This is a genomic window from Streptomyces sp. 142MFCol3.1 (assembly GCF_000424945.1).
In the GTDB taxonomy this organism is placed as follows: Bacteria; Actinomycetota; Actinomycetes; order Streptomycetales; family Streptomycetaceae; genus Streptomyces; species Streptomyces siamensis.
The window spans coordinates 1-115,343 of the sequence record NZ_AUKV01000023.1 but is presented as its reverse complement, the minus strand read 5'-3'; the positions used below and the strand labels follow the sequence as shown (position 1 = coordinate 115,343).

The following is a 115,343-nucleotide window of genomic DNA, read 5'->3' as shown; positions in this document are numbered from 1 at the left end:
CAGCAGTTCATCCAGAACGCTCAGACCAAGTCCGACACCTACAGCGTGCTCAATCTCGACCCGATCTGGGTGGCCGAGTTCGCGGCCAACCAGTGGATCGACGAGCTCCCCGCCAAGGAGTTCCCGCTCGACAGGATGATCCCCGCCGTCGTGAAGACCGGCGAGTACTTCGGCAAGCAGTACGCGGTCCCGTTCAACACCAATGCGGGTCTGCTCTTCTACCGCAAGGACCTTCTCGACCGGATCGGTGCCCAACCACCCACCACCTGGGCTGAGTTGAAGCAGGACTGCGTGAAGGTGCGGAAGCTCCCGCAGGGCAAGGACGTCGACTGCTACGCCGGGCAGTTCGACAAGTACGAGGGGCTGACCGTCAACTTCTCCGAGGCCGTGGCCTCCGCCGGCGGCAGCGTCGTCGACGACAAGGGCAAGGCCACCGTCGACACCGAGGCCGCGAAGAAGGGCCTGCAGTTCCTCGCCGACGGGTTCAAGGACGGCACCATTCCCCAGCAGGCCTCCACCTACAAGGAGGAGGACGGCCGCCGAGCCTTCCAGGCGGGCAAGCTCCTGTTCCACCGGCAGTGGCCCTACCAGTGGTCTCTCGCCAACGCCAAGGACGGGTCGAGCAAGGTGGCGGGGAAGTTCGGCGTTGCCGCGCTGCCCGGCCTCGACGGCCCCGGAAAGTCCAGTCTCGGCGGACTCGACCTGGCCATCAGCAAGTTCGCCAAGAACAAGGCGACCGCCCTCGACTTCATCAAGTTCTTCTCCAGTGAGGCCAACGCCAGGACCAACCTCAAGGTGACCTCCGCGGCCCCGCCCTACACCGGCCTCTATGACGACCCGGCGCTGCGCAAGCAGTTCCCGTACCTGGCCACACTCAAAAAGTCGCTCGACACAGCGACGCCCCGGCCCGTGGTCGTGCACTACGGCGATGCCACGGCCGCCATCCAGGAGAGTGCCGCGGCCGCGCTGAGCGGCTCCAAGTCGGTCGACGAGGCCTTGGCCGATATGCAGAAGAACCTCTCCGCCGCCATCGCCGCGAAGTAGACAGGCCGCCCACGTGTCCGTCACGACGCCGACGCCGGTGCGCAAGACCGCGCCGTCCCGGCCCACGCGCTCATCGCGCCGGGCCGGGACGGCCGGTCTGGCCGCGGCCCTGCTCTCACCGACGTTGCTGGTCCTCGTCCTGGTCATCGGATACCCCGTGGTGGCGGCCCTGCGGCTGTCCTTCCAGGTGTCCAGCGAGTCCATCGACCCGCACACCGGTTTCAAGGTGACCACCACCTCCTACGGTGCCGAGAACTACACGTCCGTCTTCTCCGACGACCGGCTGCTGCGGCCCTGGTGGAACACCACGTCGTTCGCTCTGGCCTCGGTCGCCCTCGAGGTCCTGCTCGGTGTCTCCATGGCCCTGGTGATGCACCGGGCCTTCCGGGGCCGGGCCCTCGTCCGCGCCGCCGTCCTCGTGCCATGGGCCATCCCCACCGCGATCTCCGGCATGCTCTGGAAGTGGATCTTCAACAGCCAAGGGGTCGCCAACGAGATTCTCGGCACCCAAGTGCTGTGGAGCAGCGACGGGTTCCAGGCCTGGCTCTCCGTGGTCGTCGCCGACACCTGGAAGACGGCGCCGTTCATCGGGCTGCTCGTCCTCGCCGGACTGCAGATCATCCCCGGCGAGTTGTACGAGGCTGCCCGCGTCGACGGCGCCTCCGCATGGCGCGTGTTCTGGCGGATCACCCTGCCCCTGGTCCGCCCGGCCCTCGTGGTCGCTGTCCTGTTCCGCCTCCTGGACGTCCTGCGCATGTTCGACCTGCCGTACGTCCTGGTGGGGCCGCGAAAGGATTCGGTCGAAACGCTCTCGATGATCGCTTTTGACGAGATGACCAATCTGCGCTTCGGCACCGCCGCCGCGTACGCGAGCGTCCTGTTCCTGTACGTCGCCGTGGTCGCCCTCGCGTTCGTGAAGCTGTTCGGAGCCGATCTGATCGGCCGGGGCACCGGGAGCGAGACATGAGTACGACGACCTTCAGGCTTCGGCAGGTCTCGCCCGGACGGCGTGGCACGAAGCGCGGCGGGCGCGGTACCGCCTGGGCCCGCCGCCTCGGCATCGCGGCCGTCGTGGCCTACTGCCTCGCACCCTTCTATTGGATGGTCGTCTCCAGCCTGCGCAGACCGGCCGACCAGTTCTCCAACGCGCCGCTGCCCGCACCGGTCTCCTTCGACAACTACTCCGCGGCCTTCGACGCGCGCAACGGATTCGGCCGGGCCCTGGTCAACAGCCTTGTCGTGGCCGGTGTCACCACCGCCGTCACGCTGGTCGTCGCCATCTTCGCCGGATACGCGCTGGCCCGGCTGCAGTTCCGCGGCAAGACACTGATCCTTACGCTGATCATCGCGGCCTCGATGTTTCCACCGATCATCCTGGTGGTGCCGCTGCTCGAACTCTTCACGGACCTGGGCTGGATCAACACCTACCAGGCGATGATCGTCCCGAGCATGAGCTTCGCCCTGCCGCTGGCCGTCTGGAACCTCACCGCGTTCTTCCGCCAGATGCCCGCGGAGCTGGAGAAGGCCGCGCAGGTCGACGGGTGCACGCCCGCGCAAGCGTTCCGCAAGGTCGTGCTCCCGCTCGCCGCACCGGGTGTCTTCACCACCGCGATCCTCGTCTTCATCTGCGCATGGAACGAATTCCTCATCGCGGTCAGCGTGGTGAACGACCGTCACATGATGACCGCGAACGTGATCGTGTCGCTCTTCACCGGCCAGTACAGGTACGACCAGCCGTTCGGCACACAGATGGCGGCCGGCGTCGTGGTGACCCTGCCGCTGGTCGTCGCAGTGCTGTTCTTCCAGCGGCGGATCGTGGACGGCCTCACGGCAGGAGGACTGAAATAGTGAACGCCCACATGGCGGGAGATCCGGCCCTGGCAAGTGCTCCGGCCGGCGGTGTGTCCGCCGCCTCGGACGAGTGGGTGCTGAGCACCGACGATCCGCTGACCGACTACCACCCCGCTTTCACCGGCAACGGCCGGCTGGCGGCGCGAGTGCCGGCGGCCGGTAACGGCTTCGCCGAGGCCCCCGTGCGCACCCAGTTCCATGTCGCCGGCTTCTACACCGGGCGCGGCGGCGGATGGTCCCGCAAGGCGGCCCTGCCCGCCTGGACGACGCTCGACGTGAGCGACGGCAGCGGCTCGTTCAACGACGCGTTCAGCTCCATGAGCGCGATGACGGAGGAGCTTGTCGGAGGCGACTGGGCAGCCGTGACACGGCCGGAAGCCGGAGCCGCTCGCGGGATCGAGCGGTATCGGCAGTCCCTCGACCTGCGTACCGGAGTGATCACCACGGAGGCCCGTTGGACCTCGCCGGCGGGCCGGGTCACGGACGTGCGCTATCAAGTGCTCACCGACCGGTCCCGGCCGCACGTGGCCGCCGTCACCCTGACGCTCACCCCCCACTTTGAGGGAACACTCGTCGTCACCGACACCCTCGACGACCGGGCGGCTTCCCGGACGACACCTGCCCGGCAGGGGGCGGGGGCGGGACGGATCTGGACCGTCACGGAGGCCGAGGGAAGCGGCATCGTGGCCGCGGTCGTCTCCGTACTCGACGCCGAGGGCGCCGAGCCGTCGTGCCCATCGGGGGAGGAGACGGCGGCGCAGACGGTCACAGTGCGGGCGCTGCCGGGCCACCCCCACAGTTTCACCAAGTACGTGTCCGTCGTGACCTCCCACGACGCCGAGGACCCGCCCGCCGCCGCCCGCTCCCACGCTGACGAGGCCGCTCGCGCGGGGTACGGCCGGCTCGCCGACGACAATCGTCGGGCCTGGGCGCGGGAGTGGGAGGGCGACATCGTCGTCCGCGGCGACGCCCGCCTGCAACGCCAGGTGCGGGCCTCGAAGTTCTACCTCCTGACCAGCGTGCGCGAGGACTCGCCGTGGTCGCTCTCACCCGCCGGGCTCTCCAGTGACAGTTACAACGGCCATGTCTTCTGGGACACCGAAACCTGGATCCTGCCGAGCCTCCTGGCCCAGCACCCGCAGATCGCCGAGAGCGTCCTCGACTACCGGGTCCGCAGGCTCGACGCGGCCCGCGCCTACGCCGCCGACGGCGGACACCGGGGCGTCCGCTTCCCCTGGGAGAGCGGTCTCACCGGTGACGAGGACACACCGGCATGGGCTCCGTGCGGCCGTCTCGAACAACACGTCAGCTCGGATGTCGCGCTGGCCTTCTGGCAGCACTGGCTGGTCACCGGCGACGAGCGATGGCTGCGTACGTCGGGACTGCGCGTGCTGAGCGCGGTGGCGGACTTCTGGACGAGCCGGGTCACCGCCGACGCCGAGGGCCGCTGTCACATCAACGGGGTGATTCCGCCGGACGAGTACGCGGAAGGGCCGCACGACGACTCCGTCTACACGAACGTCGCCGCCCGGGCCGCACTCCGCTTCGCCGCCCGGGCCGCGGAGACGTCGGGGCAGCCGGCCGATCCGCGCTGGACGGACGTCGCGGACCGGATTGTCGTCCCGTTCGATCAAACCCTCGGCATCCACCCGGAGTTCACCGGATACGAAGGCCAACAGATCAAACAGGCGGACGTGGTGATGCTCGCCTACCCGTGGGAGAACCCCCAGCCCGCGGAGGTCTCCCTGGCCGACCTCGAGTACTACGTGCCCCGTACGCACGAGGACGGCCCGTCGATGACCGACTCGGTGCACTCCATCGTCTACGCCGAACTCGGCGACGCCAAGGCGGCGTTCGAGCACACCCGGCGCAGTGTCGAGCCCTTCCTCCGGCCGCCCTTCGAGCAGTTCGCCGAGACCCGTACCGGGGGAGCCTTCACCTTCCTCACCGGGCATGGCGGCTTTCTGCAGGAGTTCCTTTACGGCTACTCGGGACTGCGCTGGCGCGCGGACCGGGTCGTCCTCGCACCGATCCTGCCCGACCCGCTGGAAGGCATCGCTCTGCGGCGGTTGCGCTGGAGGGGCCGTGTCTTCGACATCGACATCCGGCACGACGGTACGACGGTACGGCTGCACGCGGGCCGAGCGCTCCCGGTGGAGGCCGCGGGACAGGTCCATCACGTCCCAGCCGGTGGAGAGGTCAGGCTCGCCACGCGCACTTCAGCGGCGGGCCGCTAGCCGTTGGGCAGAGGCAGAGGCAGAGGCAGAGGCAGAGGCAGAGGCAGAGGCAGAGGCAGAGGCAGAGGCGGAGGCGTGCGGCCCTCGGGTCAGCCGTCGGGCGTGCCGCGCAGCGGTGCCGAACTCGCGCGCACGACCAACTCCGGAACCAGCAGTCGGTGCATAGGCTCGGCAGCACCGTCGACGTCCTTGTCCGCGTTTTGGCCGATGAGCCGCAGCAGCTCCGCCATGATCAACCGGCCGACCTCCTCTATCGGTTGACGGACACTCGACAGACCCATCGCCGCTGCGGCCGGGGTGTCGTCGAATCCCACCACCGCGACGTCCTCGCCGGGCCGCAGCCCGTGGTGGCGCACGGCGTGCAGCGCGCCGACTCCGAGGGTGTCGGTCGCCGCGACGACGGCGGTCGGGGGCGCCGGCCGGTCCAGGAGCTCCACCATGAGCCGCGTACCACTGGACATGGTGTCGTCGCCCCGTACGTCGAGCCGATGGCTCTGGGCGAGCAGGCCATGCCGGTCCATGGCCGCCAGCCAGCCGTGCGCCCGGGCGTCGCCGACACTGGAGCCCTCGGGCCAGCCCAGGAATCCGATGCGCTGGTGGCCGGCGGCAACCAGGTGATCGACCGCCGAGGCCGTCCCGGCCGTGTTGTCGACGTCGGCCCAGCTATAGCCTTCGGCACCGGTCGCCGTACGCCCGAACGCGGCGAACGGGACCCCGGCTGCCTCCAGTTGCCGTGGACGCGGGTCGTGCGGAGTGACGTCGTAGAGCACCACCGCGCTCACGGCGCCGGCGCGCCACAGCGCCGTGCACCGCTCGGTCTCCTCATCGGCCTCGGGCGCCGTGAACAGCAGCACGTGGTGGTCGCACGCCTGGCCTGCCTCGGCGAGCGCGTGAAGGAAGCGGTCCTGGATGGAGGCCACCGTCTCCGCATGGACTGGCAGGATCCTGCACCCCACCATGCGGGGAGCGCTGGCCCTGAGCGAGCGTGCCGCCCGGTTGGGGTGGTAGCCGAGGTCGGAGACGGCCCGGTTGACCCGCTCCCGCGTCTCGGCGCGGACCCGGTCGGGCGCGTTGAGCACGTTGGAAACTGTCTGTCGTGACACCCCGGCCGCCTCGGCGACGTCCGAGATGGTCACGGACGGGCCCGGAGTCAGCCGTGGGCCATGGGAACCGGCCGTCATGTGCATCCCCCGCTGGTCGACCCGTACGTATGTGCATGAACGGAGATCGGCGCCCCGCATGCTGGACGGATCGATTTTATCGTTCAAGCCCGGGCTGTCGAGGCGATACAGCGGGGGAGGGGTGCCCAGGACCGACGAAGGTCGACGGACGTCGGGGGCGGCCCCCGCTCGTTGCCCCGGGACGGCGCCCGCTCGTGGCCCGGGACGGCCCCCGACACGGCCCAGGGCACATCAGGAGACCGCGGGCTCTCGCACGTCAGAGCCACTGTCCACGGCCATCACGAGAGCCATCACAAGAGCCAGCACAAGTGTGACAAAAGGCACGGGCTGGGATCGCGGCGCTCTCGACTACAGGGCAACAGTCAAGGCCGGACCCCACTCGCACCGCTGTTGTCGTCGCCGGGCCGGCCACAGGGAAGTCCACGAGGGGCAAAATCGACAAATGGTGCAACATCTATTCTTTCTCTCGACCTATTGACTTCTCGCGGTTCCTGGGCTGAAGCTACGGGGCAGCCATTCAAACCGGTTTAAACGCCGGCGCGCCGCTCTCCTTCCATGAGGCTTCGCCTCATCGTGCGGTCCTGAAGCAGACCTCGCCGGTCGAGGTCGACGAGCGTCAGGCCGTTCGGCTCGGGGAGCGCACGTGGTGACAGTCCCGTCTGAAGAAAGCGGTACGCACATGTCCCGTCGTCCGACCATCGCCGATGTGGCGAAGTTGGCCGGAGTGTCCCGCGCGACCGTTTCGTTCGTCCTCAACAATCGTCCCGGCGTGGCTCAGGAGACGCAGGAGCGCGTCCGCTCCGCGGCCGGGGAACTGGGATGGACACCGAGCCGCAGCGCACGCGCACTGTCTACCGGGCGAGCCCGCGCAGTGGGCCTGGTCCTCGCCCGCGAACCCGAACTCATCGGCACCGATCCCTTCTATCCGGCCTTCATGGCGGGCATCGAGGCGGTCATCGCCGAGACCGGCAACGGTCTGATGTTGCAGATGAGCCGTCCCGGAAGCGAAGTGGACACCTATCGCAGGCTCTCGTCCGACCGGCGCGTGGACGGTGTGTTCCTCACAGACCTGCGGGTCGACGACTCCCGTCCGGCGCTGGTGGCCGAGCTGGGCATGCCGGCCGTGGCGGTCGGGTCGGCCGAGGCGGGCGCGGGACTGCCGGCGATCAACCTCGACGACCGCCCTGCCGTGCGCGATGCCGTCCGGCATCTGGTCGACCTGGGTCACCGGGACATCGCCTATGTCGCCGGCCCCGACGAGTTCGTGCACGCCCGGCGCCGCCGCCAGGCATGGGCGGACGCGCTCGCCGAAGCGGGCCTGCGAGAGGGCACGCTCCTGCCGGGGGGCTTCACCGCCGAGGGCGGAGCACGAGCCACCCGCATGCTGCTCGAGCAGCCCACTCCGCCGACGGCCATTGTGTACGGCAACGACTTGTCCGCCACCGCCGGCATGGCGGTCGCCCAGGACAGCGGACTGCGGCTGCCCGAAGACCTCTCGGTGGTCGGCTTCGACGATGTACCGCTGGCCTCCTACACCAATCCTCCACTGACCACCTGCCGTGCGAACCCGTTCTCCTGGGGCCGGGCGTCCGCACAGGCGCTGGTGGAGCTGATCGAGACCGGCACCACCGCCGACATGGAACTGGAGCCGGCCGCCTTGGTGGTGCGCGGCTCTACCGGACCCGTGCCGGACCGCAAAGCCGTATGACCCAGCGGCCCGGCCGGACCCTCTCTGCCCCCGGGACGGGGCAGTCGGGAACCGGCTGTGTCGCACCGCAAGATTCATTCAGCCAGAAACGGAACCTCCAATGAAGAAGGCCCTCCTCACCATGCTGCCCGTGGCCGCCTTGGCGCTCTCCGCGTGCGGTGGCGGCGGATCGGACTCCAGCACCTCCAACGACGCGCACGGTCCGATCACGATCTGGTACTCCAACAACGCGCAGGAAGTCGCGTGGGGCAAGAAGATGGTCGCGGACTGGAACGCCGCCCATCCCAAGGAGAAGGTCACCGCACAGGAGATCCCCGCGGGCAAGAGCTCCGAGGAGGTCATCGGAGCGGCGATCACCGCCGGCAACGCGCCGTGTCTGGTCCTCAACACCGCTCCGGCCGCCGTGCCCGGATTCCAGAAGCAGGGCGGTCTCGTGTCGCTCGACGACTTCCCCGACGGCAAGAAGTACCTGCAGGAGCGCGTCGGCGACAAGCTCTCCCAGTACGCGTCGCCGGACGGCAAGTACTACCAGATGCCGTGGAAGAGCAACCCGGTGATGATCTTCTACAACAAGGACCTGTTCAAGAAGGCCGGTCTCGACCCGAAGAACCCCGAGCTGTCCAGCTACAAGGACTTCCTCGCCACGTCGCGCAAGCTGGTCGACAGCAAGGCCGCCAAGGCCGCGATCTGGCCGGCTCCGACGTCGGAGTTCTACCAGTCCTGGTTCGACTACTACCCGATGTTCGCGGCGCAGACCGGCAAGCAGCTGGTGGAGGACGGCAAGGCGCAGTTCACCTCGCCCGACGGCATCAAGGCCGCCCAGATGTGGAAGACGATGTACGCCGACGGCCTGGCGCCCAAGGAGAGCTACAACGGCGACGCTTTCGCCGACGGCAAGTCCGCCATGGCCACCGTGGGGCCGTGGGCGGTCTCCGTGTACGGCGACAAGGTCAACTGGGGTGCCGTGCCGGTGCCCACCGCCGAGGGCGCCCCCGGCAAGGGCACCTTCAGCGACGAGAAGTCCATCGGCATGTACACCTCCTGCAAGAACCGGGGGACGGCCTGGGACGTCATGAAGTTCGCCACCGGCAAGGAGCAGGACGGCAAGCTGCTCGAAATGACCGGCCAGATGCCGATGCGTGCCAACCTGGCGGCTGCCTACCCGTCCTACTTTGCTTCGCACAAGGAGTACGAGGTCTTCGCGCAGCAGGCCGAGCACACCGTCGAGGCGCCCAACGTGCCCAACTCCGTCGAGGTGTGGCAGACGTTCCGCAACGCGTACACCAAGGCCGTCATCTTCGGCAAGGGTGACCTCGACTCCACGCTGAAGGGCGCCGCGGCCAAGGTGGACAAGCTCGCGGAAGGCCAGTGAGCACCCGCCATGTCCTCCATTGCCTCTGACACTCACGGGTCCCGGCACGCCGCCGGGACCGGGAGCGGGAAGCCGGGGCCCAGGCAGCCGTGGCGGTTGCGGCTCGGCGGCCACCAGCCCATCGGCATGCTCTTCGTCTCCCCGTACGTGCTCTATCTCGCCGCGATCTTCGTGTATCCCCTCGGCTTCGCCGTGTGGATGTCCTTCCACGACTACTTCTTCGCGGCCCCCGGCGTCCAGGTGGACCGGCCCTTCGTGGGACTGGACAACTACACGACGGTGCTGACCGACCCTGCCGTCTGGCGCTCCTTCTACAACATCGCCGTCTTCCTGGTCATCAACGTGCCACTGACCGTGGTCGCGTCCCTTGTCCTGGCGAACGCGCTGAACAAGAAGCTGCCCTTCAGGTCGTTCTTCCGCACGGCGTACTACATCCCCTACGTCACCGCCAGCGTCGCGGTCGTCGGTGTGTGGCTGTTCCTGTTCAACTCCGACGGCCTGGTCAACAACGCGCTCGGACCGGTGGCGCCGCATCCGTCCTGGCTGGTGAACTCCCACCTCGCCATGCCGCTCGTGGCGGTCTTCGTGGCCTGGAAGCAACTGGGCTTCTTCGTGGTGCTGTACCTGTCGGCACTGCAGAACGTGCCCCAGGAGCTCTACGAGTCGGCGGCCATCGACGGCGCCGGACGCCTGCGCATCTTCCGCTCCATCACGGTCCCGGCGGTGCGCCCGGCCACACTCCTGGTCCTGATCCTCGCCACCGTGACGGGCGCCAACCTGTTCACCGAGCCCTACCTGCTGACCAGCGGCGGCGGACCCGACGGCGCGACCACCTCGCCCGTGCTGCTGATGTACCAAAGGGGACTGCAGCAGGGACACCCGGACGAGGCAGCGGCCATCGGCGTGATCCTGGTCATCCTGGTCACCGCCATCTCGCTCGTGTACCGACGGCTCGTGGAGAGGGACTGAGATGACCGCCGACAGCGCGCCTCGTCCCGTCGACGAGCAGCGCCCCACCCAGCACACCCCGCGAACCCGTCCACGCTCGGTCGGATCACGGATCGCCCTGCTCATCGGCGCGTTCGCCTTCCTCTTCCCCTTCTACTACATGATCATCGGCTCCCTGCAGAAGGAGCCCGACTCCAGTCCGTCCGGCGCGTTCCCGAACCCGGCGAATCTGAGCCTGCACAACTACGCGGCGATCAACTCCGCGATCTCGCTGGGACGTTCCCTGGTGAACTCCGGCATCTTCACCGGCGGGGTCATCATCTGCACCACCGTGTTCGGTCTGCTTGCGGGCTACGCCCTGGCCCGATTGCACTTCCGCGGCCGTGGCTCGACCTTCGCCCTGGTGCTGCTGGTCCAGGTCGTGCCCTTCCAACTGCTGCTGATCCCGCTGTACGTGCTGATCGTCCGCGACTACGGTCTCGCCGACTCCTACCTCGGCATGATCCTGCCCTTCGCGATCAACACCAGCGCAGTCTTCATCTTCCGGCAGTTCTTCCTGCAACTGCCGCCCGCCCTGTTCGAGGCGGCCCGCCTCGACGGCGCCGGCGAGCTGCAGATCCTGTTCCGCATCGCGCTGCCGCTGTGCAAGCCGGCCCTGCTGTCGGTGGTGCTGCTCAGCTTCACCGGGCCCTGGAACGAGTTCCTGTGGCCGTTCCTCGTCACCAAGCGGCAGGACATGCAGCCCCTGGCGGTCTCCCTGGCGAACTACATCAGCACAGTCGCCTCCGCCGCCGCCAACCCCTTCGGCGCCATCCTCGCCGGGGCGTGCGTGCTCGCCGCACCGGCCGTGGCCCTCTACGTGATCTTCCAGAGCCGTTTCACCTCCACCGACATCGACTCAGCAACGAAGGGCTGACCCCCCGTGTCCCACAGCACCACCGCCTCTGTCCCCTACACCCTCACCCGTGTCGGCGTCGTGATGTCCCCGCTGCCCGGCGAGGCCAACGAGGCCGAGGGCGTTCTCAACCCGGCCTCCGGCCGCACCCCCGACGGCACGCTGCACCTGCTCCCGCGACTGGTCTCCGAGGGCAACGTCTCCCGCGTCGGTCTCGCTGAAGTCACCCTCGAGGACGGCGTCCCCACCGCGGTCGAGCGCCGCGGCGTGGTACTCGCACCCGACGCCGGCTGGGAGCGCGGCAAGAACAACGCCGGCGTGGAGGACCCCCGCACCACCTGGATCGAGGATCTGGGCCGGTACGTCATGTCGTACGTGGCCTACGGACCGCTCGGACCCAAGCCCGCCCTCGCCGTCTCCGAGGACCTCCTCAACTGGGAACGCCTCGGCCCCATCCAGTTCGCCTACCAGCCCGACCTGGACACCGACCTCAACCTCTTCCCCAACAAGGACGTCGTGCACTTCCCCGAGCCTGTACCGGGCCCGGACGGCGCGCTCTACTACGCCATGCTGCACCGCCCGATGTGGGACCTCGGCTGGTTCCGACCGGGCGAGGGCGTGCACCTGCCCGCCGGCGTGACCGACGAGCGCCCCGGCATCTGGATCTCCTACGTGCCCGTCGACGAGGTGAAGCAGGACCTGAGCGCCCTGACCCGCCCGCGCCACCACCGCCTGGTCGCGCTGTCGGAACACCCCTGGGAAGACCTCAAGATCGGCGCCGGTCCGGCCCCCATCCGGGTCGACGAGGGCTGGCTGCTCATCCACCATGGCGTCTCCGGCACGATCGAGGACCCGTTCGCGCAGGTGCAGACGGTCAACTACGCGGCCGGCGCCATGATCCTCGACCCCGCCGACCCGGCCCGCGTCATCGCCCGCACCGCCGAACCGCTCATGGCCCCGGAGACCGAGGAGGAGCGCTCCGGCACCGTCCCCAACGTGGTCTTCCCCACCGCGATCGAGGAGATCGACGGCGTGCGCTACGTGTTCTACGGGATGGCCGACGCGCACATCGGCGTGGCCCGCCTGGACCGGTCCCAGTGAGCCCCAGCCCCGCAGGGCACGGCGTCGCACTGGTCGGCTGCGGCGCCTTCGGCTCTTTCGTGCTGGACGCGATACGCGACATCCCCTCGCTTCGGGTCATCGCGTGCGCCGACGCCGACCGGGTCCGGGCCGAGGAACTCGCCGCCCGTCACGGCGCCACCGCCCACGCACGCGTGGAGGACGTCGCCGCCCTCCCCGACGTCGACGTGGTCGTCCTGGCCACCCCGCCGGCCGCTCACGCGGACGGCGCGGTGGCCGCCCTGCGGGCAGGCAAGCACGTCTTCTGCGAGAAGCCGATGGCGCTCACCGTCGAGGACGCCGCACGCGTCGAGGCGGTGAGCCGCAGGTCGCCAGGAGTGTTCGCCGTCGACCATGTGCTGCGCTACAACCCCCTCCTGCGGCTGCTCCAACGACTCGGGCAGGAACAACTGCTCGACCCGCTGCGCCGGTTCGCCTTCGAGAACGACGCCTCCGACGAGGACCTCGGCCCGGACCACTGGTTCTGGGATCCGGAGCACAGCGGCGGCATCCACGTCGAGCACGGTGTGCACTTCTTCGACGCCGCGAACGCCCTGATGGGCAGCGGCCCGCTCCAAGTGCAGGGCACCGAGGTCCGGCGCCAGGACGGCCCGGTGGACATCGTGGTGGCCACGGCCGTCCACCCCGGCGGCGCCGTCGCCACCCACACCCACTCCTTCACCCACGCGCACCGCGCCGAGCGGCAGTTGATGCGGCTGGACTACGGATTCGCCGAAGCCCGGGTCACCGGCTGGATCCCGACGTACGCGACGCTCACCGTGTGGACCGACGAGGCGGGCGCGGCCCGCTGGGAGGCCCTGCCCGCACGGGCCGCCGAACTCCTCGCGGTTCCCGGCCTGCGCACGCACGGCGAGGAACGCGTCACGGTGACCGTGGCACGGCATGCCGGCTCCTCCCGGCCGGCCCGCGGCAGAGGGATCACACGCAGCGTCCCGCACCGGGTCGACTGCGTCGTCGACCTGGGCGGCGAGGACCGCAAACCGCACGTGTACGCCGAGAGCGTGCGGGCCGCCATGACGGACCTCCTGCACTGCGCGGCACACGGCGGCACACCACAGGCCGACGCCCGCGCCGGGCTGACGGCCGTGGCCGTGGCACGGGCGGCCACCACGTCCGCGCGGAGCGGCCGGACCGTCACCCTCACTACCGCGGACCCGGCTGGAGGCATCGGATGACGGCACCCGACCTCCTCCTCGACGACGGCCACCCCGTGTGGTGGAGAGAGGCCGTCTGTTACGAGATCCACCCGCGTGCCTTCGCCGACGGCAACGGCGACGGCACCGGCGACCTGCCCGGAGCCACCGCCCGCCTGGACCACCTGGTGGACCTCGGCGTCGACGCGGTGTGGATCACCCCGTTCTATCCCTCTCCGCTGGCGGACGGCGGCTACGACATCTGCGACCACACCGGCGTTGCGCCCGACCTCGGGACAGCCGCCGACTTCGACGCCCTGGTGACCAACGCACACGCGCTGGGCATCAAGGTCCTGGTCGACGTCGTTCCCAATCACACCTCCCACCGGCATCCCTGGTTCCAGGCCGCGCTCGCCGCCGGCCCCGGCACCCCGGCCAGAGCCCGCTACATCTTCCGGGAAGGACGCGGCGAGAAGGGCGAACTGCCGCCCAATGACTGGCAGTCCGCGTTCGGCGGTCCCGCCTGGACCAGAATCGACGAGTCCGACGGCCGCCCCGGACAGTGGTACCTGCACCTGCACGCACCGGAGCAGCCCGATCTCGACTGGCGCCACACCGACGTGGTCGCCGAGTTCGAGCGCATCCTCAGGCACTGGCTGGACCGCGGTGTCGACGGTTTCCGCGTCGATGTCGCCCACACCCTGTTCAAGGCCGAGGGCCTGCCCGACGCCGGCCCCGGCCAGCACCAGGACGTCCACCGCAACCACCTGATGCCCTACTACGACCAGGAGGAACTGCACCCGCTGTTCCGCGCCTGGCGCGCTTTGCTGGACCGGCACCCCGCCCCCGCCGGGGCGGTCGCCCCGCCCGATCGCGTGATGGTGGCCGAGGCAGGCATCTTCGACCGTGAACGCCTGGCCCGCTACGTCGCCCCGGGAGAGATGCAGCAGACGTTCAACTTCGCCTTCCTGGAATGCCCTTGGGAAGGACCCGCCATGCGGGAGGTCATCGAGCAGTCGGCACGCGCCATGCAGGCCGTGGGCGCCCCCGTCACCTGGGTGCTCTCCAGCCACGACGCGATACGTCCGGTCACCCGGTACGGGGGAGGCCGGCTCGGCGGACGACGCGCCCGTGCGGCGGCGCTGCTGATGCTGGCCCTGCCGGGCGCGGCGTACATCTACCAGGGCGAGGAACTGGGCCTGCCCCAGGCCCCCGTCCCCGACGACCGCATCCGCGACCCCCTGTGGGAACGCTCCGAGCACCTCCAGCGTGGACGCGACGGCTGCCGCGTACCGCTGCCCTGGGCGGGGAGCATTCCTCCGTACGCCTTCAGCGACGCCGCCGCGGAGAACTGCTGGTTCCCGCAGCCCGCCGACTGGGCGGAACTCACCGTCGCGGCACAGCGCGAGGACGAGCAATCGATGCTGGCTCTCTACAGGACAGCACTGCGCCTACGGCGCGCCCATCCCGCACCTGACACCGCACTGCGGATCCAAGGACCCGAGAACGGCGAGTGGTTCGCCTTCGAACGGGCGGCCGGGTTGCACTGCCTGGTCAACTTCGGACCGCGGCCCGTCCCGCTGGACGATGACGCCGAGGTACTGCTGTCCAGCGCACCGCTCGACGACCGTGCCGTCCCCCAGGACACCGCGGTCTGGATCACCTACAAGGAGTACCAACAGTGAACAAGGGACCAGGCGTCGACCTGTCCGCACTGGTGAAGGCGTACGACGTCCGTGGCGTCGTCCCCGATCAGCTCGACGAGGAACTCGCCCGGCTGTTCGGCGCCGCGTTCGTCGAGACGACCGGCGCCACCGCCATCGTGACCGGGCACGACATGCGCCCCAGCTCGCCCTCCCTGTCGCGAGCCTTCGCCCAGGGCGCCGCAGGGCAGGGGGCCGACGTCATCGAGATCGGCTTGTGTTCCACGGACGAGCTCTACTTCGCCAGTGGCCACCTCGACCGGGCCGGCGCGATGTTCACCGCCAGCCACAACCCCGCCCGCTACAACGGCATCAAGATGTGCCGGGCCGGTGCGGCACCGATCGGTCAGGACACGGGACTGCGCGAGATCCGCACGCTCGTGGAGTCCTGGGCAGCAGGCGAGCCCCTCCCGTCGCCGGGCCGCACGACCGGATCCGTCACCCGGCGCGACATGCTCCCCGACTACACGGCCCACCTGCTCGGCCTCGTCGACGTCCGCACCGTACGCCCCCTCAAGATCGTGGTGGACGCCGGCAACGGCATGAGCGGCCTGACCGTGCCCGCCGTCTTCCGCGACGTGCCCGTGGAAATCGTCCCCCTGTACTTCGAACTCGACGGGACCTTCCCCAACCACGAGGCCAACCCACTGGACCCGGCCAACATCGTCGACCTGCAACGCGCGGTACGCGAGAACGACGCCGACCTCGGACTGGCCTTCGACGGCGACGCCGACCGCTGCTTCGTGGTCGACGAACGCGGCGAGGCCGTCGCCCCCTCGGCCGTGACCGCGCTGATCGCCGCCCGCCTGCTGGCCGCCCACCCGGGAAGCACCATCCTGCACAACCTGATCACGTCCCGGACCGTGCCCGAAGTGGTCCGTGAACTCGGCGGAGTACCGGTGCGTACGCGGGTGGGCCACTCCTTCATCAAGGCCGAGATGAACCGCACGGGCGCAGTGTTCGGCGGCGAGCACTCGGCGCACTACTACTTCCGCGACTTCTGGAACGCCGACACCGGCATGCTGGCCGCCCTGCACGTGATCGCCACGCTCGGCACACAGCAGGAACCCCTTTCCCACCTGGTGCGCCGCTACCAGCGCTATGCGGCGTCGGGGGAGATCAACAGCACCGTCCACGACCAGAAGTCCACCATCTCGGCCGTACGCGACGCCTTCACCGCCCGCACCGGCGTGACCAGCGACGAGCTTGACGGCCTGACCGTCTCCGCCGCCGACTGGTGGTTCAACCTGCGCCCCTCCAACACCGAACCGATGCTTCGGCTCAACGTGGAGGCGGTGGACACGGACACACTCACCCGGGTACGCGACGAGGTCCTGGCACTGGTTCACCACTGACACGGCGACACCAGAACCTGGTGTCATGGCTACCGTCGGCAGCAGATATCGATCGGGGGCGCAGGCCGATGGAGTACGTCACAGTCGAAGCGCAGGCCGGTGACCTGTCAGGGGTCTTGGACCCGGCCGCCTATCTGGAGTACCTGCCCTCGATCTCGGGTGATCTGCCACCCGGTGCCCGGGCCTTCGCCACCGACAGCGACCACTACGACTTCCTCAGCAGGCGATGCGTGAAAGATCTGACGCTTCAGGCCGTCCGGGGCGTCGGCAAGGAGGAGATGGAGGTCGAGTTCCGGCACAACTGCTGGAAGCACGATCAAGACCTGATCATCCATTACACAGGAGTGTCCCGCTCCGTCATCGATCCCGTCGACGCCGCACGGACGGACCTCGGAACCGTGATTCTCGACGAGATCCTGCCGCACAGAGACGGCTGCAGCCACGAGATCGCGTGCTGGGACGGCACGCTCACCGTCGTCTGCCGTGACCTCCGGGCAACCTGGACCGAGACCGACTGCTCGAGCCGGCCGCAGGCACGACATCCTGGGACGTCGTTGAGCGGCTGGCGCCGGCCGAGCGGTGTGAACGTTCCGGTGGGTCGTACCGAGGCACCCTCGTGATCTCAGGGCGGTGGCCGACGCCGCCGTCGTGACCGGGGGTACTCGCCGGACCACGTACGTGACCACCTCGGGCAGGGCCTGTCGCCGGTCAGTTCGACCGCCGTCATGCGCATGCGCTCGCGAGACACCTGCCGCTCGAGCGACAGGCCCCCACCTTGCGGATACCTCGCACATTCGGCATGCCGCAGCGACAACACCTGTCAGCCCGCAACGACATCGCGACTACCAACTCAGCAGATCCGCTCGACGTACGGAGCCCGCCATGCCGGCGAAGGGTCTGCTCCTAGCTCCGTCCAGTATTCGCGGCCCTCGGTGACCAGCCCGTTCTGCACAGTCCAGAAGGACGCCACCCGGTGTATGCCCATCGTGTCGTGAGGAACCTCGACCTCGGAAACGACTTCACTCCCGGACGCCAGGATACGAAGGACCTTGATCGACCATCCCTCCGGATACTCCGCGTTGATACGTACGTAGTTCTCCCGGCCACGGATGCGTTCACCGCTCACCGGCCATTCCACGACTACGTCGTCCGCCAGCAGCTCGCCGACGCCCGCCCAGTCCCGGGCCTGCATGTGGTCCCAAAGCATCTGAATGGTCTTTGAAGGCTCCATGACCACATCCTGCCCGACGCCACTGACAGCCGCTCTGGTCTCCCGCAACGGCACCGGCATCGGTCCTGGGCGACGGCCTGATTCGGTTCCTGCCAGGTCCCCCTCCCCGCGAGCTGCAACAGATCCCGTTGTCGGCGTTCGCTTGAAAGTGCAGGGCGGTACGCGGCAACGTGGTCACCCCTGCCGTGCGACGCAGGGTCCCAGCGGCCGACCGACAGCTTGAGCCATCCGCCCGCCGACGGCTTGCCGGGCGTCCGTAGACTCGCGCGCCATGGAAGAGATGTTCGAGCTGGGGGCCATCAGTTGCCCGTCCGGCACCCTAGTGATCATCGACGGTGGCTACCTGGGGCTGTGGAGCGGAGACCGGTCGCCGGCAGACATCGATCCGGCCTCCCTGGGCATCGAAGACCCTGCGATGGCCGTCGACGTCACGAGCGCCATTGACTTCGTGGTCACCGGGCCGGACGCCTCCGAAGCAGTGAGGACCTTTGACAGGCAGCCAGGCTCCAGGCTCCATGACATCCCGGCCTCGAAGGCCGCCGAATTCGAGGCGACTTTCGATGCTCACTGCCGATCCGCCGGCCTGGACGCGCGACTGGAGCCCCTGCCGGTACGGGAGGCCCATGCCCACAGGGCCCATCGGACAGCCGAAGAGGGCGGTGGCAGCTTTTCGATGTTCGGGGTGCCCGTCGTTGTGGTGGGTGGCGTACCCAGAAGTCGGCACCTGCCCGTGCTGGCTACACGGGTCGACCACGGCGACGGTGTCGGGGCGCGCTGGTCCGAGATCTCGGTCCGGATGAACGAGGGCCACGTCGCGTCATCGGTTTCCATGGGTGACATAGGGGTGGACTGGGCACGCGTGCTTTTCGGCGATGTCGACGCCCTGAACACCTGGCAGCACGACGAGCCGGTGGACGGCTTGGCCGACGTGGCGTTCTGGGGTGCCGCGGCGGACGAGGCCGCCGCGACGTTTGCCGCACCCGAACTGGGAGAGCCCGGCGAGGACGGTGTTCGCGGGTGGACTGCCCTGCCGGTCGCGGAGGCCGTGGACAGAGCGCGTGCTCTGTCCAGATGGAAGGACGAGACCGGACGACGCATGGCGGTGGACTTCCGACCCCACTCCCATCACTGGCAGATCATGCGCGAGGTACGTGCTTCGCAGGTCGAAGCCGGATCCGTGGAACTTGGTGACGCCCGAGTGCTGTGCGCAATGACGAGCTGGGGCGACGGCTTCTTCCCGGTGATCGCCGATCTGGATTCGTCGGGTGACCTGCTCGCAGTGCGAGTGCGCTTCTCCCACACCCCCTGAACATTCCGCCCAGAGCGCGTGGGACGGGTGTGGCGCTTGCTGAGCGTTCGGGCGCCCATGAAGTTGAGTTCGGGGAGACGGGGCCCGCGGGCGGACTTCGTTGGTCCATGTGCGGCCCCGGTCCTCTGTCGCCGACCCACGGTGGACAGTAGCCGCGCGGGACGCCGTCCACCGTGCTCGTGGGCCTCGCGCAGCCGCTCGCGCTCGCCGAGAGCCTCCGTTTCCAGCGCGCAGCAGCGCCTTCCGAGTCCCCGTCCGCCTCGTGGCGGCCAGGAACAGAGCGTCGAGCGTGACCGGGACCAGTCGGGCCGCTCCGCCGGATTCGTCCTGTGACCGCACGGACCCGTTCGGAGCCGTGATCACGTGGCTGGGAAAGGATTGGACGGGTGGTGCTCGGGCTTGTAGCTTGCACTGGACCGCGACACCACCCGAGGAGGTGAGACCCATGAACGCAGTATCGACGTGGGTGCTCCCCCCTTCCCGTCACGGCCGGCGACTGACGTAGGTGTCGCCGGGAGCGCCTCCACAACAAGGCACTCCCGAAAGGCAACACCCATGGACTCTTCGCAGTTCACCACCGAGCCGTCGTCGAACGACACGGTCGAGTGCGACTTCACCGTCGGCGACCTCCCCGGACTCCGGTCGTCGGCCTCCGGCGCCGATCGCGCGCCCCTCATGTTCGACGTGATCATTGCCGGGTGCGGACCGACTGGCGCCGTGCTGGCCGCCGAACTGCGGCTGCACGACGTGCGGGTACTCGTTCTGGAGAAGGAAACCGAGCCCGCGTCGTTCGTCCGCATCGTCGGTCTGCACATTCGCAGTCTCGAGCTGATGGCAATGCGCGGCCTGCTGGATCGCATGCGCGAACACGGAAGACAGCGTCCGGCCCGCGGATTCTTCGCCGCCATCGACAAACCCGCGCCCCAGGGCCTGGATTCCGCGCACGCCTATCTGCTGGGCATCCCGCAGCCGGTCATCGTTCGCCTGCTCGAAGAACATGCGACCCAACTGGGTGCGCAGGTCCGGCGTGGTTGTGCGGTGGCCGATCTCGAGCAGGACGACGAGGGTGTGACCGTCAGGCTGGCCGACGGCGAACAGTTGCGTTCGCGCTATCTCGTCGGCTGTGACGGCGGGCGCAGCACGGTGCGCAGACTGCTCGGCGTCGGCTTCCCCGGTGAGCCCTCGCGGACCGAGACGCTGATGGGCGAGATGGAAGTGGGCGTGCCGCAGGAGGAGATCGCCGCCAAGGTGACCGAGATCGGCAAGACCAATAGGCGATTCTGGCTCAGGCCCTTCGGCGAAGGGGCATATAGCGTCGTCGTCCCCGCCGCGGGAGTCAGCGATCGCGCCGAACCTCCCACCCTCGACGATTTCAAACAACAGCTGCGCACCATCGCCGGAACGGATTTCGGCGTGCACTCCCCGCGCTGGTTGTCCCGCTTCGGGGACGCCACCCGGCTGGCCGAACGCTATAGGGTCGGGCGGGTGCTGCTGGCCGGCGATGCGGCACACATCCATCCACCCACCGGCGGACAGGGCCTCAACCTGGGAGTCCAGGACGCATTCAACCTCGGCTGGAAACTGGCCGCACAGGTCCGTGGCTGGGCGCCGAGGACACTGCTGGACACCTACCAGTCCGAACGCCACCCGGTCGCCGAGGACGTGCTGGACAACACCCGCGCCCAGATGGAACTGCACTCCACCGAACCGGGCCCGCAGGCCGTGCGCAGGCTGCTCACCGAACTGATGGACTTCGACGAGGTGAACCACCATCTCATCGAGAAGATCACCGCGATCGGCATCCGCTACGACTTCGGTGAAGGTCCCGACCTGCTCGGCCGCCGCCTGCCCGACATCGACGTGAGACGCGGCCACCTCTACGGTCTTCTGCATCGCGGCCGCGGCCTGCTGCTGGACCGCACCGAACGCCTGACCGTCGGCGCCTGGTCGGACCGGGTCGATCACCTCGCGGACCCCACCGCGGCACTGGACGTTCCCTGCGTCCTGCTGCGCCCCGACGGCCACGTCGCCTGGATCGGTGACGATCAGCAGGACCTGGACCACCACCTCGCCCGCTGGTTCGGCGAGCCCGCCAACATCTCGCCCGAGCAACCGAAAAGGCCCGTACGGAGGATCGGAACGGGACGTAGCGACTGACCATCGGAAGGCTGGAGGCAGCGTCAGCCGTGGTGCTCCGGCCAGGGTCGGCCTGCGAGGAGGGCACCATCGCGAGGGCAGTTGCCACGCTGCCGGCCCCGCGGGGTCCTCCGCGTTGGGTCCCGCGCGGTCCTCCGCGTTGCAGATCTCCTGACGCGGTGCTGAACCGGATCCGGCCGCTGCTGGTCGACGGCGATGTCGCCGTCGTCGCGCATGGTCATCTGGCGCGCGTGCTGACCGTGCGCGGGCTCGGCCTCGACGCGTCCGCCAGCGGTGTGCTCGGCCCCACATCCAGGCACGCTCAGCTTCTTGGCCACCGAGGACGAGCAGCCGTTCATCGCCGCCTGGAATGTCCCGTAGCGGCAGCCCGCTGCCTCACGCCTGCCGCGAGAGGCGCGCCCCTCCAGGGCCTGACGGGCCCTGGAGGAGCTTTCCGGGATTCAGGGGCCGCGCACAAGAGGGGCCGGAATCATGGGGCACCTTCACTCAGGACGTGCCGGATCCCTCCCGGGCCGGGCCGGGCCGTGTCGGTCGCTCATCGTGGTGCTGCCGGTTCAGGGGCGCACATCGACGTAGTCGCCGGTGGCCTTGGCCGGACCGGTGGTGCTGGTGCCGGTGAAGTTCCACCGCCAGTAGCCGTCCTTGACAGCCTTGACCGTGGTGCGAAGGGAGCCGGTGCTGCCTCGGCCGCGGGTGGTGTGAGTAGGTAGCACCGTCCGTCACGCAGCAGGGCTCGCAGGACGTCGACCCGCCGACGGGCCAGAGCCAGCGCGGCTTGGACGTGCCACTGAGCCACAATCCCTTGTTCGGGCATCCTGCGGCCGTCACCCATGCGGAGAGCGTCCCGTGAACCGCGGATACGACGACGCAGGGTGTGCGCCTGTGACTGTCTGCTCGCCTGTCTCTGCTCGCCCTTGCCCCCTTTCGCTCACCCCTTCGGCGAAGACGGCGTTTGTGCTATCCAGGAGGTGTGCGGTACGGGCTCTCGGGGCTCCATCGCACGGACTCGGGAATGCCTCTCCGGCGTGTGCCGGAGTCAGCGAGCTGAGTGACCTGCATGGACTCCACATCCTCCGCTTCGTCTGCCTCACCGTTCGACATGGTCAGCGGTGCCCTGGCGGACTACCTGCGCGAGGCCGGATCCACGGCGGCCAAGGGTCCCGCCGCCACGCAGAGCGCCCCCGGTGCCCGTCGGCCCGCAGGTGAGAGCCCGGAAAACGGAGGCCAGGAACAGATCCTCGGGGTGGTCAACCTCGACCGGGATCTGAAAGTCACCAGCTGCAATTTGGACGCTGCTCCTTTCGCAGGAGTGCACGTCGCGCCGAAGGCGGATTTCGTCGAACTGTTGCCTCCCGGGGACGTACCGACGGTCACGCAGCGGTTGCGGAAGGTTCTCGAGACGCAGGAGCCGCACGTCGCCCGGGTCCAGCGCTTGCGGCGGGACGACGGCACAGAGCTGGTGGTCTCGATGAGCATCCTGCCGGCCGCGGCACCGGGGGGAGGTCTGACGGTCTCCCTGATCGCCATGGCCAAGCGGCTGCACCTCTACGCCTCCGCGACCGCGATCGGGACGTCACTGGACATCGGCGAGACCGCGCAGTCCCTGGCCCAGTCGCTGCTGGCCTGGGGAGACGTGGCCGCCGTCGACCTCGATTTCGCCGTGTGGACGGGAGAGGCCGTCACCGGGCACGCGCAGGAGCGCATCCGGCTCCGGCGGGCGGCTCTGGTGCCGGACCGCGCCTGGCCCGAGGGATATCTGACGTGCGGCGACGACCTTCCCCGCGAGGCCAGCCGCCTGCTGGTCGGCGCGGTCACGCGCGACGATGTGCCGCAGGCCATCGTCATTCCCGACCGTGAGGCGATCGAGCGGGTACTCAGCGATCCACGGTTGGCACGTGCCTTGGTGCCTGGTGACCGACCGGCGAGCGTCGCCTGCATACCGCTGGTCGTGGACGGGCCGGAAGGCACGCCGGGGCCCATCGTGCTGGGAGTGGCGGAAGTCTGGCGGAGGCCGGAGCGGCTCTTCCGCGACAGCGAACTGCTCGACCTGCAAGAGCTCGTGGCCAAAACCGCGCGTCACGTGGACCTGGCCCGCCAGCATCAGCGTGAGCACGCCCAGGTCCTGGCATTGCAGCGCCGGCTGCTGCCACGGCCCGGCAGCGACACCATCGAGGTCGCCAGCGTCTACCAGCCCACCACTCCTGACAGTGCGGGCGTCGGCGGTGACTGGGTGAACAGCTTCCCGCTGCCGTGCGACCGGACCGCGCTGGTGGTCGGTGACGTCGTAGGGCATGGCCTGGGGGCCACGGCCGCCATGGGCCAGTTGAGCGTGGAGGCCCGGGCACTGCTGTCGGCGGGGCTTGGCCCCGGGGAGGTACTGGAGCGTCTGGACGAGACGGTCACGCTCCTGGACGACTCGGACGCGGGCCTTGCGGCCGGCTACAGCGCGCTGGGCTCGACCTGCTGCATCGCCGTCTACGACCCGATCGACCACCGGATCGTGATGTCCAACGCGGGCCACCTGCCCCCGGTCCTCGTCCATCCCGATGGGTCCGCCGTGACCATCACCACGCAGCCTCACCCGGGGCTGGGAACCGAGTTCGCCGTGCGGGAGCCGTTCGACGTGCAGGAGTTCGCCGCGCCGCCCGGCTCGCTTCTCGCCCTCTACACCGATGGTCTGGTGGAGCATCAGGAGGCCTCCATCGACGACGGCATCAGTCGTCTGACGGACATGGTGCGTGCGGTGCATCCCTGGGACGATCTGCAGCAGACCGCGCGTCGCATGGTCGCCGACCTGCCCCCGCGGGGGCGCATGCGCGACGACGTGACGCTGCTGCTCGCCCGTATGGCCGGCCGGCGCAGCCGGGACGCGGCGACCTGGCAGCTTCCCGCCGCCGACGACACCGCTGCACGCGCCCGCACCCTGGCCCTTTCTCTCCTACGGCGATGGCGGGTCGGCGACCAGGCCCGGGACAGTGCGCTGCTGGTGATCAGCGAACTGGTCACCAACGCCGTCCTCTTCGGCACCGGGCCCGTCACGGTGCGGCTGGTGAAAGCCGGCGGCCGCCTGACATGCGAGGTCGGCGACACCGGCAACGGCCGACCGCGGCTGCGCCGCAGTGGTGCGCTCGACGACAGCGGGCGCGGCCTGCAGGTCGTCCACAAGCTCACCGCCCGCTGGGGAGTGCGGTGGACCGAAACCGGCAAGGCCGTCTGGGCGGAACTGGACGTCTAGCGCACATGCGGAGACGAGCGTGGCGCGCTTCGGCCACGTGAGGGGGCGGACGTCAGAGCCACTCGCCCTCCACGGCCGTGGCCGTCAGCCCGGGCGCGGCCGCGTACAGCACGGTGCGACTGCCTGATTTCTGGCCGGCGTCGTACGCGCGCCGCAGGATGTCGAGCACGGCCGCACCGCCGCGGTTGCCGGTCGTGTAGCTGTCCCGACTGTAGTCAAGAAGCCCCGTCGGCCACCCGTCGGGCATCGTCTGTTCCATGTACTCCATCACCCGGGTCCCACCGGGGTGCGCGAGCAGCAGTTCAGGGTGCCAGGGGTGCTCGTCGTCCTGGTGGCGCATGCGCAGCCACTCCCACATCGCAGTGACCGTCTCCTGTACGGCGCGCGGTCCACGGCGGTCCATCACGAAGTGTGTGCCGTCGGACCGAGTGTCCAGCCGGTGCAGGTCCGTGGTTCCGGGCAGGGTGTGGTGCCAGGCGGCGTCCAGTCGCAGAATCGATTCCGTCCTGGGGCGGCCGGTGACCACCGTGGCCACGGCGGTGTCCGCGAACAGCAGCCGGACGATGAGGGATTCCAGCGTGTCGTCGGCGGGCTGGTAGGTGGTGCTGAGCGCCTCCGATATCACCACCAACACCACCCGGCCGGGGTCCACGGCGACCAGATCGGTCGCCAGCGCCAACGACCGGGTCCCGGCGATGCAGGCCCATTGGCTGGCCGGCAGCAGCAGCACGTCGCCACGCAGCGGAAGGAGGTTGAGCAGGGACAGGTCCAGCCCCGGCAGGGCCGGGGTGGTGGAGTGACTGGTGATCAGACAGTCGACGTCGGCGGTATCCAGCCCGGCGATCCCAAGAGCCTCACGGGCTGCGCGCTCCGCGTACGTCTGCACGGCCGCCCAGGCCGGCGCGGTGCGCTCCTGGATCGTCTGCGGCGCTGGTATCGCCTCCAGGGCGGCGATCGCCCGCTCCACGTGCCGGTCGCTCAACCCGCCACGGATCAGAGCTTCACGAGCCGGACCAATGCCCGGAGTTCGCAGGCCGCTTCCACTGCTGGGGGCGACAGCCGTATTCAACGGCAGCATCCACCCCCGAGAGGAGATCCCCGTACTCGCGGCGATGCCGTCGATCCGCGGCAGCCACGGCGCCTGCGGATGCCGACTGCGCACCTCCGCAAGGATCTGGTCGGTCTGCACGGAATGTTCGCCGTGTACTACGGCGGGAGGAGACAGGTAGGCGCCCACAACACGCCCCTTTCTTCGCACTTCTTGACGGCGCGAAACGGCCGAAACCTGCCCGAATCGGCAGACCAGGGTCAAGACGCCGCACTAGCACTGTACTTCGCAACGACTGCACAGTGGCCATAGCGAACGAGGAAGCCGTGAAAGCCGGGTGCACGGCCACGCAGGGGCCAGGCCCGCCGGCTGGTCATCCTCGGCGATGTGCGACCGCGTATCCCAGACCGGTGTCGCGCAGGGCGAATTGGTCACTACTGCACTCGGACAGCCTCGACGCCCTGCACAGGCGTCAAATTGCCGTCGTCCCCGGGGCCGTCGTCGTCGCGGTGCCGATGAGGCCGCGGCCGCCCCGTACACGGTGCGTGGACGTTGCAGGTACGGCCGCCATGCGGCAGCGTGCGACACGGAACTCCCGGGCGGCCAGCCCGATCCCGCCCACTTTCAGGGCCGCGGAGACGGCTTGCGGAGTCCGGGCAGCGACAGAGATGTCGGGGGAGTGCTGCACAGGACGGTCGCCGGAAGTGCTTCAAACGCTCGCGAGGAGCGAATTCGACGGAGAAGGGACGCTTGCACCGAAACCCTCAACTCCGTGACAGGGCCCTCACTTGGCATTCGGCGCCTCCGTGTTCATCCCCCCTGCAGCGTCGCGCGGCCCCCCACTCCTGTCCAGGGCCGCACCGGCTCGGCTCCGATGAGCGCGAAAACGGCGCAGGTACGACCGTGCCATGGGTCCCGGCGGCACACCTCGGGCGAACGCCAGCATGTTGCGTTCACCCGCGTTGTAGCCCAGGGCCAGCAGTTCATCGCGGTCAAGACGGCGAACGTGCCGCTCGGGGAGATTCCGGTCGAGGTCCTTCAAATGAAGGGCCGCGGCATGGATGGCGAAAGCAGGGTCGTCACGAAGATCGTGCCACCGCTTGGACAGCCCGTACCTGCGCCGGACCTGCTCGAACGTGGCACGGTGCATGTTGGCCACCCCGAACGACGCCCCGGGTTTCCACCACTGCCACAACCGCTCCAGCAGCGGGTGGTGCGGCTTGTACGCCTCGTTGTGCAGCACCGTCATCACGAGCAGGGGCGACACGCCGGCCACCTCCGCACTGCGCACCACGCATCCGGCGTAGTGGGCCGGGTCATAATCACCGGGCCGCAATGACGGAGTCTGGACCTCACCGTCATCCAGCACATCCAACTCCGGCCGCGGCACCGCCGCCGATGGATCAGCCATCCCCGCCCCTCCACTCTTCCGCCGACCGCCCTCGCTCGGACGGCGAACCGTCCACGATTTCGTACTGCACGTGCCCGCGCGGCCCGCACTCAATCCAGGGCCTGGCCACACGCCATGCATCCCCGCGGGCCCACTGGATCGGTGTGCGGCCGCTTCGAAGTCCGGGAAGAGGGAGTGCGCGTCGTCGACCGGAATCGCGCCGATGGCATGCGCGGTCCTGGCAGTGTCCGTGACCGCATGGCCGGAGCCAGAAGCAGTATCGGCCACAATGGCGGTCACCATGGACAACAGGACCCCACAGCCGGCGTGGCGATTCGCCCTGCCCTGGGCCGAACTCGACGTGTTCACGCGCGGCCCCGTCCCTGCGGCGTTGCAACCCACAGCCGCGGTCCTCGCCCATCTCGAGGACCGCTTCCGTCCGGCTGTGCTCCGGCCTCGCCGAGGGCCAGAGGGCGCCTACGCGGCGGTCTGGCCTGCGAACCGACCGATCCCGGAGTTCGCCGGGAACTTGGACCCAGCCCTACAGGCCCTGCGAGACGTAGTCCTCGCAGAGATCCGCGCCCTGACCTGTCACGTCTGCACAGTACGTTTCCAAGGCCTCTACCCAGACCCCGGCATCCCCTTTTTCGGCCGCCAACTCGCAGCACACCACCTGATCAACGGGTGCCCCACGTGCGGCAGCGACTTCGCAACCTCCCGGATCCAGGCACTCGCCCTGCTGACGCCTCACTGACAGCCCACCGTCACGATCCGGCACTCCTGATAGGGCACAACCGATGACCCCACCGCTTCGAGCCCCTGGCCGTCCAACTGGCCGCATGGCCCCACGATCGTCGCTCGCCGTGGTCCTGAGCCGCAGTGATGCTGGAGCCTCGGCAGGTTCAATCGAAGATCATGAACGGCCCGTCCAACCGGCCTGCCGGGTTACCAGGGGATGATGGCGAGGGCTTCTACCTCCAGCAGGAGCTCAGGCCGGTACAGGGCGGCCACCTGCACCGCGGTACTGGCAGGCGGGCGGGCGGTGTCGATGTGCGCGTCGCGGGCGGCCCGTACCTCCGGGAGTATGGCGACGTCGGTGACGTAGAAGGTGAGCTTGGCGACGTCGGCGAACGTTGCGTCGCCTGCCGCCAGGCACCGCTGCATGTTCTCGAAGACCTGACGGGCCTGGGCGGCGGCGTCACCCTTCCCGACCACATTTCCCTTTTCGTCCAGCGCGACCTGCCCGGAGATGACGACCAGCCGGCCTTCGCCCACAACGACATGGCTGTAGCCGTTCCCTGGAGCGACACCGTCTGGCGGTATGTGGGTGAGCATGGTCTCTTCCGACTCGTCTGACACAGGTGACCTCCACGAACGACAAGTGACGGGGCAAAGGTATACGGCGCCAACTCTGTCCGTTCCGAGACACGTTGGGGCACGGGTCCGAACCACGCCGCGTCTCAGCTGCACCTACCGGTGCGCCGCAAGTTTCGGTAAGTGGTGATCTTCGAGCAAAGCCGCCTCTCACCCAGACATCGCCGCGGCTCGGCGGTGCGGCACGCGACATCGCGCGACGAAGTCTCAGTAACCGCCGACATGACCGAGACCCCCGTGCCGGCACACGGGCCTCGCCGACCTACGGACCGTCTATGAGCTGATGCCGTAGTGGCTGCCGAGGGGCGGTCAACTGCGGTCGTCCATGGCGCGGGCCTGGTCGCACTGCGTCAGCGGCTCTGGCTATCGTCCATGTCATGGCCTCAAACGATCATCTGCTGGATCTGATCCAGAGCATGCCGGACATCCACGGGCTGCTGCGGGGGTCCTTCGAGTTCGACATCCATCGGAGGGAGTGCGGCGACGGTCTGAGGCTCGCCACGGGCGCGCCGCTGGAGCCGATCGCAGGAGATTCCACCGGCGGGGCGTATTTCCTGTGCGCCGAGGAAGGCGGTCGCCGCGCAGTGGTGTTCGCGAGTTCCGAAGGGGCGGGCGGACTGATCGCGGACGATTTGGCGAGCGCATTGGAGATCATCATCGGGCTGGGATGGCAGGACTGTCTTGGCTTCTCCGGCGGTGGCGATCTGGATGTCATGCAGGCGTCCGCCCAGCATCTTGAAAAGCATCCGGCCAGGGCCGATCCGGAGATCGCCGAAGAGCGCGCTCGCGTAGCTGCGGCTCTGTCGCTGCGTGTCCTTCCTGTCCCTGACCTCGTCATCCGCCTGCATGCGGCGGCCTCGAGGACCGAGCCGAACTACGTGGTGACCAGCGACGACGGGGATGTCTACGACCTGCCGTTCGGCGAGTACTTGGAACCGCGGCACGGTGGCTGGCGCTGAGGCGGACGGATTCCCGATCGTTTGGCCTGCCACCTACGAGAGTATCGGCTCCGCCACTCGTTCATGACTGGGCGTCGTCGGTTCACTGCACCCGTGGCCCGGTGACCAAGTGACCGTCTTCGTCGTAGGGCCATGCGTTGGCGATGCATCCGTGCAGGCCCTTGATCTGCTGCATCATCACGGGGGCCAGGTGGCCAGGGCCGGCGCAGGTCCTGTGCGTGTGGCCGAGGAAATGCCCCATCTCGTGGTTGATGATCAACGCCCGGTAATCATGGATCGGCCCGTCGAAGGTGGGCGAGCCCTTGACCCAGCGCTTGAGATTCACCACCACCCCGCCGGGGACCTCGCAGTTGTATTCGCCCTGGGTGCTCTGCTCGATGCCTGCCCAGCACAGCGCGTCCGCTGTCCCCGGAGTCGCGATCGTCACCGTGAGGTCGTGGGGCTGTCCCGCGCTCACCAGTTGGAACGAGTAGGCCGGGTTGCGGGTCCAGCCACGAGGAGCGGCAAGTATGTCGGCGATCTCGTCCGCCGATCGGGTCGGTGAGATGTCGAGGCCGGTCTCGACCTTCACCACGTACCGCAGTGGACGCGAGCCGTGACCGACCTTCGCGCCGCCGGCCTGCGCGGTGACGAACGTGCCGGCGCCCGTCGAGGGGACGTCGATCTCCGTCGGGGTCGGGGTGGGTGTCGGGGTTCGGGTCGGGGTCTTCTGGGTGGGAGGGCTTGGAGTTTGAGTCGGAGTGGCGGGTGCCATGCTCTGCGGGTGCGGCGCTCGGCTCGACGCGTCGCTTCGCCCGTCCAGGAAGAATGCGGCCGAGCCGAGCAGGCCGGTGGCCACCAGTGTGCCGGCCAGATACGTGCGCCCCCGGCGGCGTGGGCCGCCCCGACGGTGCGAGGACCGGTGACCAGCACCGCGGTGGGGGGCCGCAGCGCTGTCAGTGGTCGATGGGTGTTCCCGGTGTCGTGCCGATTGCATGACAACTCAAGCTGGTCGTGTCAGATGATCACCATGAGTTCGGAAAATCACGGAACGATAACGAGCGACGCTCGGTCGGTTCAGCGGGTTGGCCGCCCGGCGAGACGCCGATGTGACCCTTGTGTAACAGCGCCCGGGAGGGACCTTTTCACAGTCGGCAACCGCAGGTGATCTGCATAGACTGGCGAAGTGCCGCGAGTCCTTATTGTCGAAGACGACCCTGATGTCCGTACGGCCGTCCAGCTGGGGCTGCGACACCAGGGACATGAAGTCTTCGCCGCAGAGACGGGTGAAGAGGGTCTGGAGCAGCTTCACCCCTCCCACCCCGACGTCGTCGTACTCGACCTCATGCTGCCCGGAATGTCCGGGCTCGACGTATGCCGGCGGATCAGGGAGCGCGACCAGGTCCCGATCATCATGGTGACCGCCAAGGGCGACGACATCGATGTCGTCGTGGGGCTGGAGGCCGGAGCGGACGACTACGTGGTCAAGCCCGTGCGGGCCCGGGTGCTCGACGCGCGAATACGGGCCGTGCTGCGCCGGCATGACGCGACGGTGTCCGACACCGTCCGCCCCAGGACGGAATCGCACGGTGAGCTGGCCATCGACCGCGCCGGGCTCGTAGTGACACACCGAGGCCAACCCGTCGCGCTCGCCCCCTCCGAGCTTCGACTGCTGCTGACCCTGTCGGCCTCGCCCGGCCAGGTGTTCAGTCGCCAGCAGCTGCTGGAAGCAGTCTGGGAGCACAGCTACTACGGAGACATACGGCTCGTGGACGCCTGCGTGAAGCGACTGCGCAGCAAGCTCGGCGAGCCGGGCGGAGATCCCCGATACATCCAGACCGTGCGCGGCTTCGGTTACCGCTTCAACCCCTCGTGAGCGGCCAGGAATCCGCAGGGGCACGCGAACGCAAGGCCGCCGCAGCCTGGAAGCGCCCCAAGCCGACGAGGATCTGCAAAGCAGTCCTCGCCAAAGTCCCGCTGCCTCTGCGCGGCCTGCGCTCCCGTCTGGTGGTCGCCTTCGTCCTGGTCGCCGCAGCCAGTGCCCTGAGCACCGGAGCCGTCGCCTTCCGGGAAGCGCGCACGGGAGTGCTGCAGCAGAGCCAGGACTCGGTCATCCGGCAGTTCCGGACCAGCGTCGACGCCGTGGTGGCCGGCGTCCCCCCGACACCCAGCCAGAGCGACCTGCAGAACGCCGTGAATCAGGTCCTCCACGCCAACCAGTCACCAGGGCGACAGGTACTGGCCACGCACGGCAGCCTCCGCGCTTCCGCGCCGAGCGCCGACTTCGACAAGATCAGCACGGAACTGCGCCGGTCCGTGGACACCAAACGCGCCGCGGTATTCCAGCGGGTGACCGCCGACGGGCACCCCTACCTCGTCGTCGGAATGCCGATCACCTACACCGACGGCCAAGGCACACAGACCAGGCTCTCAGGGACCGTGATGTACCTGGTCGTGCCACAGAACACCGAACAGGCCTATGTCGAGGCGATGGTCAGCGCCATAGAGCACGCCACCCTGGTGGCACTCGGCCTCGCCGTCGTGCTGGCACTGCTGGCCGCAAGAGGCGTACTACGCCCCGTACGGGCTTTGCGCCGCGCGACACGTCGGATGGCCGAGGGACATCTCGACGTCCGACTGGCCGTCAACGGCTCCGACGAACTGGCCGACCTCTCGCAATCCTTCAACCACATGGCGACAGCCCTGGAGGACTCGGTCGCGGAGTTGCGCCGCCTGGAAGCCCAGGCCCGCCGCTTCGTCTCGGACGTCTCCCACGAACTGCGGACACCGCTGGCGGCGATGTCAGCAGTCACCGATGTGCTGGACGAGAACGCGCCGCACTTGAACCGCGACACCGGTGAGGCACTGCGGCTCATCAGCGAGGGGAGCAATCGGCTGAGCGGCCTGGTCAACGACCTGATGGAGATCTCTCGCTTCGACGCGGGGGCGGCCGAACTCAGCCTCGACGACGTCGACCTGGCCGAATGCGCACAGCGCACCCTCGCCGCTCGGGGGTGGCAGGGCCAAGTGGAGACCCACCTGCCCCGGCCGGGCGTGCTCCGCGCGCGAGTGGACCCGCGTCGTTTCGACGTGGTGATCGCCAATCTGGTCGGCAACGCGCTGCGGCACGGGGCGCCGCCCGTGCGGCTGGCCATGGACGTGAGAGAGGAGCGGCCGGATGCGGCTTGGGCAGTCATCGAGGTGACCGACAACGGACCCGGCATCGGCGAGGAAGCCATGCCACACATCTTCGAGCGCTTCTACAAGGCGAGCACCACACGGACCAGAAGCGAGAGCAGCGGACTGGGCCTGGCCATCACCGCCGAGAACGTGCACCTGCACGGCGGACGCATCAGCGCCGCCAACCTCGCCGGATGTGGAGCGGCGTTCACGGTCGAACTCCCTCTGCACCGCGACATCGCAGCCGTCGACGACTCCACCGGGGGTGCCTGGTGAAGGGTTCGCGTATGACGGCGCTGTTGGTCGGGTTCGCGACCGCGCTCGCGCTGTCGGCGTGCGGCGTCCCCTCGTCCGACGTCATCGAGGCCGGCGAACCGGCGAGCGGCATGTTCCCCGGTTCACAGTACTCGGTGCCGGTCGTCGTCTCCCTCTATTTCCTGGACGACGGGGCCCTCAAGGCTTATCCCCGTAAGATGCGCGGTCCTGTGGACCTCGGGACCGCGGTGCGCCGGCTGTTCGATGGACCGACGAAGAGCGAGTCCGTGACGGCCACCACACAGCTGCCCCGCCTGACGGATACGTCGGATGTAACGGTCGGCGGTGGCAACGGCGTTTCCATCAAGCTCCCCGACGACGTGGCCCCCCTCAGCCGTCCGGCCGTGCTGCAGTTGGCGTGCACGGTGGCTCAGGTGAGGGGCACTTTCGCCAAGCTGCCCGCGGACACGAATCGGGACGGCGCCCTCGCATCCACGAGCGTCCATGTACTCGGGGACGGATGGACGAGGACACAGTCGGCCGACTCGTGTCCCGAACCTTGGCAGCTGTAGAAGATCCCGAGCACGGCCCCGGTACTGGCAGCGTCCACAACGCAGCGGCTCGCCGCAGCGGCCTGGTGTGGCCTACGTCGAGGTTCGTGTCGCGAAGGGCCTCTTTGAGGTCTGTCTCCAGATGTCAGCGAAGCTGTCCCGCCATCGGGCTGGGCCCCGGCAACCCGTCTCGCCCTCGGGCGGTCTGGTGTGCGGTGTGTGGTCTCGAGTCCTTCGGCCCATTGTCGGTGTGGACGGATACGGTGCGACCGGCATCAGATGCAGGGCGTGCCAGGGTAGGGGCATGAGTCTGAAGACACGTCCCGAAATCCTGCGCTACACCGCCTTCACCACCGACCCCGCCGGTGGCAACCCAGCCGGCGTCGTACTCGACGCGGCCGCACTGGACGATGCCGCCATGCTCGCGACCTCCGCCCAAGTCGGCTACTCGGAGACCGCGTTCGTCACGGCCGCGGACCACGCGGCGCGTCGGTTCCGGGTGCGCTACTTCAGCCCGCTTGCCGAGGTCGCCTTCTGCGGCCACGCGACCGTCGCCACCGCGGTGGCCCTGGCAGAGCGGGTCGGCCCCGGCCCGCTCGTCTTCGACACGCCGGTGGGTGAGATCGCGCTGGACACCTCTGCAGAGCCCGGAGACTCCGTCACGGCGACGCTCACCAGCGTCCCCACCCGCTCCCGACCGGCGAGCGACGAGGAGGTGAACGCCTCGCTTGCGGCCCTGCACTGGTCCCCGGAAGACCTTGACCCGGCACTCCCACCGCACGTCGCCTTCGGCGGAAACGAGCACCTGGTTCTGGCCGTTTCCACCCGGGAGCGTCTCGCGGCCCTCGACTACGACTTCGACGCTCTGGCCGAGGTGATGCACCGTCATGGCTGGACCACGCTCCAACTGGTCTGGCGTGAGGCCCAGGAGCTCTTCCACGCCCGTGACCCCTTCCCGATCGGCGGCGTTGTCGAGGACCCGGCCACCGGCGCCGCGGCCGCCGCCCTCGGCGGCTACCTGCGCGCCCTCGGCGCCCTCCCGCCCTCCGGTGCCTTCACCATCCGCCAGGGAGAGGATCTCGGTCGGTCCAGCCTGCTCCGGGTGGAGGCATCCACCACGGACCCGCGCGTGCGGGTGAGCGGGCAGGCGGTGGCGATTGCCTGAGCGGGCCGATGGACATGGCCTCTCGGAGCACCGGCGCATGACGGCAGGCTGCCCAACGACCACGTCGGCACGACGTCACACCTCGGCCAGGGCCGCGACGGTGAGCACTCTGAAGTCCGCGACATCAAGTGCCGTGCTGTCCACAGGCGTTGTCGGCATCCACGGGGCGCCGGACGTCTCTGCGCGCGCTGTTCTCGTCAACGACACCTGAAGCCACCGGACATGCAGGCCTCTGCGCTCCATGCCCATCCGAAACGGCCATCGGCAGGGAGCGGTCGGCGAAGGAGCTGGCCGATTCCGCCTTGACCCTGGTCCCTATGGGCGGCAGTCAAGGCGATCGTCCGGGACGGAGGCTGCCGAATGCCGGTTCTGCAGGAAGGAAGCTGATCGGAAGCCGGCCCGCCCCGTGCTACGGCGAGGTGGGCAGGTGCGGGGAGCGGAGCACGAGCAGGGTGATCTCGCTGGGGGCGAAGACGCGGAAGGGCGGACCCCAGAAGCCGGTGCCACGGCTGGTGTAGAGGAGGGTGCGGGCGCCGTGTCGGCTGAGTCCGGCCACGGCGGGCTGGTCGATTCGGACCAAGTGGTGGAAGGGCCAGATCTGGCCGCCGTGGGTGTGGCCGGAGAGTTGGAGGTCGATGCCATCGGCTGCCGCCCGGTCGACGAACTTGGGCTGGTGTGCCAAGAGCAGGACGGGCAGGTCGGGGTCGGCGCCATTCAATGCTCCGGCGAGATGGGCTCGGTGGCCTGCCAGGCCCGAGGATTCGGCGGTGACGTCATCCACGCCGGCGACCACGAGCGTGTCGCCTCCGCGTTCGAGCAGCAGATGGCGGTTGCGCAGCGGCTCCCAGCCGAGCTCGCCCATCAGGTCGACCCAGCCCTGGGCCTCGCTGTAGTACTCGTGGTTGCCGGTGACGTAGACACGGGCCCGGGTGGCCCGCACGGTACCGAGCGGGACGGCCTGCGCGCGGCGGCGTTCGGCCGTGCCGTCCGCGATGTCGCCGGTGTGGCAGACCAGGTCGGCTTCCAGAGTGTTCACCGTCTCGCACACCCGTGCCGACCAGCGGGCGCGATCGAGCGGGCCGTAGTGGGTGTCGGTGATGAGGACGACGCGGACGCCGTCCAACCCGGGACCCAGGCGCGGGAGTTGCACGTCGAGTCGGCGCACGCGTGGTACGCGGCGGGCCTCGGCGTACCCCCAGCCGAGCAGTACGGCGGTTACGCCGAGGACAGCCCAGGTGACGATTCGGGCCCGGTCCTGACCCTCGCCGACGCCGGCCACGGTCAGGGCGAGCCGCAGCAGGACGCCGAGCAGAACGGACCAGGTGAACAGGATCCAGCTGGTGCCCAGCAGGGTGTCACCGACGATCGCCGCCCGGTCCTGCTGGCGCCTGCCGTGGCCGCGCACCATCGCGAGCGGCATGCCGGTGAGGCCGAGGGCGAACAGGGCGGTGGCGACCAGCGTGACGGGCAGCGGCCAGTGCTGGCCGCTGTACAGGAGCACCCAGCAGGGCACGGCCCACAGCAGGACGGGGGCGATCAGGGGGATGTAGCGCATCAGGCGGTGCAGTCGGCTCTGCCGCGGCACTCGCGCTTCACCGTCGGCGGGTCGGATGTTGCTGGTGGCGGTCACGCTTCCCCTCCCTGACCGGGCTGCCGTCTCACGCACTGTATCCGGTCGCCCTCGGGTCGGCCGGACCGGCGTTCATGGGCGCTGCACCGTGGGGGCGACAGCAGCCGATCACGGTCGGACTGAGCCTCTTCCAAAATCTGATCGCTCTGCCGCACGGTCGCGTGACAGGTGAAGTGGCTGGCCTCGTAGGGCGAGTGAGTAAAGATGTGGCTGCGCCCGACCCTGTGACGCTGTCGAAGTGGATGTGTCGCGCTGACATCTACGACGGTGTGAAACCTGGGACGAGCACGAGGAGAACGCGGAACTGCGTGCCGCGCGTCAGCGGATCAAGCGTGGACTCGCGGTGAGAGCCGCTGCTCCCAACGAGGCCGCACTCCAGCCATGGCCATCGCCGTGGTCGGCCGCACGCGGCCGGCGTCGGCCGTCGATGACAAGGTGAGTCTGCGCCCTGGCTCGCCCCGGTACGCGTGCCCCGTGGATCCGTTCCCGATCACGTACACGGATGAGCCGATTCCTCGGAAGACCGCAGGAAGGGGCCGGGCCTGGCAGACTGTGCGCCACCTTGGGGGGAGATTGTCGTGCAGGATGAGCTGACCGTCCGTCGGATACTCGGGGACCAGCCGTTCGCCGAGATCGGCCGGCCCGTGTGGGCGCTGACCGACGCGCGTCACGGCTGCGTCATCGCGGCCGGTGACCTCGGGCACGTCATGTGGCGCGGTACGGGCCACTGGCTCGGCCACCGGATCGGCGTGTACGAGGCCGCTACCCTCCGCCCGCGCCACGTCGTCGCCTCCCGCTACTCCGTATGTGCCATCGAGCCCCACCCCGAGCTGCCGCTCGTCGCCGTCGGCACCGGCCGCTACGACGGCTCGTGGGACTTCCAGGGACAGCTGCTCCTGCTGCACCTGGAGACCGGGCGCGTGACGAACCTCCTGAGCAAGAGCCGCCAAGTGCGCCACCTGCGCTGGCTGGAGGACGGCAGGCTCGCGATGCTGCTCTCTCCCGAGGACAAGGACGGCGGCTTCCGCAAGGGCTTCGAGCTGGCCGTCGCGGTCGACGACTGGCTGTCGGCTCCGGCCGGTCTGATCGACCCCGACCACACACGCCACCCGATGGTCGAGAGCGGCCTCCTCTACGACCCACGTGTGGAGGACACCCTCGCGCGGCTGACGGAGGGCCGATGGCGGCGGCGAGCGGAGGTGCGGGGCCTGGCGGTGCTGACCGACGGCCGGGTGCTCGCCACCGGGCGGCACACGGACCTCGAATGCTGGGATCCATCGGGCGCGCTGAGGTGGGCTCTTCCCCCGGACGGGGACGGGAGCGTCCGGGTCGAGGCGGCCCCGGACGACGAGTCGGCGTGGGTGACGTACCAGGGCTACCGGCGCGACGAGGCGGCGGGTCGACCGGTTGACCGCGCGACCACCGTTCGGCGGATATCGACCGCGGACGGCGGTGTGGTGGACTGCGTCGACGTGCCGTCGGTCCCCGCACTGTACGCCGCGGACGATGGCTGGCTCGCCCTGCGCCCGCGCGGGCGCGACGCACACGCCGCGCTGCTGCTCGCCCCCACGCACCAGGAGGCGGCACGCCTCGGCATCGCCCCCAGCCGCTCCAACTCCCCGGCGCTGCACGTCAGGCACAGCGCCCGTCTGCTGTATGTGGACGGCCCCGGCCCGGACGACGACGCGCCGTGGATCCACGCGATCGATCCTCCAGGCGCCCACGGCCCCGCCACCCTGCGCGCCCTCTTCCCCTTGCGCTGGGACCCGGCGTCCCCACTCCAGCCCTGGTACGGCCCCGCCGTCGAACTGACGGACACCCTCGTCCACGCGGGTCGGTCGTACGAACAGGGCGCCACCTCCACGGACGCCCGCGAGGGCACGTACGTCGTGAGCCGTCGGCTGCCGGACGGAGAGGCGCGCTGGGTGTACGGCACCGACAAGCCGCTCGCCGATCTCGACGGCGACGAGCGGAGGATGTACGTCGTGTATCTCACCGGTGAGGTGGAGACCCTGGACACGGCGACGGGCGAGGTGCGAGCCAGGCACACCCTGTGCGCGCACGGCCACCCGGTCACGCCGGTGTCCGCCGCGTACCGGGCCGAACAACAGCGGCTGGTCGTGGGGACGATGGACGGGCGGATCCTGGACTGCTCGGTCCCCGATTGACCGGGTCGGCAGAAACCTCCCGCCACCACGACGGGCCAACGGCCGGCGGAGGACTACTCAAGAGGCTTCAACGGAACTCGGTTGTCCATGGCGCCCGCGACATGGCCTCAAGCCTCGACGGCGCCGAGCCCGCGCCCAAGCCGAGGCCTCGGCGATCCTGCCGCCGTGGTGCCGTAAGTCGCCGAAGATCAGCGAGGTACTGCCGCTGCTTTACCTGTATGGCCTGTCTTCCGGCGACTTCGTGCCCGCCCTGGAGCAGTTCCTGGGCAGCTCGGCCGGGCTCTCCACGGCCACGGCCACCCGACTCCCGCACCAGTGGCAGGCCGATCACGCGGCGTTCATGGACCGCGGCCTCGCCCAGGTCGACTATGTGTACGTGCGGGCCGACGGCATCCACCTCAACGTCCGTCTGGAGGAGGCCAAAGCCTGCGTCCTGGTGATCCTCGGGGTGCGCGCCGACGGCTCCAAGGAACCGGTCGCGCTCAAGGACGGCTACCGCGAGTCGCGTGAGTCCTGGGCGGACCTGCTGGGCGACTGCGCCCGCCGGGGCACGCGCGCCCCGTTCCTCGCGGTCGGGGACGGCGCTTTGGCCCGGCTCCCGCACCGCCGCCCTGGCCACGGTCTTCAAGCTCGTCGAGTCCGCCCAGCAGCGGTGGCGGTCGGTGAACGCACCCCACCTTGTCGCCCTCGTCCGTGCCGGAGCCCGCTTCGAACGCGGCCAGCTCGTCGAGCGCCCCGCCATCCTGGAGGCATGACCGGCTTCAGCCAAGCGCCCAGAAAGGCCTCTGCCATGTCCGACCTCGACAGCCAAGTTCCCTACTGGGACGCCGCCGCGGCCACCAAGACATTCACCCACCCCGTCCATCTGCCCTGGCTCGACGGGATCAGCAGGCAAGCCGCGATCCTCGACTACGGATGCGGCTATGGCCGCATCATGAAGGAGCTCGAACAGCACGGCTTCGGCGACCTCATGGGCGTCGACGCCTCACCGGCAATGATCAGTCGGGCACGCCGTCTGCACCCCACCATGCGCTTTGCCGCCCTGGACGCGCCACCGGCCTCGCCCTGTCCAGACGCAGGCTTCGACGCCGTTCTGCTCTTCGCCGTGCTGACCTGCATTCCCGGCGATGCTGCCCAACACCGGTTGATCACCGAGCTGAACCGCATCCTCAAGCCTGGAGGGATCCTCTACATCAGCGATCTTCTGCTGCAGGACGACGAACGCAACCGCAGCCGTTACGGCCGCCACGCTGATCACTACGGCAGCTACGGCGTGTTCGAGACCGGCGACGGTGCGGTCTGCCGCCACCACCCCCGCAAATGGTTCTCCACCCTGCTCGCGGAGTTCCAGAACCTCGACACCCGGACCATCACGGTGCCCACCATGAACGGGCACGAGTCAACGGGGATCCAAATCCTAGCCCGCAAGCCCACATCGGCATGAACGCCGCTCAGATCCACGGGGTTTGAGAATTACGCCTGCTGACCGGGGCGCCTGACGTTCCCGGGCTCGGGAATCAGCAGATCGCCGATCTCACAGCCGAGCACGACACAGATCACGTCCAGGTCCTCCAGCTTGAGGGAGACCGGCTGGCCGGACCACAGTCCGGACATCTTCCCGGCCGAGATCACCAAGCCGTGTTCGGCCAGGCTTCGTTGGAGCTCGGACGCCTTCCAGATGCCTTTGTTCGCGGCGGTGAGCCGCAGGTTCCACTTCATCCCATCAGTCCTTCCAGCCGCTTCGCGGCCCGCTGCTGCCCGGACACCCAGGCGTCCTCGACCCGGGTCTGCTGGACGTGGATGTACCGCATCGTGGTGGCGATCCAGGAGTGTCCGAGGACCTCCTGGATCCCGAGCAGATCAAGACCCCCGAGGTAGAGCTCGGACGCGCAGAAGTGCCGCAGGACGTGCGGCGTGAGCGTGTCGGCCCAGCCGGGCAGATGCGCCTTCGCCGCGGCGGCCAGGCCATTGCGCAAGGCGTCGTCGCCGACGCGGCGCGAGGAGCCGTCGGTGTTCTTGCGCTCGGAGGGGAACAGTGGGGCACCGGGTCGGGTGTGGTCGTCGTCGAACTGGCCCCAGACGTCCTCGATGAACCACCGCAGCGTGCGGTCGGCGCCGTTGATCAGCGGCACCATCCGCTCGCGCGGGCCGGATCCGCGGGCGCCCTTGCCGTGACGCACGTGGAGCTTGCCGAAGCGGCCCAGGTCCCACTTGATGTCGGCCAGGTCGAGTTTGCATGCCTCGCTCACCCTGAGTCCGACCTGCGACATCAGTTTCGATGCGGTGTAGTTCCGCGCGGTGGGGGCGAACTTGCGGCAGGTCGCCAGCTCGCCGCCCCAGCCGGTGAACAGTGTCTTGATCTCCGGCTCGGTCGGCGGGATCCGCAGGGCGGCGTCCTTGGATCCCCGCGGGCGGTTCATCTCGTCGATCGGGCACTCGATCACCCGCCCGGTCATCCGATGGATCTCGACCTTGTGCCGCAGTTCCAGGAACAGGAAGTACGTGGTCAGCGCCTGTGCACGTGCCAGCCGGGTGCCCCTTGGCGAACCCCGCAGCACCTTCCCGAAGTACCCGTCGGCGTCAGCCGGCTCCATATCCCACAACGGTCGGCCGAACCAGGCCCGCATCTGGTCCAGGTGCCCGACGTCCCCGCGGATGGTGCCGTCCGCAAGCCCTGCCGAAGCCCGCGCGAGGACGAACCCGGCGAGCACGTCGGTCTCGAACTGCTCCAGCTCCTCCGCCGAGACCGGATCGCGGAACTCGCGCAGGTCGCGTACGGCTGCCAGCGCCAACCCGAGCCTCCTCACCCTTCACCCCGATCACAGATCTGTCGGACGAAGTGAGAACGCTTCAAGAATCCTGGAGTTACGTCACCGGCTCGAAGAACACCCCAAGGAGACAGAACACCCTGGCCACAGGGACAAGGACTCGGCAAGGCTCAGGGGAACTCACGGGATGTCGCACATTCTGGCTGTCGGCTTGTGAGCCCGTTGCGAGGCCATTGATCAGACTCCGAGCCCGGCGCGCTCAGCGACTTTCGTGTCGAAGATGACGAGCACATCGTCGGTGCACAAGTAGAACGGCCCCGGCCCGTCAGGCTTGTAGGTGGCCGAGCGGCCAGCGGCAATCCACACTTTACCGGTGGCGGTCCGCACGTGGATGGCTTCCGGCACCGGAGCGCCGTGCTCCTCGCCGCGCCACTGGATGTGGCACGACTCGATCGGGGCGGAGACGACCCCGGCCCAGAGGGGGTGCTCCGCGACCGCGACGCGTGCCGCCCCGCCCGGCAGGCCGATGCGAGAGAGGAAGTCGCCCATCGGCGCCGAGTAGAGCTCGACTCCGTAGTAGTCGAACGTGCTGCCCCACACAGCCGAGTAGGTGCCGCCGTCGTCCGTGGTCAGCTCGACGCCCATCGTAGGCTCGTGCCATGCGCCGTAGTCCCACTCGTCCGGATCGGTGCCTTCGTCCCCGACCATCAGCACGAAGTAGTCGACCGCGACGATGGTTCGTCCGCGCAGGCCGGCGACGAGTCGTCCATAGCTGTCGGAGGTCAGGAGCGGCGCGATACGCACCGGACCATCCTGTCAGTGGCACTCCGACCTGGGCGGGCCGAATTTGCGGGTCGGTGACAGGCAGGACGCTCCCGGGGCATCAGCTGCGGCCGTCGCCAGTGACCGGGCACGAGGCAAACGCGCCGCGTCGTGAACAGTCATGCGGCCATCCAAGCGGATACGACCGACGGCGGTGCCCCGCCCACTGCGTGGCAGCGACAGGCCCCGCGACCAACCGACACCCACGAGAGCCGCCTGTCGGCGCAGAGTCAGATCGTGGTCCTTCTCAGCGCCAAATCCTGTACTGGAGCTACTCCGTCAGTAGGGGGCCTGTTGCTTTGCTGGCGCCGCCTCCGGGCCGTCAGGAGGCACGGCCGGGGGAATACTCCCGATCGTTGCTGCATCTTGGCCGCAGCCCCTGCCTCGCGCAGTGCTGTGACCGCGAGTTCGGCGGTCTCCTCAGGAACGTCGACGAGGACCAAGGCGGGTGTCTGATCCACCAGCGCCTTGCTGCGCCAGAGGCTCAGTCCGGTCAACCGACGCACGACTTGGGCAAGTCCAGGAGATGGGTGCCCGGGTCGACGAGTTCCACGTTGTCGGGTGCGTCATCGCACACCAATGTCACGTACTCGGCTTCCATCCTGACGCCCCTCCGTTCTTCCACTTGATTCCCGCGGATCATCGGCGAACCCTCACGCCCCCCTCACCGAAGGTTCACGCCTCACCCGCGAGCGGGGCGGCCGAAGCCGGATCAGACGCGCAGGGTGACGCCGAACCGGTTCTTCATCCGGCGCAGTTCCCACAGCGAGACGGCGGTCACCGACAGCGGCCCGCCCAGCGTGGAGCAGAACTGGACGACGGGCGGGCTCGCTGGCATGCCGTCGCCGATCACGCTGAGGGCCGCGAACACCCACACCAGCGTCATGGTGAGCACGGGCGGCAGCATCGGGTGGACCTGGGCGCTGTTGAAGGCACTGCGGGCCGAGTACAGCGACGCCATGAAGAAGAAGGGAAATCCCCACACGATCACGATCAGCGAGGCGACGACCAGTAGGTACTCCCACCAGCTCTTCCCGTCGTCGGCGTCGACGGTCAGGGCTGTCGAGGTGAGGACTCCACCGATAGCGACCAACGTCAGCACGTACCAGCCGACCGCCTTGAGCGGAGCGCGCAGCCGAGAACGCAGATGAGGCCGCAGGTGCGGGGGCGCGTAGTAGATGAATCCGAGGATGACCAGGGGCGCGGCGATGATCAGTACGAACGGGGCGAAGATGAGTTGGGCGGCACCGCCGTAAGCCGCGTCCTCCCAGCGGTTCGGATTCACGTTGTAGGCGAGGATCAGTCCGATGGTGGCGACGGCACCGAGCACCGTACGGGCCAGCTGGACGCGGTCCACGGTGCGGTCCACGATCCGGCCCTCGCCCTCCTGCGCGAAGAGCCTGGTGGCGACGCGGTGCGCGGAGCGCAGGATCGCGCCGACGAGACCGAAGCGAGAGCCGAATGACAGGCAGCCGCGGCGGCGCGGGGCGGCGGGCCTCGTGGGCTGGGGGCCGTAGGGGTACGGGTTCGGGGGCTGGTTCGGGTACGGGCCCGGATTCGGTGGCGGCGGACCGTACGGGCCGCCCTGCGGGGGGCCGTAGGGAGCGCCCCAACCACCCTGGCCTCCCGGTCCGTTGCCGCCAGGCTGACCTGGACCGTTTCCCGGCCCCCATCCCCCCGTAGCCATGCCGCTCCCCGTTCGCTTTCGGCTATTTGCTGTGTGTCCCGTGGTGCCACGGCGCAGTGTAGTGGCACTCGGGTGACGGCGGCCGTGCTCGTCGCCGCTCGCACCGCCTTGTCCGTGGCGCCACAGACGTGCATACCCGTCAGCGCTCCGGCGAAGCGCCGAGTCCAGTCTCCGGCGAAGCGTCGAGGCCAGTCAGGGCGCCGACCGGATCGAGGTCGGGGGGGGGCGCGGGGCGACCAGTCGTCGTGGCCCTGATTCGAGACGTACGCGGACCACAACCCATCCCGGCCCGGGCGGAGTTGGACGTGGCCGCAGGGGCGGATGGGGTGGTTGCGCCAAGGGCGGAGGGGCGGAGGGGCGGAAGGGCGGCAGGCGGGCGGCGAGCCATGAGCGGGACGTACGACGTGGTCGGCTTGCCCGCTGTGATCCGCAGGCGCCGCCGGTGTCCCGACTGCTCCCGTCGTTTCACGATCGTGGAGACGTGCTCGCTGATGGTGGTCAAGCGCTCCGGCGTGACCGCACCCCTTCAGCCGTGCCGAGGTCATCAACGGCGTGCGCAAGGCCTGCCAGGGCCGGCCCGTCACCGGGGACGCACTCGCACGGCTCGGCCGGCGGGTCGAGGAGGCGGTGCGCGCCACCGGAAGTGCCGAGCTGACCAAGCACGACGTAGGGCTGGCCGTACTCGGCCCGTTGCAGGAACTCGACCTCGTCGCCTATGTGCGGTTCGCGTCCGTCTAGCGGGCGTGCTCATTGACAACCATCGAAGTAAGCACCCGTGCCGCATTCATGGACGGGACACCTCGCACCGACCCCGGGCACGTCCGGCGAGCCGACAGACCGCCGCTCGCGGCTGAACGCATAGTCGAGGACCAGGGAAGAGGCAGAGAAGCAGGACGGGAGATTCTTTGTGGCCACACCGCGGATCGACTACCGGGCGTTGTTCGCTGCGACACCGAGCCCGTATCTGGTGCTGGACACCGACTTGGTGATGGTCGAGGTCAACGAGGCCTATCTGCGGGCCACCGGCCGGACCCGGGATGAGCTGATCGGCCGGTACCTCTTCGATGTCCACCCGGACAATCCGGCCGATCCGGACGCTGACGGGGTGCGCAATCTGCGGGCCTCCCTGCGGCGCGTGATGTGCTCGAAGGAGCCGGACACGATGGCGGTGCAGAAGTACGACCTCCCGGTCTCCGGCCGTCCGGGAGTGTTCCAGGAGAAGTGGTGGTCGCCGATCAACATCCCCGTGATCGGGGATGACGGGGAGGTGCGGTGGATCATCCACCGGGTCGAGGACATGACCGAGTTCGTGCTGACTCGGCCCCTGCGGCTCAAGCCCGGCGACCCGAGCGGAGAGCACAAGGCGATGGAGGCTGAACTGTTCGCCCGCGTGCAGGAACTGCAGCATCTCAACGAGGAGCTCCGCGAAGCTCACGACCGGGAGCGTCGTGTCGCCCTCACCCTTCAAAAGGCGATGCTGCACTCCCCGGACCTGCCTGGTCACCGTGAGATCGCCGTGCGCTACCTGCCTGCCACCCGCTCCCTCAACGTGTGCGGCGACTGGTACGACGTGGTGAATCTGTCCGACGACCGCTTCACCGTCGCGGTCGGCGACGTGGTCGGGCACGGCCTGGAGGCCGCCGCCGTCATGGGGATGCTCCGCAGCACCCTGTCCGCCGCCGTCCGGGCCACGGACGAACCCGGCAAAGCGATGGACGTTCTGAGCCTGTATGCCCGCACCTTCGAAGGCGCAATGGCCACGACCGCGGCGAAGGCCGTCATCGACACCCGACACCAGCACATCACCTACACCAGCGCCGGGCACCTCCCGCCGCTCCTGGCCAGGCCGGACGGCACCGTCATCTGGCTCGATCAGGCCACCGACCCTCCACTGGGTGTCCTCCCAGACCTCCCGCAGCGCCCCCAGGCCACGACGCCCTACAGCCCAGGCGACACCCTTGTGCTCTACACCGACGGACTCGTCGAACGCAGAGGGGAAGACATCGACGCCGGCCTGCAGCGCCTTGCCGACGCCCTCACTCTCCACACGTCTCGCAGCCCGGACCAGCTGGCCGATACCCTGCTCAGCCGCCTGGGCGTGGCCGACGGCGGACAGGACGACATCGCTCTGATCATCGTCCGCCTGTAAACCGGCCTTGCCTGCTCAACTTCAACCCGTGTGGCTTTGACCTGCTCAGGTGCATGCTCTTCGAGTGATCGGACGGGCGGATTCGCACACCGCTGTTGATCCTTGCCGCCCGCTCTCAAGGGTGAGCCGGGAGGTTCCAGCGCTTCCTGCACACCGGGGGATACGGCAGCAGGTCCTCGCCGTCCACGCCCGCGACCACGGCAGCCTCCGAGCGGGCAGGGAGCGGCGAGTCGGGCTGGTCCGGGCTGCGATTCCGGTGGCTCGCCGGTCCTGGTCCGGGGTCAGAACGGGCCGTGGAGACTGCCCAGTCTGTCGGTCAGACGCAGGTTCTCGGAGTAGTCGACGGGGCAGGCGATCACGGAGACCGTGTCGTCGTCGAGGGCGCGGCGCAGCACGGGCAGGAGCTGGTCGGCAGCCTCGATCATGTAGGCGCGTGCCCCGAAGCTCTCGGCATAGGCGACCAGGTCCGGGTTGGTGAACCGGGTGTGGCTGTGGCGGCCCAGTTCGAGTTCCATCTTCCAGGTGATGAGGCCGTATTCCTGGTCCACCAGGACGAGGACGACCAGCGGGATGCGCTCACGGACGGCCGTCTCCAGTTCCTGGGAGTTCATCAGGAACGAGCCGTCGCCCATCATCGCCAGGACGCGCCGGTCCGGTCGGGCGAGCTTCGCGGCGATGGCGCCCGGCAAGGCGAAGCCCATGGTGGACAGACCGTTGGAGACCAGGCAGGTGTCCGGTTCGTAGGTGGGGTAGAGGCGGGACATCCACATCTTTCCGGCGCCGGTATCGGCGAGCACGATGTCGTGGCGGTCCAACGCGGTGCGCACATCGGTCACGACGCGCTGGGGCACCAGCGGGAAGGCGTCGTTGTCGCGCCCGTACTGGAGCTCCTCGTTGAGCAGCGTCCGGATTTTCTCGCTGCTTTCCAAGTCGTAGGTGAGTCCGTCGGGCAGTGCTGCCGCGAGTGCGTCCAGCGCCTGTGCGGGGTCGCCGACGATGCCCACGGTGACCGGGTAGTGGGCGTCCACCTCGGCGGGGAAGTGGTGGATGTGCACGATCCGCTTGTCGCCGTTCGGGTTGATCTTGACCGGGTCGAACTCCTGGATCTCGTAGCCCACGCAGAGCAGCACGTCGGCTGCGTCGAAGCCGAAGTTGCCGTAGTCGTGGCGCATGAAGCCGACCGCGCCGAGGGCGTTCGGGTGGTCGTCGGGGAAGACGCCCTTGCCGTGGAACGTGGTCGCGACCGGAATGCTCAGCCGCTCGGCGAACCGCACCAGGGCGGCAGAGGCCCCGGCTCTGGCGGCACCATGACCCGCCAGCACGACCGGGTGCCGGGCGGCCGCAAGCACCTCGGCGGCCCGTGCGATCTGGGAGGGCGATGGCGCGTCGGCCCGAACCGCGTCGATCTGCAAGGGCGCCAGAGGCTCGGCGGGCCGCTGCGCTTCGATGTCCTCCGGTACTGCAAGGAACACGGCACCGGGTCGTTCGCTCTGCGCTGTCTTGAACGCCTTGCGCGTCATCTCCGGCACGGCATCCGGGCACTCGATACGGGCCGACCACTGGGTGACGGGAGCGAACATCGACACCAGGTCGATGACCTGGTGCGACTCCTTGTGGATGCGGCGCAGGGAGCCCTGTGCGGCCAGGGCCACCATCGGCGCACTGTTGGTCATGGCGTCCGCGGTACCGAGCAGCAGATTGATCGCGCCGGGCCCCAGCGTCGCCGAACACACCCCCGCCCGTCCGGTCAGCCGGCCGTAGATCTCCGCCATGAACGAGGCGGCCTGCTCGTGCCGCACCAGGATGTACCGGATACCGGAGCCGTTCAGCGCGTCGACGAAGCGGATGTTCTCCTCACCAGGGATCCCGAAGACGTACTCCACGCCCTCGGCCCGCAGACAACGCACCAGCAGGTGCGCTACGTCGTCAACTGCTGTCGTTTTCTGCGACTCGGTCGCTTCCTCGGTACCCATGAGACGAACGTAGGCATGGCCACCGGTCCCGGCCACTCGTCGGCAGCCGACCGGGGGCGTGGCACGCTGGGGCCATTCGGAGGAGTTGTGGTGGCGGCTGCCGCGGTCGACTCTCAGGCTGGGCGCAGTGTACGAGTCGCGGCGCACCGCGCGGCGGCAGGGCTCTGGGAGGACCGTGTGACTACTTCGTCGCCTGCTACCGACGCGCCGCCGGCCCGGTACGACGACCTGCGTGCTCTGGTGTTCAACTGCACCTTGAAGCGCTCGCCGGAGACGAGCAACACCCGGGGACTGATCGACTGCAGCACCGCCATCCTGGACGCACAAGGAGTGCACGTCGACATCGTACGGGCGGTGGACCACGACATCGCCACCGGCGTGTGGCCCGACATGACGGAGCACGGCTGGGCGGCCGACGCCTGGCCCGACCTTTATCAGCGGGTTCTGGCGGCCGACATCCTCGTGCTGGCCGGCCCCATCTGGCTGGGCGACAACAGCTCCGTGATGAAGCAGGTGATCGAACGCCTCTACGCATGCTCCAGTCTGCTCAACGAAGCCGGTCAGTACGCGTACTACGGCCGTGTCGGCGGCTGCCTGATCACCGGCAACGAGGACGGCGCCAAACACTGCGCCATGAACGTCCTCTACAGCCTCCAGCACCTGGGCTACACCATCCCGCCCCAGGCGGACGCCGGATGGATCGGAGAGGCCGGTCCCGGCCCCTCCTACCTCGATCCCGGCTCGGGCGGCCCGCAGAACGACTTCACCAACCGCAACACCACCTTCATGACCTGGAACCTGCTGCACCTGGCCCGGGCGCTGAAGGATCTCGGTGGCATCCCCGCCTACGGCAACCAGCGCACCGCCTGGGACGCGGGCTGCCGCCGCGACTACGAGAACCCCGAGCACCGGTAGCGAGATGCCGACGGCAAGTGGCGGAGGGCCGTCGGGTTCGGCCCCACGCTCACTCCGTGCGGTTCCACCTGGTGCATCTGGTGGACATGGGCCGGGTGCGGAACCGGAAGACGTACCAGATCGAAGACCGTGAGGTCACCCGGGCGGAGATCGGCAGGGGCTACGAGCTGACGAAGGACCGCATCATCCCCGTCGCCGACGAGGAACTCCGGGAGATAGGGGCCTTCCGGCATCGGCGGTCGGTCGCTGGCGCGCATCCCGCCGCGCAACAGCTCCGGTTACTGGTTGACGGCGGCGGTCACTCTGCTTTCCTCGCCGGTGGGGCGAGCAGGTCGAGCAGCGCACCGCGCGATATGTCCAGCGTCAGGGTGCGGTGCACGGCTCCTTCTTCAGGTTCTGCCTGCGGTGCCGTGATCCTCAACCGGCCATGTGCAGGTGACCCATACGCGCCTCCGCTAGAAGCCGTCGATGACGAGGTAGCCGTCGAGGCGGCGGACCTGGTCGGCTTCGGGATCGGGCGGGAGCGGGTGTCCGAGGTTGTCCGCGCGGACTTCACCGATCCACTGGTCGTGCTGGTACTCGTGGTTGATGAGCACGGTGAGCAAGTGGGCGCCGACGATAGTGAGTTGCTCCGGTGCCGCTACGCTGCCGGAGGCGATGGCACGCATACGGGCGTGGACCCGCTCGGCGACCGTGTCGCGGAACGCGGTGAGCCGTTGAACGGAGGGCAGGGCGCCGCGAAACTTCTCCGGGTTCGCCGAGTCCATCAACCCGTCCAGCTCCGGGTCGGGACTGGGCTCGGCCGCGGTGAGGTTGCGGACCATGAAGTGGGCGACATGGGCCTGATGTCCGAGGTGCCAGCCGATGGCGCTGGAGTTCTCGTTGGGGCGCCAGGTCACCTCGTCCGGGGTGAGGTCTTTCCACAGGTCGTCGGTGTACGCGCGGGCGCGGTCGTACTCGCGCAGCAGGGCGTCGATGCGGTGCATGCGGTCGCCTTTCTCCGGGACAGAACTGGGCGGGGGCGTGGCGAAGTGTGTCGGCCGGCAGGGGATCGGCGAGCAGGCCGGTGGGGTCGCCGACAGCCGCGCCGCGGGTGGTGACGGCGCCCGGCGTCGGCGATCAGCGGGGACGCGCCGTCCTGCCGAGGTGGTCAGCGAGGAGTGACTTTACTCGCGCAGGTCCCAGCAGATGCCGACCCGGCGTGGGCGGTGTGTTGGTCGAGCAGCTCGCGGGTCCATGATCTACCCCTACCGCGGCCGGCGGGAGACACTTTCCACTGGCCTGCAGGCCGTCAACCGATCCCACGCGAACATCCGACTCCCCGTCGAGCGGGCAATTGCCACCCCTCAAGCCCCTGGCGACTCCTTCGCGGGCTCCGATACTCGACCCCACGCATCACAGACCTTGTCCAGGCCATCCTCGCCCCGCATCTGACCATCGCTTCAACGTGGTTCGGCTCCTGACTCGGGCGCGTACGCAGCACGACGGACCGACAAGCAGCATTGCGTCACCGCCGTGGCAGCGCGGCCACTCAAGCGAAGATCACGTGCATCCCGCCCTCGGTCAAGATGTCGAGCACCAGGGCGACCAGGTCGTACTGCTCGCCCTCTGGCGCCAGGACGCAGGACAGGTACTCGCGAGCAGTCGCGGCGTCTCGCCAGAGCAAGGTGGCGGGGGCGGTGTAGCCGAAGTATCCGCGCAGACAGTCCACAAGGCCGTCCGGGGAGCTGCCGAAGTAGCCGCCCGGTCCGTTGACGGCCTCGCCGAGTGCCAGGTAGAGACTCGGTTCGTCGGTGATGTGCAGGCCGTCCAGCTCGTATGCGTGTGCGGCCCGCCGGTCCTGGTGCTTGAGCCGACAGCCCCGCTCCCGGACGAGATCGAGCCAGGCCCCACGCTGACGGGTCTCGAGCCTGGCCCAGGCGCCCGCGGCCTCGGGCGGGCCGGCAAGCCAGCGCTCCCAGACGGAGCGGGTGTATCCCGGTACGGGTGCGACGTGTGCGTCGAGTTCCAGGTCGATCAGATCCGTCCCACGGGAGGACGGCTCCCACGCGCGGACTTTGGGGTGCAGCAGTCGGTCGGTGAGTGGCTCGCCCCGGTCGTCCCGGATCTCCAGCCGGGCCTCCTCCAGGTCCAGTGTGCGCCGGGTGCCCGTCGTCAGTGCCCGCCGTAGCCGATCACTCGGGGCGAGACCCAGCAGGACGAGGGGAGGCTCCGCTTGCGAGGACGGCAGGACGCGGGCGAACTCGCGGCAGGAGCCCAGCCAGCGATACCCGTCGTGCAGTCGGACAGGACCCCGGTGTCCCTCCGGCGGACCCTCATAGTCGTCCAGCCCGGTGAGTACGAGACCGTCCGTTCCCGGGTGCTGTCCAAGGCTCTCCGCGTCCTCCAGCAGCCAGGCATCGAGTGTCTCGTCCTCTGGCACCAGCCACACCCGGCTGCCGACCCACCCGCGCACCTCGGCTCCATCCGGAACCCAGCCCAACAGTTCGTACGTTCCGCGCCGGGGCTCCCTGAACAGTCCTTCCGTTTCGGCGCAGACACCCCAGACATGGCCGCTTCCTGTGTCCGTCAGCGTGTACCGTCCCTGCCCCCGATGGTCCCTGTCCACATGCATGGTGGGAATCATGCCCAGGCCAGGTGTAGTCCGGGAAGCTCTTTTCGTGGACGTCAGGATGACTTGGGGCCGGCCGCTTGATGTGGCGGACGGCGCCAGCCGAAACGCTCGGTGAAGCGTGTTGTCGGGGGCTGTGATCAGGCTGTCGGCATGCGTGATCGCGGGCTGCGCGAGGGCTGTTCTGCCCGGCATTGTCGACGGCGGGTAGGTCCTGTCAGGCTCAGGAGTTCGCCCCTGTTTGAGGACGCCGAGTCCGCTTGCATGGTCGGTGGGCCAGAGGGGACGTAGAAGTCTGCGTCGATGACTACTTGGTGGTTGGTGGAGCGCCTGTGGTTCTTGGACTGCTCGGCGGCGCTGTGGTCGCGGGTGGGCATGAGCGTGCCGTCGACGGCTGATACTTGAACGTGTTCAAATTTCGTGCCAGGGTACGGCGCGGGTTCTTGAGCCCACTGGTCGCGCACGCGGCCTGCGGAACCCAATAGGGGTGGACTGTGTCGCGTTGCTGTCGTACTCTGCCGATCTTGCTCGCCATGGCCTTTGCTCTCACGGCCTGCGGCAGGTTTACGGTCATGCCGCCGCCCGAGGGCGAACCGGTCGTGCTGAAACCAGCCGCACTTGCGACCACGTGGACCGATGCCGACGGCGGAACGATCACGCTGAAGAAGAACGGGACGTTCATCGCCGATAAAGTCTGCGTCTCCGTCGGCTGGTACGACAGCCTGACCTGGTCCGGAACAGGCACTTGGGACCAAGGTTCCAACAAGGAGCAAAGCTTCGTCGGTCTGGCCTTCGACGCGGCTCACTCCTTCGATGACGCTCACCCCGAAAAGGGTGAGCGGCGGCCCGATCCCTACGCCGCCCTGAGACAAGGCAAGGTCCTGAAGCTGTGGGTCTCCATCGGTGATCCGGACGACGATTATCCGCACTGCATCCTGACCAGCCCGGCGAGTTGACCCGGCTGCCGCGCATCCGGGTGGGCCGCACATGGTCCGGCATCGCAAAAACGCGGTTCCGGTCCATCGTGTCTTCCTGCCGTGATGTGGGGGATCAGCCCGCGGTTGTGCCGGGGAGGGCCTCGGTGGGCCGGATCGGCGCGGAGCCGAACGAGAGCGCCGAGTCCCGCACCACCGGGCGCGACGGGCACCGCGATCAGACGTGCCCTGCAGGCGAGAGTTGACGTGAGTCGACAGCACCTTGCGACCGCCTGAGGGCGGCTCCGGCCCCGCATGGCGTCGAGCAGCCGCTCATGACTGACTCCGGCCCCTCGGTGCAACAGCGGCGCGGCCCGTACGGCCTGCCGCCTGACCGGACCCGGCTCCAGAGGTGTTTCGCCCGTTAGGCCCTTGACGGCCCGAGCGCCTCGAATGGAAGTAGTCGAAGTAACGGGGGAGATCCGCCGGCCACCGCGAATCCTCCGCACCCGTAAATCATGGAAATTTCATCAGCATTGCAGCGCTCCCGGCCATGGTGGGGACACGACATCGCACAGCCCGCACAACCCAAGGGGGCCCGGGTGACCGAACTGGGATTGGTGGCCAACGCGTCGGCCACAGGGGCGTCCGCCGGATCCTCCGACGCCTCACGCGTGGTTTTCCACGACCTCCACGCCGCGCTGACAGAGGCAGTCCGCCGACGGTTGGCCGGTGTCGGCTCTGGCGTGCGGGGCGGCTACGGCCTGCGGGTACTGGACGCGTTCGAGGCGGACTCCGGCATGTGGTGGACCCGGCTGCTCCATGTCTCGACGGCCTCCGGGCCGGAGACGGACGAGGCGGCCGTCGCGGCGGCCTGCGTCGTGCTCCGCGCGGACCGCCGAACAGGGCACATCCGTGGACGCGGTCGGCTCATGACGCCGAGGGAGACTTTTGCGGCCGCGCTGCCGGGTGTTGCAAGACCTGGCGTGATCTGTACGCGGGCCTCCTCGCCTTGCCGACCCGGGCAAAACGCACCCGGACTCCGGCGACCGGACAGGGGCTTGTTAGGGGCGCTGCGCTCCGGAAAGGTCTTGGTGGCCATGGCTGGACGCAGCGGGAGACGGGGGACGCACGTGATGGTGCTCAGCGGGGCCGAGGAATGGCCGGCGCGCAGTCTGCTGGGGAGGCTGTCTCCCTCGGCGCGGCGGGAACTACTCGACCTGGGGACCCGCGTCCGGTTCGATGCGGATGCAGTGCTGCTGCGGCAGGGGATGAACGACAGGCACGTACTCCTGCTGTCGTCCGGTCTCACGAAGGTCACGGCGGTCGTGGAGAACGGTGAGACCTCGCTCCTGGCTGTCAGGGCCGGCGGCGACACCGTGGGCGAGATGGCCGCCATGGACGGGTCCGCCCCGCGCTCGGCTACCGTCACCGCCTGTGGCCCACTGACCGCCCGGGTGTTGCAGGACGGCGCACTGCGGGAACTGCTGGTGCGCCGCCCGGAGGTCTCCATGGCCCTGACCGCGGTCCTCGCCGACCGGTTGCGCTGGGCCAACCGCAGGCGTCTGGACTTCCGGGGATATCCGGCGAAGGTGCGTTTGGCGCGGGTGCTGGTGGAACTCGCCGCGTCCTACGGAACTCCCCGAGCCGACGGGGTGGTGATCGACATCCGACTGACGCAGCCGGAGCTTGCCACGCTGATCGGAGCCGCGGAGACGACGATCCACAAGGTGCTGCGCGAACTACGGGATGACTGCCTGGTGGAGACGGGCTACCGCGCCACCGTCATCAGGAACCTGTACCGGCTGAGGCGGCTCGCGGACCTGGCGGACGAATGACCGAAGCGGAACAGACGTCAGCCGAGTACCGGCTGCAGGACCACGCTCAGTCCCGCGCTGACGCCCATCACGGCCGTGCACACCACCGCTCCGGTCAGCCAGCGGTACTTGAGAACGGCGACGTGGGCGAGGAACCGCACGGTGTGTGACAACTCCTTTCGATCCGCGGCCTCGTCCGCGGGCCCGACCTCGGCGGGCAGGATGTCGGGACCCGACTCCAGTTGGACGAAGCTGTACCGGTTGGCGGCCCGACCCCGCAGCAATCGGGGACGCAGCACCGCCGCCAGACTCACCGCCCCACCGATCAGGCCGAAGACGAACAGAGCCAGCAGCGTTCCGGCGAACACTCCGGCCGGGCCTCCGTGCTCACAGGCAAGTACGGCCCCACGACTCCATGACCCCGCAGTGCCGGCCAGCCCCGCCTCCACCGCCGCCAGGATGCCGGCCTTCGCGTCCGCGTGCTGGTGGGTCGTCTGCAGTGCGCTGAACATGTACTGCGCGGGGCGGCTGTCGGCTGCCCGGACGCTGGGCGTCATGGACGTCTCCTCCGTCGGCGAGGGTGTGCTGCGTCCAGTTACGGATGACCGCCCCGGCCGAACCAGTCATTTCGGCGGGTTCTTCTGGGGCCTCGTGAGCGGACAAAGACCACGGCATTCCGTATTTCCACAGGGTTCACACCGAGGCGTGGCTGTACGACTTCAGTACCGGCGCCCGCAAGGGGGAGGCGGGCGCCGGCCTGTTGTGGAGCAACACCGGTGATTTGTTGGCGGGTTGGGTGAAATGACGGAACTTCTCCCCGAAGTACGTGTACCGAGAGGTGTCATGGCGACAAACGGTAAGGACGGGCCGGGCGGTGCGGGCGCCTTCTCGCGCAGACTGCTGCTGTCCGTCGACGCGAAGGGATACGGGGGCGCCGACACGGTCAGGCAGCACCAGTTCCAGGAAGCAATCGTGCGGTTGCTGGAACTGGCCGCCGACGCCGCCGGGCTGGACCGCGAGGAATGGCTGACACAGGAGGCCGGGGACTCGCTGTTCGCGGTTCTGCCCGAGGGGACCTCCGAACCTGCCCTGGTCGATGCCTTCATGCGAAGTCTGGAGGCCAGTCTGCGGGCCTTCAACGTCGGGCGGGAGCCGGAGGCGTGGCTGAGGCTCAGGGCAGCCGTCCACTTCGGTGAGACCTCGTTGGCCGCAAACGGCTTCGCCGGCAGCGCCCCGGTCGAGATCGGCCGCATTCGTGACTGCGCGGCGCTGCGCGCCGTCCTGGACCAATTGCCGGAGGCCTCGCTGGCGGTCGGAGTGTCGGCGACCGTCTTCCGTGACGTCGTACAGGGGAAGGCGTACACCACCATCCGGGAGCACGAGTTCCGAGAGGTGTCGGTCAAGGAGAAGGAGTACCGAGGCGCGGCCTGGATCTGGGTTCCGGGCGCCGATGTACGGCAGGTGGACCTGAGTCCTGACCCACTGGAGGGGGAGCCGCGGGACGCGAACCTGGTGCGGAGCAAGGTGAAGGTGAACGACGTGCAGGGGCGCGCGGTCGTGGTGCGTGCGGAGGGTCCTGTGGGAAACCCCATCGAGGCCATCGCTGACATCGGTCGCGTGGCGCGGGATGGAGAAGTGATCGGTGTGGACCTCCGTGCCAGCGGAGGCAATCGGTGACCGCCCGCACCCCTCGCCCGCGCCGAGCCTTCGAGGACGTGATCCGGGCCCGTACGGGGGCGGACTTCGTCGAGCGTGCCTGGCTGTACGACGAGATCGAGCAAGCGATGAGGTCGGACGAGGGCCAGTACGTGCTGGTGACGGGCGAGCCGGGAGCGGGCAAGACCAGCCTGCTCGCCGGTATCGCGCGGGCCCGTCCCGACCGGCTCCGCTATTTTTTCCGACGGGACGGCCGGACCGCGGTCACCGGGGGTGACACCGAGTCGTTCCTGCTGAGCATCGGACACCAACTTGCCCGGGAGCGCCCGGAACTCTTCGAACTGGAACGCCTCACGGTCGCCGTCCAGCAGCACATCGACTCCGTAGCGGCAGAGGGCCGGGTCATCGGCATCAAGATCGACGACTTGAAGGTCTCCCCCTTCCACCGCACCGCCACCCTGGAGGTCGAACAGCGCATCGGCGACGTGGCGGGCACGGTCAACGGCGTCGAGATCGGCACGGCGCATATGGAGCCCCGACTCCTCGACCCCGACAACCTGGCCCACCTGGCGCTGCTCGGACCCGCACAGGTGCTGGCCGAACAGGACCCCGAGGCCAGGATCGTCATCCTGCTCGACGCGCTGGACGAGATAGCCGACGACCACACGACGGAGCCGAGGAAGGGGCTCCTGCACTGGCTGACCCGTTCCCCCGAACTGCCCGCCAACGTCAAAGTGGTCATGACCGCGCGGCCGCACGCCGGGATCCGGCTGTTCCGATCGGCCCGGCAGGAGCGGCTCACCGACGTGGTCATCGACGCCGGTTCACCCCAGGTCGTGAGCGACCTCCACAACTACGCACACCTCGTCCTGGAACGGCCGGCGGTCCTCGCTGCCGAGCGAGCCAGGGACAACCTGCCGGGCAGCACGAAGCGGCATGCCGTCCGCAGGGCCGCCGGAAACTTCCTCTATCTGGCCACCTACGCGCGGGCCCTGATCGACGCCGCCGAGCGACAGGACGACGAGCTGGTCGAGCGGCTGCTCGCCTTCAACGGCGTACCGGGCCAACTGCCAGGTCTGTACGGCTTTTTCGTGGAGCTGGTCCGTGAGGAACTCACGTCGGGACGGAGACCGACGCCAGGCGCCGGCGCCGATGAGCCGGCCGGCAGTTGGGAAGGAGTGGGCCTGCCGATCATCGGCGTACTGACCGTGGCGAGAGAGGCGCTGACGGAGGAACAGCTCGCCGCCATGGCCGGTACCCGCCTGCGGGACAGACCCGCGCGGAAGGTCCTCACGAGCCTGCGCTGGCTCCTGGAACGCCGAAGCGACCGGTTCGCCTTCTTCCACACCTCCATCAGCGAATTCCTCGCCGGGGCGGAAGCCCGTGAGAAGCATCCCGAGTGCTGGGTCGACGAGACCAGGTGGCACGAGCGGATTGCCCGCCGCTACCGGGGCACCGCACCCAACTGGGCGGACGTGGACTGGTCCCAAGTGGACCCCTACGGTCTCTCCCACCTCGCCGTCCACGTCCTGAACTCGGGCCCGAGCGTCTCCGCCGAGGCCGCCGACCTGGTCTGCGCCGGTCTGCGGCGCGCCATCAGAACCACGTTCCAGGCCGAACGCCGCTTCCTCGAACTCGTCGACAGCATCGCCCACCACATCGCCGACACAGCCCCCGTCGCCACCGGGCTGCCCACGATGACGTATCTGGGCGTCGTACGCCATCAGGCGGCGCAGTCGAGCGGTGCTCTGCCGCCGAGAGTGATCGGGCTGCTGGCGCGGGTGGGGCGGGTGAAGGAGGCACTGGAGCACGCGAACGGGATCGGGCCGTCGCTGTGGCGGGTCATGTCCTTCGTGGAGATCTTGCGCTACGCGAGTCCTGGGCCCGACACACCCTCGGTCGACGAGCTGCTGGACATGATCGTCGAGTCCGCGGTGTCGGTTCCGGGCACTGCCGATCGCCTCGGCCACATTCATGCGCGAAGAGCGATCAAGGTGGCCGCACGCCTGCTGGCACCTCACGACGTCGAACGCGCCCTGCGGCTGTGGCAGTACGGACAGGAGACAATGCCGTACGCGAACGGTTCGATGGACGAGCCGGACGAGGTATACCGTGCCGCAGCGGTTGCGGCCGCCGAAAGGGACGTCGACAGAGCTCGCGCACTCATCGACATGATCAGGGGTGAGCGCTGGGCGGACTACCTTGATCTGGCCGAGCGCGCCGACCCCGAGAAAGCTGTCGAGCTGTTGTGGGAGGCCGAGGCGGCACTGGAGAGCGCGGGCCCGACGGTCCGTCTCCTGGGTCTGGCGAGGCTGGCTGCCGTGTGGGCGTCGTACGATCCTGCCACCAGCCGAGCCGTCCTCGCCGAGGTGCGCGCACAGGTCTTCGTGGCAGGAAGAGACGACGGACTGTCCGGACAACTGGTCAAGGCCGCAGACCTGTTGGCGGACGTGGACCGGACCACGGCCCGTTTTCTGCTGGCCCGCCTGGACACGGACGTGCCCGGCGCATCACTCGCCGGCGCTGCGCTCTGGACCCGTTGGGGGTCGCCCGAGCGCGCGCGGGCTCTGCTCGAGCGGCGCCAGGCGAAGACCCGCAGCGACAGGGCGAGGCTCGATGTCATGAAGGCGCTCGGCCAGTCGGACCGAGCGGAGGAATTGCGGCTCGTCGAGCGCATCCATGCGGCGATACCCGGACCCTCCGTCGATCAGCGGGCGAACACAGATCGCAGCAGAGGGCGCGACGACGATCTCGTCGGCGTGGTACAGCGTATGGCCGAGTACGACCTGGCCAGGGCTGCTGAGATGGCCAGGGGAGTCCAGCGGACCGACTGGAGCGACCACTGGAACGACGACTGGTCGCGGGGCGGTGACGCCAGGACTGAGACTGAGGACGCGGCCCGCGAGGTGTATGGGAGCGACCGGTATTCGCTTCTTGCCGGTATCGCCCACGTCCACGTCGCCCGCGGCCAGGCCGCTTCGGCTGCCACGATCCTGGAGGAACTGTTGCGGAGCGTGGCGGACCCCGCACCGCTTCGAGGGGGCGGTGGCAAGGGCCGGTCCTTTGCGAGCGCGGTTCCCGAGTCGAGTGAGCCTCCCGCCAGGAACCACATGGAGGAGGTGAATCTGCTGGGATTCACGGGCCTGTTCAATGCCGACCAGCACTGGGCCGTATATGCCCGAAACCACTTCTTCCGCACACCGGCCGACGTGGTCCGAGCCGTCGATCTGGGTGGACACGGCAGCCTGGCCGGAGTCGTACGCCGGTTCGCGGCGCGGTTGGCGCACCGAGACCTCTCCGGGGCGGCTGCCCTCATGCGCTCGATCGCTGACCCCGCCGAGCGCGCCATCGGCTTCGCCGAACTGCACCGAGTCGCCCACGGCCCCGACCGCAGCGATTCACACCACGGCCCCGATGCGGACGTCTTCTCGAAGGAGATCGATCGAGCGCTCAGCGAACTTCCACGCTACCGGTGGACCGTCGGCGTCGCCGCAGTGCGGGCAAAGGTGGGGGACGAATACGCGCTGGCGTATGTCCGTCCCGATCACCGTGTCCGCTTCGAGTTGGCGGTACGCGCCCTGGGCTGCCGACAACAGGACATGCGGGGCCTCGAAGGGCTGCCTTACCTCCGCCACGCGTTTGGGCGATCCATGGTCATGTGGGCGTCCGCGGTGTACGCCAACGACATGATCGCGGGCAATCGGCCTCACCCGGACTTCGCGGAGCTCCATCTGCGAAACCTCAGCCCCGCACAGGACCTGAACCTGAAAGAGATCGACGCGCCGACGAAGAGCGGGCTGGCCACGTCGGCCTATCAGGAACACCGAATCGCCCGCGAGGTACCCGGCTACCGTGCGACGGCGTCCCGCGTCCGCTTCGACGACCCGGTCTACGACGCTGCCATGGACCTCGTGACTCCGGCGCCCGGAGCGCCTCTCAGCGCCGCCTTCAGCCAACGCATACGGAAGTTGCTCGTCGACGGTCCGGTTCCAGCAGCCGCCGATCTGCTCGTCTTCGCTGCGGAAGCCAGGCCGGAACACGAGCGCGAACTCCGTGAACTTGCCGAAGAGCTCGTCGAGACGGCCGACGACGGCTCCACGCTCGGGGTGGACGCATTGTCCACCTTGGCCACCTCGCCGCTCCTCGGCGACCTGGTGGATCCCGTCGAGATCCTTCGCGAGACCGCCCGCTGCGTATCCCGGTGGCCGGGCGAGGAATGGATCCCCGGCTACATGGTGTTCCGCCTGTTCCCCGTCCTCCTGGAGCGCGCGCCCAGGGACGCGTTGCACAAGTTCTACGAAGCCACTTCGAAGGACTGGTCCTCTGCCATGGCGTTGCTGGAACACGCGCCGGACGCCGTGATCGCCGCCCTGGGCGCCGACGCGGCGGCCACCCTCGGCTCGGCCATCGCTCATGGTCTCGCCTGTACCTCTCCCACGGGTACGGCACCCGACGTCGTGGACGGCGTTCGGCTGGCGCGTCTCGGCGCCACCCGCCCGGCAGACAGGAGACAGGCACGATGACGCGTCCAGTCGACCCTGAGGTGGAGCGGGCACATGCGGACGTCCTGAACCTGTTCCGCAGGAGCACCATCGTGGATCCGGCCGAGCTGGCCACGGTGTGCCGAGTGGCCCGGGACCGGTTCGCGGCGCTGCCGGCCCTCGATCCGGACGATCCGAGCACCTGGTCCTCGTACGAACTGATCACGGCGGACCTGCAGACGCTGCTCGGCTATCTGCGTGAGGCCGGTGTCCCGGACAGTGAGCCGGAGCGATTCCGTTCCCTGCTGATTCGCGCCCTCCGGTACCTGTACGCAGCCGACAGGGCGGAGCCCGGCGCACTCCTGGCGGAGATCGTCCACGAGGGGTGGGCGACAAGGATCGGAAGTTCGCACGCCAGCACCATCGATGCCGCCGAACGACTTGCCGCGTGCCTGCACGCCTGTGGCGACTTGGAACGGGCCCGGCCGGTCTTCGAGAGGATTCTCGAACTGCGGTCGCAGAAGTTCGGTGACAACCATCCCGATACTCTCCTCGCGGCCTGCAACATGGGTGCGTGCCTCATCCGCCTCCAGGACTTCACGGCGGCGTTTCAGCTGAACACCGACACCGTGCAGCGATGTGGGCGACGGCTCGGCAAGGACGATGGGACGACGATCCTGGCCACGCAGAACCTCGCTTTCAGCCTCTCCGGGCTCGGGGAGGCGGAGAGGGCTTTGACGCTGCACCGGGACGTTCACCAGCGGTACAGACGTGTGTCGGGAGAGAACTCCTTGGCAGCGCTCAGTGCTGAGGCGAACATCGCCACCACCCTGCACGGGCTCGGCGACTACGAGGCGGCACGCGCCATCAACGCGCGGCTGCTGCCGAAATTCGAGAGCGCGGCCGGCAAGGACTTCCCGGGCACCAAGAAGACGCGTGAGCGTCTGGAGATGAACCTCCGTGCGCTCGGCCGTGACGAAGAAGCCGACGAAGTCCACGGCGGGATCCCGAAGCTCGCACCCCCTCCGTGACGCACACCACCGGTCTGCCGGAGACCGCGCTTTTGGCAGACCGGTCCGCTCGGGGTGCCGTGCAGCGGACCAAGGCCATGCCGAGGATGCGCGGTGTGCCGTCGAAGCGGGGCGAAGGCGCCGCGGCCGGCGTACACGCGTGGGACGGCGGGCACCGTGCGGGGTCGGGACCGCCGCGACGTCGCCCTGCCGAACAGCGCACTCGCAGAACTGATTGACCAGCGACACCTCGTGATTCCAGGTGCTGCCCTCGACATGCGGCCCGGTCTCATCCCGACGGCGCCACCGGTGGAACGCCAGATGATCCACCGCCGTAGCAGCCCGCCACGACTACTTCCCGCCGCGCGCGGTATGCAGGAACGTGAAGCACGGGGGCACACGGGGGGCAACAGTGCAGCTCAACACCCGAGCCCGACCCAGGATATGGAGCAGGGTCACACCACCAACCCGCCTGCCAAGGCAACGACATGGGTGCACCGTTTGAGGAATCCAGCGCCAAGAACTCCTGGCAAAGGTGGTGAGACCTGAACAAAGGCGGACGTTGTGCACGAGGGTGTCGGGTGGTGGGACGCGGTCAGCCGCGTCATCGCACACGACAAACCCGGCGACGTCGGCGATTCGACCCGGGATACTGGTCGCCCATGGATGAGGTCCAAGTCGTCGTCGCCCATTCCGAGCGCGCGACTCTGCGCGTCGGCGACGTGTTCTTGAAAGTGGACGCCGATCGGGCACGCATCGACGTCGAGGTCGAGGTGATGTCCCTGGCGCCGGTCCCTACCCCGGAGGTCCTGTGGCGCAAGCCGCACGTGCTCGCGATCGCCGCGCTCCCGGGGACGACGCTCGGGCGCCTCGGCGGACCGTCGCACGGGTCGCCGGCGGCGTGGGCCGCGGCGGGCGCCGCCATCCGGAGGCTGCACGACGCGCCGCTGCCGCCCGGGACGGGCCGGGCCGGCCGGAGCATCGCCGCGCTGGCGGCGGAACTCGACGACGAGTGCGAGTTGCTCGAGACGAACGGCGTCCTGCCCGCCGACCTGGTCAGGCGCAACCGCCAGGTCGCCGAGGCCGCGCTGCGGCCGTGGACTCCGGCGTTCACGCACGGCGACCTGCAGATCGCCCACGTCTTCGTCGACGGCGACGAGGTCACGGGCATCATCGACTGGTCCGAGGCGGGCCGGGGTGATGCCCTGTACGACCTCGCCACCTTCACGCTCGGCCACGAGGAGCACCTCGACGACGTCATCGCCGGCTATGGCACCGACATCGACCTCGACGTGATCCAGGCGTGGTGGTCGTTGCGAAGCCTGCTGGTGGTTCGCTGGCTGATCGAGCACGGTTTCGACCCGTTCGCGCCGGGCTGCGAGGTCGACGTGCTGAGATCCCGCATGTGAGGCTGCGCGAGCCGGCTGCTACGAACGCGTTCTGACGCATCGAGCAGGCCGGCTCCTGGGGCGCATCGCCTGCCCTCACCCCTAACAGAGTGCGGTGCGCAGTCGTCGCCGACAGATGACGGCACAGCCGAGGCTGACGAACGCGTGATGGATGTCGTCGCGGATCTTCCAGCGGATGCGCAGGCGCAGGCGGCGGAACCAGTAGGCAGCGCGATGGCTCCTTCCACGGCCGAGCGGTACACGCCCAGGCCGGTGCCGTGTCCGGTGCCGCGCCGGGCGTCAGGAGTCGTTAAAGCCCGTAGACGGTGAGGCAGGGGAGTGGGCGCGGTGGCGCACGGGGAGGAGCCAGCCGTTGTGTTCGCCGGCGACGGCGGCGGCCATCTGTTCGCGCTGGCATGCTACGGGCGGGTCCGGAGGTCCACCATCGCCTCGTGGTTCGGCCAGTTCGACCTTGCCGTGCCGAGTCTTCAAGAGTTTCTCGATGGGCTTGGTCGACGGATCAGGGGGCAGCTCTGACCCGTAGCCGCTGCAGCGGGGCTCCATGAGGCGGTGGGAGCCCCGGTCGGGTGCGCGGCTACCGTGGGTGCACGGCGTAGGTCAGGTGGGTCACCCGCTGCGTCGGCTCCGCGCGGACCGGCTCCAGCCTGACCCTGGAGGCGTCTACGCCGTCGAACAGGCGGGTGCCTGAGCCGAACAGCACGGGTGACAGCGTGATCGAGAACTCGTCGACGAGGCCGGCGTTCACGTACTGCAGGATCGTCGCGCCGCCGCCGGCGATGCGGACGTCGCGGTCGCCGGCGGCGGCGCGGGCCTGGTCGAGGGCGTGCTCGATGCCGTCGTTCACGAAGTGGAACGTGGTGCCGCCAGGTCGCTCCCACGGGTCACGCTTGGTGTGCGTCACGACGAAGACCGGAGTGTGGAAGGGCGCCTCCTCCGGCCATGCTTGCTCGCCGAGGTCGAACATGCGCTTCCCCATGACGCTCGCGCCGGTGCGCTCGAATGTCTCCCGCGCGACGTCGTTGTCGCGCCCTTCCTCGCCGCCCTCGCCGAGCTTCAGGTTCTCTCGGAAGAATCGCAGCGGGAAGATCCACTGCTGCAGCTCCGTCCACTGCGCCATCCAGCGCTGAACGTCAGGGTCGTCCTGCTTATCGGGCGCGAAGAAGTCGTCAACGGGCACGGATTCGGGCGCGATGAACCCGTCCAGCGACATCGACACACTGAAGAACACCTTCCCGGCCATCAGTCCTCCGTCCCCTTCCGAGCGGTGCCGGTGACGTAGGCAGCCAGGCTGCTCAGGGTCTGCCGGCCGCCCTCGATCGCGTGGTACTTCTCGATCGCCTCGTCGCGCAGTTCCTTGGTGGCGAACACCGTGCGCATCACGATCCGGGTTGCCTCGCCGTCCGGCGCGAAGGTCAGGACCGACTCGAAGGCGTTCGGGTCGTCGCGGGACTCGCCGTGCAGCAGCGCGATCCGCTCCGGCGGGGCGATCTGCAGCCAGCGGATCCACTCGGAGTAGTCGGTCCCGTCCGGCCCGTGCAGCACGAAGTCCCACTCCCCGCCCTCGCGGAACTCGAAGGATCGCGTGGTGGTGGTGAACCCCTCCGGACCCCACCACTGCGACAGGTGCCGGACCTCGGTGAACGCCTCGAACACCAGCTCCCGAGGAGCGTCGATGACCCGGGAGATCACGATCTCGCGGTCGGCCGTCGCCGATTCCGCCCGCGCTTCTTGCCTTGCCTCTGCCATCGGTCATTCCTCCTGACGTGTCCGCTTGAGGTCCTGCACGTAGGTGTCCAGCCGGTCGAAACTCTCGTTCCAGAACCGTTCGAATCCGCCGACCCACTCGTGGACCGACCGCAGCCCGCGGGCGTCCAGGCCGTACAGGCGCTGCTTGCCCGCCCCGCGGACCCGCACCAGCCCCACCTCCCGGAGCACCCGCAGGTGCTTGGACGCCCCCGGCTGGGTCATCCCCAGCTGTTGCGCCAACTCGGTCACCGGCCGCTCACCCGCCCGCAGCAGCGCCAGGATGTCCCGGCGCTGCGGTTCGGCGATCGCGTTGAACGCATCCGACGTCGTCGCTGCTCGTGCCATGGCAGAGATCGTATTCCCATATGGGAATACGTCAAGCCGGTCGGGGAATCGGGGCGCGTCCGGACAGCACTGCGCGGGCGGCGGCCTCCGCATCCACGGCGTCGGTCTTGCCGTGCTTGTGGCGGCTGGCGCGGTCCGGCTGATCGACCTCGACGACCTGCACGTTCTCCCGACTCAGTAAGCGCGCCAGGAGTCGCTCGCCCTTCTCGTCGACGTATTGCGCCGCGTCGTCGAGGGCGAGTGCGTCATCGATCCCACGATCGTGACCACCCTTATGCGGCGGCCGCGCGAGCCCGGCGCCCTCTGGGGCCTCACCGCCGGGGAACTCGAGGTCCTGGCCCTCATGGCCGAGGGGCGTTCGAACGTGGCCATCGCCGGAACTCTGTCCATGAGTCCCAAGACGCTGGAGGCCCATGTCCGGCAGATCCTGCAGAAGCTGAACCTGCATCAGTCGCCGGACGACCACCGACGTGTACTCGCTGTCCTGAAGTACCTTCAGGCCGCACACTGAGCCCTGTCCCGCCACCGTGCGAGCAACGCGATGGCGAGGACACCGGGCCATCGCGGTGCTGGCGCGGCAGCAGCCGGCCGCGACGCGAGTTCGGACAGCGCCCGCCAACACGTCCTCGAACGAGGAAGACAGCAGCTCGTTCGCCTGCGGACCACCTCGTACACGGCGAATGACTGTCGACCACACCACCGTCCAGCCAGGGGGCTTTCGGGCGGACTTCAGCGGTCGTAGGCGGCCAGTGCGCGCATGGTCGGCCGGCCGCGCATGAACCTGCCTGCACTCATCAGACGTCCGTGGAATCGGTCATCCGGGGAGCCGGGAGGCGCTCTGCCGGCGGACCGCCGAGATCAGGCCGCCGGGCCGCTCCTCGCGCTGTGGCGGGGCGGTGATCGGGCGGCCGTAGGCGGCAGCGCGTTCGCGCAGGGTGTGGCTGTCGGCATCCCAGCCGTGTCCGGCCAGCCAGTCCACCGGGTCGTCGGGCATCTCCGAGACCCACATGGACGCCGCCGATCCCGCTACGGCGTCCGCGCCGAAGCGCTCGATCACGCCGCGCGAGCCAAGCGTCAGCCCCATCCGACTGCCTGCCGCCGACAGCGCGCTGATCCGGGCCAGCAGCAGCTCCACCGCGTCCTCGGGCAGATAGATCAGCAGTCCTTCGGCGATCCACACGGTCGGCAGCGTCGGGTCGTGCCCTGCGGCGGCCAGCGCGCCCGGCCAGTCCTCACGCAGGTTCACCGCGACGGTGATCCGCTCGCAGCGTGCGACGGCCCGCTCCTGGCGCAGCACCGAAGCCTTGAAGCCCAGAGGCGCGGCGGTGTCGACCTCGAACAGCCGGGTGCCCTCGGGCCAGTCCATCCGGAAGGCCCGGCTGTCCATGCCTGCGCCGAGGAGCACGACCTGCCGGATCCCGGACGTGGAGGCCTGCTGCAACAAGTCGTCGAGGAACTTCGTCCTGATGACGATGGAGAACGACACGGCCAGCCGACGGCGTCGCGCGGCCTCGTCATCGGGCCGCGGCGGCGAGGAGGGCCACAGGCCGCCGGCGGTGGCGAAGGCCTGTGCCAGTGGGTCGCGGAACAGCGCGTTCTCCCGCTCGGTCTCCAGCGCCCGCACCCTGGCCACTCCCACCGCCGTGGCCCACACTCCCGACGGCTGCACCCGCTCCTGCTCATCAGTCACCGCGCCAGCCTAGGTGATCGATTCCAAGGGGCCTGATGAGAGGAGCGAGGTTCATGCGCGGCAGTCATGCGCGCACCGACCGCCTGCGGTCACCAACACCACCGTGAGGCGGAGATCAACAGTCATCCTGTGTGTGCGACCACACGAAGTGGACCGGAGCCTGAGAGGGCATTCTGAGCCGGTATACCCGATTCTCGCAGTTGGCTTGGGTCAGGCACCGTCCTGGCGGTCACGTGGCCCTTCGGCGGCTTCTACAGTGTCCCGAGGTAAAGGGGGGCGGGGGCGGTAGATCAGAAGGGCTGACTCAAGGACGTGGTGCGGATCGAGCGATTGGCGGACCTGAAGCCCGTCCACCAGCGTCAGGCAGCCGTCCTGGCCCTGTGGCGGTGGCGCGCGCCGATACTCGCGTTCGAATTGGATGCAGAGTGGGGCGTCGACCAGTCCGTGCTGGAGTCGCTGTTCCGACTGGCAGCATCACCCGCTGGTGAACAATCGGATCTCGCATACCGGCGAGCAATCGCCGAGCTGTGCACGGCCCCGCTCTTCACGTCTGAAGTCGACCCGGACACGGTCCAGCTCTTCCAGCTGGAGGCCATCAGCAACCTGCTGGCCTTCGGCGAGCTGCTGGACAAGCCTGGCGTGGACGACGTCGAGCGAGTGGTCGAAGCCTCGGCCGGCCTGGCGAACTACCTCGACGGTCTCGTCGAGGGCTCCTTCCACTCTCACCCCGCGGAGGAAGCCCACCGCCAGTACCTCGTCGACCTGGCGGATCGGGCGAGCGAGGGCTATTTCGCGTCGCGCCACTTCGCTGTCGAGACCGCCTGCCACGGCGCTCTCGGAGTTCTCCCCGATTCCGCAGGGCTGCTCGACTCGTCCAAGGGTTGCGAGTTGCTCGCGCTCTGCGAGGACTTCGGCGAAGAACTCGTCGCAACGATGCAGTGGCTCCGCATGACGGGTCACTAGCGATTGCGTTGTGGCAGCCGTGACGGACAGGTGGCCTGGAACGGAGGGCTGCTACCGGCGGCGCTGGATGAACAGGCCCGGTTCGGTCTCGGCGAGGACGCTCAGGCTGACCAGGCGCTTGAGCTTGTGCCGGGTGCTCTCGATGTTCTTCGGCTTGAGCGGGAGGTCCAGGGCCTGGCACAGGTCGCGGGCACGCATCGGTCCAGCAGCGTCGGCGAAGACTTCGAGGATCTGCTGGTAGGCCGGGTGGGCTGGTAGGCCGGGAGGCTCCTCGGCTGGCTCAGCGGTCGCCGGCGGGAGGGCGAGGAGCGTCTTACGGGTCACCGCCAGGCTCTCGATCTCCTCGTCGAGTTCACGCAGGCGCGCGGCGAGCTCGTCCATCTGCGCGCGGATCTGCGCTGTATCGCTGGCGAGCTCGCGTTCACGCGCGTCGATCCGCTCCAGAAGTGGCGTGACTTGGTCGTCCATGCGGTCACCCGCGCAGGTGGGCGTGGTCTGGCCAGTGAGGCGGCGCGCTATTACGTCGATCATGGCCCAGCGCACCCTGGACTCCGCGGACTTCGGCCTGCTCCCGTAGTCCCGCACGAGCCGCCGAAACAGCATGAGGATGCCGAGAGTCTGCTCCACGATCCACCTCTTGGCCTGCGGGACGAAGCCGACTCCCGTGTCGGCTGGGTTGCGTTCGGCGATCTCGACATCGATGCCGACCGTGGTGCCGTGCTCGACGACGGTCTTCTTGAAGCCCTGGTCCACCAGCGCCTTCTTGATGGTTGCGATGGGGGCGACCTGGCCGAGGAGCGCGATACCGAAAGCGTTGTCGTGGGCGCTGGCGGCCAGCACGGTTACGGCGGTGACCAGGCCGAGGACGTCCACCGCCAGCCCGCGCTTGCGGCCCGGCACTTTTTGGCCGCGTCCTCCCAGTCGTGGTGGCGGGCACGTTTACCGCCGCGCGGACGCTCTGTGTGTCGATCACGACCAGGCTCGGGTCCTCCGACCGCCCGGCCTTCTCGCGGACCTGCCAGCGCAGCAAGTCGTTGATCTTCACGTCCGTGCCGTCGTCGCGCCAGGCCGCGAAGTAGTAGTAGACGGCCGACTTCGGCGGCAGGTCGTGCGGGAGGTAGTCCCACTGGCAGCCGGTCCTGCCCTGGTACAGGATCGCGTTGACGATCTCCCGCATCTCGTACCGACCCTGATGCCCAGTCGGAGACGGGTGGTCGGCTTTCCACGCCGACATCACCGGCTCGATCAGCGCCCACCGGCTCATCGGACAGGTCGCTCTTGTAAGGCTTGCGGTCACTCACCCAGACAGCCCAACAGGACCAAGCAGTCCGACCGGCCAGAAACGACCAAACCCACACGATCAGGCGACCACAAGACCGTCATACCGGCTGAGAACGACCTCTGAGAACGGACAACGCTTGTAGGCGATTTCGGGGAGCGGTCTGGGTCTTTAACCCTGTGAACGTTGCTGAGAACTGGCAGCAGGCAGTTGCGTCGGCACCTGAGTGACGTCAAGCAAACGTTGACCGTAGGCTCTCGGCGAAAGGCGGGTGCAGTGGACATCACCGTGCAGTGGATCAAGACGTCTTGGACGAAGCAGTCTCGGGGCGGGGAGGCCGCCGCCCGCAGCAGGGCGGTTTCAAAGTCTTTTCGATCAACGATCCGTGCTGGTCACGGCATCGTGACGAGGGGGTGGCGGGCCGTCACGCACACCAGGAAGCTCCGGTTGATGCCGGTGACCTACCAAGTCGCCTGCATCGACCGGCGCTTCGACGTGTCGTCAGTCCGCCACGGTGTGTCTGGTCAAGTCGACCTCGCGTCGGCATCGCGCGGTCGGCGACCAGCCATCGGGACTGGCGAATGTGCGGGGCCCGGTCCTTCTCGGCGATCGGACAGCGGGCGCGAAACGCTCCGCAGGACACCCTGGCCCGGTTCGGCGCCCCGGACCGTGTCCGTCGTCACCGTTCGCACCGCCCCGAGCACCGCGACGATCGGATGCACGCGTGGGGCTTCTACTCCCCAGGGCCTCCGGTCAGGAGTACACGGTCTTTCCCAGCGAATACGCGACCTCGCCGCCCTTCACGACGTACGCGCGCAGGGTCAGCGGGGTGTCTTCGGCGATGTCACCCGATGTGCAGTCGGTGTACGGAGAGTTGTGCCCGGCGGTCGTGGCTTGCCGGAAGGTGCCGTTCAGATGGGCCTCGATCCCGTAACCGTCGGCCAGACCGTCCCACGCACAAACGGTGTCTCCAGTTCCGGGACCGTAGACACCGTGGGGGTCCGCGTACCAATCCACCGACCCTGCGAGCACTCCGTCGTTGTAGACGTTGATCGTGTAGTCGCCGTTGGAGAAAGACTGGTAACTGAAGGTGAAAGAGGGAGCGGCGGAAGCGGGTCCGGCGTTCGTCAGCGTCATGCCGGCTGCGAGAGCGAGTGTTCCGGCGAGTGCGCCGAGCCTTGCTGTTGTGCGAGCCATTTCGAGTGTTCCCCTCCGAGATGCCCTGCGTGAAAGGCACAGTCTGCGGCCCTGTCGTGATCTTGTCAACGACGTTCATAGCTGCCATACGGGCTGCTCAGAGGCTCGTACTGCGGCGGGAGTTGGGGCTGGGGTTGGGGGCAGCGTGGTTTCCAAGTGCCCGACTGTTCACGCGTCCGTGCTGGTCAGCGGAGTCCCAGGAGAGCCTCCGCCCGCAGGAACGCCGCGCCGGTCGGCTTCTCGTCGCCTCAGATGCCCTCTGGCTTCGCCCACTTCGTGTCAGAGCAGGATGGCTTCGAGCCGCGTTCGAGCCAGAAAGACCTTCGCGAGATCGGCGTCAGCCTGCGGGACGAGCGCGAGCGGCTCCGAGTGCTCTCGGTGTGGCCCACACGCGTTGTCGGTGAGAACCCGTTCGATCGTGATGCTGCGAGCGGCGAACCAGCGGTGGCCACAGTGCGGAGGCCGACGCAGGGTGGCGGCGGTCTCGTCGGGCAGGCCTTCGGTATAGGCGAGGTGGATGTGGCCGTCCGGGGCGGTGTGCAGGTAGGCGTCGCTCAAGAGACTGGTGTCCGCCGCGAGGCAGGAACGAAAGACAATCCTGCGTGCCTGATTCTGCGACGCGGCGGTCGTGCCCGCATCGCCAGTGCTGTGCCCAGACAGCTGATGTGGTCACCCGCTCGGCGACATAGGTGGCCCTGGCCGGGTTCCGCCTGGGCGTTCTCCGGGTTGGGAAGGGCGGCGGATCGGGAGCACGGCGAAACCGGATAGGAGTCAGGTGGCGACTCACTCCGTGCTTTTCACGAATCCTTCCTGCACAAGCTGGACTGTCCTCGCCATGGCATTTCTGTTCACTACAACTCCGGGAAGAAGTTGACTATTTCCCCATCCGTGTGCCTTCGCCGTTGCTCCGCACAGCTCAACTTTCACACCGCGCTGGACGAGGTCGGCAATCATCTGCCTGTAAGGATTCCCCTCGGTGATCTTTCGCTCAACATTATATGCGGCATCATTCAGCACTACATGGCCCGCATTTGTGTGAAAGATGGCGATGATTTCTGACTCGGCGTTCCATTCGGTCACGTCATCCGTGATGAGACGCAAATGGGAAATGGAAGCCGGTAGATCCCCCTCGAAAGTCAGTGATGGAACGCTGAAAACCGTGTTTACATTTGCCAGTTCGACCGGAATGTCGATGTGCAGCTCGTTTCCAGTCCCGCTCATTCTCTTTCCTTCCCGGGGTGGCAACAGAGCCGTTACTGTTCGTTCTCATAATGAGACAACAAGTCCCGCCTGATCACATCAGCGGTCCCGCTGCCAGGGGAGTGGCGACCAGCGCTGAAGCTGCAGAGCATGGACGCCAGGCTCACCATCCGAGCCGAGCGGAGTGTGACGTATCGATTGCGGACGGACAACGCGAAGGCGCGCCTTCAAACAGCTCGCGCCTAGTGGGAATGCGACGCTGACCACCGTTCCGGCCGGGGCGGCCCCGGCCGGCGAGGAATGTGCGACTTCAAGGGGACGTCGCCACAATGGCTCTCAGTTCTACATCGATGTCCCCTCGGGTCCGTTCTACGGCTTCAACCGGCCTGGGGCGACCGTCTCGCAGGGACTGATCGACGACTGGTGGCGACCGGGCATGATGGGCAGCGCCCGCGCACTACGAGTGCATCAGGGTGTTCTCTGAGACCGACTTCACCGAGGATCTCAAGCAGATCGATATTCCCGTCCTCGTCGCGCACGGCACCGACGATCAGGTCGTCCCCTACGACGACTCCGCGGGGTCGTCCACTAGCGACTGACCGTCCCGGTGTCAGTCGCTAGCGCGCCACACGAGACTCCTCGACACGTGCAGCACCTATTCCGTTCCGCGGCGCCGTTGTCTAGCAGGGCACGGCTCACGAAGGTTGCCGTGTCCCGGTGGCGGTGCGGCAGCCGAGGAATGCATGCTTGGGGCGTTGCTCGGCGGTTCCGTCATGTCGAGGCATAGCCGCTTCAGTTGATGAGTCGGACGAGTGCAGCTCGGGATGGTGGAGCCCAGCTCGTCAGACGGTTTGTGCGGATTCAGGCAAGGGTGATGCGGTGTATGTCTTTGCCCGTGCGGGCTTGTTGCACAGATCCGGCGCCCCGGCTGGCAGCAGCACATTTCGTTCGCCCTCCGCCGCGGAGGTGCGGCATGCACCTCCGGCTTCTCTTCGAGGCTGGCCTCAACGGGTCCACCCTGGCGCGGACCTCGCAGCGGATCGAGTCCGAGATGGCCGTGCCGGCGAGGCGTTCATGACTCGGCGCGAGGCCCTTCGGCGGCGTCCATGGGACCTGGATGGTCTGCACAAGCACTACTAGCTGCTCGCATCACCACCGTCCCCGCCGAACCGTTCAGCCCTCGGGGGTATTGACAGCGCGCCTGAGGTGTAGCAATTCACCGATGCGCGATTCCCCGCGATGGGTCACAATGAACGCGGGACCGAATGGCGGACAGTGCCTCTAGGAGCAGGAGCCTTAAGCCGGGCGCGTCACTTGAGTGATGCCGCTCGGTGTCCGACGACCCCGGCCCAGGAAGGGACGTCTAGTAACCCTGCCGGAATGCATTCGGACGGCATTCACTGTACCGAATAGGTATCCCGCAAAGCGTGCCTTACCGCGTGAGGAGTTCCAGGTGGAAATCAACAGAACTGATACGGCAGTTGTGTTCATTGACCCACAGAACGATGTGCTCAGCGAGAGCGGGGTCAATTGGGACGCAGTGGGAGCGAGCGTCACAGAGAACGGAACCGTCGAGAATATGGAGAGAATATTCGAGGCGGCGAAGACGGGTGAATATGAGGTGTTCATCTCGCCTCATTACTTTTATCCGACCGATAGCGGATGGCGAATGAACGGGCCCCTCGAGACGAGCGAGCTCGAGACGCACACGTTCGCGCGCGCGGGGCAGCTCGATCTGACCGGGTTTCGAGGCTCCGGGGCAGACTGGGTGGACCGCTTCAAGCCCTACATCGAAGACGGCAAAACGGTGGTCGCGAGCCCACACAAGGTATTCGGACCCGAAACCAACGACCTGGTGCTGCAATTGCGCAAGCGGGGGATGCAAAGGATCATTCTCGGGGGGATGCTCGCGAACATGTGCGTCGAGTCCCATATGCGGCACCTGATCGAAGAGGGGTTCGAGGTCGCCGTGGTGAGGGATGCCACTGCTGGCCCCCGGCATCCGGTCTGGGGTGACGGCTACGAGGCGGCGATTATTAATTACCGCTTCTTCGCCCACGAGTTGCTGTCGACTGACGAAGTGCTCGATCGAATGAACTGAGGAACCCGCAGCCGGAAGCGGTGCTCGCGACCCTCCGACATTCCTGCTTCCCAGGCGTCATTCGGCAGTTGGTCTGCTGAGCAGGGACGTGGTGCAGACACGTGTAGTCGGCTGTAGCCGGCGCTCGGAACGAAGTGCAGCGGTACGAGCGCATACGAGCGGATGGGCCAGCGTGAGAGGGGACGCTGTGGAGTTCCAACATACCGTGGAGCTTGTCAGCCGAGCCGTTGACGCTGCGGGCGTAGTCGTCATAGTCGTGGGGACGCTGTGGGCGACTCTTCTCGCGGCCGTCCGGCTCAGGCGTCGGCAGGCAGGTGTGTACCGTGGCTATCGCCGTCGCGTCGGGCGGTCGATCTTGCTTGGGCTGGAGTTCCTCGTAGCTGGCGATATCATTCGTACAGTTGCTGTCTCACCGACATTCACGAGTGTCGGAGTGCTGGCCGTGATCGTAGCCATCCGTACCTTTCTCAGCATTTCTCTCGAGCTCGAGATCACCGGGCGGTGGCCATGGCAGAAGTCGGTGGCCGAGACAGACGACTGAGCCCGCGCTACACCATCAGCCAGTGCGACCATGCCTCCTGCTGTGAACTCGGCACCCGGTCAGTGGTCTGTGCGTGTCTGAGTTGCGTGGTCGTGGTTCTGGTGGCAGCGGCGGGAGACGGCACGGTGGGCTCGGTGGATAGGGCAGCGACGTGTTCAGGATCCTGCCGGAAGTATGTCTTGGCGAGGGCAGTGTGGCCTGCGCTCTGGCTGAATTCTCGCCAGGCGAAGGGGTGTTCGGCGGCCACGGTCGGCCGTTCGCCGAGCTTTCCCTGGACCAGGCAGTGGCCGATGCGCTGGAGTTGCTGTTCGAGCCACTCTCTGGAGGCGAGGAGGCCGTAGGCCGTGCCGCTTGGACGGTCCCACCTCAGGTACTGCACCTGAAGGTGCCCGTCGGCGTCTACCAGGGGTCGCCCGAGGGGCCGCGCTTCTCGGCACCTGATGTGCTCAGCGAGGCGCACTCAGTCACATCTGAACAGGGAGGAGGCCGTGCTCAACTGGCCAACTGAACGGCGCGCTCGATGCCACACGAGACGAGCAGAGCAGCAGAGCAGAGCCGCGCCGGACCGGGCTGGACGCCATGCGGGCACTGTGCGCGCACGGTGAGCGTGCACGCGGGACGCCGACTCAGCGCACGGTCAGCGTTCCCTTCATGTTGGGGTGGAACGTGCAGATGAAGGCGTAACTGCCGGCCTTGGACGGCGCGGTGAAGGACACCGACTTGCCGCTGGCGATGCTCCCGGTGTCGAAGGCCCCGCCTTCCGACGCGGTGACGGTGTGCGCGGCGGAGTCCTCGTTGACCACGGTGACCTTCTCGCCCGCCTTCACTGTCGACGTGGCCGGGCTGAAGGCAAAGTTCTTTATCGTGATGCGTGCCGTGTCGGCATTCGTGGAGGCGGAAGTGGCGGCCGATTGAGCTGGGCTTGACGTGCTCGACGGTGCTCCGCCCCCCGAGTTGGAGCAGGCGGTGGTGGACGACAGGGCTGCGACGGCGGCGAGTACCAGGGGAACGGCGCTTCGGCGGCGGGTTGAGGATGACATCGGAGCGGCCTTTCGGGAGAGAGGACGGGATGACGTCAGGCGCGCTTGGGCGGCCTCGTCGACCACGAAGGCGGCGGTCTCCCCGGAGGTCGAAGCGGGGGCCGGGGCCGTGCCAGGCAGCCTGAGTCTCTTCAGCGAGAGCGTGTTGAGCGCGGCGATGAAGCTGGAGTCGGACATGGAGGGGGCGGCGATCTTCGGGCGCAGGACCAGGCTGAAGGCCGGTTCGACCACGTCGGCGGCGATGGGTAGCGCGAAGGCGTTGTGGCCGCTGCCCTCAAGCCTTCCGACTACCGCGAAGACGCCTCATGGCGAACGCACTGCCGCCGCCCAGGAGGACCAGCATGGCCCCGGCCGCGATCGGTGCGGGTGCCGAGCTTGTGGCGCTGCCACCTACGCCGGCTTTGACCCTCCCATGAGGAGTGGGAGGGACCCTCATCGTCGGTGTGGCGGACGGCATCGCCGGCGGCATCATGGTGCACGTCATTGTCATGGTGGAGCGCGTTGGCATGGCTGATGGCATCGTCATGGTGCAAGGCATTGCCATGGACGGCATTGTCATGGCTGATGGCATCGACATGGTGCACGTCATCGACATCATGGTGGCGGAGGATCGCTGCATGGTGCAGCTCGGTGAAACGCTGGGGGTGGCCGCCGGGGCCGGCCGCGCGTTGGCCGGCGCGGCGAGAGCGGTCAGGGAGATCGTGGCGGCGGTGAGGACAGCGGCGGCTATGCGATGAGAGTGCATGGTTCTCTCCTCGGCCGGACGCGGCCTCGGTGACCGCGTGGGGGATCCGACATACAGAGATGAAAGCGCCGTGCCGATGTGCCTCGCGACGCGAACCGATCCCCTCCCATCACCGGATGCAGCCGAGCCACGGCCCGATCGAGCTGTTTTCCCAAGTCGTTGGGCATGCCTGTGCCGTCACAAACCGAGGTTGCGTGGTCCGCCTTCTGGGTGATGGTCGGAGCGCGGCCAGGGTGTGGTGCATCGGGGCATTACGTGCACGGGGCCCCAGCCCCAGGAAGGCCGACTTGCCGGCGGACGCCCTTTCGGCTGCCGTAGGCGGTCTGCGCCCTGCGAACCAGAGAGGTTGCGGATGTCTTCGCCCGCAGTGTTGTGGGTGACCGCCGCGGCAAGCAGAAGGCGCTGTTCCCAGGTGGCCAGGGAGCCGACGACCACGTGCTAAGCGCTTGTCCTGTGCGACCTGCGCCGGCGGTTAGCGCACCATGGGCGCTGCGAGTCATCGGCCATGGCACCGGTCCAGAGGTATCGGCGGTACTTCTCGCCTGCGCGGTCGGAGCCGTAGCCGCGGCGGGACTCCAGCCGCCACGCAGTGTGCTCGAACTCCTCGAAGCAGGTGCCGAACGTGTCGTCGTCGATGAACGGCACGCGGGCTACTCGTTGGGAGCGAGACGGGTGAGCTTCGCGCGCGGGGCGCGTACGAACGACTCGCCGTCGAGGACGTTCTGCACCTGCGCCAGGCCCTCGGGTTCCGTGACGGTGTAGCCCTGCACGACGCTATCCCCGGTCACGACGTCCTCATACAGCGGCACGGCGGACCAGCGCTTCGGGGCCCTGGTCACCACCTACGTGCCGCTCCTCGCGGTGTGCGGCCCCGTCCTGACCGGCTTCACTTCCACCCGCCCCCGCAGCCTGCGCGGGGCACCCGCAGCCGTCAGTGGCCCGCGTCCGCTCCCCGCACCACAGCGACCGGACAGCGCCCGTGATGCAGCAGCGCCTGACTGACCGACCCCAGCAGCAGCCCCGCGAACCCACCGCGCCCCCGTGCACCGACCACCACCAGCTGTGCGGACCGGCTCGCCTCAATCAGTGTCTCCCGCGTCCGACCGTGCACCACCCGATGCTCCACCACCACATCCGGATACCGCTCCCGGTGCCCGGCGAGCGCCTCGGACAGCAGGCGCTCCTCCTCCCCGGACAGCGCACCCGCCGGGTTCGCGTACGGTTCGGACGCCTCCTGCGGCGCAGGCATCGGCGCGTTCCACGTGGTCCAGGCATGCAGCGCGACAAGGGGCGCCCTGCGCAGCGCCGCCTCGGCGAAGGCGAACTCCACCGCCCGCTCGCCCGCGGCCGAGCCGTCCACACCCACCACGATCGGACCGTCCGCACTCGTCTGCTCGCGCACGACCAGTACCGGGCACCGGGCGTGCGCCGCCAGATGCACCGCCGTCGATCCGACCAGCAGCCCGACGAACCCACCCATGCCCCGGGAACCGACCACGACCAACTCGGCCGCGCGCGACTGCGCCTCCAGGACCGTCAGCGGCTCACCCGTGACCACGGCATGACCGACGTCCACGTCCGGTGCCGTCTCCCGCGCACGCGCAACGGCCTCCGCCACAAGACGCTCCACCATGTTGCGGATCCCGCCCTCCGGAGGACCCAGCGGCGACGGACCCAACGGCACATGCATCGCCGGCCACAGGAACGCGTGCACCACCCGAAGCCCTGCCCCACGCAGCCGTGCCTCCCCAGCCGCCGTCTCGACAGCGGCAAGGCTCGACGCCGACCCGTCCACACCGACGACCACCAGACCGCTCATCGTGCCTCCCAAGCCCAGACGTACCTCCGCTACCACTCCCAGCTTCAGCCCGGCCACATCCCGCCGCTACAGGACCGATGAGCCCTCACAGGCGCCATTCGGTCCGCTTCCCCGACGGCGTCCACGTCACCGAAGCCAAGGCGGCGTCCGGCTGCGACTGCCAGAGCCGACCCCCGCGCTGCACGGCCGCGCGCCTGCGGCGGCCATGCAGCGCCGCGACTCGTGAGGAGTCAGGAGGGCATGCCCAGTGAGCTGGGATCCGGGTCGTCCAGCGCCGCATGCCGTGGCTGGTGCTCCGGGTGAATCGTGATGCGTTCCACGGCACATGAGGGGCGTGTACCAGCGCGTGTGCGTATACAGGCGACCGCTCGCGTAGCAAGTAGCCCGCCCCGTCTGGGCGTTACAGGAGCCGGGCTACGGCCGAGGACCCTAGCCGGGCGTGGGAGGACGGGCCGTGAGCAGTCACGCACCAGCAGCTTCGGCATCGTCGCCGTCGACGGCGGGTGCGGGCGTGGGTGCGCGACGGCCGGTAGCCAGTGACTCTACGATCCGCGGGGGGACAGATGCCGGCGGAGAAGGCCGCGAAGGCGGCACGCGGGCAGCAGCCGAAGGCGAGGGCGGTGGCGGGGTGTCGAAGGTGCTGACGCGCGGTAGAACGTAGGGGTGAGGGACGGGAACATCCCTGGTGAGGGTGCGCGGCCGCAACGTCTGGTGGGGCCGGGGATCGATTACGGGGCGTTGTTCGCGGTTACCCCCAGCCCTTACATGGTGCTTCGCCCGGACCTGGTGATCGCTGACGTCAACGAGGCGGCTTGCCGGGTGACCGGGCGTGCGCGGGAGGATCTGCTCGGGCGGTACCTGTTCGACGCCTTTCCCGAGAATCCGGCGGACCCGGACGCTGAGGGAGTGCGGAATCTGCGTGACTCCCTGCGGTGGGTGGTGCGCTCGAGACAGCCGGACACGATGGCGCCGCAGAAGTACGACATTCCCAGGGCCGACCGGCCCGGCGTGTTCGAGGAGCGGTGGTGGTCCGTGATCAACACTCCGGTACTCGGGCCGGATGGGCAGGTGGCGTGGATCATTCACCGGGGGGAGGACGTGACCGAGTTCATCCGGTCCCGTTGTGGTGGGCGAGAAGGCGCTGCGCCAGGCGACGCGGAGGCGATGGAGGTCGAGCTGTACGCGCGGGCGCGTGAACTCGAGCGGCTGAACGAGGAACTGCGCCGAGCTCACGCCCGGGAGCGTGAGGTCGCCGTCACGCTGCAGGAGGCCATGCTCCGCTCACCGCATTTGGCCCGGCACCAGGACATCGCGGTGCGCTACCTGCCCGCCGCCGGGTCGCTGAACGTGTGCGGCGACTGGTACGAGGTGGTCGACCTGCCCGAGAGCAGGTTCGCGGTCGCGGTCGGCGACGTCGTCGGCCACGGCCTGGAAGCCGCCGCCGTGATGGGCATGCTGCGCAGTGCACTGTCCGCCTGCATCCGGACCGTCCACAACCCTGCCAGTGCCCTGGACGTACTGGGCCCCTACGCACGCGATGTAGAAGGGGCGCTGGCCACCACCGTCGTCCAAGCGGTCATCGACCCTCGCGCCCGCCGCATCACCTACAGCTGTGCCGGCCACCCGCCCCCCGTCCTGCTCCACGAGGACGGCACCTGCGACCTGCTCGACCAGGCCACCGACCCGCCGCTGGCGGCCCGTCTCGAACATGTCCCCCGTCCCCAGGCCAGTCTGCTCTACACCCCCGCCGACACCCTCGTGCTCTACACCGACGGCCTGATCGAGCGTCGTGGCGAGGACATCGACGCCGGGCTGCGACGCCTCACCGACGCGCTCGCCCTCCATCCTCGCTACAGCCCTGAACGCCTCGCCGACGCTCTGCTCGCGCGCCTGGGCGTCAGCAGCGGCGCCCGCGACGACATCGCCCTGATCGTCCTCCGGCTATGAGCCGCTCTCCAGCATGTGAGCGCTGCGGTGGCGAACGTCGCCGACTGAGACGCCCATGGTCAGCCTGCCTGCCTGCCGGCCGCTCTGCCGCTTTGACCGGAGGACCGTCGGCGTGGGCACAGGGCCCGTGTGCGCGGCAGTGGGTCCACCCGGCGTGGAGCGGGGCGACGCCAGGGCCGTTGCTGCCGAGCGGGCACGAGATGCCTGCGTCCTCGTGGTCGAGCTGGAGGCCCGGCGGCCGCAGGCGAGACACATCACCACTGCGTCATGATCGACGAGAGCGGTCGTCGGCTGCAGTCGCGACGCGTCGCCGACGACGAGCCCGAACTCCTCGAACTCCTCACTGACGTCCCGAGGCCTGGGAGAAGTGGTGACCTGGGGAATCGACCTGGCCGACGGCGGAGTCGCCCTGGCTAAGGCGGTCCCTCTCAACCACGACCAGCCGGTGTACTCGCTGGGGGAGTGGGCCATCCAGGTCTCGATCGCCGGGGCTCCCCGGTGGGTCTTGCCCTCGTCGGTCACGGTGGCGTCCGGGTGGAAGGCGCTGAGTGCGGTCGCGGTTATGTCCCGATGCTCTTTGGGCGAGGCCCTGGCTGCGCACCGGGACGAGGGAAAAGTCCGAGGTGGGGGACCGGATACGCTCAGGGTGTGATCGAGAATCTTCCTCCTTGTCCGAAGTGCTCGTGCGAGTACACCTACGAGATGAACGTCATGGTGGTGTGCCCCGAGTGCGGCCATGAATGGGTTCCCGCCGAGGCCGGTACCGAGGGTGGCGGCCTGGCGGGGGAGCGTGTCGTCAGGGACTCCGTCGGCAATGTGCTGCACGACGGTGATTCCGTGGTGGTGGTGAAGGCGCTGAAGGTCAAGGGCAGTCCCTCGGCGATCAGGGCCGGGACCAAGGTGCGCAACATTCGGCTGGTCGACGGGGTCGGCGGGCACGACATCGACTGCAAGGTCGACGGTTTCGGGGCGATGCAGCTGAAATCGAGCGTCGTCAAGAAGGCCTGATCCCGCCGCCCCGGTCCGGTCCGGGGCGAGGAGGACCGGGTGGCAGTCTGATGCACAATTGCAAAATTTCGCAATTGGTAAGATGCTGTATTGACTGTGCTCGCAGGTAGCCGCGGGCTGTTGCGTTCGCCCCTCGTGGGGGCCTGTAGGGAAAGCCGAGGGGTCGTGTCCGTTCCGCTGTACCAGGCCAAGGCCGAGTTCTTCAGGATGTTGGGGCATCCCGTGCGGATACGGGTGCTGGAGCTGCTGCAGGATGGGCCGATGCCGGTGCGGGACCTGCTGGCCGCCATTGAGGTGGAAGCCTCCGGCCTGTCCCAGCAGCTGGCGGTGTTGCGCCGCTCCGGGATCGTCACCGCTGCGCGGGAAGGCTCGACGGTCGTCTATGAGCTGGCCGGCGGGGACGTAGCCGACCTGATGAGGGCCGCGCGGCGGATCCTGACCCAGATGCTGGCCGGGCAGGGCGAGCTGCTGGCCCAGCTGCGGGAAACCGAGGTCGCCGCGCGATGACCACCGCGTTCAGCCGGATGTGGGGCCGGATCGGGCCGCTGCTGCCCGGGCGCGCCGACCTCACCGGGCTACGACGTGATCCGCGCCGGGATCTGCTCGCCGGGCTGACCGTGGCGATCGTCGCGCTGCCACTCGCCCTCGGCTTCGGCATCACCTCCGGGCTGGGTGCCGAAGCGGGCCTGGCGACCGCCGTGGTCGCGGGCGCGCTCGCCGCGGTCTTCGGCGGCTCGAACCTGCAGGTGTCCGGTCCGACGGGCGCCATGACGGTCGTCCTGGTGCCGATCGTCGGCAAATACGGGCCGGGCGGGGTTCTCACCGTCGGCCTGATGGCGGGCCTCATGCTCGTCGCCCTGGCCGCGCTGCGGGCCGGCCGCTACATGCAGTACGTGCCCGCCCCGGTGGTCGAGGGCTTCACCCTCGGCATCGCCTGTGTGATCGGCCTGCAGCAGATCCCGAACGCGCTCGGCGTGCCCAAGCCCGAGGGCGACCGGGTACTGGTGGTGGCCTGGCGGGCGTTCGAGGAATTCGCCACGTCCCCGAACTGGACGGCCGTCGGCTTCGCAGTCGCGGTGGCCGCGGTCATGCTGGTCGGGGCCAGGTGGCGGCCGACCGTGCCGTTCTCGATCGTCGCCGTGATCGCCGCGACGGCCGTGGCCCAGTTGGCACAGCTGGACGCAGCGAAGCCGATTGGTGACCTGCCGGCCGGGCTGCCCATACCGTCGCTGTCCTTCCTCGGCCTCGGCTCGCTGGGCGCCCTGCTCGCCCCCGCTGTCGCGGTCGCCGCCCTGGCCGCCCTGGAGTCGCTGCTGTCGGCATCGGTCGCCGACGGCATGACGGTCGGTCAGCGCCACGATCCGGACCGGGAGTTGTTCGGGCAGGGGATCGCGAACATGGCCGCCCCCCTCTTCGGGGGCGTCCCGGCCACCGGCGCGATCGCCCGCACCGCGGTCAACGTCCGCACCGGCGCGAGCTCTCGCCTCGCCGCCCTCATCCACGCTGCCGTCCTTGCCGTGATCGTCTTCGCGGCGGCGCCCCTCGTCTCGAAGATCCCGCTGGCGGCCCTCGCCGGCGTCCTGCTGGCCACCGCGATCCGGATGGTCGAGGTCGGCTCGCTGCGGGCCATGGCGAAGGCGACCCGCTCGGACGCGGTGATACTCGTCCTGACCGCGGTGGCGACGCTTGCTGTCGACCTCGTGCGCGCGGTGATCATCGGCCTCGTCGTCGCCGGCGCCCTCGCCCTGCGCGCCGTCGCCGGACAGGCCCGCTTCGATCAAGTGCCGCTGGACCGGGGCGACCACAGCGCCGAGGAACACGCACTGCTGGCCGAGCACATAGTGGCTTACCGCATCGACGGCCCGCTGTTCTTCGCTGCCGCGCACCGCTTCCTGCTGGAGCTGGCCGAGGTCGCCGACGTCCGGGTCGTCATCCTGCGCATGTCCCGGGTGTCCACCATGGACGCCACCGGCGCCCTCGTGCTGAAGGACGCGGTGGAGAAACTCCGACGGCGCGGCATCACCGTCCTGGCCTCGGGCATACGCCCCGGCCAGCGCCAGGTCCTCGACGCCGTCGGCGCGCTCGACCTGCTGCGCCATGAGGGCCGGGAGTACGACACGACTCCCGGGGCGATCCGCGCCGCCCGTGACCACCTGGAGACCGCCGGCGTCCTGCCCGCACCCAAGCAGCCCCCAAGCGCCGACGAGAAAGCCCTGCGATGAACACCGCCCCCGCCAGGTTGCGCATGGTCGAGGTCTCCGGAGCGGAGGCCCTGTGGCTGCTGGAGGGCAGCACTCTGGGGCGGCTGGTGTACGTGCAGCGGGAGCTGACCGTGTTGCGCCCCGCCCGTCATGTGTGGGAGTACGGTCGCCTGATCGTGCGCACGCCGGCCCCGGCCGCGATGGTGCCTGCGACGGCCACATACCAGGCGGACGAGATCCGTGCCGCGTCCGGCACCGGCTGGACGGTCACCGTCTGCGGGCCGGCCGAGGTGATCACGGACCCCGACGAGGGCGCCCACCACCGGCGCACTCTCACCGGCTGGACCCATGGCCCGCATGACACCCTGCTGCGTCTGTATCCCAAGACCCTCACGGGTTTCCGGCTCGCCCCCATGGAAGCGTGAAGGATGTCCACACAGCTGGAAGCCCTGCCCTACCGGCATGTACTCACCCTGCCCACCGAGCCGTCCGCCGTCCGGACAGCCCGCGAGACGGCCCAGCAGGCACTGGCCGAATGGGGGATCGGGCTGCGCCACCCCGCAGTGGACCCGGCCCTGCTGATCCTCAGCGAGCTGGTCACCAACACCGTCCGGCACGCCGCAGCCCTCTCCCCGCAGTTCACGGTGATCTACGCGGCGAGCCAGGACTGCCTGGCCTTCGCCGTCCACGACCGCCACCCCTATCAGCCGGCGCTGCACGGTGCGGTCACCGACGCCAGGAGCGGCGGCCTGGCCACCGTCATGGAGTTCGTCCTCGCCCTGGGCGGCACGGCGGTGGTGCGCGGCGACGCCGACGGCCGGGGCAAGAGCATCTGGATCACCCTTCCCCTCTGATCCCCTCTGACCGGTGCGCACCTGAGCCCGGCCAGTCGCACAAAGAGGTTTCGGCTGACCGGACCAAGGCCCGGCGTTTGAAGAGCGACGGGACACCACCTCGGCCGCTCACCCCGGTGCGAAGGAGCCGTCGCCGTCCCGGACGGGTACGACCGTGCAACCGTCCTCCGCGGTGGCGATGGCCACGTCCTCGGCGAGCCCCATGCAGGCCAAGTGCCGGCCGGAGGCCTCGGCGGCGACCGCATGCGTGAGATCGGCGGTGCCGTGGTACGCCGCCTTCGCCACGGCGGCACCACAGAGAGGGGCCCGTGTCCCGGGAGGACGCGTCGCAGACCAGGGTGCCGACGCCGGGCAGGTCCTCCAGGGCCGGGCGAGGGCCGCCGTCAAGTCACCGCTCGCCGACGGCGATCACCGTGACGGGGCGGTCAGGGGTGCCGTACCCGTGGGAGGTGAGCCGGCCGCCGACCGCGGTGGTGCTGCGCAGGCAGGGCGGCGACCAGCCGCACCGCGGTCGGCACCGCGGCGCAGATGGCGGCCCCGTCGGGCGAGGGCAGAACCCCGACGGGCGACGAAGGGCGCCGCCTGCGGGTGGAGCGGGGAGAACGACCAGGTCCCGAAGGACATCTTCAGCATGCGGGTCCGCCGCGAGGACACCGGCCGTCCGGGCGGACAGTTGCGGGGCGGCACTGGAGACGGCAGGCGAGGTACTTGAGCCAGGTGACGTCGGCGCCGTGCAGCGGAACGATCCTCACGCGGACCTCCTCACACGGCCTCAGTAATTGCTAATATTAGCAATTACTGAGGCCGTCACTACTGGATCCGGCAGTGCTCTTCCTTGGTGCGGATTCGGTCTGGACTGTGCCGCGGGCGAGGATGGGCCGCATGTTTTTGACGAGTGGGTGGATGCGATGCGCCGAGGCCCGGGCAGTGGTGCCGTGCTGTTGCACGGGGGAGGCGACGGCACGATGAGTACGCCGCTGTATCAGCTGAAGGCCGAGTTCTTCAAAACTCTCGGCCACCCGGCCCGCATCCGCGTCCTGGAACTGCTCAGCGAGCGCGAGCACGCGGTCGCGGAGATGCTGCCCGAGGTGGGCATCGAGGCCGCGCACCTCTCGCAGCAGCTGGCCGTACTGCGGCGCGCCAATCTCGTGGTGACCCGCAAGGAGGGCTCGACGGTGTACTACTCGCTGACCAGCCCGCATGTGGCCGAGCTGCTAAGGGTGGCCCGCACCATCCTCTCCGGCGTGCTGGCAGGCCAGGCCGAACTCCTCGCCGACCTGCAGGCCACGCAGGGCGAAGGAAGGCCGCCGTCGTAGCGGCGGCCCCTTGACCGGCCGCCGTCTCCCCGGAGTTGGACAGCACCCCGTGGTACCGGGAGACGGCGGCCTCACAGTCGGCGTAGAAGCGCTGAAGAGGTACTGAGGCAAAGCATCGGAAAAGCGGCGCAACTCCAGTCGAGGGCTGGCTCGTTGGGCACCTGCGGAAGTCCTCACCGTGTGAGCGAGGAGATCGTGGGCCTGTTGCTCCGCACCACTGGGCGGATGACAGAAGCGACATCATCGTCCACGGCCGCAACAAGGACCGCGCCGCCGACACCCTCCAGCACCACGATGTCGACGTGGCCGACGCGTTCGGTGTACCGCATGCGGCCAGGGCCAGGGCCAGGGCGGTGGCCAGGGCGGTGGCGCGGCCGATGCCTACGGTGGCTCCGGTGACCTGGGCGGTCTGCTGGGCGAGGTGCTCATGATCGTGCTTCTTTCTCCGGCGTACGGGTTGTTCAGCGGGTGCGCCGGGCGGTGAGGACGGCGTCGTGGACGGTCACCGGCGTGCCGTCGGGCGTGGTGGCCGCGCGCGGGCGCGCGGTTCGGGTGAGGACCTTCCACCCGTGTTCGGGGAGGTCGGCTGCGAGGTCGTCGGCGGTGTAGAAGAGGCCAGGTTCGGCCGGGCGGGGCATGGCGGTGTCGAGGTCGCCGGGGTGGTGACCGACGATCACCAGATGCCCTTCGGGGGAGACTCGGCCGGCGAGGGCTGCGAAGACCGATTCCCGTACTGGTTGGGGGAAGTGGCAGAAGGATGCGGTGACCAGGTCGTAGAGGCGCCCTTCGCCGGGCTGCCAGTGGCGGATGTCCGCCTGCTGCCAGGTCATGCGGCCGGCCAGGTGGGCGGGGGTGTGCCCGGCGGCCCGATGGAGAGCCTGGGAGGAGAAGTCGACGCCGGTGACCTGCCAGCCCTGCCCGGCCAGCCAGATGGCGTCCGCGCCCTCACCGCACCCCACCTCCAGTGCCGTCCCGGGCGCAAGGAGCGAGACCTCCTCGACCAGCGCGGAGTTGGGCTCACCGCTCCACACCTGGCCGGTGCTGCTGTAGCGCCGGTCCCAGAAGGCGGCACTGAAACGCGGGTCGTTCTCGGTCATCACGGACTCCTTCGAACAGCGGGACAGGGTCATGCGTGGGTGGTGTCGGGTGCGGGGATGCGGCGTGCCCACACGCCGAAGAGGATGAGGCCGGCAAGCGGGAAGGCCGCGGTGGCCAAGAGGGTCGCGCCCAAGCCGTGGCCCAGGCCGCCGGTGGTGGCCAGGACGCTGGTGAGGACGGCCAGGCCCATCGCGCCGCCGAGTTGCTGCAGGCCCTGGTTGAGTGCGGCTGCGGCTGCGATGTGCTCGGAGGGGGCCTGGTGCATGATGACGGCGGTGACCGGAGCGAAGGTCGCGCCCGCACCCGCACCGAGCAGGACCGAGGGCAGCAGCACCGTGACGATCGAGGTGTCCGGGCTGGCGTCGGCGGCCACCAGCGCCATCCCGACGATGCCCAGCACCAGGCCGGACAGACCGGCGCTGCCGATGACGCGTTCGCCCAGCCGCGGCAGCAGTCGCGGGGTGAGCTGGTTGGTGGCGATCAGCCCGAGGGTGAAGGGCACGAGTGCGAGACCGGTCTGGACGGGGGTGAAACCGAGGACCTGCTGGGTCAGCAGCGTGGTGAAGAACAGGAAGCCGACCTGACCGGCCGGGACGACCAGCATGGACAAAAGGGGGCCCGCGCTGCGCATGGCGGAGAGGAACGCCAGGGGCATCACCGGGTGGGGATGCCTGCGCTCGCACACCACGAGCACCACGAGGGACAGCGCGGCGACGGCGAACGCGCCCAGTACCAAGGGGCTGGTCCATCCCCGGTCGGCGGCGGAGGTGAAGGCGAAGACGAGGGCCACCATCGCCAGGATCGAGGCAACGGCTCCGCCGACGTCCAGTGAGGTGCGCCGGCGCTCCATCTCTGGCAGTTTGTGCACGGCGCCGAGCAGGACCGGGAGACCGATCGGGGCGTTGACGAACATCACCCATCGCCATCCCAGCGTCTGTGTCAGCACCCCGCCCGCGAGCAGACCGAGCGCGGCTCCGGCACCGACGGCGAGAACGAACATCGCCATCGCGCGCGAGCGCTGCGGGCCGGGAGCGGTGATTCCCATGAGCAGCACCAGCACGCTGGGCGCGGCCAGCGCGGCACCGGCTCCCTGGAGAGTGCGCGCGGCCACCAGGATTCCCGCCGAGCAGGCAAGACCTCCGACGACGGAGGCGATGACGAAGACAGCCACTCCGAGGACGAGCGCGCGGCGAGGGCCGATCATGGAGCCGACCTTGCCGCTCAGCAGAATCAGTCCGCCGAAGGTCAGCGCGTAGGCGGTGACGACCCAGGACAGACCGGCGCTGGAGAAGCCCAGTTCGCGGCCGATGTCAGGCAGGGCCACGTTCACGATCGAGGTGTCCACGACGAACATCAGTTGCGTCAGCACCAAAACCACCACGGCTGGTGCCACCGAGCCACGTCGAACGCTCAGCATCGCCCCGACCGACGGCGCCGGCACGGTATCAGGCCCACCCGCCGGGGCGGTGGGCGAGCTGCCTCGGGTCATTGCACCGTCTCCTGTCCTGTGTCATCGCCTACATCGGAGCGCCTGCAGACACAGTCGGACCACGCAGATCAACATGCAAAGATCCTTGCTGCGGTGGCAAGGTAGGGACATGGATGAAGAGACCGCATCGACGATGGATGCGATCGGGCCCCGCCTGAAAGGGCTGCGCACTCAGCGCAACCTGTCGCTGACCTTCCTCGCCCAGTCCACCGGGATCTCCCTGAGCACGCTCTCCCGCCTGGAGACCGGTCAGCGCCGCCCCACCCTTGAACTGCTGCTCCCTCTGGCGCGCGAGCTGCGCGTGGACATCAGCGAACTCATCGGGGCGCCGCAGACCGGCGATCCCCGCCTGCAGCTCAAGCCCGTCACCCGCCACGGCATGACCCTGCTGCCCCTGACTCGGCGAGCAGGAAGCCTGCAAGCCTACAAACTGATCATCTCGCCCAGGATGCGCTCACCCGAACCCGAGCAGTCCAGCCATGAGGGCTACGAGTGGATCTACGTCCTCGACGGCCGCCTGCGCCTGGTCCTGGGAGACAACGACCTGGTCATGGGGCCCGGTGAAGCGGCCGAATTCGATACCCGCACCCCCCACTGGTTCGGCAACGCCGACGAGAACCCCGTCGAAATCCTCAGCCTCCTGGGCCACCAAGGAGAGCGCGCACACCTCCGGGCCCGGACCGTACGGCGTGAGGGCACCGCAGCAGGCACCGAGTGACACACGCACCGCGGCCAAGGCCACTACAAGGCGGTTCTTGTGGCCGGGGGCATGGCGTTGTCATGGGCGTCTCGGCCCGGCTGCTGCGCAAGGAGTACGACAGCCACGTCCGCCGATACCTGTGGGGCGGACACTTCTGGTCCGGCTCGTACTTCGCCGAAAGCTGCGGCGGGGCGCCCCTGACCGTCGTACGCCAGTACATCGAGAACCAGAAACGCCCCGCGTAGCGGCTTGAGGTGAACACTGCTCACGTGCGGGTCACAGCAGTTCTGAGATGGCCTTCACCCCCGGCGTAAACGCCGGAGCACTGGCCAAGATCAAAGGTAGATCCGGCGGCGAGGCATTGGTCGCGGAGCAGACGGCCCGGCGGTTTCGCTCCACGGTCTGGCGGCGCCTCGACGAAGACCGGTCGCGGTCGGCAATTCGCCCGGGAAAATTGCCGCTCGTACTGTTTCATGTCGGCCTTCATCGCCCGCACGGCCCTGGCCTAGCCTGGCGCGACGTACACGCTCCGCTGAATCTGCTTCTGGAAATGGGCAGTTACCGAGCCCGGATACCGGCGGTGCCGAGATCTGACGCGGCCGCCGGAGCGGCGCCGCGGACGTGCCGCCGAGAGTTGATCATCAATCAGGAGGTATCACACATGCCTGCAATGCCCGACCGACGCTCGGTTCTGCGTGTAGGACTGGCCACCACCCTGCCCGCGGCGGTCGCCGTGGCCGCGGCGTCGCCGGCCCAGGCCGGGGTTTCCCACCTCCGCGGGTCTGACGTGACTCGCTGGATGGACACGTATCTGAAGGCATGGCAGACGAAGGACGCGGACCTTGCCGCTTCGCTGTTCACGCGTGATGCCGTCTACCAGGCCGTCCCGGGTCTAGCGGATCAGATGTTTCATGGTCGCGATGAGATACACGAGTACTGGACGGGTGTCACGGCCTCTCAGGCCGAGATGTCGGGTATTCAGGGCCGTCCCTTCGTGTCGGGAAACCGAGCTGACATCGAGATCTGGGTGACCATGCAGATCCCGTCCGAGACCGATGGCTCCATGCAGTGGGTCACGTTGATCGAGACGAACATCCTCACGTTCGCCACCCCGAAGCTTTGTTCCAGCAACATCGAGTACAACCAGATCCTCGATGGGAAAATCGACCCGCCGGCCGGCTGGGGCCACTTCTGATCGAGCCTTGCCCGCCCGGCCGCGTGCCTGGTCGAGCGAACCTTCGCCATGCTCTCTTCACCGTGGGCGACTTCGTGGGCACGCCCGAGTGCGACCTGCTGTAGGGGTCGAGGAATTCGACAGAACGATTGACTGATTCGAACGCGACGGACCGAACGAGCATCGTCGGCGATCAGTGATCCCTTGTCCGCCTCCCTTCGCCTGAATCGGAGAATTCGTCGTGCTCAACACAATCTCCACGGACTCCACCACAGTCCCGGACGGCGACGAACGGATGCGGCGGTGAAAGCCGGCCGACTGGCCGCCGACTCGGCCTTGACCGTACTCGCACCGGCAATCTGGGGCTCCACCTATCTGGTAACCACGGAATGGCTGCCCGCGGACCGGCCGCTGCTGGCCTCCACCATTCGGGCACTGCCCGCCGGACTGGTGCTCCTCGCAATCGGCCGGTCCCTGCCGCGAGGTGTGTGGTGGTGGCGGGCAATCGTCCTTGGCGTGCTCAACATAGGTGCCTTCTTCTACCTGCTGTTCCTCGCCGCCTACCACCTGCCCGGCGGCGTCGCCGCGCTGGTGATCGCAGCCCAGCCGATGATCGTGCTGCTGCTGGGGGCGGCCCTGCTGAGGGAGCGCGTCCGGACTGTCCAGGTGGGCTTCTGCGCGCTCGGCATGCTGGGAGTGGCGCTGCTGGTCTTGCGCCCCACCGCGGGCATGGACACCATCGGCATCCTTGCGGGCCTGGCCGGCGCCATCAGCATGGCGACAGGAGTCGTGCTCACCAAATACTGGGGCCGCCCGGAAGGCGTGGGCGTACTGACCTTCACCGGCTGGCAGCTGACCGTCGGCGGACTCGTCCTGGCCCCTGTGATGCTGACAGCCGAAGGCCTGCCCGACCACCTCACCTGGACCCACATCGGCGGTTTCGCCTTTCTCAGCCTCATCGGCGCGCTGTTCGCCTACGCCATCTGGTTCCGCGGGATCGCCCGACTGCCCGCACTGGCCGTCTCCATGCTGGGCTTCGGCAGCCCGCTGTCCGCCACCGTCCTCGGCTACGTCGTGCTCGATCAGAGCCTGTCCGCACTCCAGTTGACCGGCGCTGCCGCAGTCATCACCGCCGTCATGCTGGCCCAGCTCCGCTCGCCGCGGGCCGCCCCGACACCGGCCACCGAAAGTCCGACTACCGAACCGTCTGCCGCCAAAGCGCTCTGAAGAACGGTTCACCTGCCACCAAGGAGCTGACGTTGAACGCCACTGCGTTGAAGACCCACCGGCAAGAACCCCGGCTGGGCAGGTGCCTCCCGGAACTGTTCAAGCGGCAGGCCGAAGCGCAGCCTGACGCAATCGCGGTGAGCTTCGAGGACCAGGAACTCACCTATCGGGAGCTCGAGCAGGCAGCCGGCCGGCTCTCCTGCTATTTGCACAGGCACGGAGTTGGGATCGACGACTGCGTCGGCCTTTATGTCGAGCCCTCACTGGACTTGATGATTGGGGCCTGGGGCGTCCTGCTCGCAGGCGCCGCATATCTGCCGCTGTCCCCGGAGTATCCGGATGACCGGCTGCGATACATGCTCGAGGACAGCCGCACCAGGGTTGTCGTCACTCAGGACCATCTGGTTTCCCGCCTTGCCGAACTCGCCCCGCAGGGCACCAGGGTCATTACCCTGGCCGACTCACAGACCTGCGAGGAGGGCGGCTGCGCAGACGTGGAGTTGGAGCCGGTACCGCTGGATGCGCTCGCCTACGTCATCTACACCTCCGGCAGCACGGGTCGGCCGAAGGGCGTGATGATCGAGCACCGCAGCATCATGTCTCAGATGCGCTGGCTTGAGGAGTGCGGCCACCTGGGCTCCGGCACCACGATTCTGCAGAAGACGCCGATGAGCTTCGACGCAGCCCAGTGGGAGATCCTCGCTCCGGCCCTCGGCGGACGCGTTGTGATGGGTGCCCCCGGCATCTTCCGTGATCCACAGGCTCTGATCAGTACGATCGTCTCGCATGAGGTCACCACGCTCCAGTGCGTGCCCACGCTGCTGCAGGCGATGCTGGACACCGAATCCTTCCACCTCTGTGCCTCGCTCAGGCGGGTGTTCTCCGGCGGCGAGGCACTCTCGCGCAACCTCGCCCGTGCCCTCGCGGACGAGTTGCCTCGTGCATCGCTGGTCAATCTGTACGGGCCGACGGAGTGCACCATCAACGCCACCGCGTACCTGGTCGATCCCGATGCCATCGAGGCTGGAGCGGGCACCATCCCGATAGGTGTGCCGGTCGACAACACCCAGTGCTACATACTCGACGAGAACCGGGCACCGGTGGGCATCGAGGAGACGGGTGAGCTCTACATCGGCGGCGTCCAGCTGGCCCGTGGCTACCTGCACCGTGAGGAGGAGACTCAGAAGCGGTTCATCCCCTCGCCGTTCATCCCGACAGAACGGCTCTACCGCACCGGTGACCTCGCGCAGTGGAACAAGGACGGGTCGATACAGTTCGCGGGCCGGGTGGACAACCAGATCAAACTCCGCGGATACCGCGTGGAGCTCGACGAGATCTCCCTGGCGATCGAGGAGCACACCTGGGTCAAGCGGGCGGCGGCCATCGTCACCGACGATCCGCGGACCGGCTTCCAGAACCTGGTGGCCTGTATCGAGCTCAATCCCAAAGAGGCCGCGCTGATGGATCAGGGCAACGCCGGCGGCCACCATCAGTCCAAAGCCAGCAAGCTCCAGGTGAAGGCTCAGCTGTCCAACGCCGGTGTGCGCGACGCGGATGAGCTGGAGGGGCGGAGCGTGCTTGAGCTCCCCGGGCGCGAGGAGACCGAGCGGCAGCGTCGCGAGGCCTTCGCCCGTAAGACCTACCGCTTCTACGACGGCGGGCAGGTCGAGAGGGCCGAGCTGTTGGAGCTGCTGGCGCCGCGCCAGGCGGGCGGCATCTCGCGCGGTCTCGATGAGCTCACGTCCGATGAACTCGGCGAGATCCTCCGCTGGTTCGGCCCCTTCAGAAGCGGCGAGCGGCTTCTTCCCAAGTACTCCTACGCCTCGCCGGGCGCCCTCTACGCCACGCAGCTGTATCTGGAGACGGGGGGCGTCGCCGGCCTTCAAGCCGGGATGTATTACTACCACCCGCTGGACCACACCCTCGTGCGCATCGGCCCGGCCACGGCCGGCGCCGGCAAATACCTGGAGCTCCACTTCATCGGCAAGAAGCGGGCGATAGAGCCCGTCTACAAGAACAACATCCAAGAGGTTTTGGAATTCGAGACCGGCCACATGCTGGGGGTCTTCGAGGAAATCCTGCCGGAGTACGGTCTCGGCATCCGCCCCTCGTCGTTCCACCCCGCGGTCAAGAAGGCGCTGGACGTCGCCGACGAGGACTACTATCTGGGAACCTTCGAAGTCGGCTCGAACGACGGGCTGCTTCAGGAGGACCCGGTCGAGATCTACCTTCAGGCGCACCCCGGAGGCATCGAGGCCTGTCCGGCGGTCTGTACCGTTATGCCGACGGCGAGCTGGAGCCCTTCTCACCCGACCTTGTGCAGCGCAAGCATGTGATCGCGATCAACCAGAAGGTCTACGAGCGCGCGGCCTTCGGTATCAGTGCCGTCAGCCGGGCCGGGCAGGAGTGGCTGCGCTACATCGTTCTAGGGAAGAAGCTGCACCACCTGCAGCGCAACGGCCTCGCGCTGGGCTTCATGTCATCGGGCTACAGCTCGAAGACCGGCAACCCGCTGCCTGCGGCACGGCGTCTCGACGAGATCCTCCAATCCCGGGGGATCCAGACCGGCCCGTCGTACTTCTTCCTCGGCGGCAAGGTCAGCGACGAGCAGATCCGCAGCGAGGGCATGTACGAGGACACCGTCCACATGAAGGGCCCCGCGGAGATGATCCGCGACGAGCTCGCGGAGCTCCTGCCCGACTACATGATCCCCAACCGCGTGCTGGTGCTCGACTCGCTTCCGGTGACTGCCAACGGCAAGGTCGACGTCAAGGCGCTCGCCGCCTCCGAGCAGGTGCAGACAGCGAACACCGGCGCCGAGTTCGTCGCTCCCCGCACGGCGACCGAACTGTGGCTGGCCGGTGTCTGGGGCAAGGCGCTCAAGTACGACACCGTGTCGGTGGAGGACGAGTTCTTCGCTTCCGGTGGCAACTCGCTCACCGCTGTCGCCGTCATCAACGAGATCAACAGGGTGAAGGGCATCCAACTGCCCCTTCAAGTGCTGTTCACTGCTCCCAAACTCGCCGATCTCGCCGCTCGGATCGACAGCGATGACGACGGCGACGAAGACGAGAGTGCCTCGCGCCTTGTCCTGCTGCACAACGGCGGGACCAAACCGCCCGTGTTCGCCTGGCCGGGTCTGGGCGGCTACCCGATGAACCTCCGACTGCTCGGCCAGGAGGTGGACCTCGGCCGGCCCTTCTACGGGGTGCAGGCGCATGGCATCAACGAGCACGAGGTTCCGTATCCGACCATCCGGGAGATGGCGGCGGCCGATGTCGAGGAGATCCAGAAGGTGCAGCCGAAGGGCCCGTACCTGCTGTGGGGCTACTCCTTCGGAGCACGGGTGGCGTTCGAGTCGGCGTGGCAGCTGGAGCAGGCGGGCGAGCAGGTCGAGGACCTGCTGCTGATCTGCCCGGGGAACCCGAAGGTCCGCCAGGCCGACGGTGAGGAACACGGCCGTGAGTCCTCGTACCGCAACCCGGCCTACGTGACCATCCTGTTCTCCGTCTTCGCAGGCACCATCACAGGCCCCGAGCTCGAGCGGTGCCTGGAGGCGACCCGGGACGAGGACTCCTTCGTAGCCTTCGTGCACGCGCTGCTGCCGACCCTGGGCGAGCCGGTGATCCGCCGGATCACCCGCATCGTGAGGCAGACCTACGAATTCGACTACAGCTTCCGCGAGCTGTCCGAACGGAGGCTGAACGCACCGGTGACCATCCTCAAGGCGACCGGCGACGACTACTCCTTCATCGAGGGGAGCTCGGGCTACTCCGCCGAGGCGCCCGCCGTGGTGACGCTGAAAGGCGACCACTACAGCGTGCTGCACGAGGCGGGGATCGCCGAGTTGGTGGCGGCGATTCGCGAGAGTCTCCATGCCTGACTGATCATTTCAGAATGAGGTGCGGAGTCCCTCAAACACATGATGCTGCAGGCGAGTTCACTCTGAAACGATCAGCCAGAGGACACCGCCCCGTGACAGGGGGCCTGACCTTTCGGGCCCACTCATCCCAACGTACTCAAGGAGCATCGCCTTGCCCGAACTTCCCGCCCGTCCCGGCCCTGCTCCCGAGGTCGTCGGCCCCGCCCCGCACGGCCAGCGCTCGCAGACCGCCCCCGTGATGCTGCAGGAGGAACTGTGGGAGCGGATGCGTGCGCTGCCCTTCGTCTACATGGCGCCGACGCTGGTCTCAGTTCCCCACGCCCGGTCGCTCTTCATCCCCGAGGGCATCGGCACCGGACCCCGGGAAGCCTTTCAGGCAGGCCGTGAGTGGGCCCACATCCACCCTCACCACGACGGCAGTCTGCATCTGACCCTGACCGAACCGCTCAAGGACGACATCGAGAAGTTCGGCTGGGGCGTACGCCATCCTGAGCAGGACACCATCCTCGTGTACGGCCCGCGTGACCGCGCCGAGCTCGAGCTCATCTGGCAGCTGGTTCAGCTCTCCTACGCATACGCGGTCGGCGAGGTGCCGTAGTGCCGTGTGCCGCGACTGCCGCCGGCCACGGTGGGCCGACCTGGAAGAGTGCAGTGCGGTTGGGCTTGCACCGGGGGTGCTGGATGCGGCTGGCCCTTACAGTCGGGCGTGACGACGAAGGAGGGCTTTCAGTGCACTATCGACTCTTCGGCCAGTCCGGGCCGCCCCTTCAGTCGTAGACCGGGGCATGGCTGTGGTTCCGTGCTGCGGCGGGGGCGGGTGGTGGCCGGATGGCGTGCTGAGCGCGGTTGCGTCTGTGCTGATAGGGACGGGCGTCGGCCTGACGCCGGTGCCGCCAAGGGGCCGGTGCGGACCGTGCTCGGTCCTGGTGATCCGACCGAAGGCGTCGACCGGCTATGTGGCGAGATGGGTCAACTCGGCCCGGCACGCCCCCAGGATGCGTTTCATCCGGTCCTGACGCTCCGTCATCGCCCTGCCAAATCTCGGCGCCGAGCCTGCTGTTGGCGAACGTATCCCACTCGGCCAGAGCCTTTCGGATACGAGCAAACGAGAGAGGGAACATCATGCGGATACTGCTCATCGGAGCCACGGGCTATCTCGGTTCGGTGGTGGCAGAGCATCTGACCGACACCGGGCATGAGGTTGTGGCACTCACCAGGACACCGGAGAGTCCGGGCCGTTACGCAGTGCGAGGCGGCGACCTGCGTGACCCCGGCTCGCTCACCGCGGCGGTGACACGCGACATCGACGCGGTGATCAACGTGGCGACACCGACCGGGGACGCCGCCGTCGACGCAGCCGCCATCGATGCGCTGACAGCGCCGCTGCGGGGCACCGATCGGCCCTTCGTCTACACCAGCGGTGTATGGGTGCTGGGAGCAACGGGGGAGGCGACCGCCGAGGAGAGCAGCCCGACCAACCCGATCCCGATCGTGGGGTACCGACCGGAGATTGAGCGTCGCGTCCTTGCCACGGCCGATCACGGAGTACGGGCCACCGTGCTCCGCCCCGGCATCATCCATGGGCGGGGCGGCGGCATCCCCGCACTTCTGGTCGAGTGGGCGCGCAAGCAAGGCGCGCCACGGGTCGTCGCGGACCTGAACGTGCGGTGGCCGATGGTGCACATCGAGGACCTCGCCGACCTGTTCGGGAAGGTGGTGAAGGACGCACCTGCCGGAAGCATGTGGCACGGCGTCAGCCAACCGGCCGTCCCCGTGCGGGAGCTGGCGCTCGCTGCTGCAGAGGCGGCCGGTGTGCACGGGGAAGTGCAGGTCTGGCCTCTGGACCAGGCCCGGGGTGAGCTGGGCGAGCCGTTCGCCGACGCCCTGGCCCTCGATCAGTCCGTCGATGGCCGCAAGGCCCACGACCAGCTCGGCTGGCGTCCGCAGCAACCTGACGCCGTCACCGACGTGAGCAAGGGCTCCTACCGATAGGCACGGGCCGGGCACGCCTCATGGAGCCGGCAAGGGGACGCGGCCACGGCATCTCCGGGCCCGCTCTCTGACCTCTGCGAGATCTCGAGTCTTCGACTCGGCGATGGTCTCAGGGTGTTCGGTAGCCATGCCGACGCTCCAGCTGGGTCCGGCCGCCGGCTACCTGGCGTGCCGCGGATGCTGTTCCAGCAAGTCCGCGACCCCCACGTACGGCAGTGGGGGTCGTGGACGAACGTGCGGGCGGGCGGTGACCACGAGCGCGCCTTCCCCGCCTACGAGCCCGCCATGGCGGAGCACGTGCGCGGCAGCCGTGCGGCAGCGCTCAGCGCGGCAGAAGACTCTGATCCCCACCTCACGCCTCGGCGTGCGGGGACTGGCCCAGGGCGCCCGCCTGATCTCGACCCTGCCCGCGGGGCCCGGCCGCGCGTCCGCCTCACTGCCAAGAGCGCACGCCTCTACAACTCCATGACCGTTCACGACTACGCCCACCCCCTCGCCCACCGCATCACCAGGCCGGGACGGCCGCGCGGCCGGGAAGAGGACTCAGGGGTGGAATGAGGAGTGCTCGCCCACTGCACGTCGTCACGCCCCTCGCGAAACTCGGTCCGCCTGCTCAGCACATGTCGCGCCCCCGATGCGGGGACTGCACCCGTACCGGCGCGTGAATCTGGCCCAGCGTGGGGCGCTGGCCTTCCCCGCCGCTGCTGTCAGCGCGAACGCAGAACCTTCTGGGCTGCGGCCCCGGGCCCCCACGGGGCGCTCGCGACGATCGCCGGGGAGGACAGTCCCAGCGCGGCGTTGTCCTTGCCGTCCCGCATGTGGTTGAGCCAACGCGCGTACCAGCTGAGGAAGTCCGGTGCCGAGGAGACGTTCGGAGGCCAGAAGCCGTCCGCGTTGCCGGTGACGACACGGCCGACGAGGGGGCCGGTCACTCCTATGAGGCACAGATCGCTGCAGCCCATCTCGATGATGTGGAGGAACAGGTCGCCCTGCAGCGCGTCCCAGCGCTCCGCACGAGTGAATCCCCGCGGGCTGCCATTCGCTGGCTTCCGGTCCATCGTGAACAGCCTGCACTTGTCCTGCGGAAGAAGACCTTGACATCCTCTCCTTCCTTCACAAGCTCAGGAAGGAGATTCCCGCCTGCTGCACCGTTGTCGGGTGCGGCTTCGGGTGGGTTCCTGTTTCTTCGCGCTGTGCCGGGATGGGTCCTTGTCCTACCCGCGCTCTGCAGGCTGGCACCGCCAGTCCGGCGGCCTTGGCGACGTTGAGGGCCGCGTTGATGTCCCGGTCGAGGACGGCTCCGCACGCCTCACACGTCCACTCGCGGACGTTGGGGGGCTTGGGGCCGTGCTTGACGCCGCAGGCTGAGCAGAGCTGGGAGGTGGGCTCGAACCGGCCGATGCGCACGAACGTCCGGCCGTACCTCGCGGCCTTGTATTCCAACATCGCGACGAATGCCGACCAGCCGGCGTCGTGCACGGACTTGGCCAGGCGCGTGCGGGCGAGTCCTTTGACCGCCAGGTCCTCAACGGCAACCGCTTGGTTATCACGAATGATCTTCGTTGAGAGCTGGTGGTGGAACTCGCGCCGTGCGTCGGCCACCCTCGCGTGAGCGCGGGCGACCTTGAGCCGGGCCTTTCCCCGGTTGTTGGTTCCCTTCGCCTTGCGGCTCAGGGCCTGTTGTGCCTTCTTGAGTTTCTTCTCGGCCCGGCGCAGGAAGCGGGGGCTGTCGATCTTCGTGCCGTCGGAGAGGATCGCGAAGTGCGACAGGCCCAGGTCGATGCCGACCTCGGGCACGGTCTCGGGGAGGACTTCGGAGGGTTCGGTCTCGACCACGAAGGATGCGAAGTACCGTCCGGCGGCGTCCTTGATGACGGTCACCGTGGACGGGACGGACGGCAGGGGTCGGGACCACTTGACCGCGATGTCGCCGATCTTCGGAAGGCGGAGCTTTCCGCCGGGCGTGATCTTCCACCCGGCGTTCGCGGTGAAGCGGATCGACTGCCGGTTGTCCTTGCGGGACTTGAACCGGGGCGGCCCCATCGTGGGCCGCTTGCCTTTGAGACCGGCGAAGAAGTGGAGGTCTGCGCGGACTTCGAGGCCGAGCTGAAGCAGTTCAACGGCGACGCCGATCACGTCCATCTGCTCGTGCACTACCCGCCGAAGGTCCAGCTCTCCAAGCTGGTCAGCCCGGCTGCTGCGCAAGGAGTACGACAGCCACACCCGCCGATACCTGTGGGGCGGACACTTCTGGTCCGGCTCGTACTTCGCCGGAAGCTGCGGCGGGGCGCCCCTGACCGTCGTACGCCAGTACATCGAGAATCAGAAGCGCCCCGCGTAGCGGGCTGAGGTGAACACTGCGGACCCGTGCTTACGTGCGGGTCAGCGCAGTTCCGATGTGGTCGTTGAAGTAGGTCAGGTTGCTGTAGGCGCACTCTGCCCAGACGCGCGGTGTGCGCACCAGCTTGCCGGGGAAAACGCTCACGCCGACGGGCAGCGCGAGCTTGGTCAGATCGTGGTTGCTTCGGTAGAACTCCCAGTACAGCCGCGCCGAGGAGGTGCCCGTTGCGGTGAGCCAGTACAGGGTGATGTCGTCGAGCATCTCGTCGAGCGTCAGGACCCGCTCCGGGTGGTGGTGGCTGTCGGTCCAGTCGACGAACTTCTCGTAGATCCAGGCGGCCAGTGCCGCGGGGGAGTCGTTGAGGGCGCAGCCGATGGTCTGCGGGCGGGTGGCTTGCTCGGTGAAGTACCCGGAGTAGACCTGGTTGAACTGCTGCTGAGCGATGGCCGTCTGCTCGGCGGGGGTGGGGTTGTCCGCGGGGAGACCGCCGGTCGGCATGAACTCGGGCAGATTGAGGTGGACGCCGGCCAGGCCGGCCGGACGGAGCTTGCCGACCTGCGTGGCGACGCTGCCGCCCCAGTCGCCGCCCTGGACGATGTAGTCGCGGTAGCCGAGGCGGTCCATGAGCTTGACCCAGGCGGCGGCGATGCGGTCGGTGTTCCAGCCGGTCGTAGTAGAGCGCTCCGCGTGTCGTGTCAAGTGGGGACCCGATCGCTCTGTATCGCGACTCGAGGGCCCGGCTGCCGCTGGGCCGCCGCAGCGGAGCGGTGATGTAACGCTTATTGTTACATCATGGTTGAGGTGCGCGAGCCTGGAGATCCTGCCCGAGAGGTCGCCTCGCCCTGGGTCGCACGGACCGCTGGCCTACGGGGTGACCGAGCTGGCCGGCAACTTCGCCGCCGGCGCGGTCTTCTGCCGCAGTCCACGGGCGGTCTACGTCACCGTCGGTGCTGGTCGCGGTCGCGGCCGTTCTCGTCGACCCGCCGGCGGGCTCCGTGCCCGCGGTCGTCCCGCTCGTCATGGCCTGGGGTGCGGCGATCCGTGCAGCAACCTGCGGGGCTGCCGCAGGTTGCCTGCCATGGGTGCCGCCTTTTTGGCGAGGTCGAAAAAGCCCCGTTCGGGTTCGCCGTGGTGCAACCGCTGGGCTCACGACCAGTTTTCAGGTCGTGAGCTGCGGATCTGGCCTTCCTGCATGCCACGCTCCGTCGGGGCCGAGTCGTCGGCGTCGCGTGTCAGCCGTCTGTTGGCCAGGCGTTCATCGCGAGATCGGCGACCCGGTGCAGTTCTTCAGTGCTCGCACCGCCCGCGGCCTGCACGGCCAGGCCCTGGAACACGGTGGCGAAGAAGCGGGCGAGATCGGCAGGGGAGGCGTCGGCGGGAAGCTCCCCCTCGTCCTGGGCCTTTTCCATCCGCGTTCGCAGGGCCGCTTCCCCGGCAGCGCGGCGTCCGGCCAGCTCGTCCACCACCTTCTCGCCACCCGGGGAAGCGGCAAGTCCGCCCTGTAGGGTCAGGCACCCGGGAGGGCAGTCGGGGCGGGTGGTGGCGTCTGCACCACCGTGCAGCAGGCGCTCGACGACCTGCCGGGCGGTGGGCTCGGCAAATGCCTTCTGCATGTAGTCGGCCGGGCCGTCCGCATAGCGGTCGAGGACCTGCCGGAACAGTTCCTCCTTGTTGCCGAAGGTGTTGTACAGACTGGGTGGATTGATACCCATCGCAGCGGTGAGCTGCGAGATCCCGGCGCCCTCGTAACCATGGCGCCAGAAGACCTCCAGCGCCCGGTCCAGCGCCTCGTCGACGTCGAAGGCGCGCGGCCGTCCTCCCGCCATGTCAGCCCTCCCGCAATTCTCGTATTATAGTAGTCGGTATAATACGGGATGTGGTCGTCATCTGACGTCCGCGAACGCGAACCTTTAAGGCGCAGGTGGATCTGTGCTGCGCATGCACCCCCGTCACAAGCGGGGGGGGCCTTCTCGCATCCTCCCTCAAAGCGACGGCGGGCTCAGGCGATTGCGCCATCGGGATCTGCCGCTGCACCCGGGTTCGATGTCCGCTGGGTTGCGTCTGCGCACCTGGGATGCGCTACCCGGACCGAGGCCGCGCGCAGCACGTCGGCGATCGTGCTGCGCGAGAGCCCACGCTGCATCTGCTCCTCCAGGGCGCTGCAAGGCGGGTGAATGCCGAAGCCGACCACGCAGTCGCTGTTCGGCAGCGCGTGATGCATCCCGAACAGGCCGCCCCCTCGATGGCACGGTGAACCTCGAGCAGGGAGATCTCCTCGGGCTGCACCAAACATCCAGCCGGCACCGGCCCCCTCTTGGCCCCCCAGTCAGGCCTTACGGAGGTCCCGAGGCATCGGCGGATGATCACGGGGTGCGTGTTGACGCCGCCTGCGATGCGCTCCGAGGTGACAACCGGTGGTTCTGCCGGTCCAAAGACATCCAGGTCAGTACATGAATGACAAGGGGCATCCGGCTGTTCGCGCTCACCTGAAACGTCCTCGCCCGACCGAGAAGAGGCGCCGGAGACTCCGCAACCGGCCGGGCGCGGTGGACGTCGTCAGGACTTGGTCGGTGCGAGACCTCGGCGCTGAGCGGGTTGCGCGGGCTTGCCGAGCGCTGTGGACTGCGCGCATGACACCCGCGCGCTATCTCATCGGTTGCGTGTGGGACCCACCCGGCACATCGACGACGGTGCGCGTGCTGCGCAGGCGGACGGCTGGGACCTGTGGAACTCTTTTCGGCGCGTAACCGTCTTCATGTTTGTGGAAAATTCAACTAATCGCCTGCAGCGACGGCCCGGAACGCTTCCCCGGGACGAGCAGACATCGCTGCTCCTGACCGAGACGCGCCCCCCTCGGGAACACGTGCATGCGTACCGCACCGCGGGTGTCTGGCGGGACGAGGGGCCCTTGGCGGATCTGCGGAAGTGGAGCGTCCAGACGCCGGACGCCACCGCGGTCATCGCCTACCGTGCCGACTCGGGCGTGCGCCGCTTGACCTACCAGGAGTTCAGCGGCCACGTCGAACGGTTCGCCGGCGCGTTGAAGGAGCTGGGGGTAGGGCCGGGGCAGGTCGTCGTGATGCAGCTGCCCAACTGGTGGCAGGTCAGCGCGCTGTTCCTGGCCTGCGCACGGGTCGGAGCCGTCGTCGCACCTCTCATGATGACCATCGGTCCGCGTGAACTGGAACGCGTTCTGTCCCGGCTGGACGCCAGTGCGTGCGTCACAGTGGACAGCATGGGCGGTGTGTCGTACGCGGACGAGGTGGCGGCGATGGCGCCCCGACTGCCGAAACTGCGGCACCGGGTGGTCATGGCGCGGGGCGAGGTCGGCGAGGGCGCGGTGGACTTCGGCCGCCACTTCGAGCAGACGCCGTGGGAGGAGCGGCACACGCTGCGTGCGCACGGGGACGCCGAGGACCCCGACCGGGTGGCCGTGGTCCTGTTCACCTCCGGTACGTCCGGCGAGCCGAAAGGCGTGCTGCACACCTTCAACACCATCTACGCCGGAGCCTCGGCGGTTGTCCAGGAGGAGGAACTCGGCCCGCACGACCGGTTCTTCACCACCCAGGCGCTGACCCATATCTTCGGCATGATGTACAACATCATGATCCCGCTGCTGGCCGGTGGTGCCACGGTGCTCTGTGATGCCTGGGATCCCAAGAAGACCCTCGACATCGTCACCGAGAGCGAGACCACCGTCCTGGCGGGGGCGCCGCCGTTCATCACCGAGCTGACCGCTGCGGCACGCGCACGGACCGGGCCGGTGCCCCCGCTGCGTATGGTGCTCAGTGGCGCCACGACCGTTCCAGCACCGCTTGTGGCCGCCGTCCCGCAGACCTGGGGTGTGCCCCTGCGCACACTGTGGGGCATGACCGAGGTTCCCGGACACACCTGGACCCGGCGTGACGATCCGCCGCTGTGGGGTTGTCACAGCGACGGCCGGCCCGGCGCCGGGCTGGAGATCGACTTCCGCTCCGAGACCGGCCTCCCGCCCACGGCCGAGCAGCCGGCGCGGCTCTTCGTCCGCGGCGCCGGTGTGTGCCTGGCGACCTTTGGTCGTGACGGCGGCCGCCTGAGGGTGACGGCGGGGGGCGACGGCGGCTGGTACGACACCGGCGACCTGGCGATCCCGGACGGCCGTGGAGGCATGCGCGTCCTCGGCCGAACCGCCGACCGTATAGGCGGTTCGTTCATGATCCCGATCAACGACGTCGAGTCGGTACTGCTTGCACACCCCGATGTCCACGATGTCGCTCTCGTGGGCTACCTGGACGAAGCGGGCAACGAACTCGCCTGCGCGGTCGTCGTGCCCGGCATCTGCGCACCCACGCTCGCCGGCCTGCGTGCGTCACTCACCGCCCAGGGCATGACGCAGTGGTACCAGCCCAGCCGGCTCGAACTGGTCACGGCGCTGCCCCGCAACACCATCGGCAAGGTCCGCAAGGACATCCTGCGCTCCCAGCTGAGAGACGGCCGCCTGGAGAACCGACTCTCCCCATGACGGTCGGCCCCCCGACGGCGCCCGGCGGCTGACTCGTCCAGGTCGTTGTGCTGCGACGGTGGCACCGCCGGCGCCTCCGGGCTGGGTCCGCCGCGTGTTTGCGTCCCTCCCGGCAGCCGGAATGGCCCGCCGAAGAAGCCGGCGGGCCGTCACGAGAGAGTCGGGCCGATACGTCGTTTCTTATGGCTGCGGTGAGGACTGGTCGGCTTCGGGGAAGCCCAGTTCATCCACTAGTGCGTCGAACAGCTCCTCCGCGAAGGTTTCCTGAGAACGCAGCAGTTCCTCGATCCGGGACTGCTGCGCCGTGGCCGGGACACCAGCCGCTGAGGCCCACACGAGGGCGCCTTCGGCGTCGGCCGGAACCTCTGCGTCGAGCTCGGCGCGTTTGTGTCTGATGGCCTCTTCGAACTCCGGGGTGGCCATCCACAGACTCACGTCGTCCACGTCCTCGGGTTCCTCGACGAGGAGGGCAGCGGCGTTGTCCAGGTTGAGCCATGCCTGCCAGCGTCGGCCGTTGGTGTCCAGTGCGGTCACGAGGGCGACGCTGCTGTCGGAGACGTCGGCGACGCAAGCCGGCGCAGCAGTCCATTCGACCAGGTCGAGCAGGTACTCGTCCTCCCAGATGCCGTGTTCCAGTTGCAGGGTCTGCCAGCCGACCGGTCGCGGCGGCCACTCATACACGCTGTCGTTCAGCCCTGGATCGGTGCTGTCGAACAGGGGTGCTTCCAACAGTGAGCGCTCGCTGCGTGCGAAGATCAGATGACCGGAAAAGCCTATGAGAACCTCCTCGTTGAGTGTCAGCGCACCCTACGGGGCGTCACTGACACCACCGGTGCGGGCCGGCATGCATCTGCTCCCGGCCGACTGACTCACCGGATGAGTCGGCGGTGGCCGGTGAGGGCTGCGGCTGTGCCGGCGAAGGCGAGGACGTGTTCGGTCCTGGGTTGTGACAAGGCCGTCGGTGTGGCCCGACCTGGTGATCTCCGGCGGGCCCGGGCGGTGCGAGGGTGGTGCCCACCCGTAGGCTGCCGCCATGCCCGAGAATCAGAACCCGACGCCCCGCGAGGCCTTCGAGTTGCTCATGGTCGGTAATCAGCGCTTCGTCTCAGGCACTCCCGAGCATCCGAACCAGGACGCCATACGCCGCACCGAGATCGCACCGTCCCAGCAGCCGTTCGCCGTGCTGTTCGGGTGCTCCGACTCCCGGCTGGCCGCCGAGATCATCTTCGACCGCGGCCTGGGCGACCTGTTCGTGGTGCGCACCGCGGGGCATGTCGCCGGTGCAGAGGCCCTCGGTTCCGTCGAGTATGGCGTGAGCGTGCTCGACGCCCCGCTCGTCGTCGTGCTCGGTCACGACTCGTGCGGGGCCATCGCAGCCGCGCGTGCCGCTGCCGACGGCGGCGGGGTGCCCGGCGGCTTCGTCCGTGATGTTGTCGAACGGGTGACTGCGAACGTGCTGGCAGCCCGCGCCGCTGGACGCGAGACGGCCGACGAGATCCTGGCCGAGCACATCGAGTACACCGTGGACCTGCTGCTTGAACGCTCCCGCCTCCTGGCCGAGCGGGTGGCGGCCGGCCGCCTGGGTGTGGTGGGGCTGTCCTACCGGCTGGCCGACGGCAGTGCGCAGCTCGTCGCCTCTCGCGGTTTTGATGCGGCGGTCCCTGTCGCGTCCTGACCATGCCGGCGGCGGCTGCCCGCACGCGATTTGCCCCGGCCGGAGGAGATCCGTCTGCGTCGGAGGAGAGAGGAGACCCGCCTACGTGGAGAAACCTACCGGGTTCACCACTCGACCACCTTCGAAGGGCACCACCGATGGCTCATGGAGCCGACCACGCACCCAGCGCCCCCCGGACGACGTGGCGCGTACCGCGGGCTGCGAGGTGTGCCGGGCATGGGGAACGGTCGTCACCGACGGTGGGCGACACGGATTGCGCCCGGCCTGCCAGACCGGCGGAAGCTCAGCTGTCACGAATTCGCCCGGTCCCCGCACCCGGGAGCAGTAAGGCACGGTGTCGGCGCTGGTCACACGATGGTCCGGGGTCCCGCGGCGCGGCGGAGCCGGTTGGCGATCGCCAGTCCCAGCCCCTCCTCAGCCGGCAGTGACGCGATGATGAGATCGCACCCTTGCCGGTCGAGCTCGCGCAGGAAGCCGTACAGGCCGCGCGCGTAGGCGCCCATGGAACCGGGGACCGCCACCACCGCGTGCGCCTCCACCTCAGCGTCGGCGTAGGCGGCGGGGAGAAAGACGCCGACCCGGTGCCCCAGTTCCTGCGCCACCTTCGCCTCGGCGACGACCTTCTCCGGTTCGACCAGCACGACCTGGGCACGCGGGGCGTAGTGCGACGGATGCTGGCCCGGCACCCGGATGTGGCTGGTCTCAGGGACCGCGAGCGGGCACCCCAGCACCGCTTCGAGGTCCTCGTGCGTCACCCCGCCGGGCCGCAGGATGGTCGGGATCTCGCCGGTGGCGTCGACGATGGTCGACTCGACACCGACCTGACAGGCGCCGCCGTCCAGCACGAAGTCGACGGCGTCGCCCAGCTCGGCACGGACGTCGTCCGCGGTCGTAGGGCTCACCGAGCCGAAGCGGTTGGCGGACGGGGCCGTGACACCACCACCGAAGGCCGACAGCAGCGCGAGTGCGACGGGGTGGTCGGGCACGCGCACGGCCACCGTCTCCAAGCCACCGGTCGCTTCGAGAGGCACCCGGCGACCGCGTCGCAGGACCAGCGTCAGGGGCCCCGGCCAGAAGTGTTCGGCCAGCAGGCGGGCCGTCGCGGGTACATCCTGGACCCAGTCGTCCAGGTGCTCCGCGCTGCTGATGTGGACGATCAGAGGGTGCGAAGCCGGGCGCCCCTTGACCTGGAAGATACGCGAGACGGCGGCGGGGTCCTCAGCGTTGGCGCCGAGTCCGTAGACGGTCTCGGTCGGGAGAGCCACCAGGCCTCCGTTGCGCAGCACACCGGCCGCCTTGTCGATGTCATGGGTTCTTGCCCTCACCCTCGCCATCCTAGGGGCCTCGAGGACTGGCGACGGTCGTGATCATTCTCAGCGCCAACCGTCGACGTGGCGCGCCGCCCGACCCCTGGGTCTCCTGGAGTCGCACCACCTCGGCGATTCCCTTGCTGGTGCAGGCCGGCACGAAGGGGAGGACGCGTGCTCCCGATGCCGCCGCACCGCACGAAGGGAGCCGGCGTGCTCAGCGCCACCCCTGAGCAGCTGATCGGACCGTTCGGCCGCTGGCCCAGCCCGACGACGAACCGGACATCGACACCGACCAGGGCGGGTGGTCGCCGCACGCCCCCGGTGCCAGGCAGGAATCGGAGGGCCGCCAGCACGAGTGCCGGTTCGAGGTGCACGCGCAACGTGATCAGACACCAACCTGTGAGTCCGTCACGTCGTCGTGTCGTGCAGCTGGCCTCAGGCCGACAGACGCCGCGTCGCCCGCCGTCAGCGTGGCGTGCTGCTTCAGTGAGGTGAATGGGAACGGATCCGTCTGATGCCAGGAGACCGGTATAGACAACAGGACGACCTTCAGTGATCAACGGCATTCTCGGCAAAGGCATGTAGGGCGTAGTGCGCTCCCTCCCTGGCGTCGACGCCGGTGGGTTCCGCGCTGGATCAAGCTGAATCAGCCACTCGATGCGACTTGCATGCCCTGTGCCCCGCTGGGTCGGGATCATCATGCCAGCCCGACCGCCCAGACCCCGGCAGTCCAGTGCTGCGCAGCGCGCTTATGGGCGTCACCGCCTAGGACTGCTTGTCTCGCATGAACTGTTTGCGATTTCATTGCGCTTTTCCCCATCCGAAAGGGGGACGGCTGCGGAACCAGATATGAGAGGCCGCGCGACGGGGCGCCGATGGCGCTGGCCAGGCATGCATCTTGCGCCACGACCCTTTCGGCCGGACGGGCTGGCGGGCATAGCCCGACGGGTACGCACGCAAGCGCCGTGCCCGCTTTCGGCGCCCGCCAGCTCGGGAAGCTCAACGGGGTGCGGATGGCTGTGAGTGCTGGCAGAGCGTTTCGCTCCTGTGCTGTTCGGGCGCGGTGCATGAGGGTGCGGAAGGTGGATACCGGCGAGCCCTGCCCCGCTGGTGGCGTCAGTTGCTACACCAGCAGAGGGCCTGCGGCTGTGCAGCTGAGGGCGGCCAGGCCGGAAGGCTGCCGGGTGGGGTGGAGCAAGCCCGAGACGAGGTCGGCGATGCTGCGGTGCCAGAGGCTGCAGCGGTGCAGCATGGCGTGATCACCGTTGCGGACCAGGAGGATGCCTGCGTGGGCTTGTGAGGTTCGGGCCCGGCGCACGTAGTCGATGGAGGCTCCGGGGCTGGTGCTGTGTCGTGATCGCCGTGCAGTACGACTGCGTACAGCCAGGGTGCCAGAGCTACGACTGCGCGTACGTGCGGATGGGCCGCTGCGCGAAGGGACGCTCTCCCATGGAATGGCCCACTGGTTCGGGGGCACCAGAGCCCAAAAGCCCTTGGGTGTCCATCAACGGGCCCCCAACGCTGTAGAAGAAAGCCATCGTCTGACCCAGCCGCTTCGGGTCGCTCACGCGTGGACCACGTCCGGGAAGCTCCGGCTTTCAGGGCTTGCTGATGGCCCGCCAGCAGCCGTCAGCCACGACACTGAGTTCGTCCGAGCTCAGTTCGACGCGGCCGGCCGCCAGCCGCACGGCTGGGCTGAGGGCGAGTTCGTAGAGCACGTCGAGGGGCAGCGAGACCAGCAGCGCGCCCATATCGGACCGTGCCACCTCGGCCACCAGCGGGTCGTCCTCGTTGGCCAGGGCGGCTTCATGTGCCGCGAGGCGATAGGGAGAGTGCTCGACCTGCAGCAGGAACTGCGCATGCACCGGGTGCGCCGTGAGGTAGCGGTAGCAGGACAACCACACCGCATGGAACCGCTCGCGCGGTGGGAGATCAGAGGTCAGGCCTGCCGTGATCGCGTGTGCGAGTTCGGCTTTCGTCTCAGCGTAGGCGGCCACTACCAGCGCGTCCTTTGATGCGTAATGGGTGTAGGCGGTTCCGGTTGCCACGCCCGCCTCCTTGGCCACCGCGCTCATGGAGGCGCCGTGGAAGCCGTGCCGGGCGACCAGCGTGCGCAGCGCGGCCCGCACCGCTGCCGCCCGGTTCTTCGGCGCTGCCATCACATGCCGTCCGCACCGCGGACATCGACGGCGACACCGGTCTCGCGTGCGGACACCTCCCACAGCTTGGCGATGGCCCGGTCCATCCCGAGGCGCCGCAGCACCGGCTTGCGTACCGGCATGCCGTTGTTCACGAACAGCGGTCCGTAAAACTCTCCGCCCCTGGCCGCCGGATCCGTACCGGCCCGCAGTTGCGACAGCGCACCGTCATCGGCGGACATGCCGGTACGTTGAGCCATCAAGTGGAAGAACCGCTGCGATGCGCCGCCGCTGGATCCCTCGACACTGACCGCCTGGAGATTGGTGTCGGACAGGCCGGGATGCGCGATCACGCTGGCGGTTGAGGCGCCCGCCTTCTCCAGTTCACGCTGCAGGCCCAGGCCGAAATGGAAGTTGGCCAGTTTGGCCTGGCCGTAGGCGCGCCACGGCCCGTAGTTTCCCTCAAGGTGCGGGTTGGCCACATCAAGGGAACGGCCCATGTGGTGCGCCGTACTGGTCACGGTCACCACCCGGGAGGCAGCGGTCCGCAGCAGTGCCGGCAGCAGGTGCGCGGTGAGCGTCCAGTGCCCCAGGTGGTCGACGGCGAACTGCATCTCGAATCCGTCGACGGTCCTCGCCTCGGCGATCGCCATGACGCCAGCGTTGTTGAACAGTAGGTCGATCCGTCGGTGAGCGGCCATGATCTTCGCCGCGGCCTCCCGCACCGATGCCTGGGACGACAGGTCCAGAGCGACCAGTTCCAAAGAGGCGTCCGGCACGCTCGCGCGGATCTCATCCACGGCCCGTGTGGCCTTGTCCTGGTTGCGCACCGCCATCACCACGTGTGCGCCCTTGGCTGCGAGTTCACGAGCCGTCACAAGGCCAAGCCCGCCGTTGGCGCCGGTGACGACGGCCGTCCGACCGTGCTGGTCAGGAATGTTCCGCGTGGTCCAGGCCATCTCATCCCTCCGAATGAATGTTCATTCATTACGATAGGGGCGTGAACGCCATGAAGCAAGCCGCGCTGAGGAAGGTGGAGTGAGGGCCGGGGCAGGCGTGGTGCGGCTTCGCAGTGGTTGGCGGGCTGGCCGTGTCATCACAGCTTTCTGGGCCGGGTGCCGCAACGGCCGAACACCGTCACGCGGCACGCGGATTCGCCTCTCGCGGTCACGGCCGGCCAGGGCGTCAGGCGGGCGCCGTCGTGCCCGGGCGGACGGAAAAGGGGAAGAGCGGCGTCTGTTCGCCGGGTACCGGCTTCCTCCGAGGCGGCCCCGGCCTTCAGGCGGGGGACCGCCACGGCGGGCGACTTCATGGCCCACCCCACTGGACGCGCGCTCGGCTCCCGTCTGCGCACCGGCCGGCTCAGCCGCCGCTTGTCTGCCGGCGCCTGGCGGCGTGCTGAGACACTCACCGCCCGCCACGGCGAACCACCGTACCTTTGGGCGGACGGGGAAGGTCACCGAGTCTTTCAGTCTGCGGCAGTGGTGGCACCAGGATCGCTGTCCGCGTACCTCTTTACAGACATATCGGTTCGTCCTGCAGATGTGCCACCGCTGCGTGCTGCCTGACGGTAGGCGGCCGGCGGACAGCCGGTGATGCGACGGAACGCCGCATAGAAGCGGGACTGAGATCCGAAGCCGACCTCGTGACCGACTCGGCCCGGTGACAGGTCGGTGGCCGCAAGCAACCGTCTTGCCTCGGCGACGCGGCGTCGGGTGAGGTACTCCACGATGGTCGTCCCCGTGACGTCTCGGAATACCTGCATCGCGTAGTGCGGATGCAGGGGGACACAGCCAGCGACATCGGCGACATTCAGCGGCCTGGGGTGATGACGGGCCATGAAGTCGGCCATCGCGATGGCATGACCCACCGCAGTGTCCCGGCGGCCTTGCGCCAGCGACGCGCGTGGTCGCTGTCGAGGCAGGAGCCGGTCCAGGCGGTGCAGGTAGGCGCATATCTCCAGCGCGGCTACGTCAGACAGATCTGTTTCAGGTCCACTCAGATCGATGTTCCACTGCGTGAACCGCGCCAATTCTTGCGGTGGCTGCAGCACCAGGGTCTCGCCGCCGAGCAGTCGCTCCACCAGCCGGGGCACGGGATTCCAGCCCAACAGCGTCTGCAGCGGAACGTGCAGCCACTGCACAGAGCAGTGCGGGGCGGAGATGAGCTGATGAGGCAGGGCCGCCCAGAACACTGCCGTTGCACCGTCGGGAACAGTCACCGGAGACCCCGCGATGAGGTAGTGCATCGGCCCTCCGGTGGGAACGTTCAACTCGATGCCTTCGTGCCGGTGCGCGGCCGACATGGGCTCCGGCAGCCCTCTCCAGCTGGCGAGCGGAACCTCGGCATCCACAGTAGGCGAGAAGTCCATCGTGCTGTTCTCCCTCATTCAGGGCTCCTGAGCCACAGCTTCTGCCGCCGTGTACGCAGTCTGACCGGGCGCAGGGCGCCCGGAAAGATAGCACCGGAGGATCTGGGAAGAGGCCCGGAGCCAGGTGGAAGCCGTACTTCGCCCAAACTCGTAGCGTCGGTGCCATGACCGCGAACACCGCTGCCCTGTCGTCCATGGGCGCTCCTGGCGCCCGTCCCTACCATCTCGAGCCGGAGCAGGTTGAATTCTTCGACACCCATGGCTTTCTGGTTCTGCCCGGCCGGATCGATCCCGATCTGCTGGCCCGCCTCCAAGAGGCGGCTGAGGGCTGGATCGCCCGTGGGCGGGCCACTGGACCGGTCCCCAACAGCGACTACCACTTTGCCTCGCGCTCTGGAGCGCCGGCGCTGTTCCGCGTGGACTATCTCCATGCCAAGCACGAGTCGGCGTCACTGGAACTTCTCGGCTCTCCGGCGATCCTGGGCATTGCGGAGAGCCTTGCGGGACCTGACTTCGTTCCGACCTATGAGTCGATGGTCTTCAAAGGGGAAGGAGACGGCGCCGCTGTGCCCTGGCACCAGGACGCCGTGCATCCGCGTAACCACCGCATCTTCAATGTCGATGTCTACCTGGACGCCTCGCGCAGCGCGGCCGGCGCTTTGCGTGTCGTTCCCGGATCACATCGTGCACCCGCCGACATCTGCGCACTCGAGGCGGCCCACGGTTGGCAGGTGCCGGGATCGCTTGAGGTCGAGATGGAACCGGGTGATGTGCTGGTCCACGATGTGATGCTGGTGCACGGCTCACCGTCCGTGCAAGGCAACAGCATGCGCCGCACGATCTACTACGAGTTCCGCGCCGCAACACAGATTCTCTCGGAAGGCCCCTGGGACGAGCGGTGGGTGGCATCCCGGCAGCGGCTGATCCCGATCGCATTGGCCGAACGGATCCGCAACGCCCCAGCTGAGGAATCCTTCCAGTGGAGCCTGGGCAGTCCGCAACCCTCTGGGGAAGAGGCTGTGAGTGAGGCTCTGCGTGTCGCCCACCTGGTGCACAGCCCGGGTGCTTACTGCAGTGCGGGCAGCGTGGCGGAGAACTGAGACGGACACGCGGGCGCGCTCCGGTCGTACCTCACGCCGGGACCGCGCCCGCGCATGCCAGCCACTGGCACGCTCTGGGTGAATGCTCGAGCGGCGGATGCCTGGAAACAAGAAGGAGATCCGCCCTCGGGCCGGACCGGCTTTCGCGATCGAGAGAATCCTGGGTGCCGAGCGGACTCGTCTGCGTCGGCCGCGCCCATCGTCCCAGAGTGCCCGACGCCTTCGGAGCACGGGTTCTTCTTTCGCGTTCCCGCGCTGATGCCTCTCACGTGCGCCCGGCTGGTGAGTTCGCGCACGGGTCGCGCTCACCCACGGCGACATGTGTGAGTCATTCACGCAACTTCTGCTCCTCTCAAAGACCGAGGGAGCGCAGAATGCCAGTGCCAGCTCGACCCCGCCCGCCTGGCGTGGCGCCGCAGGGATCGGAGGCCAGCTGCGGGTCACCTCCGGCCGGTGCTGCTCGATCGCACGAGGGTGCTGGGGCAGTTGTGGCGTCCGCCCGCCAGGACGTGTCTAGGTGAGAAGTTGCTCGGCCCAAATCTTCCTGCCGCCCTGCGTGAAGCGAGGTCTCCAGCGGTCGTCGAGCTGGGAGACGACGTCCGCGGGCGCCTTCGTCGGTGCCGCGGGCGTGCTCCAGGTGGAGCGGCGCTGGTGTCGGTGTCGCTCACCTCGCTGATCAGAGTCCTGTCAAGGAGAGGCGCGGCTGGAAGGGGGACGATTGGAGCGCCCTGCTGACGAGTTCGTTCGCATCGGCAGCTGCAGGCATGCTGATCACAGAACAACTTCATGGGCCGACGCTTGAGGAGGCAGTCATGACTGGGCGGAACGGCGCTCGGGCGGTCTCCGCTGCGAGTAATACAGCGAAGGTATCCCAGCACGTGATGAGCTCCATAACCTGCTAGAGAGCCCCTCTGCTACGGCGTCGTTGCCGTCCTGCGGATGTGCCGAGTTCTTGTTGCCGACGTGTGCAAAGGTTGGCCAGCGACAAGTCACCGCCGTAATGTGCTGCGAGCAGCGGATCCATGACCTTGCGCCACAGGGGTGGGCACCAGGCCAGCACGATCATGGAAGCGTAGCCGGAGGGCAACTGAGGGGCCTCGTCGAAGTGACGCAGGGTCTGATAGCGGCGCAGAGGGTTGGCATGGTGGTCGGAGTGCCGCTGCAGCTGGAACAGAAACAGGTTGCTGATGGTGTTGTTGCTGTTCCAGCTGTGCTGCGGGGCGACTCGTTCGTAGCGGCCGTCTGTGCGCCTTTGCCGCAGCAGGCCGTAGTGCTCCAGGTAGTTGACCGTCTCCAGCAAGCAAATGCCGAGCACGGCCTGGAGCAGCAGGTAGGGCAGGATCACCCAGCCGAACACTGCAGTGAGTACGGTGAAGAGCGCCGCCGATATGGCCCATGCCGTGAGGATGTCGTTGTGCCGGCTTGCCGTCGGCTTGCCGCGGCGGTTGAGACGGCGCCGTTCCAGGTGCCACGCTGAGCGGACACTGCCCAGCACGGTTCGGGGCAAGAATTGGTAGAAATTCTCGCCCATGCGGCTGCTGGCCGGGTCTTCTGGGGTGGCGACCCGGATGTGGTGGCCGTGGTTGTGCTCGACGTAGAAGTGCCCGTAGCAGCTCTGGGCCAGTGCCATGCGGCTCAGTCTTCGTTCCAACTGCTCTCGTTTGTGGCCCAACTCGTGCGCGGTATTGATCGCGACCCCGGACACCACACCGGTGGTGGCAGCAAGTCCCAGGCCCGCGGCGACCGACATACGGCCATCGGCCCACTGAGCGCAGGCCCACACCAGAGCCCCGAACTGCAGAGGAAGATAGAGGTACGTGCACCAGCGGTAGTAGCGGTCGGCCTCCAGCCCGGGCACCGCTTCCTCGGGTGGATTGGCCACGTCACTTCCGATGAGGCGGTCGCAGGCCGGAACGATGACGAAGGCGAAGAACGGACCCCACCACCACAGGGCGCTCAGGCCGGTCAGATGGACAAGGCCACCTGCCTGGAACGGAAGGGTGGGCACTGCGAGCGCAAGCAGCCACAGAGGGCGTTTGCGGTCACGCCACCGGCTCGTCTCCGTTGACGATGGCTTCATCGGACTCCCTCGCAAGCTCTGCCTGAGACGTGTGTTGGCGCGTCTGGCTACCGGGCGCGCTCGGGAGGAGAGTGCCAAACACAGTCTGCGATGACAAAGGGGGCGCCGTGTCAACATTCTGACGATCCATCACAGAAGCAGGAGTCGCTGAGCCGCTGTCCGGTGATGGCAGACTGCGTGTATGCAAAAGCGTCGCCTCCCGGAGGTTCCGGGGCCGCTACCCGATCCACCTCGCGTGGCCTGGCGAAAACAGATGCGTGAGCGAGTGCTCGCTGAGGCGCGCGTACTGGCAGGGCAGACCGGCTGGGACCGCGTCCGGGTTGCTGATCTGGCCCAGCGAGCGGAAGTGTCACGACCCTCGATCTACAAGGAATTCGGTGACCGGGCCGGCATCGGCCGGGCGCTGGTGCAGCGTGAGGCAGAAGAATTCCTGCGGCCGCTCTCCGAGGTGTTGGACAGCAAGCGCGAGCACCTCAGCGCCGCTCTCGAGGCTGCGGTGGCCTACGTCCTGGCGGAAGCGGACGCCAATCCGTTCATCGGGGCGGTACTGGCCGCGACACGAGGAGGCACAGACGCATTGCTGCCCTACCTCACCAGCAGGGCCGAACCCGTCTTCTCCAGCGCCTGGCTCCTGCTGGAGCTGTGGCTCGGGCAGGCCGCACCCCATGTGACTGCAGACCGGCGGTCCGAGGCAGCAGACCTGGCCGTGCGCCTCACGATCAGCTACGTCCTGCTGCCGGCACCGCGGCCCGCTTCTGCTCCGTCGCGGGTGTCCAGGGCCGTATGTGCGGTACTCGGCGTGCCCTTCGGCGGGTGAACTGTCTCGTCACGGCGAGCGTCAACAAGCAAACCGACAATGCCGGGTACTCTCCGTGCCGTTGCGCGCCACCTCCACACCCCCTGAACCCCCGGCCCGCCGGCACTGCGCGGGAGACCGCGGAGGCGCTGTGGTTCTGGTTCGGCCCCTCCGGCTGGCGGGCGCTCGTGGTCGAGAACGGCTGGTCGTGGGAACGCGCCGAGGAGTTCCTGTGCCTCACGGCGGCCGCGACGCCGTACCAGGCGGCCTCAGCGTTGGGTGGGGGTCACCAGGCCTGTCCCGGCTGACAGGTCCCTACCCGGTACTCACGCGTTCCCCAGGCTTGCTCACTTTGTTTCCCCACCCCTGCGCACTCTGACGCTGTATCGGGGGACGCAGTTGTGTCTGTCGGTGCGCGCGGGCGGGAGGCTGCTCTGGCAGTTCACGCCCGCTCTACCGTGGCTGGCCCTTCGTCGCGCTGCAACCACGCGATGGCTTGGGCGCGACGATCGCGTGGGACGTCTGCCCCGGTTGCCTCCCAGTCGATCAGGCGGCGTACGGGCTCCGTGTCTCCCGGGTTGGGCACGGCCAGGGAGCCGATGCCGTCCTGCCAGGTTGTTCCGACCACGGCGACAGTGCTGTCGAGCGAGAGCATCGCAAATTCCGGACGTCCGGATCGCGAGCCGAGCAGACACTCGTCATATCCGAGTACGGATCTTCCCCGGCGGATCGCGCACGCCGCGCCCATGACGTCCCAGGCGTCGAGCAGACGAACCCGGCGCCATATACGAGGCTGGTACAGGTCTACCCGCGAGTTGTAGCGATGGGCAGGGAGGGCGAGCAGGAACTCGCGGCTGGCGTCGAACAGGCCGAAGGAGGTCGCCAACGCGTACCAGCCTCGATTGGCGTGCTCGATGAGCTGCGGGTCGTCGAAGCCGACGAAAGCATCCCGCCGGCCCGTCTCCTCGTGGGTGCAACTGGCCATCGCGCTCATTACGGACACTGGCAAGGCAGTGCCTGGCACGCCGCCTTCGAGCACCTCCAGGCCCGCCCGCTTCAGCGGGGC

98 protein-coding genes and 11 pseudogenes (1 of these 109 running past the window's edge) are annotated in these 115,343 nt (G+C 68.4%); 62 read left to right on the top strand and 47 right to left on the bottom strand.

The window, feature by feature from the left end:
• The 4 genes in view from H305_RS47445 to H305_RS47440 are tightly spaced (at most 13 nt apart) and all read left to right on the top strand, a layout consistent with a single transcriptional unit that may run on beyond the window.
• On the top strand, positions 1-1,044 hold the 3' portion of the coding sequence (locus H305_RS47445) for an ABC transporter substrate-binding protein (RefSeq protein WP_234021127.1). It extends 369 nt beyond the left edge of the window; the window shows 1,044 of its 1,413 coding nt (coding positions 370-1,413); the start codon falls outside the window, past its left edge; it ends in the stop codon at positions 1,042-1,044.
• Between the two features lie 13 nt (positions 1,045-1,057).
• Positions 1,058-2,011, top strand: a complete 954-nt coding sequence (locus tag H305_RS0130440) for a carbohydrate ABC transporter permease (RefSeq protein ID WP_028803785.1) — start codon at positions 1,058-1,060, stop codon at positions 2,009-2,011.
• Positions 2,008-2,892, top strand: a complete 885-nt coding sequence (locus H305_RS0130435; protein ID WP_028803784.1) for a carbohydrate ABC transporter permease — start codon at positions 2,008-2,010, stop codon at positions 2,890-2,892. The genes H305_RS0130440 and H305_RS0130435 overlap by 4 nt, the downstream gene beginning before the upstream one ends.
• Positions 2,892-5,132, top strand: a complete 2,241-nt coding sequence (locus H305_RS47440) for a glycosyl hydrolase family 65 protein (RefSeq protein ID WP_051371101.1) — start codon at positions 2,892-2,894, stop codon at positions 5,130-5,132. Before H305_RS0130435 ends, H305_RS47440 begins: the two co-directional genes overlap by 1 nt.
• Before the next feature lie 89 nt (positions 5,133-5,221).
• On the opposite strand, the gene H305_RS0130425 is transcribed toward H305_RS47440, so the two are convergent.
• Entirely contained in the window at positions 5,222-6,268 is a 1,047-nt protein-coding gene (locus H305_RS0130425) for a LacI family DNA-binding transcriptional regulator (protein WP_158690594.1), read from the bottom strand.
• Between the two features lie 724 nt (positions 6,269-6,992).
• Between H305_RS0130425 and H305_RS0130420 the strand changes: the two genes are divergently transcribed.
• The 9 genes from H305_RS0130420 (at position 6,993) to H305_RS47435 (ending at position 17,187) form a co-directional block, all read left to right on the top strand.
• Complete coding sequence (locus tag H305_RS0130420; protein WP_028803782.1) at positions 6,993-8,021, top strand: LacI family DNA-binding transcriptional regulator; 1,029 nt, start codon at positions 6,993-6,995, stop codon at positions 8,019-8,021.
• Positions 8,022-8,121: 100 nt separating this feature from the next.
• Positions 8,122-9,393: an extracellular solute-binding protein gene (locus tag H305_RS0130415; RefSeq protein ID WP_028803781.1), complete on the top strand. Its 1,272-nt coding sequence runs from the start codon at positions 8,122-8,124 to the stop codon at positions 9,391-9,393.
• A 126-nt stretch (positions 9,394-9,519) separates the two neighbouring features.
• Complete coding sequence (locus H305_RS0130410) at positions 9,520-10,362, top strand: carbohydrate ABC transporter permease (RefSeq protein WP_234021125.1); 843 nt, start codon at positions 9,520-9,522, stop codon at positions 10,360-10,362.
• Position 10,363: 1 nt separating this feature from the next.
• On the top strand, positions 10,364-11,257 hold the full coding sequence (locus H305_RS0130405; protein WP_028803779.1) for a carbohydrate ABC transporter permease: 894 nt from the start codon (positions 10,364-10,366) through the stop codon (positions 11,255-11,257).
• 6 nt (positions 11,258-11,263) lie between these two features.
• The gene (locus H305_RS0130400; RefSeq protein ID WP_028803778.1) at positions 11,264-12,337 is read left to right on the top strand and encodes a glycosidase; all 1,074 of its coding nucleotides are present in this window, start codon (positions 11,264-11,266) and stop codon (positions 12,335-12,337) included.
• Positions 12,334-13,551 (top strand): Gfo/Idh/MocA family protein, encoded by a 1,218-nt coding sequence (locus H305_RS0130395; protein ID WP_028803777.1) that lies wholly within the window; start codon positions 12,334-12,336, stop codon positions 13,549-13,551. The genes H305_RS0130400 and H305_RS0130395 overlap by 4 nt, the downstream gene beginning before the upstream one ends.
• Positions 13,548-15,194: a glycoside hydrolase family 13 protein gene (locus H305_RS0130390; protein WP_028803776.1), complete on the top strand. Its 1,647-nt coding sequence runs from the start codon at positions 13,548-13,550 to the stop codon at positions 15,192-15,194. The genes H305_RS0130395 and H305_RS0130390 overlap by 4 nt, the downstream gene beginning before the upstream one ends.
• Entirely contained in the window at positions 15,191-16,567 is a 1,377-nt protein-coding gene (locus tag H305_RS0130385; protein ID WP_028803775.1) for a phosphomannomutase/phosphoglucomutase, read from the top strand. Before H305_RS0130390 ends, H305_RS0130385 begins: the two co-directional genes overlap by 4 nt.
• Positions 16,568-16,635: 68 nt before the next feature.
• Positions 16,636-17,187, top strand: a complete 552-nt coding sequence (locus tag H305_RS47435) for a hypothetical protein (RefSeq protein WP_234021116.1) — start codon at positions 16,636-16,638, stop codon at positions 17,185-17,187.
• Positions 17,188-17,417: 230 nt separating this feature from the next.
• On the opposite strand, the gene H305_RS0130375 is transcribed toward H305_RS47435, so the two are convergent.
• A complete protein-coding gene (locus tag H305_RS0130375; protein ID WP_028803774.1) occupies positions 17,418-17,798 on the bottom strand; it encodes a nuclear transport factor 2 family protein in 381 nt (126 codons plus the stop codon).
• Positions 17,799-18,069: 271 nt separating this feature from the next.
• Between H305_RS0130375 and H305_RS0130370 the strand changes: the two genes are divergently transcribed.
• On the top strand, positions 18,070-19,107 hold the full coding sequence (locus tag H305_RS0130370) for a hypothetical protein (RefSeq protein ID WP_028803773.1): 1,038 nt from the start codon (positions 18,070-18,072) through the stop codon (positions 19,105-19,107).
• Between the two features lie 555 nt (positions 19,108-19,662).
• Positions 19,663-21,264, top strand: coding sequence for a rifampin monooxygenase (gene rox, locus H305_RS47430; protein WP_051371098.1), 1,602 nt, complete (start codon positions 19,663-19,665; stop codon positions 21,262-21,264).
• A gap of 554 nt (positions 21,265-21,818) precedes the next feature.
• Here the strand turns inward: rox and H305_RS52685 are convergent.
• Entirely contained in the window at positions 21,819-21,977 is a 159-nt protein-coding gene (locus H305_RS52685; RefSeq protein ID WP_420708160.1) for a hypothetical protein, read from the bottom strand.
• A 344-nt stretch (positions 21,978-22,321) separates the two neighbouring features.
• On the opposite strand from H305_RS52685, the gene H305_RS0130355 reads away from it, so the two are divergent.
• Positions 22,322-24,499: an ATP-binding SpoIIE family protein phosphatase gene (locus H305_RS0130355; protein ID WP_028803772.1), complete on the top strand. Its 2,178-nt coding sequence runs from the start codon at positions 22,322-22,324 to the stop codon at positions 24,497-24,499.
• Between the two features lie 52 nt (positions 24,500-24,551).
• Here H305_RS0130355 and H305_RS0130350 read toward each other — a convergent pair whose 3' ends face one another.
• From H305_RS0130350 to H305_RS0130335, 3 genes are all read right to left on the bottom strand, one after another.
• Complete coding sequence (locus H305_RS0130350) at positions 24,552-25,736, bottom strand: polyketide synthase (RefSeq protein ID WP_028803771.1); 1,185 nt, start codon at positions 25,734-25,736, stop codon at positions 24,552-24,554.
• Positions 25,737-26,331: 595 nt separating this feature from the next.
• Positions 26,332-26,958, bottom strand: a complete 627-nt coding sequence (locus H305_RS0130345) for a lytic transglycosylase domain-containing protein (RefSeq protein WP_028803770.1) — start codon at positions 26,956-26,958, stop codon at positions 26,332-26,334.
• 924 nt (positions 26,959-27,882) lie between these two features.
• Positions 27,883-28,272 carry a RidA family protein gene (locus H305_RS0130335; RefSeq protein WP_028803768.1) on the bottom strand — a complete coding sequence of 130 codons (390 nt, stop codon included), beginning with the start codon at positions 28,270-28,272 and terminating at the stop codon, positions 27,883-27,885.
• Between the two features lie 416 nt (positions 28,273-28,688).
• Between H305_RS0130335 and H305_RS0130330 the strand changes: the two genes are divergently transcribed.
• Positions 28,689-29,270: a hypothetical protein gene (locus tag H305_RS0130330; RefSeq protein WP_028803767.1), complete on the top strand. Its 582-nt coding sequence runs from the start codon at positions 28,689-28,691 to the stop codon at positions 29,268-29,270.
• An 82-nt stretch (positions 29,271-29,352) separates the two neighbouring features.
• On the opposite strand, the gene H305_RS0130325 is transcribed toward H305_RS0130330, so the two are convergent.
• Entirely contained in the window at positions 29,353-30,024 is a 672-nt protein-coding gene (locus tag H305_RS0130325; RefSeq protein ID WP_234021114.1) for a DUF3152 domain-containing protein, read from the bottom strand.
• A gap of 411 nt (positions 30,025-30,435) precedes the next feature.
• Between H305_RS0130325 and H305_RS0130320 the strand changes: the two genes are divergently transcribed.
• The 4 genes from H305_RS0130320 to H305_RS0130305 all read left to right on the top strand — a co-directional run bounded on the left by H305_RS0130320 (position 30,436) and on the right by H305_RS0130305 (position 34,400).
• The gene (locus H305_RS0130320; protein WP_028803765.1) at positions 30,436-31,125 is read left to right on the top strand and encodes a response regulator transcription factor; all 690 of its coding nucleotides are present in this window, start codon (positions 30,436-30,438) and stop codon (positions 31,123-31,125) included.
• Complete coding sequence (locus H305_RS0130315) at positions 31,122-32,705, top strand: sensor histidine kinase (RefSeq protein WP_028803764.1); 1,584 nt, start codon at positions 31,122-31,124, stop codon at positions 32,703-32,705. The genes H305_RS0130320 and H305_RS0130315 overlap by 4 nt, the downstream gene beginning before the upstream one ends.
• An 11-nt stretch (positions 32,706-32,716) precedes the next feature.
• Positions 32,717-33,256: a hypothetical protein gene (locus tag H305_RS0130310; RefSeq protein ID WP_051371096.1), complete on the top strand. Its 540-nt coding sequence runs from the start codon at positions 32,717-32,719 to the stop codon at positions 33,254-33,256.
• A 283-nt stretch (positions 33,257-33,539) separates the two neighbouring features.
• A complete protein-coding gene (locus H305_RS0130305; protein WP_028803762.1) occupies positions 33,540-34,400 on the top strand; it encodes a PhzF family phenazine biosynthesis isomerase in 861 nt (286 codons plus the stop codon).
• 409 nt (positions 34,401-34,809) lie between these two features.
• Here the strand turns inward: H305_RS0130305 and H305_RS0130295 are convergent, their stop codons facing one another.
• Positions 34,810-36,030, bottom strand: coding sequence for a metallophosphoesterase (locus H305_RS0130295; protein WP_028803761.1), 1,221 nt, complete (start codon positions 36,028-36,030; stop codon positions 34,810-34,812).
• A 578-nt stretch (positions 36,031-36,608) separates the two neighbouring features.
• On the opposite strand from H305_RS0130295, the gene H305_RS0130290 reads away from it, so the two are divergent.
• The 3 genes and pseudogenes from H305_RS0130290 to H305_RS0130280 all read left to right on the top strand — a co-directional run bounded on the left by H305_RS0130290 (position 36,609) and on the right by H305_RS0130280 (position 39,642).
• Positions 36,609-38,198, top strand: a complete 1,590-nt coding sequence (locus tag H305_RS0130290) for a hypothetical protein (protein ID WP_028803760.1) — start codon at positions 36,609-36,611, stop codon at positions 38,196-38,198.
• 136 nt (positions 38,199-38,334) lie between these two features.
• A pseudogene (locus H305_RS51185) lies at positions 38,335-38,953 on the top strand (transposase); the annotation flags it as partial.
• Positions 38,950-39,642 (top strand): class I SAM-dependent methyltransferase, encoded by a 693-nt coding sequence (locus H305_RS0130280; RefSeq protein ID WP_051371095.1) that lies wholly within the window; start codon positions 38,950-38,952, stop codon positions 39,640-39,642. The pseudogene H305_RS51185 and the gene H305_RS0130280, both read left to right, overlap by 4 nt.
• 38 nt (positions 39,643-39,680) lie before the next feature.
• Here H305_RS0130280 and H305_RS47420 read toward each other — a convergent pair.
• The 6 genes and pseudogenes from H305_RS47420 to H305_RS55125 form a co-directional block, all read right to left on the bottom strand.
• Positions 39,681-39,917 (bottom strand): annotated as a pseudogene (locus H305_RS47420) (helix-turn-helix domain-containing protein); the annotation flags it as partial.
• Positions 39,914-40,990: a tyrosine-type recombinase/integrase gene (locus H305_RS0130270; protein ID WP_028803758.1), complete on the bottom strand. Its 1,077-nt coding sequence runs from the start codon at positions 40,988-40,990 to the stop codon at positions 39,914-39,916. The gene H305_RS0130270 and the pseudogene H305_RS47420, both read right to left, overlap by 4 nt.
• 213 nt (positions 40,991-41,203) lie before the next feature.
• Positions 41,204-41,770, bottom strand: coding sequence for a hypothetical protein (locus H305_RS0130265; protein WP_028803757.1), 567 nt, complete (start codon positions 41,768-41,770; stop codon positions 41,204-41,206).
• Between the two features lie 248 nt (positions 41,771-42,018).
• Positions 42,019-42,249, bottom strand: coding sequence for a hypothetical protein (locus H305_RS56125; RefSeq protein WP_324608123.1), 231 nt, complete (start codon positions 42,247-42,249; stop codon positions 42,019-42,021).
• Positions 42,250-42,500: 251 nt separating this feature from the next.
• Positions 42,501-43,475, bottom strand: a complete 975-nt coding sequence (locus tag H305_RS0130255; protein ID WP_028803756.1) for a hypothetical protein — start codon at positions 43,473-43,475, stop codon at positions 42,501-42,503.
• A gap of 139 nt (positions 43,476-43,614) precedes the next feature.
• Positions 43,615-43,828: pseudogene (locus H305_RS55125) on the bottom strand (hypothetical protein); the annotation flags it as partial.
• A gap of 72 nt (positions 43,829-43,900) precedes the next feature.
• Between H305_RS55125 and H305_RS47415 the strand changes: the two are divergent.
• Positions 43,901-44,210 (top strand): annotated as a pseudogene (locus tag H305_RS47415) (ATP cone domain-containing protein); the annotation flags it as partial.
• Between the two features lie 172 nt (positions 44,211-44,382).
• On the top strand, positions 44,383-45,624 hold the full coding sequence (locus H305_RS0130245; protein ID WP_028803755.1) for a PP2C family protein-serine/threonine phosphatase: 1,242 nt from the start codon (positions 44,383-44,385) through the stop codon (positions 45,622-45,624).
• Positions 45,625-45,905: 281 nt separating this feature from the next.
• Here H305_RS0130245 and H305_RS0130240 read toward each other — a convergent pair whose 3' ends face one another.
• The gene (locus H305_RS0130240; protein WP_078629303.1) at positions 45,906-47,597 is read right to left on the bottom strand and encodes an acetolactate synthase large subunit; all 1,692 of its coding nucleotides are present in this window, start codon (positions 47,595-47,597) and stop codon (positions 45,906-45,908) included.
• Between the two features lie 177 nt (positions 47,598-47,774).
• Here H305_RS0130240 and H305_RS0130235 point away from each other — a divergent pair, with 177 nt between their 5' ends.
• Positions 47,775-48,512, top strand: coding sequence for a flavodoxin family protein (locus H305_RS0130235; protein WP_028803753.1), 738 nt, complete (start codon positions 47,775-47,777; stop codon positions 48,510-48,512).
• 455 nt (positions 48,513-48,967) lie between these two features.
• Here H305_RS0130235 and H305_RS0130230 read toward each other — a convergent pair whose 3' ends face one another.
• The gene (locus tag H305_RS0130230) at positions 48,968-49,498 is read right to left on the bottom strand and encodes a DinB family protein (protein WP_028803752.1); all 531 of its coding nucleotides are present in this window, start codon (positions 49,496-49,498) and stop codon (positions 48,968-48,970) included.
• 253 nt (positions 49,499-49,751) lie between these two features.
• Here H305_RS0130230 and H305_RS55120 point away from each other — a divergent pair.
• Positions 49,752-49,975: pseudogene (locus H305_RS55120) on the top strand (IS5/IS1182 family transposase); the annotation flags it as partial.
• A gap of 68 nt (positions 49,976-50,043) precedes the next feature.
• Here H305_RS55120 and H305_RS0130225 read toward each other — a convergent pair.
• Together H305_RS0130225 and H305_RS52680 are read right to left on the bottom strand one after the other, a co-directional pair.
• Complete coding sequence (locus H305_RS0130225; RefSeq protein ID WP_028803751.1) at positions 50,044-51,138, bottom strand: barstar family protein; 1,095 nt, start codon at positions 51,136-51,138, stop codon at positions 50,044-50,046.
• A 278-nt stretch (positions 51,139-51,416) separates the two neighbouring features.
• Positions 51,417-51,524: pseudogene (locus H305_RS52680) on the bottom strand (IS5/IS1182 family transposase); the annotation flags it as partial.
• A gap of 123 nt (positions 51,525-51,647) precedes the next feature.
• Between H305_RS52680 and H305_RS0130220 the strand changes: the two are divergent.
• Together H305_RS0130220 and H305_RS0130215 are read left to right on the top strand one after the other, a co-directional pair.
• On the top strand, positions 51,648-52,079 hold the full coding sequence (locus tag H305_RS0130220) for a hypothetical protein (RefSeq protein ID WP_158690593.1): 432 nt from the start codon (positions 51,648-51,650) through the stop codon (positions 52,077-52,079).
• Positions 52,080-53,137: 1,058 nt separating this feature from the next.
• Positions 53,138-53,875, top strand: a complete 738-nt coding sequence (locus tag H305_RS0130215; protein WP_234021105.1) for a Crp/Fnr family transcriptional regulator — start codon at positions 53,138-53,140, stop codon at positions 53,873-53,875.
• Between the two features lie 17 nt (positions 53,876-53,892).
• Here H305_RS0130215 and H305_RS0130210 read toward each other — a convergent pair whose 3' ends face one another.
• On the bottom strand, positions 53,893-54,411 hold the full coding sequence (locus H305_RS0130210; protein WP_028803748.1) for a Pycsar system effector family protein: 519 nt from the start codon (positions 54,409-54,411) through the stop codon (positions 53,893-53,895).
• A gap of 286 nt (positions 54,412-54,697) precedes the next feature.
• Here H305_RS0130210 and H305_RS47410 point away from each other — a divergent pair, with 286 nt between their 5' ends.
• The 5 genes from H305_RS47410 to H305_RS47405 all read left to right on the top strand — a co-directional run bounded on the left by H305_RS47410 (position 54,698) and on the right by H305_RS47405 (position 62,926).
• On the top strand, positions 54,698-55,531 hold the full coding sequence (locus tag H305_RS47410; protein ID WP_051371091.1) for a hypothetical protein: 834 nt from the start codon (positions 54,698-54,700) through the stop codon (positions 55,529-55,531).
• Positions 55,528-60,033 (top strand): ATP-binding protein, encoded by a 4,506-nt coding sequence (locus tag H305_RS53555; protein WP_028803747.1) that lies wholly within the window; start codon positions 55,528-55,530, stop codon positions 60,031-60,033. The genes H305_RS47410 and H305_RS53555 overlap by 4 nt, the downstream gene beginning before the upstream one ends.
• The gene (locus H305_RS0130195; RefSeq protein WP_158690592.1) at positions 60,030-61,022 is read left to right on the top strand and encodes a tetratricopeptide repeat protein; all 993 of its coding nucleotides are present in this window, start codon (positions 60,030-60,032) and stop codon (positions 61,020-61,022) included. Before H305_RS53555 ends, H305_RS0130195 begins: the two co-directional genes overlap by 4 nt.
• 641 nt (positions 61,023-61,663) lie before the next feature.
• Complete coding sequence (locus H305_RS0130190) at positions 61,664-62,410, top strand: phosphotransferase family protein (protein WP_028803745.1); 747 nt, start codon at positions 61,664-61,666, stop codon at positions 62,408-62,410.
• A gap of 354 nt (positions 62,411-62,764) precedes the next feature.
• Entirely contained in the window at positions 62,765-62,926 is a 162-nt protein-coding gene (locus tag H305_RS47405) for a hypothetical protein (RefSeq protein WP_158690591.1), read from the top strand.
• 58 nt (positions 62,927-62,984) lie between these two features.
• Here the strand turns inward: H305_RS47405 and H305_RS0130180 are convergent, their stop codons facing one another.
• The 4 genes from H305_RS0130180 to H305_RS55830 are packed head-to-tail and all read right to left on the bottom strand — an operon-like array spanning position 62,985 to position 64,664.
• Positions 62,985-63,650 (bottom strand): dihydrofolate reductase family protein, encoded by a 666-nt coding sequence (locus H305_RS0130180; RefSeq protein ID WP_028803744.1) that lies wholly within the window; start codon positions 63,648-63,650, stop codon positions 62,985-62,987.
• Entirely contained in the window at positions 63,650-64,156 is a 507-nt protein-coding gene (locus H305_RS0130175) for an SRPBCC family protein (RefSeq protein ID WP_028803743.1), read from the bottom strand. The genes H305_RS0130180 and H305_RS0130175 overlap by 1 nt, the downstream gene beginning before the upstream one ends.
• 3 nt (positions 64,157-64,159) lie before the next feature.
• Positions 64,160-64,501, bottom strand: a complete 342-nt coding sequence (locus H305_RS0130170; RefSeq protein WP_028803742.1) for an ArsR/SmtB family transcription factor — start codon at positions 64,499-64,501, stop codon at positions 64,160-64,162.
• Between the two features lie 31 nt (positions 64,502-64,532).
• Positions 64,533-64,664: a hypothetical protein gene (locus tag H305_RS55830; protein ID WP_267880805.1), complete on the bottom strand. Its 132-nt coding sequence runs from the start codon at positions 64,662-64,664 to the stop codon at positions 64,533-64,535.
• Between the two features lie 111 nt (positions 64,665-64,775).
• On the opposite strand from H305_RS55830, the gene H305_RS47400 reads away from it, so the two are divergent.
• The gene (locus H305_RS47400; protein WP_078629317.1) at positions 64,776-65,012 is read left to right on the top strand and encodes a response regulator transcription factor; all 237 of its coding nucleotides are present in this window, start codon (positions 64,776-64,778) and stop codon (positions 65,010-65,012) included.
• A gap of 303 nt (positions 65,013-65,315) precedes the next feature.
• Here the strand turns inward: H305_RS47400 and H305_RS0130155 are convergent, their stop codons facing one another.
• On the bottom strand, positions 65,316-66,191 hold the full coding sequence (locus H305_RS0130155; protein ID WP_028803741.1) for a class I SAM-dependent methyltransferase: 876 nt from the start codon (positions 66,189-66,191) through the stop codon (positions 65,316-65,318).
• A gap of 312 nt (positions 66,192-66,503) precedes the next feature.
• Here H305_RS0130155 and H305_RS0130150 point away from each other — a divergent pair, with 312 nt between their 5' ends.
• Positions 66,504-67,154: a hypothetical protein gene (locus tag H305_RS0130150; protein WP_028803740.1), complete on the top strand. Its 651-nt coding sequence runs from the start codon at positions 66,504-66,506 to the stop codon at positions 67,152-67,154.
• A gap of 468 nt (positions 67,155-67,622) precedes the next feature.
• Here H305_RS0130150 and H305_RS47395 read toward each other — a convergent pair.
• From H305_RS47395 to H305_RS51150, 4 genes and pseudogenes are all read right to left on the bottom strand, one after another.
• A pseudogene (locus H305_RS47395) lies at positions 67,623-68,455 on the bottom strand (IS5 family transposase); the annotation flags it as partial.
• A 731-nt stretch (positions 68,456-69,186) separates the two neighbouring features.
• A complete protein-coding gene (locus tag H305_RS0130135; RefSeq protein ID WP_028803739.1) occupies positions 69,187-69,630 on the bottom strand; it encodes a hypothetical protein in 444 nt (147 codons plus the stop codon).
• A gap of 279 nt (positions 69,631-69,909) precedes the next feature.
• Positions 69,910-70,188 (bottom strand): hypothetical protein, encoded by a 279-nt coding sequence (locus tag H305_RS54130; RefSeq protein ID WP_028803738.1) that lies wholly within the window; start codon positions 70,186-70,188, stop codon positions 69,910-69,912.
• A 225-nt stretch (positions 70,189-70,413) separates the two neighbouring features.
• On the bottom strand, positions 70,414-70,851 hold the full coding sequence (locus H305_RS51150; RefSeq protein ID WP_078629300.1) for a DsrE family protein: 438 nt from the start codon (positions 70,849-70,851) through the stop codon (positions 70,414-70,416).
• A gap of 307 nt (positions 70,852-71,158) precedes the next feature.
• Between H305_RS51150 and H305_RS51145 the strand changes: the two are divergent.
• The 4 genes and pseudogenes from H305_RS51145 to H305_RS53550 form a co-directional block, all read left to right on the top strand.
• Positions 71,159-71,417 (top strand): annotated as a pseudogene (locus H305_RS51145) (alpha/beta fold hydrolase); the annotation flags it as partial.
• 866 nt (positions 71,418-72,283) lie between these two features.
• Complete coding sequence (locus H305_RS0130115) at positions 72,284-72,931, top strand: cysteine hydrolase (protein ID WP_028803737.1); 648 nt, start codon at positions 72,284-72,286, stop codon at positions 72,929-72,931.
• A 205-nt stretch (positions 72,932-73,136) separates the two neighbouring features.
• Positions 73,137-73,472, top strand: a complete 336-nt coding sequence (locus H305_RS0130110) for a DUF1622 domain-containing protein (protein ID WP_234021102.1) — start codon at positions 73,137-73,139, stop codon at positions 73,470-73,472.
• Between the two features lie 151 nt (positions 73,473-73,623).
• Positions 73,624-73,980, top strand: coding sequence for a hypothetical protein (locus tag H305_RS53550; RefSeq protein WP_158690590.1), 357 nt, complete (start codon positions 73,624-73,626; stop codon positions 73,978-73,980).
• Positions 73,981-74,098: 118 nt separating this feature from the next.
• Here H305_RS53550 and H305_RS51140 read toward each other — a convergent pair whose 3' ends face one another.
• Complete coding sequence (locus H305_RS51140; RefSeq protein ID WP_234021143.1) at positions 74,099-74,512, bottom strand: cupredoxin domain-containing protein; 414 nt, start codon at positions 74,510-74,512, stop codon at positions 74,099-74,101.
• Between the two features lie 443 nt (positions 74,513-74,955).
• On the opposite strand from H305_RS51140, the gene H305_RS0130095 reads away from it, so the two are divergent.
• Complete coding sequence (locus H305_RS0130095; protein WP_158690589.1) at positions 74,956-75,249, top strand: hypothetical protein; 294 nt, start codon at positions 74,956-74,958, stop codon at positions 75,247-75,249.
• Between the two features lie 446 nt (positions 75,250-75,695).
• On the opposite strand, the gene H305_RS56120 is transcribed toward H305_RS0130095, so the two are convergent.
• The 3 genes from H305_RS56120 to H305_RS0130080 all read right to left on the bottom strand — a co-directional run bounded on the left by H305_RS56120 (position 75,696) and on the right by H305_RS0130080 (position 77,076).
• On the bottom strand, positions 75,696-75,902 hold the full coding sequence (locus H305_RS56120; RefSeq protein ID WP_051371079.1) for a DUF6879 family protein: 207 nt from the start codon (positions 75,900-75,902) through the stop codon (positions 75,696-75,698).
• A gap of 5 nt (positions 75,903-75,907) precedes the next feature.
• Positions 75,908-76,099, bottom strand: coding sequence for a hypothetical protein (locus H305_RS47380; RefSeq protein WP_037765773.1), 192 nt, complete (start codon positions 76,097-76,099; stop codon positions 75,908-75,910).
• 89 nt (positions 76,100-76,188) lie between these two features.
• A complete protein-coding gene (locus tag H305_RS0130080) occupies positions 76,189-77,076 on the bottom strand; it encodes a universal stress protein (RefSeq protein WP_028803732.1) in 888 nt (295 codons plus the stop codon).
• A 765-nt stretch (positions 77,077-77,841) separates the two neighbouring features.
• Here H305_RS0130080 and H305_RS0130075 point away from each other — a divergent pair.
• The 6 genes from H305_RS0130075 (at position 77,842) to H305_RS0130045 (ending at position 83,086) form a co-directional block, all read left to right on the top strand.
• Positions 77,842-79,023, top strand: a complete 1,182-nt coding sequence (locus tag H305_RS0130075; protein WP_078629299.1) for a SpoIIE family protein phosphatase — start codon at positions 77,842-77,844, stop codon at positions 79,021-79,023.
• 648 nt (positions 79,024-79,671) lie between these two features.
• On the top strand, positions 79,672-80,031 hold the full coding sequence (locus H305_RS0130065) for a zinc ribbon domain-containing protein YjdM (protein WP_028803730.1): 360 nt from the start codon (positions 79,672-79,674) through the stop codon (positions 80,029-80,031).
• A gap of 165 nt (positions 80,032-80,196) precedes the next feature.
• A complete protein-coding gene (locus tag H305_RS0130060) occupies positions 80,197-80,538 on the top strand; it encodes an ArsR/SmtB family transcription factor (protein WP_028803729.1) in 342 nt (113 codons plus the stop codon).
• Positions 80,535-82,253 (top strand): SulP family inorganic anion transporter, encoded by a 1,719-nt coding sequence (locus H305_RS0130055; RefSeq protein WP_028803728.1) that lies wholly within the window; start codon positions 80,535-80,537, stop codon positions 82,251-82,253. Before H305_RS0130060 ends, H305_RS0130055 begins: the two co-directional genes overlap by 4 nt.
• Positions 82,250-82,657 carry a pyridoxamine 5'-phosphate oxidase family protein gene (locus H305_RS0130050; protein WP_028803727.1) on the top strand — a complete coding sequence of 136 codons (408 nt, stop codon included), beginning with the start codon at positions 82,250-82,252 and terminating at the stop codon, positions 82,655-82,657. The genes H305_RS0130055 and H305_RS0130050 overlap by 4 nt, the downstream gene beginning before the upstream one ends.
• A 3-nt stretch (positions 82,658-82,660) precedes the next feature.
• Positions 82,661-83,086: an ATP-binding protein gene (locus H305_RS0130045; protein WP_028803726.1), complete on the top strand. Its 426-nt coding sequence runs from the start codon at positions 82,661-82,663 to the stop codon at positions 83,084-83,086.
• Positions 83,087-83,194: 108 nt separating this feature from the next.
• Here the strand turns inward: H305_RS0130045 and H305_RS53545 are convergent, their stop codons facing one another.
• Positions 83,195-83,371 carry a hypothetical protein gene (locus H305_RS53545; protein WP_158690588.1) on the bottom strand — a complete coding sequence of 59 codons (177 nt, stop codon included), beginning with the start codon at positions 83,369-83,371 and terminating at the stop codon, positions 83,195-83,197.
• 680 nt (positions 83,372-84,051) lie between these two features.
• Between H305_RS53545 and H305_RS0130035 the strand changes: the two genes are divergently transcribed.
• Positions 84,052-84,402 carry an ArsR/SmtB family transcription factor gene (locus H305_RS0130035; protein WP_028803725.1) on the top strand — a complete coding sequence of 117 codons (351 nt, stop codon included), beginning with the start codon at positions 84,052-84,054 and terminating at the stop codon, positions 84,400-84,402.
• A gap of 173 nt (positions 84,403-84,575) precedes the next feature.
• On the opposite strand, the gene H305_RS53540 is transcribed toward H305_RS0130035, so the two are convergent.
• The 3 genes from H305_RS53540 to H305_RS47365 form a co-directional block, all read right to left on the bottom strand.
• Entirely contained in the window at positions 84,576-84,731 is a 156-nt protein-coding gene (locus H305_RS53540; protein WP_158690587.1) for a hypothetical protein, read from the bottom strand.
• 132 nt (positions 84,732-84,863) lie between these two features.
• Positions 84,864-85,499: a class I SAM-dependent methyltransferase gene (locus tag H305_RS0130030; RefSeq protein WP_028803724.1), complete on the bottom strand. Its 636-nt coding sequence runs from the start codon at positions 85,497-85,499 to the stop codon at positions 84,864-84,866.
• A gap of 29 nt (positions 85,500-85,528) precedes the next feature.
• A complete protein-coding gene (locus H305_RS47365) occupies positions 85,529-86,869 on the bottom strand; it encodes an MFS transporter (protein WP_051371075.1) in 1,341 nt (446 codons plus the stop codon).
• Between the two features lie 229 nt (positions 86,870-87,098).
• On the opposite strand from H305_RS47365, the gene H305_RS0130020 reads away from it, so the two are divergent.
• From H305_RS0130020 to H305_RS0129990, 7 genes and pseudogenes are all read left to right on the top strand, one after another.
• Positions 87,099-87,707 (top strand): helix-turn-helix domain-containing protein, encoded by a 609-nt coding sequence (locus tag H305_RS0130020; RefSeq protein WP_028803723.1) that lies wholly within the window; start codon positions 87,099-87,101, stop codon positions 87,705-87,707.
• Between the two features lie 65 nt (positions 87,708-87,772).
• Positions 87,773-87,934: pseudogene (locus H305_RS47360) on the top strand (IS200/IS605 family transposase); the annotation flags it as partial.
• A gap of 47 nt (positions 87,935-87,981) precedes the next feature.
• Positions 87,982-88,884 carry a nuclear transport factor 2 family protein gene (locus tag H305_RS55115; protein ID WP_078629297.1) on the top strand — a complete coding sequence of 301 codons (903 nt, stop codon included), beginning with the start codon at positions 87,982-87,984 and terminating at the stop codon, positions 88,882-88,884.
• Between the two features lie 282 nt (positions 88,885-89,166).
• On the top strand, positions 89,167-90,090 hold the full coding sequence (locus H305_RS0130005; RefSeq protein WP_028803721.1) for an EamA family transporter: 924 nt from the start codon (positions 89,167-89,169) through the stop codon (positions 90,088-90,090).
• A 47-nt stretch (positions 90,091-90,137) separates the two neighbouring features.
• Positions 90,138-93,973: pseudogene (locus tag H305_RS47355) on the top strand (amino acid adenylation domain-containing protein).
• 151 nt (positions 93,974-94,124) lie between these two features.
• The gene (locus tag H305_RS47350) at positions 94,125-94,571 is read left to right on the top strand and encodes a luciferase family protein (RefSeq protein WP_051371072.1); all 447 of its coding nucleotides are present in this window, start codon (positions 94,125-94,127) and stop codon (positions 94,569-94,571) included.
• A gap of 524 nt (positions 94,572-95,095) precedes the next feature.
• Entirely contained in the window at positions 95,096-95,965 is an 870-nt protein-coding gene (locus H305_RS0129990) for an NAD-dependent epimerase/dehydratase family protein (RefSeq protein WP_028803720.1), read from the top strand.
• Between the two features lie 707 nt (positions 95,966-96,672).
• On the opposite strand, the gene H305_RS47345 is transcribed toward H305_RS0129990, so the two are convergent.
• Together H305_RS47345 and H305_RS47340 are read right to left on the bottom strand one after the other, a co-directional pair.
• Positions 96,673-97,023 (bottom strand): hypothetical protein, encoded by a 351-nt coding sequence (locus H305_RS47345; RefSeq protein ID WP_199791470.1) that lies wholly within the window; start codon positions 97,021-97,023, stop codon positions 96,673-96,675.
• 55 nt (positions 97,024-97,078) lie between these two features.
• Complete coding sequence (locus H305_RS47340) at positions 97,079-98,119, bottom strand: RNA-guided endonuclease InsQ/TnpB family protein (RefSeq protein WP_234021101.1); 1,041 nt, start codon at positions 98,117-98,119, stop codon at positions 97,079-97,081.
• Between H305_RS47340 and tnpA the strand changes: the two are divergent.
• Positions 98,048-98,306, top strand: a pseudogene (gene tnpA, locus H305_RS51120) (IS200/IS605 family transposase); the annotation flags it as partial. The gene H305_RS47340 and the pseudogene tnpA overlap by 72 nt on opposite strands.
• Before the next feature lie 30 nt (positions 98,307-98,336).
• Here the strand turns inward: tnpA and H305_RS47335 are convergent.
• Positions 98,337-99,005, bottom strand: coding sequence for an alpha/beta fold hydrolase (locus tag H305_RS47335; protein ID WP_234021099.1), 669 nt, complete (start codon positions 99,003-99,005; stop codon positions 98,337-98,339).
• A gap of 533 nt (positions 99,006-99,538) precedes the next feature.
• Positions 99,539-100,132 (bottom strand): TetR/AcrR family transcriptional regulator, encoded by a 594-nt coding sequence (locus tag H305_RS0129970; protein ID WP_028803719.1) that lies wholly within the window; start codon positions 100,130-100,132, stop codon positions 99,539-99,541.
• Between the two features lie 1,082 nt (positions 100,133-101,214).
• Between H305_RS0129970 and H305_RS47330 the strand changes: the two genes are divergently transcribed.
• Positions 101,215-102,807: an AMP-binding protein gene (locus H305_RS47330; RefSeq protein ID WP_158690586.1), complete on the top strand. Its 1,593-nt coding sequence runs from the start codon at positions 101,215-101,217 to the stop codon at positions 102,805-102,807.
• Positions 102,808-102,987: 180 nt separating this feature from the next.
• Here H305_RS47330 and H305_RS0129960 read toward each other — a convergent pair whose 3' ends face one another.
• Positions 102,988-103,536, bottom strand: coding sequence for a hypothetical protein (locus H305_RS0129960; RefSeq protein ID WP_234021098.1), 549 nt, complete (start codon positions 103,534-103,536; stop codon positions 102,988-102,990).
• Positions 103,537-103,840: 304 nt separating this feature from the next.
• Here H305_RS0129960 and H305_RS0129955 point away from each other — a divergent pair, with 304 nt between their 5' ends.
• The gene (locus tag H305_RS0129955) at positions 103,841-104,482 is read left to right on the top strand and encodes a carbonic anhydrase (protein ID WP_028803717.1); all 642 of its coding nucleotides are present in this window, start codon (positions 103,841-103,843) and stop codon (positions 104,480-104,482) included.
• Between the two features lie 347 nt (positions 104,483-104,829).
• Here H305_RS0129955 and H305_RS0129950 read toward each other — a convergent pair whose 3' ends face one another.
• From H305_RS0129950 to H305_RS47320, 4 genes are all read right to left on the bottom strand, one after another.
• The gene (locus H305_RS0129950; protein ID WP_028803716.1) at positions 104,830-105,816 is read right to left on the bottom strand and encodes an L-threonylcarbamoyladenylate synthase; all 987 of its coding nucleotides are present in this window, start codon (positions 105,814-105,816) and stop codon (positions 104,830-104,832) included.
• A 1,574-nt stretch (positions 105,817-107,390) separates the two neighbouring features.
• Positions 107,391-107,951, bottom strand: coding sequence for a TetR/AcrR family transcriptional regulator (locus tag H305_RS49550; RefSeq protein WP_028803715.1), 561 nt, complete (start codon positions 107,949-107,951; stop codon positions 107,391-107,393).
• Positions 107,951-108,889 (bottom strand): oxidoreductase, encoded by a 939-nt coding sequence (locus H305_RS0129930; protein ID WP_028803714.1) that lies wholly within the window; start codon positions 108,887-108,889, stop codon positions 107,951-107,953. Before H305_RS0129930 ends, H305_RS49550 begins: the two co-directional genes overlap by 1 nt.
• A 509-nt stretch (positions 108,890-109,398) precedes the next feature.
• Positions 109,399-110,319 carry a helix-turn-helix domain-containing protein gene (locus H305_RS47320; protein WP_051371068.1) on the bottom strand — a complete coding sequence of 307 codons (921 nt, stop codon included), beginning with the start codon at positions 110,317-110,319 and terminating at the stop codon, positions 109,399-109,401.
• 146 nt (positions 110,320-110,465) lie between these two features.
• Between H305_RS47320 and H305_RS47315 the strand changes: the two genes are divergently transcribed.
• Positions 110,466-111,401: a phytanoyl-CoA dioxygenase family protein gene (locus H305_RS47315; protein WP_051371066.1), complete on the top strand. Its 936-nt coding sequence runs from the start codon at positions 110,466-110,468 to the stop codon at positions 111,399-111,401.
• Positions 111,402-112,299: 898 nt separating this feature from the next.
• Here H305_RS47315 and H305_RS0129915 read toward each other — a convergent pair.
• A complete protein-coding gene (locus tag H305_RS0129915) occupies positions 112,300-113,481 on the bottom strand; it encodes an alkane 1-monooxygenase (RefSeq protein ID WP_028803713.1) in 1,182 nt (393 codons plus the stop codon).
• Positions 113,482-113,662: 181 nt separating this feature from the next.
• On the opposite strand from H305_RS0129915, the gene H305_RS0129910 reads away from it, so the two are divergent.
• Positions 113,663-114,298, top strand: coding sequence for a TetR family transcriptional regulator (locus H305_RS0129910; protein WP_078629295.1), 636 nt, complete (start codon positions 113,663-113,665; stop codon positions 114,296-114,298).
• Positions 114,295-114,585 (top strand): hypothetical protein, encoded by a 291-nt coding sequence (locus H305_RS55105; RefSeq protein WP_234021097.1) that lies wholly within the window; start codon positions 114,295-114,297, stop codon positions 114,583-114,585. Before H305_RS0129910 ends, H305_RS55105 begins: the two co-directional genes overlap by 4 nt.
• A 134-nt stretch (positions 114,586-114,719) precedes the next feature.
• On the opposite strand, the gene H305_RS0129905 is transcribed toward H305_RS55105, so the two are convergent.
• On the bottom strand, positions 114,720-115,343 hold a 624-nt coding region (locus H305_RS0129905), incomplete at its 5' end, for a hypothetical protein (RefSeq protein WP_028803711.1).

Bases quoted from the DNA above. Each gene is read 5' to 3' on its own strand.
- H305_RS0130435 (WP_028803784.1), top strand. From the start codon at position 2,008: ATGAGTACGACGACCTTCAGGCTTCGGCAGGTCTCGCCCGGACGGCGT.
- H305_RS0130420 (WP_028803782.1), top strand. From the start codon at position 6,993: ATGTCCCGTCGTCCGACCATCGCCGATGTGGCGAAGTTGGCCGGAGTG.
- H305_RS0130415 (WP_028803781.1), top strand. From the start codon at position 8,122: ATGAAGAAGGCCCTCCTCACCATGCTGCCCGTGGCCGCCTTGGCGCTC.
- H305_RS0130410 (WP_234021125.1), top strand. From the start codon at position 9,520: ATGCTCTTCGTCTCCCCGTACGTGCTCTATCTCGCCGCGATCTTCGTG.
- H305_RS0130405 (WP_028803779.1), top strand. From the start codon at position 10,364: ATGACCGCCGACAGCGCGCCTCGTCCCGTCGACGAGCAGCGCCCCACC.
- H305_RS0130390 (WP_028803776.1), top strand. From the start codon at position 13,548: ATGACGGCACCCGACCTCCTCCTCGACGACGGCCACCCCGTGTGGTGG.
- H305_RS47435 (WP_234021116.1), top strand. From the start codon at position 16,636: ATGGAGTACGTCACAGTCGAAGCGCAGGCCGGTGACCTGTCAGGGGTC.
- H305_RS0130375 (WP_028803774.1), bottom strand. From the start codon at position 17,798: ATGGAGCCTTCAAAGACCATTCAGATGCTTTGGGACCACATGCAGGCC.
- H305_RS0130370 (WP_028803773.1), top strand. From the start codon at position 18,070: ATGGAAGAGATGTTCGAGCTGGGGGCCATCAGTTGCCCGTCCGGCACC.
- rox (WP_051371098.1), top strand. From the start codon at position 19,663: ATGGACTCTTCGCAGTTCACCACCGAGCCGTCGTCGAACGACACGGTC.
- H305_RS0130355 (WP_028803772.1), top strand. From the start codon at position 22,322: ATGGACTCCACATCCTCCGCTTCGTCTGCCTCACCGTTCGACATGGTC.
- H305_RS0130345 (WP_028803770.1), bottom strand. From the start codon at position 26,958: ATGGCTGATCCATCGGCGGCGGTGCCGCGGCCGGAGTTGGATGTGCTG.
- H305_RS0130335 (WP_028803768.1), bottom strand. From the start codon at position 28,272: ATGCTCACCCACATACCGCCAGACGGTGTCGCTCCAGGGAACGGCTAC.
- H305_RS0130330 (WP_028803767.1), top strand. From the start codon at position 28,689: ATGGCCTCAAACGATCATCTGCTGGATCTGATCCAGAGCATGCCGGAC.
- H305_RS0130325 (WP_234021114.1), bottom strand. From the start codon at position 30,024: ATGGCACCCGCCACTCCGACTCAAACTCCAAGCCCTCCCACCCAGAAG.
- H305_RS0130310 (WP_051371096.1), top strand. From the start codon at position 32,717: ATGACGGCGCTGTTGGTCGGGTTCGCGACCGCGCTCGCGCTGTCGGCG.
- H305_RS0130305 (WP_028803762.1), top strand. From the start codon at position 33,540: ATGAGTCTGAAGACACGTCCCGAAATCCTGCGCTACACCGCCTTCACC.
- H305_RS0130280 (WP_051371095.1), top strand. From the start codon at position 38,950: ATGACCGGCTTCAGCCAAGCGCCCAGAAAGGCCTCTGCCATGTCCGAC.
- H305_RS0130255 (WP_028803756.1), bottom strand. From the start codon at position 43,475: ATGGCTACGGGGGGATGGGGGCCGGGAAACGGTCCAGGTCAGCCTGGC.
- H305_RS0130240 (WP_078629303.1), bottom strand. From the start codon at position 47,597: ATGGGTACCGAGGAAGCGACCGAGTCGCAGAAAACGACAGCAGTTGAC.
- H305_RS0130230 (WP_028803752.1), bottom strand. From the start codon at position 49,498: ATGCACCGCATCGACGCCCTGCTGCGCGAGTACGACCGCGCCCGCGCG.
- H305_RS0130225 (WP_028803751.1), bottom strand. From the start codon at position 51,138: ATGATTCCCACCATGCATGTGGACAGGGACCATCGGGGGCAGGGACGG.
- H305_RS0130215 (WP_234021105.1), top strand. From the start codon at position 53,138: ATGGCTGGACGCAGCGGGAGACGGGGGACGCACGTGATGGTGCTCAGC.
- H305_RS0130210 (WP_028803748.1), bottom strand. From the start codon at position 54,411: ATGACGCCCAGCGTCCGGGCAGCCGACAGCCGCCCCGCGCAGTACATG.
- H305_RS47410 (WP_051371091.1), top strand. From the start codon at position 54,698: ATGGCGACAAACGGTAAGGACGGGCCGGGCGGTGCGGGCGCCTTCTCG.
- H305_RS0130195 (WP_158690592.1), top strand. From the start codon at position 60,030: ATGACGCGTCCAGTCGACCCTGAGGTGGAGCGGGCACATGCGGACGTC.
- H305_RS0130190 (WP_028803745.1), top strand. From the start codon at position 61,664: ATGGATGAGGTCCAAGTCGTCGTCGCCCATTCCGAGCGCGCGACTCTG.
- H305_RS0130180 (WP_028803744.1), bottom strand. From the start codon at position 63,650: ATGGCCGGGAAGGTGTTCTTCAGTGTGTCGATGTCGCTGGACGGGTTC.
- H305_RS0130175 (WP_028803743.1), bottom strand. From the start codon at position 64,156: ATGGCAGAGGCAAGGCAAGAAGCGCGGGCGGAATCGGCGACGGCCGAC.
- H305_RS0130170 (WP_028803742.1), bottom strand. From the start codon at position 64,501: ATGGCACGAGCAGCGACGACGTCGGATGCGTTCAACGCGATCGCCGAA.
- H305_RS47400 (WP_078629317.1), top strand. From the start codon at position 64,776: ATGCGGCGGCCGCGCGAGCCCGGCGCCCTCTGGGGCCTCACCGCCGGG.
- H305_RS0130135 (WP_028803739.1), bottom strand. From the start codon at position 69,630: ATGGCTCGCACAACAGCAAGGCTCGGCGCACTCGCCGGAACACTCGCT.
- H305_RS51150 (WP_078629300.1), bottom strand. From the start codon at position 70,851: ATGAGCGGGACTGGAAACGAGCTGCACATCGACATTCCGGTCGAACTG.
- H305_RS51140 (WP_234021143.1), bottom strand. From the start codon at position 74,512: ATGTCATCCTCAACCCGCCGCCGAAGCGCCGTTCCCCTGGTACTCGCC.
- H305_RS0130080 (WP_028803732.1), bottom strand. From the start codon at position 77,076: ATGAGCGGTCTGGTGGTCGTCGGTGTGGACGGGTCGGCGTCGAGCCTT.
- H305_RS0130075 (WP_078629299.1), top strand. From the start codon at position 77,842: ATGGTGCTTCGCCCGGACCTGGTGATCGCTGACGTCAACGAGGCGGCT.
- H305_RS0130055 (WP_028803728.1), top strand. From the start codon at position 80,535: ATGACCACCGCGTTCAGCCGGATGTGGGGCCGGATCGGGCCGCTGCTG.
- H305_RS0130050 (WP_028803727.1), top strand. From the start codon at position 82,250: ATGAACACCGCCCCCGCCAGGTTGCGCATGGTCGAGGTCTCCGGAGCG.
- H305_RS0130045 (WP_028803726.1), top strand. From the start codon at position 82,661: ATGTCCACACAGCTGGAAGCCCTGCCCTACCGGCATGTACTCACCCTG.
- H305_RS0130035 (WP_028803725.1), top strand. From the start codon at position 84,052: ATGAGTACGCCGCTGTATCAGCTGAAGGCCGAGTTCTTCAAAACTCTC.
- H305_RS53540 (WP_158690587.1), bottom strand. From the start codon at position 84,731: ATGCGGTACACCGAACGCGTCGGCCACGTCGACATCGTGGTGCTGGAG.
- H305_RS0130030 (WP_028803724.1), bottom strand. From the start codon at position 85,499: ATGACCGAGAACGACCCGCGTTTCAGTGCCGCCTTCTGGGACCGGCGC.
- H305_RS0130020 (WP_028803723.1), top strand. From the start codon at position 87,099: ATGGATGAAGAGACCGCATCGACGATGGATGCGATCGGGCCCCGCCTG.
- H305_RS55115 (WP_078629297.1), top strand. From the start codon at position 87,982: ATGGCCTTCACCCCCGGCGTAAACGCCGGAGCACTGGCCAAGATCAAA.
- H305_RS0129990 (WP_028803720.1), top strand. From the start codon at position 95,096: ATGCGGATACTGCTCATCGGAGCCACGGGCTATCTCGGTTCGGTGGTG.
- H305_RS47345 (WP_199791470.1), bottom strand. From the start codon at position 97,023: ATGGACCGGAAGCCAGCGAATGGCAGCCCGCGGGGATTCACTCGTGCG.
- H305_RS0129970 (WP_028803719.1), bottom strand. From the start codon at position 100,132: ATGGCGGGAGGACGGCCGCGCGCCTTCGACGTCGACGAGGCGCTGGAC.
- H305_RS0129955 (WP_028803717.1), top strand. From the start codon at position 103,841: ATGCCCGAGAATCAGAACCCGACGCCCCGCGAGGCCTTCGAGTTGCTC.
- H305_RS0129950 (WP_028803716.1), bottom strand. From the start codon at position 105,816: ATGGCGAGGGTGAGGGCAAGAACCCATGACATCGACAAGGCGGCCGGT.
- H305_RS49550 (WP_028803715.1), bottom strand. From the start codon at position 107,951: ATGGCAGCGCCGAAGAACCGGGCGGCAGCGGTGCGGGCCGCGCTGCGC.
- H305_RS0129930 (WP_028803714.1), bottom strand. From the start codon at position 108,889: ATGGCCTGGACCACGCGGAACATTCCTGACCAGCACGGTCGGACGGCC.
- H305_RS47320 (WP_051371068.1), bottom strand. From the start codon at position 110,319: ATGAGGGAGAACAGCACGATGGACTTCTCGCCTACTGTGGATGCCGAG.
- H305_RS47315 (WP_051371066.1), top strand. From the start codon at position 110,466: ATGACCGCGAACACCGCTGCCCTGTCGTCCATGGGCGCTCCTGGCGCC.
- H305_RS0129915 (WP_028803713.1), bottom strand. From the start codon at position 113,481: ATGAAGCCATCGTCAACGGAGACGAGCCGGTGGCGTGACCGCAAACGC.
- H305_RS0129910 (WP_078629295.1), top strand. From the start codon at position 113,663: ATGCAAAAGCGTCGCCTCCCGGAGGTTCCGGGGCCGCTACCCGATCCA.